Source organism: Acetobacterium sp. K1/6, assembly GCF_034438075.1.
In the GTDB taxonomy this organism is placed as follows: domain Bacteria; phylum Bacillota; class Clostridia; order Eubacteriales; family Eubacteriaceae; genus Acetobacterium; species Acetobacterium carbinolicum.
This window is the reverse complement of sequence record NZ_JAXQGA010000007.1, coordinates 1-115,343: the sequence shown is the minus strand read 5'-3', so window position 1 is coordinate 115,343 and position 115,343 is coordinate 1. Positions and strand designations below refer to the sequence as shown.

Annotated in this window: 107 protein-coding genes, 1 other RNA gene, 1 pseudogene and 1 riboswitch (1 of these 110 running past the window's edge); of the genes and pseudogenes, 24 read left to right on the top strand and 85 right to left on the bottom strand. The window is 43.2% G+C overall.

What is annotated here, in order from left to right:
- The 7 genes from cimA to U2P91_RS08205 all read right to left on the bottom strand — a co-directional run.
- Positions 1-875, bottom strand: the 5' portion of a protein-coding gene (cimA, locus tag U2P91_RS08235; protein ID WP_111889458.1) for a citramalate synthase. Its footprint begins 709 nt before the window's first position; the window shows 875 of its 1,584 coding nt (coding positions 1-875); its start codon is at positions 873-875; the stop codon falls past the left edge of the window.
- An 18-nt stretch (positions 876-893) separates the two neighbouring features.
- The gene (locus tag U2P91_RS08230; protein ID WP_111889457.1) at positions 894-2,447 is read right to left on the bottom strand and encodes a 2-isopropylmalate synthase; all 1,554 of its coding nucleotides are present in this window, start codon (positions 2,445-2,447) and stop codon (positions 894-896) included.
- Positions 2,448-2,533: 86 nt separating this feature from the next.
- Positions 2,534-3,526 carry a ketol-acid reductoisomerase gene (gene ilvC / locus U2P91_RS08225; RefSeq protein ID WP_111889456.1) on the bottom strand — a complete coding sequence of 331 codons (993 nt, stop codon included), beginning with the start codon at positions 3,524-3,526 and terminating at the stop codon, positions 2,534-2,536.
- A 505-nt stretch (positions 3,527-4,031) separates the two neighbouring features.
- Positions 4,032-5,168, bottom strand: a complete 1,137-nt coding sequence (locus U2P91_RS08220) for a DUF362 domain-containing protein (protein WP_111889455.1) — start codon at positions 5,166-5,168, stop codon at positions 4,032-4,034.
- The gene (locus U2P91_RS08215) at positions 5,161-5,640 is read right to left on the bottom strand and encodes a nucleoside deaminase (RefSeq protein WP_256372199.1); all 480 of its coding nucleotides are present in this window, start codon (positions 5,638-5,640) and stop codon (positions 5,161-5,163) included. Before U2P91_RS08215 ends, U2P91_RS08220 begins: the two co-directional genes overlap by 8 nt.
- Before the next feature lie 203 nt (positions 5,641-5,843).
- Positions 5,844-7,607, bottom strand: a complete 1,764-nt coding sequence (locus U2P91_RS08210; RefSeq protein WP_111889454.1) for a bifunctional metallophosphatase/5'-nucleotidase — start codon at positions 7,605-7,607, stop codon at positions 5,844-5,846.
- 439 nt (positions 7,608-8,046) lie between these two features.
- Entirely contained in the window at positions 8,047-8,682 is a 636-nt protein-coding gene (locus U2P91_RS08205) for an ECF transporter S component (protein WP_111889453.1), read from the bottom strand.
- A 185-nt stretch (positions 8,683-8,867) separates the two neighbouring features.
- Between U2P91_RS08205 and coaBC the strand changes: the two genes are divergently transcribed.
- The 6 genes from coaBC to U2P91_RS08175 all read left to right on the top strand — a co-directional run bounded on the left by coaBC (position 8,868) and on the right by U2P91_RS08175 (position 15,000).
- Positions 8,868-10,067 carry a bifunctional phosphopantothenoylcysteine decarboxylase/phosphopantothenate--cysteine ligase CoaBC gene (gene coaBC / locus U2P91_RS08200; protein WP_371414181.1) on the top strand — a complete coding sequence of 400 codons (1,200 nt, stop codon included), beginning with the start codon at positions 8,868-8,870 and terminating at the stop codon, positions 10,065-10,067.
- Positions 10,067-10,831: a threonine/serine exporter family protein gene (locus U2P91_RS08195; protein WP_111889452.1), complete on the top strand. Its 765-nt coding sequence runs from the start codon at positions 10,067-10,069 to the stop codon at positions 10,829-10,831. Before coaBC ends, U2P91_RS08195 begins: the two co-directional genes overlap by 1 nt.
- A 1-nt stretch (position 10,832) precedes the next feature.
- On the top strand, positions 10,833-11,315 hold the full coding sequence (locus U2P91_RS08190; RefSeq protein ID WP_242988535.1) for a threonine/serine exporter family protein: 483 nt from the start codon (positions 10,833-10,835) through the stop codon (positions 11,313-11,315).
- A 205-nt stretch (positions 11,316-11,520) separates the two neighbouring features.
- Positions 11,521-12,660, top strand: coding sequence for a hypothetical protein (locus tag U2P91_RS08185; RefSeq protein ID WP_111889451.1), 1,140 nt, complete (start codon positions 11,521-11,523; stop codon positions 12,658-12,660).
- 385 nt (positions 12,661-13,045) lie between these two features.
- Positions 13,046-14,686: an FAD-dependent oxidoreductase gene (locus U2P91_RS08180; RefSeq protein WP_111889450.1), complete on the top strand. Its 1,641-nt coding sequence runs from the start codon at positions 13,046-13,048 to the stop codon at positions 14,684-14,686.
- Positions 14,687-14,703: 17 nt separating this feature from the next.
- Positions 14,704-15,000: an ArsR/SmtB family transcription factor gene (locus tag U2P91_RS08175; RefSeq protein ID WP_111889449.1), complete on the top strand. Its 297-nt coding sequence runs from the start codon at positions 14,704-14,706 to the stop codon at positions 14,998-15,000.
- Positions 15,001-15,006: 6 nt separating this feature from the next.
- Here U2P91_RS08175 and galE read toward each other — a convergent pair whose 3' ends face one another.
- From galE to U2P91_RS08085, 18 genes are all read right to left on the bottom strand, one after another.
- Positions 15,007-15,996, bottom strand: coding sequence for a UDP-glucose 4-epimerase GalE (galE, locus tag U2P91_RS08170; protein ID WP_111889448.1), 990 nt, complete (start codon positions 15,994-15,996; stop codon positions 15,007-15,009).
- Between the two features lie 130 nt (positions 15,997-16,126).
- The gene (ppdK, locus tag U2P91_RS08165) at positions 16,127-18,772 is read right to left on the bottom strand and encodes a pyruvate, phosphate dikinase (RefSeq protein WP_111889447.1); all 2,646 of its coding nucleotides are present in this window, start codon (positions 18,770-18,772) and stop codon (positions 16,127-16,129) included.
- 4 nt (positions 18,773-18,776) lie between these two features.
- Positions 18,777-19,580, bottom strand: a complete 804-nt coding sequence (locus tag U2P91_RS08160; RefSeq protein ID WP_242988534.1) for a pyruvate, water dikinase regulatory protein — start codon at positions 19,578-19,580, stop codon at positions 18,777-18,779.
- Between the two features lie 11 nt (positions 19,581-19,591).
- Entirely contained in the window at positions 19,592-20,230 is a 639-nt protein-coding gene (locus U2P91_RS08155; protein ID WP_111889445.1) for a helix-turn-helix transcriptional regulator, read from the bottom strand.
- A 123-nt stretch (positions 20,231-20,353) separates the two neighbouring features.
- Entirely contained in the window at positions 20,354-20,923 is a 570-nt protein-coding gene (locus tag U2P91_RS08150) for a helix-hairpin-helix domain-containing protein (protein WP_111889444.1), read from the bottom strand.
- A gap of 1 nt (position 20,924) precedes the next feature.
- Positions 20,925-21,776, bottom strand: coding sequence for a histidinol-phosphatase HisJ (gene hisJ, locus U2P91_RS08145; protein WP_111889443.1), 852 nt, complete (start codon positions 21,774-21,776; stop codon positions 20,925-20,927).
- Positions 21,777-21,876: 100 nt separating this feature from the next.
- Positions 21,877-22,635: an amino acid ABC transporter ATP-binding protein gene (locus tag U2P91_RS08140; RefSeq protein ID WP_305781826.1), complete on the bottom strand. Its 759-nt coding sequence runs from the start codon at positions 22,633-22,635 to the stop codon at positions 21,877-21,879.
- A 10-nt stretch (positions 22,636-22,645) separates the two neighbouring features.
- Positions 22,646-23,308 (bottom strand): amino acid ABC transporter permease, encoded by a 663-nt coding sequence (locus U2P91_RS08135; protein ID WP_111889442.1) that lies wholly within the window; start codon positions 23,306-23,308, stop codon positions 22,646-22,648.
- 310 nt (positions 23,309-23,618) lie between these two features.
- Positions 23,619-24,449: a transporter substrate-binding domain-containing protein gene (locus U2P91_RS08130; protein ID WP_111889441.1), complete on the bottom strand. Its 831-nt coding sequence runs from the start codon at positions 24,447-24,449 to the stop codon at positions 23,619-23,621.
- Positions 24,450-24,564: 115 nt separating this feature from the next.
- A complete protein-coding gene (locus U2P91_RS08125; RefSeq protein ID WP_111889440.1) occupies positions 24,565-25,731 on the bottom strand; it encodes a TraB/GumN family protein in 1,167 nt (388 codons plus the stop codon).
- Between the two features lie 135 nt (positions 25,732-25,866).
- Positions 25,867-26,880, bottom strand: a complete 1,014-nt coding sequence (locus tag U2P91_RS08120; RefSeq protein ID WP_111889439.1) for a LacI family DNA-binding transcriptional regulator — start codon at positions 26,878-26,880, stop codon at positions 25,867-25,869.
- Between the two features lie 99 nt (positions 26,881-26,979).
- The gene (locus U2P91_RS08115; RefSeq protein WP_322519427.1) at positions 26,980-28,236 is read right to left on the bottom strand and encodes a pyridoxal phosphate-dependent aminotransferase; all 1,257 of its coding nucleotides are present in this window, start codon (positions 28,234-28,236) and stop codon (positions 26,980-26,982) included.
- A gap of 11 nt (positions 28,237-28,247) precedes the next feature.
- Positions 28,248-28,811 carry a Fe-S-containing hydro-lyase gene (locus tag U2P91_RS08110; RefSeq protein ID WP_322519426.1) on the bottom strand — a complete coding sequence of 188 codons (564 nt, stop codon included), beginning with the start codon at positions 28,809-28,811 and terminating at the stop codon, positions 28,248-28,250.
- 1 nt (position 28,812) lies between these two features.
- Positions 28,813-29,655: a fumarate hydratase gene (locus U2P91_RS08105; protein WP_111889436.1), complete on the bottom strand. Its 843-nt coding sequence runs from the start codon at positions 29,653-29,655 to the stop codon at positions 28,813-28,815.
- A 27-nt stretch (positions 29,656-29,682) separates the two neighbouring features.
- The gene (locus tag U2P91_RS08100) at positions 29,683-30,798 is read right to left on the bottom strand and encodes a lysylphosphatidylglycerol synthase transmembrane domain-containing protein (RefSeq protein WP_322519425.1); all 1,116 of its coding nucleotides are present in this window, start codon (positions 30,796-30,798) and stop codon (positions 29,683-29,685) included.
- Between the two features lie 102 nt (positions 30,799-30,900).
- Positions 30,901-31,365, bottom strand: a complete 465-nt coding sequence (gene trmL / locus U2P91_RS08095) for a tRNA (uridine(34)/cytosine(34)/5-carboxymethylaminomethyluridine(34)-2'-O)-methyltransferase TrmL (RefSeq protein WP_204355433.1) — start codon at positions 31,363-31,365, stop codon at positions 30,901-30,903.
- Positions 31,366-31,504: 139 nt separating this feature from the next.
- On the bottom strand, positions 31,505-32,800 hold the full coding sequence (locus U2P91_RS08090; protein ID WP_322519424.1) for a sensor histidine kinase: 1,296 nt from the start codon (positions 32,798-32,800) through the stop codon (positions 31,505-31,507).
- An 18-nt stretch (positions 32,801-32,818) separates the two neighbouring features.
- On the bottom strand, positions 32,819-33,487 hold the full coding sequence (locus U2P91_RS08085; protein ID WP_026394376.1) for a response regulator transcription factor: 669 nt from the start codon (positions 33,485-33,487) through the stop codon (positions 32,819-32,821).
- Between the two features lie 210 nt (positions 33,488-33,697).
- Here U2P91_RS08085 and U2P91_RS08080 point away from each other — a divergent pair, with 210 nt between their 5' ends.
- Positions 33,698-34,375: a response regulator transcription factor gene (locus U2P91_RS08080; protein WP_322519423.1), complete on the top strand. Its 678-nt coding sequence runs from the start codon at positions 33,698-33,700 to the stop codon at positions 34,373-34,375.
- Entirely contained in the window at positions 34,362-35,840 is a 1,479-nt protein-coding gene (locus U2P91_RS08075) for a HAMP domain-containing sensor histidine kinase (protein WP_322519422.1), read from the top strand. The genes U2P91_RS08080 and U2P91_RS08075 overlap by 14 nt, the downstream gene beginning before the upstream one ends.
- A 107-nt stretch (positions 35,841-35,947) precedes the next feature.
- Here U2P91_RS08075 and U2P91_RS08070 read toward each other — a convergent pair whose 3' ends face one another.
- The 4 genes from U2P91_RS08070 to argC are packed head-to-tail and all read right to left on the bottom strand — an operon-like array spanning position 35,948 to position 40,325.
- Positions 35,948-37,120, bottom strand: a complete 1,173-nt coding sequence (locus U2P91_RS08070; RefSeq protein ID WP_322519421.1) for an acetylornithine transaminase — start codon at positions 37,118-37,120, stop codon at positions 35,948-35,950.
- A gap of 9 nt (positions 37,121-37,129) precedes the next feature.
- Positions 37,130-37,999: an acetylglutamate kinase gene (argB, locus tag U2P91_RS08065; RefSeq protein WP_111889430.1), complete on the bottom strand. Its 870-nt coding sequence runs from the start codon at positions 37,997-37,999 to the stop codon at positions 37,130-37,132.
- A gap of 19 nt (positions 38,000-38,018) precedes the next feature.
- A complete protein-coding gene (argJ, locus tag U2P91_RS08060; RefSeq protein WP_322519420.1) occupies positions 38,019-39,242 on the bottom strand; it encodes a bifunctional glutamate N-acetyltransferase/amino-acid acetyltransferase ArgJ in 1,224 nt (407 codons plus the stop codon).
- A 42-nt stretch (positions 39,243-39,284) separates the two neighbouring features.
- On the bottom strand, positions 39,285-40,325 hold the full coding sequence (gene argC, locus U2P91_RS08055; RefSeq protein ID WP_111889428.1) for an N-acetyl-gamma-glutamyl-phosphate reductase: 1,041 nt from the start codon (positions 40,323-40,325) through the stop codon (positions 39,285-39,287).
- A gap of 384 nt (positions 40,326-40,709) precedes the next feature.
- On the opposite strand from argC, the gene U2P91_RS08050 reads away from it, so the two are divergent.
- The 4 genes from U2P91_RS08050 to U2P91_RS08035 all read left to right on the top strand — a co-directional run bounded on the left by U2P91_RS08050 (position 40,710) and on the right by U2P91_RS08035 (position 45,931).
- Complete coding sequence (locus tag U2P91_RS08050; RefSeq protein ID WP_111889427.1) at positions 40,710-41,927, top strand: argininosuccinate synthase; 1,218 nt, start codon at positions 40,710-40,712, stop codon at positions 41,925-41,927.
- A 1-nt stretch (position 41,928) separates the two neighbouring features.
- Entirely contained in the window at positions 41,929-43,308 is a 1,380-nt protein-coding gene (gene argH, locus U2P91_RS08045) for an argininosuccinate lyase (RefSeq protein WP_322519419.1), read from the top strand.
- Positions 43,309-43,455: 147 nt separating this feature from the next.
- Positions 43,456-44,118, top strand: coding sequence for a TetR/AcrR family transcriptional regulator (locus U2P91_RS08040; protein ID WP_322519418.1), 663 nt, complete (start codon positions 43,456-43,458; stop codon positions 44,116-44,118).
- A gap of 640 nt (positions 44,119-44,758) precedes the next feature.
- Positions 44,759-45,931: an MFS transporter gene (locus U2P91_RS08035; RefSeq protein WP_322519417.1), complete on the top strand. Its 1,173-nt coding sequence runs from the start codon at positions 44,759-44,761 to the stop codon at positions 45,929-45,931.
- A gap of 84 nt (positions 45,932-46,015) precedes the next feature.
- Here U2P91_RS08035 and U2P91_RS08030 read toward each other — a convergent pair whose 3' ends face one another.
- Positions 46,016-46,864, bottom strand: coding sequence for a DMT family transporter (locus U2P91_RS08030; RefSeq protein WP_322519416.1), 849 nt, complete (start codon positions 46,862-46,864; stop codon positions 46,016-46,018).
- Positions 46,865-46,988: 124 nt separating this feature from the next.
- Here U2P91_RS08030 and U2P91_RS08025 point away from each other — a divergent pair, with 124 nt between their 5' ends.
- Complete coding sequence (locus U2P91_RS08025; RefSeq protein ID WP_322519415.1) at positions 46,989-48,515, top strand: YifB family Mg chelatase-like AAA ATPase; 1,527 nt, start codon at positions 46,989-46,991, stop codon at positions 48,513-48,515.
- Between the two features lie 69 nt (positions 48,516-48,584).
- Here U2P91_RS08025 and lgt read toward each other — a convergent pair whose 3' ends face one another.
- The 35 genes from lgt to U2P91_RS07850 form a co-directional block, all read right to left on the bottom strand.
- Complete coding sequence (gene lgt / locus U2P91_RS08020) at positions 48,585-49,370, bottom strand: prolipoprotein diacylglyceryl transferase (protein WP_414150347.1); 786 nt, start codon at positions 49,368-49,370, stop codon at positions 48,585-48,587.
- Positions 49,370-49,939, bottom strand: coding sequence for a phosphate propanoyltransferase (pduL, locus tag U2P91_RS08015; protein WP_111889421.1), 570 nt, complete (start codon positions 49,937-49,939; stop codon positions 49,370-49,372). Before pduL ends, lgt begins: the two co-directional genes overlap by 1 nt.
- Positions 49,940-50,003: 64 nt before the next feature.
- Positions 50,004-51,743, bottom strand: coding sequence for a DNA repair protein RecN (gene recN, locus U2P91_RS08010; protein WP_322519414.1), 1,740 nt, complete (start codon positions 51,741-51,743; stop codon positions 50,004-50,006).
- Positions 51,744-51,753: 10 nt separating this feature from the next.
- Positions 51,754-52,203: an arginine repressor gene (locus tag U2P91_RS08005; protein ID WP_111889419.1), complete on the bottom strand. Its 450-nt coding sequence runs from the start codon at positions 52,201-52,203 to the stop codon at positions 51,754-51,756.
- A 79-nt stretch (positions 52,204-52,282) separates the two neighbouring features.
- The gene (locus tag U2P91_RS08000; RefSeq protein ID WP_242988533.1) at positions 52,283-53,149 is read right to left on the bottom strand and encodes an NAD(+)/NADH kinase; all 867 of its coding nucleotides are present in this window, start codon (positions 53,147-53,149) and stop codon (positions 52,283-52,285) included.
- Between the two features lie 13 nt (positions 53,150-53,162).
- Positions 53,163-53,990, bottom strand: a complete 828-nt coding sequence (locus tag U2P91_RS07995) for a TlyA family RNA methyltransferase (protein WP_322519413.1) — start codon at positions 53,988-53,990, stop codon at positions 53,163-53,165.
- A gap of 95 nt (positions 53,991-54,085) precedes the next feature.
- Positions 54,086-54,982, bottom strand: a complete 897-nt coding sequence (locus U2P91_RS07990; protein WP_204355432.1) for a polyprenyl synthetase family protein — start codon at positions 54,980-54,982, stop codon at positions 54,086-54,088.
- Positions 54,979-55,197 (bottom strand): exodeoxyribonuclease VII small subunit, encoded by a 219-nt coding sequence (gene xseB / locus U2P91_RS07985; RefSeq protein ID WP_111889417.1) that lies wholly within the window; start codon positions 55,195-55,197, stop codon positions 54,979-54,981. The genes U2P91_RS07990 and xseB overlap by 4 nt, the downstream gene beginning before the upstream one ends.
- The gene (gene xseA / locus U2P91_RS07980) at positions 55,197-56,408 is read right to left on the bottom strand and encodes an exodeoxyribonuclease VII large subunit (RefSeq protein WP_322519412.1); all 1,212 of its coding nucleotides are present in this window, start codon (positions 56,406-56,408) and stop codon (positions 55,197-55,199) included. The genes xseB and xseA overlap by 1 nt, the downstream gene beginning before the upstream one ends.
- Positions 56,405-57,376, bottom strand: coding sequence for a peptidase M22 (locus U2P91_RS07975; RefSeq protein ID WP_322519411.1), 972 nt, complete (start codon positions 57,374-57,376; stop codon positions 56,405-56,407). Before U2P91_RS07975 ends, xseA begins: the two co-directional genes overlap by 4 nt.
- Positions 57,363-57,779 carry a transcription antitermination factor NusB gene (nusB, locus tag U2P91_RS07970; RefSeq protein ID WP_111889414.1) on the bottom strand — a complete coding sequence of 139 codons (417 nt, stop codon included), beginning with the start codon at positions 57,777-57,779 and terminating at the stop codon, positions 57,363-57,365. Before nusB ends, U2P91_RS07975 begins: the two co-directional genes overlap by 14 nt.
- A 49-nt stretch (positions 57,780-57,828) precedes the next feature.
- Complete coding sequence (locus tag U2P91_RS07965) at positions 57,829-58,173, bottom strand: Asp23/Gls24 family envelope stress response protein (RefSeq protein WP_322519410.1); 345 nt, start codon at positions 58,171-58,173, stop codon at positions 57,829-57,831.
- Between the two features lie 18 nt (positions 58,174-58,191).
- The gene (locus tag U2P91_RS07960; RefSeq protein WP_111889412.1) at positions 58,192-58,623 is read right to left on the bottom strand and encodes a CD1247 N-terminal domain-containing protein; all 432 of its coding nucleotides are present in this window, start codon (positions 58,621-58,623) and stop codon (positions 58,192-58,194) included.
- Position 58,624: 1 nt separating this feature from the next.
- On the bottom strand, positions 58,625-59,182 hold the full coding sequence (gene efp, locus U2P91_RS07955) for an elongation factor P (protein ID WP_111889411.1): 558 nt from the start codon (positions 59,180-59,182) through the stop codon (positions 58,625-58,627).
- A 117-nt stretch (positions 59,183-59,299) separates the two neighbouring features.
- On the bottom strand, positions 59,300-60,145 hold the full coding sequence (gene prmC, locus U2P91_RS07950; protein WP_322519409.1) for a peptide chain release factor N(5)-glutamine methyltransferase: 846 nt from the start codon (positions 60,143-60,145) through the stop codon (positions 59,300-59,302).
- An 84-nt stretch (positions 60,146-60,229) separates the two neighbouring features.
- Positions 60,230-60,445, bottom strand: a complete 216-nt coding sequence (gene rpmE, locus U2P91_RS07945; RefSeq protein WP_026395220.1) for a 50S ribosomal protein L31 — start codon at positions 60,443-60,445, stop codon at positions 60,230-60,232.
- Positions 60,446-60,528: 83 nt separating this feature from the next.
- A complete protein-coding gene (gene rho / locus U2P91_RS07940) occupies positions 60,529-62,304 on the bottom strand; it encodes a transcription termination factor Rho (RefSeq protein ID WP_322519408.1) in 1,776 nt (591 codons plus the stop codon).
- Between the two features lie 206 nt (positions 62,305-62,510).
- Positions 62,511-63,860 (bottom strand): thioether cross-link-forming SCIFF peptide maturase, encoded by a 1,350-nt coding sequence (gene scfB / locus U2P91_RS07935; protein WP_322519407.1) that lies wholly within the window; start codon positions 63,858-63,860, stop codon positions 62,511-62,513.
- Between the two features lie 72 nt (positions 63,861-63,932).
- Complete coding sequence (gene scfA, locus U2P91_RS07930) at positions 63,933-64,076, bottom strand: six-cysteine ranthipeptide SCIFF (protein ID WP_111889407.1); 144 nt, start codon at positions 64,074-64,076, stop codon at positions 63,933-63,935.
- A 73-nt stretch (positions 64,077-64,149) separates the two neighbouring features.
- Entirely contained in the window at positions 64,150-64,527 is a 378-nt protein-coding gene (gene yajC, locus U2P91_RS07925; protein ID WP_242988532.1) for a preprotein translocase subunit YajC, read from the bottom strand.
- A 17-nt stretch (positions 64,528-64,544) separates the two neighbouring features.
- Positions 64,545-65,666, bottom strand: a complete 1,122-nt coding sequence (gene tgt, locus U2P91_RS07920) for a tRNA guanosine(34) transglycosylase Tgt (protein WP_111889406.1) — start codon at positions 65,664-65,666, stop codon at positions 64,545-64,547.
- A 21-nt stretch (positions 65,667-65,687) separates the two neighbouring features.
- Positions 65,688-66,713, bottom strand: a complete 1,026-nt coding sequence (gene queA, locus U2P91_RS07915; protein WP_322519406.1) for a tRNA preQ1(34) S-adenosylmethionine ribosyltransferase-isomerase QueA — start codon at positions 66,711-66,713, stop codon at positions 65,688-65,690.
- On the bottom strand, positions 66,706-67,770 hold the full coding sequence (gene ruvB, locus U2P91_RS07910; protein ID WP_111889404.1) for a Holliday junction branch migration DNA helicase RuvB: 1,065 nt from the start codon (positions 67,768-67,770) through the stop codon (positions 66,706-66,708). Before ruvB ends, queA begins: the two co-directional genes overlap by 8 nt.
- Before the next feature lie 3 nt (positions 67,771-67,773).
- Positions 67,774-68,376: a Holliday junction branch migration protein RuvA gene (gene ruvA / locus U2P91_RS07905; protein ID WP_111889403.1), complete on the bottom strand. Its 603-nt coding sequence runs from the start codon at positions 68,374-68,376 to the stop codon at positions 67,774-67,776.
- A gap of 84 nt (positions 68,377-68,460) precedes the next feature.
- A non-coding RNA gene (gene ssrS, locus U2P91_RS07900) (6S RNA) lies at positions 68,461-68,650 on the bottom strand.
- A gap of 89 nt (positions 68,651-68,739) precedes the next feature.
- On the bottom strand, positions 68,740-70,101 hold the full coding sequence (gene radA, locus U2P91_RS07895; protein ID WP_322519405.1) for a DNA repair protein RadA: 1,362 nt from the start codon (positions 70,099-70,101) through the stop codon (positions 68,740-68,742).
- A gap of 17 nt (positions 70,102-70,118) precedes the next feature.
- Positions 70,119-70,607, bottom strand: coding sequence for a VanZ family protein (locus tag U2P91_RS07890; protein ID WP_322519404.1), 489 nt, complete (start codon positions 70,605-70,607; stop codon positions 70,119-70,121).
- A gap of 102 nt (positions 70,608-70,709) precedes the next feature.
- Complete coding sequence (locus tag U2P91_RS07885) at positions 70,710-71,759, bottom strand: PTS transporter subunit IIC (RefSeq protein WP_111889400.1); 1,050 nt, start codon at positions 71,757-71,759, stop codon at positions 70,710-70,712.
- Positions 71,760-72,080: 321 nt separating this feature from the next.
- The gene (locus U2P91_RS07880) at positions 72,081-72,713 is read right to left on the bottom strand and encodes a YigZ family protein (RefSeq protein WP_322519403.1); all 633 of its coding nucleotides are present in this window, start codon (positions 72,711-72,713) and stop codon (positions 72,081-72,083) included.
- A gap of 2 nt (positions 72,714-72,715) precedes the next feature.
- Complete coding sequence (gene hflX, locus U2P91_RS07875; RefSeq protein ID WP_322519402.1) at positions 72,716-74,530, bottom strand: GTPase HflX; 1,815 nt, start codon at positions 74,528-74,530, stop codon at positions 72,716-72,718.
- A gap of 271 nt (positions 74,531-74,801) precedes the next feature.
- Positions 74,802-75,962 carry a tRNA uracil 4-sulfurtransferase ThiI gene (gene thiI, locus U2P91_RS07870; protein ID WP_322519401.1) on the bottom strand — a complete coding sequence of 387 codons (1,161 nt, stop codon included), beginning with the start codon at positions 75,960-75,962 and terminating at the stop codon, positions 74,802-74,804.
- A gap of 16 nt (positions 75,963-75,978) precedes the next feature.
- Positions 75,979-77,145, bottom strand: a complete 1,167-nt coding sequence (locus tag U2P91_RS07865) for a cysteine desulfurase family protein (protein WP_322519400.1) — start codon at positions 77,143-77,145, stop codon at positions 75,979-75,981.
- A gap of 42 nt (positions 77,146-77,187) precedes the next feature.
- A complete protein-coding gene (gene dcd, locus U2P91_RS07860; RefSeq protein WP_322519399.1) occupies positions 77,188-77,721 on the bottom strand; it encodes a dCTP deaminase in 534 nt (177 codons plus the stop codon).
- Positions 77,722-77,879: 158 nt separating this feature from the next.
- Positions 77,880-80,249, bottom strand: coding sequence for an endonuclease MutS2 (locus tag U2P91_RS07855; RefSeq protein WP_322519398.1), 2,370 nt, complete (start codon positions 80,247-80,249; stop codon positions 77,880-77,882).
- A 17-nt stretch (positions 80,250-80,266) separates the two neighbouring features.
- Positions 80,267-82,762, bottom strand: coding sequence for a U32 family peptidase (locus U2P91_RS07850; RefSeq protein WP_322519397.1), 2,496 nt, complete (start codon positions 82,760-82,762; stop codon positions 80,267-80,269).
- Between the two features lie 216 nt (positions 82,763-82,978).
- Between U2P91_RS07850 and U2P91_RS07845 the strand changes: the two genes are divergently transcribed.
- Together U2P91_RS07845 and U2P91_RS07840 are read left to right on the top strand one after the other, a co-directional pair.
- The gene (locus U2P91_RS07845) at positions 82,979-84,241 is read left to right on the top strand and encodes a glycosyltransferase (protein ID WP_322519396.1); all 1,263 of its coding nucleotides are present in this window, start codon (positions 82,979-82,981) and stop codon (positions 84,239-84,241) included.
- 102 nt (positions 84,242-84,343) lie between these two features.
- Positions 84,344-85,078 (top strand): FadR/GntR family transcriptional regulator, encoded by a 735-nt coding sequence (locus U2P91_RS07840; protein ID WP_026395204.1) that lies wholly within the window; start codon positions 84,344-84,346, stop codon positions 85,076-85,078.
- Between the two features lie 181 nt (positions 85,079-85,259).
- On the opposite strand, the gene U2P91_RS07835 is transcribed toward U2P91_RS07840, so the two are convergent.
- The 5 genes from U2P91_RS07835 to U2P91_RS07815 form a co-directional block, all read right to left on the bottom strand.
- Complete coding sequence (locus U2P91_RS07835) at positions 85,260-86,066, bottom strand: methyltetrahydrofolate cobalamin methyltransferase (protein WP_322519395.1); 807 nt, start codon at positions 86,064-86,066, stop codon at positions 85,260-85,262.
- Positions 86,067-86,099: 33 nt separating this feature from the next.
- Positions 86,100-86,729: a cobalamin B12-binding domain-containing protein gene (locus U2P91_RS07830; protein ID WP_026395202.1), complete on the bottom strand. Its 630-nt coding sequence runs from the start codon at positions 86,727-86,729 to the stop codon at positions 86,100-86,102.
- 148 nt (positions 86,730-86,877) lie between these two features.
- On the bottom strand, positions 86,878-88,116 hold the full coding sequence (locus tag U2P91_RS07825) for an MFS transporter (RefSeq protein ID WP_156913261.1): 1,239 nt from the start codon (positions 88,114-88,116) through the stop codon (positions 86,878-86,880).
- A gap of 90 nt (positions 88,117-88,206) precedes the next feature.
- On the bottom strand, positions 88,207-88,359 hold the full coding sequence (locus U2P91_RS07820) for a hypothetical protein (protein ID WP_169727704.1): 153 nt from the start codon (positions 88,357-88,359) through the stop codon (positions 88,207-88,209).
- Positions 88,360-88,372: 13 nt separating this feature from the next.
- Positions 88,373-89,509, bottom strand: a complete 1,137-nt coding sequence (locus tag U2P91_RS07815; RefSeq protein ID WP_322519394.1) for a uroporphyrinogen decarboxylase family protein — start codon at positions 89,507-89,509, stop codon at positions 88,373-88,375.
- A gap of 195 nt (positions 89,510-89,704) precedes the next feature.
- On the opposite strand from U2P91_RS07815, the gene U2P91_RS07810 reads away from it, so the two are divergent.
- From U2P91_RS07810 to U2P91_RS07800, 3 genes are read left to right on the top strand one after another with little or no spacing between them, the layout of a single operon-like run.
- Positions 89,705-90,355 carry a cobalamin B12-binding domain-containing protein gene (locus U2P91_RS07810; RefSeq protein ID WP_322519393.1) on the top strand — a complete coding sequence of 217 codons (651 nt, stop codon included), beginning with the start codon at positions 89,705-89,707 and terminating at the stop codon, positions 90,353-90,355.
- Positions 90,348-91,034: a GntR family transcriptional regulator gene (locus U2P91_RS07805; RefSeq protein WP_322519392.1), complete on the top strand. Its 687-nt coding sequence runs from the start codon at positions 90,348-90,350 to the stop codon at positions 91,032-91,034. The genes U2P91_RS07810 and U2P91_RS07805 overlap by 8 nt, the downstream gene beginning before the upstream one ends.
- 2 nt (positions 91,035-91,036) lie before the next feature.
- A complete protein-coding gene (locus U2P91_RS07800) occupies positions 91,037-91,711 on the top strand; it encodes a GntR family transcriptional regulator (protein ID WP_322519391.1) in 675 nt (224 codons plus the stop codon).
- Between the two features lie 24 nt (positions 91,712-91,735).
- On the opposite strand, the gene U2P91_RS07795 is transcribed toward U2P91_RS07800, so the two are convergent.
- From U2P91_RS07795 to U2P91_RS07775, 5 genes are all read right to left on the bottom strand, one after another.
- Positions 91,736-92,908, bottom strand: coding sequence for an MFS transporter (locus U2P91_RS07795; RefSeq protein WP_322519390.1), 1,173 nt, complete (start codon positions 92,906-92,908; stop codon positions 91,736-91,738).
- A gap of 184 nt (positions 92,909-93,092) precedes the next feature.
- Positions 93,093-93,926, bottom strand: coding sequence for a formate dehydrogenase accessory sulfurtransferase FdhD (gene fdhD, locus U2P91_RS07790; protein WP_322519389.1), 834 nt, complete (start codon positions 93,924-93,926; stop codon positions 93,093-93,095).
- Positions 93,927-94,003: 77 nt separating this feature from the next.
- Positions 94,004-95,428: a phytoene desaturase family protein gene (locus U2P91_RS07785; protein WP_322519388.1), complete on the bottom strand. Its 1,425-nt coding sequence runs from the start codon at positions 95,426-95,428 to the stop codon at positions 94,004-94,006.
- A 55-nt stretch (positions 95,429-95,483) separates the two neighbouring features.
- Entirely contained in the window at positions 95,484-97,478 is a 1,995-nt protein-coding gene (locus tag U2P91_RS07780) for an aldehyde ferredoxin oxidoreductase N-terminal domain-containing protein (RefSeq protein WP_322519387.1), read from the bottom strand.
- 18 nt (positions 97,479-97,496) lie between these two features.
- Positions 97,497-97,946 (bottom strand): 4Fe-4S dicluster domain-containing protein, encoded by a 450-nt coding sequence (locus U2P91_RS07775; RefSeq protein WP_322519386.1) that lies wholly within the window; start codon positions 97,944-97,946, stop codon positions 97,497-97,499.
- Between the two features lie 89 nt (positions 97,947-98,035).
- Positions 98,036-98,145: riboswitch (molybdenum cofactor riboswitch) on the bottom strand.
- A 125-nt stretch (positions 98,146-98,270) separates the two neighbouring features.
- Between U2P91_RS07775 and U2P91_RS07770 the strand changes: the two genes are divergently transcribed.
- A complete protein-coding gene (locus U2P91_RS07770; protein WP_322519385.1) occupies positions 98,271-99,749 on the top strand; it encodes a helix-turn-helix domain-containing protein in 1,479 nt (492 codons plus the stop codon).
- Between the two features lie 164 nt (positions 99,750-99,913).
- On the opposite strand, the gene U2P91_RS07765 is transcribed toward U2P91_RS07770, so the two are convergent.
- The 6 genes from U2P91_RS07765 to U2P91_RS07740 all read right to left on the bottom strand — a co-directional run bounded on the left by U2P91_RS07765 (position 99,914) and on the right by U2P91_RS07740 (position 107,170).
- Positions 99,914-102,136, bottom strand: coding sequence for a methyl-accepting chemotaxis protein (locus tag U2P91_RS07765; RefSeq protein WP_322519384.1), 2,223 nt, complete (start codon positions 102,134-102,136; stop codon positions 99,914-99,916).
- Between the two features lie 212 nt (positions 102,137-102,348).
- Positions 102,349-103,728 carry a dihydrolipoyl dehydrogenase gene (gene lpdA / locus U2P91_RS07760; protein WP_322519383.1) on the bottom strand — a complete coding sequence of 460 codons (1,380 nt, stop codon included), beginning with the start codon at positions 103,726-103,728 and terminating at the stop codon, positions 102,349-102,351.
- Positions 103,719-103,910, bottom strand: coding sequence for a hypothetical protein (locus U2P91_RS07755; protein ID WP_322519382.1), 192 nt, complete (start codon positions 103,908-103,910; stop codon positions 103,719-103,721). The genes lpdA and U2P91_RS07755 overlap by 10 nt, the downstream gene beginning before the upstream one ends.
- 207 nt (positions 103,911-104,117) lie before the next feature.
- Complete coding sequence (gene gcvH / locus U2P91_RS07750; RefSeq protein ID WP_322519381.1) at positions 104,118-104,525, bottom strand: glycine cleavage system protein GcvH; 408 nt, start codon at positions 104,523-104,525, stop codon at positions 104,118-104,120.
- 18 nt (positions 104,526-104,543) lie between these two features.
- A complete protein-coding gene (locus tag U2P91_RS07745) occupies positions 104,544-105,713 on the bottom strand; it encodes a (Fe-S)-binding protein (RefSeq protein WP_186841312.1) in 1,170 nt (389 codons plus the stop codon).
- A 17-nt stretch (positions 105,714-105,730) separates the two neighbouring features.
- A complete protein-coding gene (locus U2P91_RS07740; protein ID WP_186841313.1) occupies positions 105,731-107,170 on the bottom strand; it encodes an FAD-binding oxidoreductase in 1,440 nt (479 codons plus the stop codon).
- A 292-nt stretch (positions 107,171-107,462) separates the two neighbouring features.
- Between U2P91_RS07740 and U2P91_RS07735 the strand changes: the two genes are divergently transcribed.
- Positions 107,463-108,938 (top strand): helix-turn-helix domain-containing protein, encoded by a 1,476-nt coding sequence (locus U2P91_RS07735; protein WP_322519380.1) that lies wholly within the window; start codon positions 107,463-107,465, stop codon positions 108,936-108,938.
- A gap of 10 nt (positions 108,939-108,948) precedes the next feature.
- On the opposite strand, the gene U2P91_RS07730 is transcribed toward U2P91_RS07735, so the two are convergent.
- The 3 genes from U2P91_RS07730 to U2P91_RS07720 are packed head-to-tail and all read right to left on the bottom strand — an operon-like array spanning position 108,949 to position 111,644.
- Positions 108,949-110,607 carry a DUF362 domain-containing protein gene (locus tag U2P91_RS07730; RefSeq protein ID WP_322519379.1) on the bottom strand — a complete coding sequence of 553 codons (1,659 nt, stop codon included), beginning with the start codon at positions 110,605-110,607 and terminating at the stop codon, positions 108,949-108,951.
- A gap of 43 nt (positions 110,608-110,650) precedes the next feature.
- Positions 110,651-111,022 carry a hypothetical protein gene (locus U2P91_RS07725; protein ID WP_322519378.1) on the bottom strand — a complete coding sequence of 124 codons (372 nt, stop codon included), beginning with the start codon at positions 111,020-111,022 and terminating at the stop codon, positions 110,651-110,653.
- On the bottom strand, positions 111,012-111,644 hold the full coding sequence (locus U2P91_RS07720; protein WP_322519447.1) for a 4Fe-4S binding protein: 633 nt from the start codon (positions 111,642-111,644) through the stop codon (positions 111,012-111,014). The genes U2P91_RS07725 and U2P91_RS07720 overlap by 11 nt, the downstream gene beginning before the upstream one ends.
- Between U2P91_RS07720 and U2P91_RS07715 the strand changes: the two genes are divergently transcribed.
- The 4 genes from U2P91_RS07715 to tnpC all read left to right on the top strand — a co-directional run bounded on the left by U2P91_RS07715 (position 111,531) and on the right by tnpC (position 114,467).
- Positions 111,531-111,899, top strand: a complete 369-nt coding sequence (locus U2P91_RS07715) for an FAD-dependent oxidoreductase (protein WP_322519445.1) — start codon at positions 111,531-111,533, stop codon at positions 111,897-111,899. The two genes, U2P91_RS07720 and U2P91_RS07715, sit on opposite strands and share 114 nt — an antisense overlap.
- 105 nt (positions 111,900-112,004) lie before the next feature.
- The gene (tnpA, locus tag U2P91_RS07710) at positions 112,005-112,334 is read left to right on the top strand and encodes an IS66 family insertion sequence element accessory protein TnpA (protein ID WP_322519377.1); all 330 of its coding nucleotides are present in this window, start codon (positions 112,005-112,007) and stop codon (positions 112,332-112,334) included.
- On the top strand, positions 112,334-112,705 hold the full coding sequence (gene tnpB, locus U2P91_RS07705) for an IS66 family insertion sequence element accessory protein TnpB (protein ID WP_322519376.1): 372 nt from the start codon (positions 112,334-112,336) through the stop codon (positions 112,703-112,705). The genes tnpA and tnpB overlap by 1 nt, the downstream gene beginning before the upstream one ends.
- Positions 112,706-112,844: 139 nt before the next feature.
- The gene (gene tnpC, locus U2P91_RS07700) at positions 112,845-114,467 is read left to right on the top strand and encodes an IS66 family transposase (protein ID WP_322519375.1); all 1,623 of its coding nucleotides are present in this window, start codon (positions 112,845-112,847) and stop codon (positions 114,465-114,467) included.
- A gap of 335 nt (positions 114,468-114,802) precedes the next feature.
- On the opposite strand, the pseudogene U2P91_RS07695 reads toward tnpC, so the two are convergent.
- Positions 114,803-115,246: pseudogene (locus tag U2P91_RS07695) on the bottom strand (transposase).
- Between the last annotated feature and the right edge of the window lie 97 nt (positions 115,247-115,343).

The window sequence follows — 115,343 nt, the reverse complement described above, 5'->3', positions numbered from 1 at the left end:
CCCACAAAAGGTTCGCGCCCAGTAAGAGCATAGTTAGAAATCTCGGCAATCCGAATCGCAGAAGATGTCAGCTTTGCAAGTTCAGCATCCGCCAGACAGTGAAAGCCCATTTTTAGCTGAAGATTTGGAATGATGGTCGCCAGATTGGCATTTCCACAGCGTTCACCATAGCCCAGGAAGGTTCCCTGAACCTGACGGGCCCCGGCATGAACAGCCATCAGTGAGTTAGCCACGGCCAGACCGCTGTCATTATGGCAATGAATCCCCAGCGGAATTTTTAATTTCTTTTTCACATCGGTGACAATTTCCTGAATTTCATGCGTCAGGGTGCCACCGTTGGTATCGCAGAGAGCCAGACAATCGGCTCCCCCTTGCTGGGCTGCCAGCAGGGCTTCGATGGCATAGGCCGGATCGTTTTTATAACCATCAAAGAAATGCTCGGCATCAAAGGTCACGTCTTTGCCCTGAGCCTTTAAATAGGCCATCGTTTCTTCGATCATTTTCAGATTTTCGGCCAGCGTCGTTTTAATAATATCCGTGATGTGGAAGGTCCAGCTTTTACCAAAGATGGCTACCCCCGGGGTCTCTGTTTCCAGGATTGCCCTTAGATTGGCATCATCCTCTACAGCAATGCCGCCCCGTCTGGTGCTGCCAAAGGCCACCAGCTTAGCATGTTTCAATTGGATACCTTTAATCCGATTAAAAAACTCAATGTCTTTTGGATTCGAACCGGGGTTTCCGGCTTCAATATAATCAATCCCCATTTTATCCAGCGTTTCCACCACGCGGATTTTGTCTTCAACTGAGAAAGAGATTCCCTCGGCCTGAGCCCCGTCTCTGAGTGTTGAATCAAAGACCAATATTTTTTCTGACATTTTAGTTTCCCTCCCTTATCACGAATTCTTACTTTCTTGTTCCTTACTTTCTTTACTTTGGCTGTCTTTTATATAGTGCATCTGGTTGACAGCGTCCACATAAGCTTTTAAACTGGCATCGATGATGTCAGTACTCAGTCCCCGACCATGGTAGACATTGGTGCCGTCAGATATTTTCACCTGAGCTTCGCCCTGAGCGTCAGTTCCGTCAGTAACGGCAGTAACCCCATAATCAATCAGGGTCAGATCACAGTCGACTAATTCGCTAATGGCTTTAAACCCGGCACTAATCGGTCCGTCAGCCAGCGATACCCCTTCGATGAGATCACCATTTTTCCGAAGCCTGATGGTCGCGGCGGTGGAAATGGTGTTCCCGGTACTAATGACAAAACGGTCCAGGGAATAAACTTCCGGAATCGCCAATTGTTTTTGTTCCACCAAAGCCAGAATATCTTTATCAGAAATGACTTTTTTCTTATCCGCCAGAACCTTAAACTGACTGAATAAATCCAGAACTTCTTCATCGTTTAAGGTATAGCCCAGGGACGTCAGTTTATCCACAAAAGCATGCTTACCGGAGTGTTTACCCAGTACCATTTTATTTTCTTTTAAGCCGATCGATTCCGGCGTCATGATTTCATAGGTTTCTTTATTGGCCATCATTCCATGTTGATGGATTCCCGATTCGTGGGCAAAGGCATTTTCGCCGACAATGGCTTTATTCGGCTGTACCCGAACCCCAGTAAGCTTAGATAATAAACGACTGGAGCGATAGATTTGAGTGGTATCGATATTGGTATCCACCTGGTAAACATCATGACGGGTTTTTAGTGCCATCACAATTTCTTCCAGCGCTGCATTACCTGCCCGTTCGCCGATCCCGTTAACCGTACACTCTACCTGGCCGGCACCGGCCTGAATGGCAGCTAAGGAGTTGGCCACACCCAAACCTAAATCATCATGAACATGAACCGAAATAGTCGCCTTGTCAATATTGGGGACGTTGTTGCGGATGCCCTCAATAAACTTAAAATATTCACCTGGGGTAGTATAACCCACCGTATCCGGGACGTTAACAATGGTAACCCCCTGATTGATAACCCCTTCTAAGACCTGGTATAAAAACTCCGGCCGGGTTCTGGAGGCGTCTTCAGCAGAAAACTCGACCTCACCGCAAAGATTTCTGGCGAATTTTCCCATTGCGATGGCTTTTTCCAGCACCGCTTCCGGTGACATCCGCAGCTTGTACTCCATGTGAATATCCGAGGTCGCCAAAAAATAATGAATTCGGGGGTTAACGGCGCCTTTTAACGCCTCATAGGCGGTGCTTATATCTTTTTCCGTACTGCGGGCCAAACTGGCCACGGTGGCATTTTTAATCTCATTAGCAACCAACTGAACCGACTCAAAATCACCAGGCGATGCAATGGCAAATCCGGCTTCAATGACGTCAATTCTCAGACGTTCGAGTTGTTTCGCCATCTCTAATTTTTCTTTCAGGTTCATACTGCAACCCGGTGACTGTTCCCCATCTCGAAGGGTGGTATCAAATATCTTTACGATTCTGCTCATTGCATCTCCTCCTAATTATTTTGTTTTTTTGTTTTAAAAAAAGGCAGAAGGTCTTCTGCCTTTTTTAAGTCTGTTATGTTGAAATGTTATTTTTTAATCCAGGACATCATGGTTCGTAATTCAGCGCCAACTTTTTCAACCTGAGTTTCTGTTTCAATCCGTCTGACGGCATTGAAGTATGGTCGGTTAGCCTGGTTTTCAAGGATCCAGTTACGGGCAAAGGTACCATCTTGAATATCATTAAGAACACCCTTCATGGCTTTTTTGGTGTCTTCAGTGATAATTTTGCTACCCGTAATGTAATCGCCATATTCAGCGGTGTCACTGATCGAATAACGCATATAACCGAGTCCACCCTGAACTACTAAATCGATGATCAGTTTCATTTCGTGAACACATTCAAAATAGGCGCTTTCTGGTTGGTATCCGGCTTCTACCAGGGTATCAAAACCAGCTTTCATCAGGGCCGTTACACCGCCGCAAAGAACTGCTTGTTCACCAAAAAGGTCAGTTTCGGTTTCTTCTTTGAACGTTGTTTCAAGGATGCCGGCACGACCGCCGCCGATTCCGGAAGCATAAGCTAATCCCAGATCATGAGTATTGCCTGATGGATCCTGATAAACAGCAATCAGGCAGGGAACCCCTCGGCCTTCCTGATATTGACTTCTGACTGTGTGTCCTGGTCCCTTTGGTGCGATCATAAAGACATTGACATCAGCAGGGGGAATGATCTGGCCGTAATGAATATTGAAACCATGAGCAAAAACAAGGCTGTTGCCAGCTTCAAGGTTTGGTAAAATGCTTTCTTTATAGATCGCTGCCTGTCTTTCATCGGGAAGAAGAATCATGACGATATCCGCTGCTTTTGTGGCCTCAGCTGCGGTCATAACTTTGAGTCCTGCTGCTTCAGCAATTGGCCAGGATTTGCTGCCTTCATAAAGGCCAACAATAACATTCACACCTGATTCTTTTAAGTTTAGTGCATGGGCATGTCCCTGACTTCCATATCCAATAATTGCAACTGTTTTTCCATCGAGTAACCCCAGATTACAATCTGTGTCATAAAATAGTTTTGCCATTTTTTAATTTCCTCCTTGAAATGTTTTAATAGTTTAATCATTATATAAATTCACTTGATGTGACCATTATATACCTTCTTTATCATATGCGAAACTAAAAAAATCCGCCTCTGTAAAAAAACAGAGGCGGATATAAGTATCCACGGTACCACTCTAAAATTAAAATAATTTCACAATTATTTCCTCTTCTGGTCTGAACGCAAGGCGAACCTAACCATAGTCATTTAACGTTGACATCCCGGACGGGATTACGGCCTTTCCTACTAATTGGGTAAATTTTCAGGTTGGCAGCTCGCAAGTGAGTATTACATACCATCGTACTATTGGAATTACACCATCCTCCAACTCTCTTAAATACAATCTTTGGTATCTTTCTCTTGGTCATAGCCGTTACTTTATTTAATTATTTTAGTCATTATATCTATTTATTTTGCCTTTGTCAATCACAAAATAGGAAAGAAATAATGATATCGGTTTCTAGTTTAAACCTTTATAAAAGCAGCACTTATACCTCTGTGATCTCATATTCCTTATTACCCAGACCCAGCTTGACAGCATGATCAACACTGACCTTCCAGTTTGTCTCCGGGTGAACCAAAGTGAATACATCCAGTTCCGACAGATTTTGAACTTCATTTTCGACAATCCGTTCTTCAGCATAGCTACCCCTAAGAATCCGGGCCTTGTTACAGGCATCCGCACAGGCCATATCCAGTGCTACCGGATCCATCGATGCGAAGATACCAACATCCTGAATGATTGGCAGATCGTTCTCGACGTGACAGTCACAGTTAGGCGAAACATCGATCACAAAACTGATATGGAACTGGGGACGGCCGTCTACCACAGCCTTGGTATACTCGGCGATTTTTTTATTGAGGATATCATTGCTTTCATCGTATTTAGGTGAGATGGCATCAAAAGGACAGACCCCGATACAGCGGCCGCAGCCCACACAGATATCGTGATTGATGCTGGCTTTGCCATCCGCCTGTCGATATGAAATAGCCGCAACCGCACAGATCTTGCCACACATTTCACAACTTCGACACTTCTTTTCCTTAACAAAGGGTTTACTGCTGGAATGCATTTCCATTTTTCCCCGCCGGGAACCGCATCCCATGCCAATGTTTTTCAATACGCCACCAAAGCCGGTACTTTCATGCCCCTTGAAATGGGTCATCGAAATAAAAACATCCGCATCCATAATAGCCCGGCCGATTTTGGCTGAAGTCACACATTCGCCGCCTGTAAGTGGCACCTCAATATCATCAGTTCCTTTCAGACCATCGCCAATAATGACATGACACCCCGTAACAAAAGGGTTGTAGCCATTCTCGTAGGCCGCATCCAGGTGTTCCAGAGCATCTTTTCGTCGTCCCACATAAAGGGTATTACAATCGGTGAGAAAGGGTTTCCCGCCTTTTTCTTTAACCATATCGACAATGACTTTGGCATAATTCGGTCTGAGATAAGCCAGGTTTCCCGGTTCACCCAGATGAATCTTAATGGCCGCAAATTTGTTTTCAAAATCGATGTCGGTCATGCCCGCGGCGGTGACAAGTTTTTCCAGCTTTTTTAAGATATTGTTAGAACCAGTTGTCCGTAAGGTTGTAAAATACACCTTTGATTTGTTATGCATCTTTATTTCTCCTATTCTCAAAAAAATCTTTTAATAATTCTTCACATACCTGTTCGCAGATTCCGGCATAGATTTCCATATTTTTGGGGAGCATCGGGTGTTGTCCCAGCCGGGCTGTGGACTCCACGCCTCCGAATTTCTTTTCGGTAGCACCATAAACCAGCATGGGAATTCGAGCCTGAATAATGGCTCCCATACACATCACACAGGGTTCGGCAGTGACATAGAGCTGGCAATCATCCAGCCGCCAGCGCCTAAGTTTTTTTGCCGCGGCCCGGATTGCCAACATCTCGGCATGGGCAGTGGGATCTGCCAGGCATTCTTTTTGATTATGGGCCCGGGCAATGATTCTGCCCTCGCAAACCAGCACCGCTCCGATCGGAACCTCGCCCCGGGCCGCCCCTGCTTTTGCCGTCTCAATCGCCACAGCCATGATTTTCTGGAGGTTGTTTTTTTTGTTGATCGATATCACCTCCTTTATTAAAAGGCGGGGCGAACCCGCCTGGCAAACAATGTCTTCAGACAATGTTGCGGGCGGTTGATAACCGCACCTACAAACTGAAGGGGTTTAACTTGTACAAAAAAGTCATGCATTATCCTGTAGGGACGGGTAGTACCCGCCCGCAAACGTTAATCTTATGATATATAATAGCTTATAAATCATAATTCACAAAATCAGAAGCGAAAGACTGATCGGACTATCAACCCCCAGCCCCATTGTCCATAGCCGGTTCGGGGGTTATTGGCTGACTGTTTTTGCACCGGTTGAGGATTGGGCGCCGGTTGAGGCGTTGTTCCAGCGGTAACGTTAGGGGTATTGATGGCCACCATAAAACGGTCCGCACCGGCATTTTGTAGATAACTGATAAAGGCTTCATCACAGGCCGAATACTCATTGATGACAGCGGCGTCCTGTAAACCCGGGTAGTCGCTGCTAGTGGCCAGATAGTTATTGCAGGCGATGGTGTAGTAGTGGTTTGGTTCTAAATCCGTGCCACCAACCTGAGCCGAAAAGACCCGCTCGCCCATCGGTTTAGTTAAATCATACTGGGCGGTGATGCCGCTCCATTGCAGATAGCTACCACTATTACTGGGCCAGGAATTATCATTCTTGTCGTTGGCAATCTGGTTATTAATGCCGATTTCAATACTGGTTTCCAGCATTTTTTTAAGATCAGCACCAGTCACCGACTTGGTCACCAGATAATTGCCAAAAGGCAATACGTCAATAACCTGACCCTTATTAATATCCCCGGCAGGAATTAATGCCCGGATTCCCCCGGCATTTTCAACTGCGATATCAGCACCGGTGATAAAACGGTAACTATCAGACAGAGCTCTGCCCAGATTCAGCTCACCCAACCGGATATCCTGCCAGATATTATCGGTGGTGCCACCCAGTTTTACCGGGGTATTTCCCACTACCTGTTTCTTAATCGGGTCTTCCCGGGCTTCAATTTCTGCCGTTAGAGCCGCCACGATCGGGTCAGCCGGAATAAGCTCATCTGTTGCCTGAGCTACCGTTGTCAAGCTGGCGGTTTGATCTAAAATAGAATAGCTGACATCCTCGGGATCAGGCTGTTCATCATTTGCATTCAGGATGATCTCAACCTCACCGACCGCACTAAAGAAACAGCCGGTTTGAACAATCAGGGTGCCATTGACTTCCCGGTTTTCGACATCATGGGTATGGCCATCGACAATCACATCAATTCCCGGCGCCCCCTCGGCAATGGCATCACTGCGCATTAAGGTCCCGTTATCTGAATCCCCGATGTGGGTCAGGGCGACAATCACATCACACCCTTGTGCATCCAGCGTCGCCACGTTCTGCCTGGCATTGGCAATCACCGATTCCTGCGTGCCGAAGCTCAGTCCGGCCACATTGGCCGGGGCCGTATCCGAATAAATATCCGGGCTGATCAGTCCAAACACACCAATCTTAATCACTTCGCCAGCCACCGCTATTTCTTTGATTAAATAGTCGTCGTTAAAGAAGGGATTCCCCGCGTCGCTATACGTCACGTTACTACCCAGAATTTTAGTATTGGCCATGGTACCCAGTTCCAGCAGCCGAGCGCTGCCATAATTAAAATCGTGATTCCCCGGTGCCATCGCATCATAGCCCACTGCGGCCATCAGTTCTGCAATGGAACCACCGGTTTCAATCGTGGCAAAGGACTGTCCATGAAAAATATCCCCGGCATCAACAACAAGATCGGGACTTTTCTGATTGATGATGGTTTTTAGTTTGGCAAAACCAAGGGTATTGTTTTGAGTACTATACGTGTAACGGGAATGAATATCATTGGTGTGGACAATCCTCAGGGTGATAGTCTGATCATCATTGACGGTTGCTGCCAGGGCTGTTGTTCCAGAACAAGTAAACACAAGCAGTAGCATCACCACCAGGCTCAGTTCTTTTTTCCAGTTTTTCATCGGTACACTCCTTAATTTTATCTTTGATTCCGCTTTATTGATATCTTTTTTTATTATATCTCTTTTAGCAAAAAATAAAAAGTACAACTGCTAAAAGAGATCAACTAAATAGATTATAAACAAAGGCTCACAAACAGATGCCGTTAGCATCTGTCTGTGAGCCTTATTGAGTCTTTATGAATTACCCTACGCGCTGAATTCGCTGGATTGGGCATCCTCTAATAGTATCGAGTAGAGCAATTTTTTTGAATAAGGATTCTTAACCTGTCCGATTTCTTTAACCGGACATTGCTCCACTACCCTGCCGCCGTAAAGAAAGAGTACCGTATCACAAAAATAAGTAATTGCGGTCAAATCATGGGTAATAAAAACATAGGTCAGATTAAATTGCTTTTGAATAGTTTGGAAATGTCTATTTCACCGAATTGATTAAGACTATTTATTCTATATGCAGGACCGATTTGCCGGTATATCGCAATAGTGCCTTGCAGATCGCAGTGGTGAGAATACCCGCCACAATCGCTTCCGGGATACCATTAATAGCAATTACCGAAAGAATCACCCCATACAGGGTCGAAACAGCCACATTTTTAACTTCAGCGTAACTTTGTCCAAAGAATAGATAAATAAAATTCATTACTAAAAGAGTGTTGGTCAATGATCCTGCAACACCGGCAAAACCAAGAGCCATAACATCATTACTTTTTACTTTTTTCATACCCCGATAGACATAATGGGGTACCACACCAACAAGAATTCTGGGTACAAAACAAATCACTAAACTCCAGAAATTACCAGAGTAGGTTCCCAGGGAATAAAACGGAGTAAACACAAAAGATGTCACTGTGGGATTAAAGGTATTGTTGATTAAGCTGGTCAGCCCAAAAACAAAGCCCAAAAAGGCGCCATAAAATGGTCCTAACATAATGCTGCCAATAATGACGGGGATGTGAATAATGGTGGCTCGGGTAAATCCCAAAGGAATATAGCCAAGAAACGGTGTTACTGCCAACAAGACGATAATCGCCACAAAAAAGGATAGTTTGACCAAATCGTTGGTCTTTGGATTTTTCATATTTACCTCCCGCTATCGTTCCAGTCACGCCGGATACAATGCATCTTTATTTTAACGCCTTTTTTACTTAAATTCAATAAAAAAATTCAATAAAAAATTCATTTAAAACTTATATTTACTCCTGACCCTCGGATTTGGTATAATGATTATGAAAATAAATGAAAACAGTTGGAAAAGGAAAACCGATGAAAAATATATTAAGAAATAAAACCGTTATTCTGGGTATTACTGGAAGCATCGCCGCTTATAAAATGGCCAATGTAGCCAGCAGCCTGACCAAAATGGGTTGTGATGTTCAGGTTATGATGACAAAAAACGCCCAGGAATTTATCGCCCCCCTGGTCTTTGAGAGTTTAACTGGTAATAAGTGTATTGTTGATACCTTTGACCGCAATATCCGTTATGACGTGGCCCATATTAGTCTGGCCAAACGGGCCGATCTTTTTATGGTGGCACCGGCTTCGGCCAATGTCATCGGTAAAATCAATGCTGGAATTGCCGATGATATGCTCACCACCACCATCATGGCCTGTCACTGTCCCAAACTCATTGCCCCAGCTATGAATACCGCCATGTACGAAAACCCGATTGTCCAGAATAATCTAAAAAGCTTAAAAAAGCTGGATTACAAGATCATCGATCCCGCTGTCGGCATGCTGGCCTGCAAGGATGTGGGGGCCGGAAAACTACCGGATGAAAAATTACTAATCGATCATATTCTCCGGGAAATTGCCTTTTTCCATGATCTCAAAGGAAAAAAAATTATCATTACTGCCGGACCAACCTGCGAAGCCATCGATCCAGTGCGCTATATTACCAATCATTCCAGCGGTAAAATGGGTTATGCCCTGGCCCAGGCGGCCATGCTCCGGGGTGCCGAAGTAACCCTTATCAGCGGCAAAACGGCTCTCACCCCACCAGCCTTTGTCAACCTTATCCCGGTTGTGACCGCCAGTGAAATGTGCTCCCAGGTGATGGATCATTTTGAAGCAACTGATATTGTCATTAAAGCTGCTGCTGTTGCCGATTTCAAGCCGACCGAAGTAGCCACCCAAAAAATTAAAAAACGGGACGGACAACCGGTAATTAACCTGACACCGACCATTGATATTTTAAAAACCATTGGTGAAAAGAAACGTTCTGATCAGTTTATCTGTGGCTTTTCGATGGAAACGGAAAATATGATCGAAAATACCCGAGAAAAACTATGTTTCAAAAACGTGAACATGATGGTGGCTAATAATTTAAAAGAAAAAGGAGCCGGTTTTAATACCCCTACCAATCGGGTAACCATAATGACCCTTGAAAAAACTGAAGCACTTCCGCTCTTATCCAAGGATGCGGTGGCACACCGGGTTCTCGATGCGATCGTGGATGAACTGTAATGACGATTACCCAACTGAGTCATGTTGCTATGGAAATGGGGGTTATCCTCCTTGCCAACGGTGCTGAAACCTATCGGGTGGAAGAATCGATGCATCGGATCTGTCTTGCCCTTGGTGCCAAAGAGGCAGAAATTTTCGTTGTGCCGACCACCATCATCATCTCTGTTACCCTGGAAGGCGAAGTCCCGCTGACCCGGACCCGTCGGATTCATTCCCGGAAAATCGATTTGACCAAGGTATCTGAACTCAATCATTTATCCCGGCAAATCTCTTATGAACCCACCAATTATAAAAAACTGGTGGCCGAAATTAAACGCATTGATACCATCCCTTCTTATCCTTATTATCTTCACGTCTTAGCTTTTGCCTTTATTTCCCAAATGTTCACGCTTTTTTTTGGGGGAAGTTTTATGGATAGCTGCGTGGGGTTTGTCATTGGATTAGGAATAAAGCTGCAAATGGATACCATGCGTCGCTTTCAGGCCAACATTTTTTTCACCCATATTGTCGGTGGTCTGATTGCCTCAACCGTTGCTCTAGCAGCTTTGGGCTTGGGGTTTACAAGCAATATGGATACTATTATTATTGGCTCCATTATGACCCTGGTGCCCGGGCTGGCGATCACCAATTCGATCCGGGATATCATTGCTGGTGACTATCTTTCCGGACTAGCCAAGGGTGTTGAGGCGCTGCTCATTGGTGCCGCCATTGCCTCTGGGGTAGCTGTACCTTTAAGTTTATTACGACCATTCTGGGGAGGTTGAAATGATGGATTATCTTACTCCTTGCTTATATGCCTTTGGGGCATCCCTGGCCTTTGCCATTGTGTTTAATATCCCCCGAAATAAACTGCTGCTTTCAGCCTTGGGGGGGATGCTGGGACAACTGGTTTACGTAATTTTTCAACTGGTTATTACTAATGATGTCCTTCCCTATCTACTGGCAACCATTGCGATCTCCCTTTATGCCGAAGTACTGGCCCGCTTAACTAAATCACCAACCACGATTTTTCTGGCCGTGGCCCTGATTCCCCTGGTTCCCGGGGGCGGCATCTACTATACGATGCTCTATTTCATTAACGGCGAGATTGATCTTGGTATCTCCACTGGCGTTCATACCATGCTGATTTCCGGCGCATTGGCGGTGGGCATTATTATGGTCTCTTCAACCGTTAATCTGGTGCGTAAGGTGATGCTAAAAGGTCGATCAAAAATAGGAAAGAAGTTAAAATATGGAAAAAAAAATTAGGTCACCTAAATGATATTTAATTTTATACACTATCTAAGTTAATACTGCATAAATCTCCACAACATAGAAATCAGATAAAAATTGAAGCTTATTATCCTTTATGGTTTTTTGTATTTAATGTTTGTTGGAGCAGTATATCTTGCAATTCAAATCAACATATTTTAAACAGATATTTACACTAAATAACTTTTACAAGGAGAATAATATGAGTAAAAAAAAGCCTTTGCATATAGTTTTTTTTATAATAACCATTATATTCATTATATGTGCCTTAATTTCTTACATAATATATATCAATCAAATGAAAGAACCAACTGACATTATTCCCGACTTTTTTATTAGTATCTCTTCTCTGGTAATATCCTTTATTGCACTTATTATTGCGCTTATCACATATTTTTCAATCGATTCCGTGAATAATGTAACCTCTATGGAAGGTAATGTACTTGAGAACCCAAATTACACCATTGCTTATTCTGAAATGATAAAGAGTTTTTCAAATTGCAAAGTAAAGTCAGAATTTGAAAAAAAACTATTAGAAAAAGTCTGTCCTGCATTTAATAACAAAACCTTGACTTGTATTCAATTTGCTGATTTCATTCAGAATGTAATTGATCATATTATTTGGTTTGCATATGTCGATTTTAAAGGAGCTCAACTTAGAAATGAATGTACAAAACTAATTCAATATCTTGAACGAGAATTGCAACGTTACAGCTCGTTAAGCAATGGCCTACAGTACATCTTAAATGAAAATATTAAGTTAATTAAATATGTTTTGGATTATCAAGAGGAGAGAAGTCTCAATAGAGATACAGTTTGCAGACTAGAGGATATCCGAGGTAAAATGCTTCAAAATCCAATATCTCAAATAGTTTACTACAATTATTTGGGATTATATTATAGAAATAAAGCAAATACTCTTCTCAGACAATGCAACTCACAAAATAATGAATTTTCGTTTGAATATATGAAATCTATTCTTCAATACAACTACAACCCTAAGGTTGTTAAAGAAATTAATATCCTATTAAATCGTGCCCGTTTTAATTTTGACTTAGCAGATGAGTTAGCTAAGACCGATATACTCTGGCAAGGGTATACCCAGTATAATCTTGCCAGAACATTTGTGATGGAATACTTAATTAATACAACTGTCGAAGATTTGACGTATAATTATGCTCGTTCAGCTCTCTCCGTTCGTGATGTTGTATGTTTTTTGTATAGAAGCGCTAATGATTCTTACCTAAATGAGATGTTTTATAAAGAGTACACTTATGCCGACAACTTATTGAAAGAGTTTAAAAAACTAACGACTTTCGTTAATGATAAAGTCTCATCTTGATTACTTGCCTAGGCTAGTTGAATATTATTTCACAATATTGACAAGCTTACTACATTAAGTGAAAATTGTAATCCTTATTAAATCTATACGCAGTTTTATTTATACTGTTTTTCTAAATGACTCTATCACTTGTACCTAAATTTTTATAATTAAACCACATGTCACTTTATTGTACTATTCAAAACTTCTTTTGGATATTTTTCACTTTTCTGGTGCTTGAGATCCATCGTTTACCTACAAGCCATATTTTCTTACTCTGATTCACATAATCAATCATTGCTTTTGAATCGTTGATTGATTATAATAGAGTTAATACTCGTTTTAGATCCTCGCTTTTTTCACTGAATGTTTTGGTATAATCTGATTTAAAATTAAGGAGAACGTCATGAAAATTATAGTCATAGGAGCAGTTGCCGGCGGTACGTCGGCTGCGGCAAAGGCCCGGCGAAATAATGATTCGGCAGAAATAATTATCTATGAAAAAGATCAGGACATTTCATATTCCGGATGCGGGCTTCCTTATTATCTTGGGGGAAAAGTCGGATCGATTCAGGAATTAACGCCACGAAGTCCAGACTTTTTTAAATCTAAATATAATATTGACATCCATATTCGCCATGAGGTATTAAAAATTGATATCCCCACCAAAACTCTGGTAATTAAAAATTTGGATAGCGGAGCAGTTTTTAATGACACTTATGATAAACTCATCCTGAGCACCGGCGCTCAGGCTTTTGTTCCACCGATTAAGGGAATTGAACTGGAGAATGTTTTTTTTCTGAGAAATGTTCAAAACGCCCTAAAAATAAAAGCCTTTATGGACAATCATCATCCTAAAACGGCGGTTGTTGTCGGGACTGGTTTTATTGGTTTTGAAGTTATGGAAAATCTTGAAGCCTGCGGAATCAAAGTCACACTGGTTGAACGGGCCGGTAAGCTGACCCCTAATCTCGATGAGGATATGTCCTTGTATCTTGAAAAACGATTGAGCAAAAGAAAAATCCCAATCTTTAAAAATGCTAATGTCGTTGAGGCCACCAGTCAGGGAGTCATCCTGGAAAACGGAACCCTGATTCCCGGCGAAATGATTATCGTGGCCACTGGTGTTAAACCTAATGTAACCCTGGCCCGGGAAGCGGGTTTACTGTTAGGTGTTACCGGTGCGATCCGGGTTGATGAACGGATGATGACCATTGATACCGATATCTATGCCTGCGGCGACTGCATTGAAACCTGGTCAGCAGTGACAAAACGGCCACACTATCGCCCCTTAGGTTCAACTGCCAATAAAACTGGCCGGATCTGCGGTGATAATATCACTGGTGGTAATGTCGTTTACCCTGGCAACCTGAGCACCGGTATTTTTAAGCTCTTTGATATTAGCATCGGCAGCACTGGTTTGTCTGAAGCCGAAGCCCGCAGTCAAGGTTATGATATCGAAATTTGTCATAATATCAAGCCCGATAAACCCAGTTATTACGGCGGCCAGGAAATGTTAATCAAAGCCATCGCTGACCGCTCCACCCAAAAACTGCTCGGCGTTCAAATCATCGGCTATGACGGTGTCGATAAGCGATTGGACGTCTTTGTCACCCTCATTACCTATGGCGCCACTGTTGATGAAATCTTTAATCTGGACTTAGGTTATGCTCCGCCGTTTTCAACCACCAAGGATCCGGTTCACTATACGGGCATGATCCTCGATAATGCCCTAAATAAAGACCGCAAACTCATGACTGCTGCGGACCTTAAAAAAAAACTGAACAATAAGGAAGTCTACCAGATCATTGATACCCGGGTAACGGCCCAGTACCGTGACGGCCATTTACCCGAGGCGCAAAATATCCCTCATGAAGATCTGCGGGACAAACTTGACCAACTCGATCCGACCCTTCCTGTTATTACCTATTGTAATAAAGGAGTCACCGGCAATGCAACCCAGAACATCTTACTTAATCACGACTTTAAAAACGTTTATAACCTTTCTGGAGGCTTTCGATTTTATGACGCCACCAAAGAAGACTAGCAGAAAAGAGGCCCACTATGAATGCTGATGATGTTTCAGTAAAAATTTTCAAGGCGTTGGGACATCCAGTTCGCTTACAAATCGTAAAATTTCTTTTAATTGAACCCCAATGTGTATGCGTCCTGAATCGGTTATTTGACTACAGTCAGGCCAATCTCTCCCAGCATCTAAAAATTCTCCGGGAGGCAGGGATTCTTGATAATCAGAAAATTGGTGTGGAAATGCACTATTTTGTAAAATTAAAGAGTATCGAAAAACTCCTGGCGGCCATGGATTTAACCGCCGCCGAGTTTTTCAGTACCCTTGAATTCTAACTAAATTTATTTATTATAGCCCTGGGGGTGGTTTTGATGCCATTTCCAGGCTGTTTTTATGATGGTGTCTAAATCTGAATGTTTTGGCGCCCAATCCAGTTCCCGTTGAGCTTTTTGGGATGAAGCAATCAGCTTTGCTGGATCTCCAGGTCTTCTTTTAGCAACTTTCACTACAAACGCTTTTGAAGTCAGTGCTTTTATTTTTGCAATCACTTCTTTGACCGAGAAACCTTTTCCGTCGCCCAAATTATAAACACTGCTTTTTCCGCCAGCGAGTAGTTTTTCCATCCCTAAAATATGGGCGGAGGCAATATCCATTACATGGATATAATCCCGGATACAACTCCCATCCGGAGTCGGATAGTCTTCACCGAAAATACTGATCTGGTCCCGCTGTCCCAGAGCCGTTTTTAAAATCAATGGTACGAGATGGGTTTCGGGGTTATGGTCCTCCCCGATTTCTCCTGATAAGTGGGCGCCGGCGGCATTAAAATACCGGAAAGTCATCGATTTTAGTTCGTAAGCTCCATCCATCCACTTCAGCATTTTTTCTACTGCCAGTTTTGTCTCCCCATAGGTATTGGTGGGATTTTTGTTACTTTCTTCCGTGATGGGACTTTCTTCCGGTTCTCCATAAACAGCGGCAGTCGAAGAAAAGACAAAATTCTTAACCCCATGCCCCACCATAGTTTCCAGCAGACAGAGGGTCCCATAGACATTATTATGATAGTATTTAAGCGGCTCATTGATGGACTCCCCAACCAGAGAATGAGCACAAAAATGCATCACACAATCAATCTGATGGGCAGTAAATATTTGCTTAAGAAACGCCTTATCGCGGATATCACCAATCTCAATGACAGCCTTTTTTGAGACTGCACCCTCATGTCCGGTTGATAAATTATCCAGAACCACTACCTCATATCCTTTTTCGACTAAGGCCCTGACCACATGGGATCCAATATATCCGGCCCCGCCACATACTAAAATCTTCATTATCGTCCTCTATTTCAATTATTAAATTTTCTTGTTCTCCCTTTATTATAGAACTTTTTTTAAAAAAAAGAAACCCCGAAGGGTTTCTTAAAGGATAAATATATCCGGTGTTGACAATTGTTGTGGTGAGTTATTTATCCGTAAATGTTGTTTTATTATTGCTAAGTGCTGCCTGAGCTGCTGCCAGACGGGCAATCGGTACTCGGAATGGTGAGCACGAAACATAGCTTAAGCCAACGCTGTGGAAGAAGAAAATCGATTTGGGATCACCGCCGTGTTCACCACAAACGCCAATTTTAAGATCAGGCTTTGTTTTCCGACCCAGAACCACGCCCATTTCAACCAACTTACCAACGCCCTCTACGTCGATACTCTGGAATGGATCATTTGGCAGAATGCCTTTATCCTTATAGTCGGTAATAAATTTACCGGCATCATCACGCGAAAAGCCATAGGTCATTTGAGTCAGATCATTGGTTCCAAACGAGAAGAATTCGGCTGTTTTAGCAATCTGATCGGCAATCAGAGTGGCCCGGGGAATTTCCATCATGGTTCCGACCAGGTATTTTATATCTGACTTACGTTCGGACTTAACCAGTTCCGCGGTTTTTCGAACAACCTTATCGAGGTAGGTCAATTCTTCATTAATACCAATCAGGGGAATCATAATTTCGGGAATAACATTAAAACCACATTCTTGCTTGACTTCAATGGCAGCTTCCATAATTGCCCGAGTTTGCATCTGTGCAATTTCGGGATAGGTAATTGCCAAACGGCAACCGCGATGACCCAGCATTGGATTAAATTCTTCCAAGCCCTGAATGATCGTGACCATGTCTTCCAAAGCAAAGCCCATATCAGCCGCCAGGGCTTCAATATCCTTGCTTTCTTTCGGCAGGAATTCGTGAAGAGGCGGATCAAGTAACCGAACGGTAACCGGGCGTTCTTCCATTGTCTTATAAAGACCAATAAAATCTTCTTTTTGCATCGGCAGAATTTCGGCCAGCGCTTTTTCACGCTGTTGCTTTGACTCCGATAGAATCATCCGGCGGACACTCGGTAGTCGTTGTTCATCAAAAAACATATGCTCTGTTCGACAAAGGCCGATCCCTTCTGCACCAAAGCGAACGGCAACCGCTGCGTCGTTTGGTGTGTCGGCATTGGTACGAACTTTTAATGTTCTGTATTCATCTGCCCAGGCCATTATTTCAGCAAAATGGCCGGAGAGTTCTGGGGTTACCGTTTTTATGCTGCCCTTATAAACACTTCCGGTACTACCATTTAGCGAGATAAAATCGCCTTCAGTAAAGACCTGATTCCCTACGGTAAACTGTTTTGCCGCTTCATCGACTTTGATCGCTTCGCATCCAGCTACACAGCACTTACCCATTCCTCTGGCAACTACTGCCGCATGAGAGGTCATACCACCGCGCGCTGTTAAAATTCCGTTTGCAGCATACATGCCCTCAATATCTTCTGGCGAAGTTTCTTTTCTGACCAATAGGGTTTCTTCCCCATTTGCAACGGCTGCGCACACTGCTTCCGCGGTAAAATAAACTTTACCGGTAGCAGCACCCGGTGAGGCTGGCAACCCCGTTGCCAGAAGTTCTGCTGCTTTTAAAGCGGCCTCTTCAAAGGTTGGATGCAGCAATTGATCCAGTGATATTGGATCTAGTCTCAAAACCGCTTCTTCTTTTGTGATTAAACCTTCCTCGACCATTTCTACTGCGGCACAAAGTGCGGCAGCGGCAGTTCTTTTCCCGGTTCGTGTCTGGAGCATGAAAAGTTTGCTTTTTTCAATCGTAAACTCAATATCCTGCATGTCCCGATAATGATTCTCAAGTCGCTCTGCAGTTTCCTGGAACTGTTTGTAAACTTCCGGCATGAGTTCTTTTAAATCTTCAATGTCTCTCGGGGTACGAATTCCGGCAACAACATCTTCACCCTGAGCATTGATTAAAAATTCACCAAAAAGTTTTTTCTGTCCTGTTGCAGGGTTTCTTGTAAAGGCTACCCCGGTTCCACAATCATCACCCATATTACCATATACCATTGATTGAACGTTGACAGCAGTGCCAATGTCGTGAGGAATATCATTCATATTTCGATAGCTGATGGCGCGGTTATTATTCCATGATCTAAACACCGCTTCAATGGCCATCAATAATTGCTCTTTTGGATCCAGGGGAAAGTCTTTACCGGTTTCATCTTTGACAATTTTCTTATACGCGACAACAATTTCTTTTAGATCATCAGCAGTCAGCTCGGTATCATCCCGATAGCCATTTTTTTCCTTGGCACTTTCTAATACATAATCAAACTTGTCTTTACTAATCTCTTGAACAACGTCTCCAAACATTTGAATAAAACGTCGGTAGCTATCGAAGGCAAACCGTTCATTATTTGTTGATTTTGCAATGCCAGCAACCGTTTCATCGTTTAACCCCAGGTTTAGAATCGTATCCATCATCCCGGGCATCGAGAATTTCGCACCCGAACGAACGGATACCAATAACGGATTATTAACATCACCAAAGGTCTTTTCACATTCTTTTTCTAAGATTGCCAAATTTTTATTAATCTGGTCGATAATTTCATTTGAAAGTTTTCTATCCTGATTATAGTATTCAGTACAGGCCTCGGTTGTAACGGTAAAGCCTCCCGGAACGGGCAGTCCGATATTTGTCATCTCTGCCAAACCAGCACCCTTCCCCCCTAGTAATTCCTTCATGGTTGCATTACCTTCTTTAAACAAATAAACCCATTTTTTTGACATTCCTCTACCTCCTCATTATATTTGCAAGAATAATCGCTGCAATTTCTTCAATTGCTTTTGATGTGACGTCAATGACAGTACATCCCAATTTATCGAAAAGCTGTTGTGCTTTTTCTAACTCCAACATCACTCTTTCGTAACTCCCATAATTTGATGTTCCAGTGAGCCCCATAGCCCGGATTCTTTCTGAACGGATACTTACCAGATGGTTTGGGTCTAAGACGAGACCAAATATTTTCCTGTTAGAAATCTCAAATAATTCTTTAGGTGGTTCAACCTCTGGCATTAACGGAATATTAGCCACCTTATAATTTTTATTGGCCAAATAAATGCTGATCGGTGTTTTAGACGTTCGTGATACCCCAATCAGAATGATATCTGCCTGATTCAAGCCGGATGTATTTTTGCCATCATCATATTTTACGGCAAATTCGATGGCTTCTATTTTCTTAATGTAATGGGCATCCAGTTCCATACTTGAAGACCGGCTTCGGACCGGTTCTTCACCGGTTATACTTCTTAGCGTCTCCATCAGAGATCCCATCACGTCGTAAATGGGAACCCCCTTAGCTTTGGATTCTATTTCCATATGATGCTTTAATTCACTTGAGGCAAAACGATAAACCACCAATCCGTTATCCTGCTTTGCTAAATCCAACAGGTAGTCAATACTCAGTTTATCATCCACAAACGGATGAAACCGTACTTCCCGAATGGAGTTCTCAAATACGCTTGTCCCTGCTTTCACGAGCAGTTCGCCAATTTCAGTGGGTGTATCTGAAACAACAAAAATCACAATGCTTTTCAATTTTAACCTCTTTATTTTGCACTTCTCCCCATGTTAACCACATAGCGGGTAATATTAGTTCGTGACACCTTGCCGATTAACACTAAACGCTGAGTGCCCTTTTCGTCAATTTCCTTTTGCACAACGGGAAGGGATTCAACCTCGTAATACATCGTTTTATAGGCGGCATCATAAACGGATTCATTTGCTTCCAGATAAATAATATTTGGCATTCGCGTCATAATCATCGGAATCGGCAGCGATTCTACCTCTTTTCTTCCAATCATGGCTTTAATAAAGTCCTTACGCGAGACAATACCGGAAAGATATTTGCCATCAACGACATACAAGGTTCCAGCATTCTTGGTAAACATGGTGATAATGCCGTCGTAAATGGATGATGTCTCTTCAACAACGGTCGGCTCCGTTTGAATGTCGGTTACATTAATAGTTTTAATATAACTACCCAAAATATTTAGCAATGATCGACCCGTATAATAATAACCAACCTTTCGCTTCGCTTCCAGTATTCCCATCATCGTCAAAATTTTAAGATCCGGACGAATGGTAGCGCGATTGATACCCAGTAATTCGGCAATTTCATTACTCTTAACAGGTTGTTTTTCTTTAACGATTTCGATTATTTCTTTTTGCCTGCTTGTTAACTCCATGTTCAACCCCTTTGTCTGTTTGATTTATTAAGTATAACACATATCATGGTATTGTAAACAACTAAAATATTTTTTTAAACCTCATTGATAAATTTTTATTATTTAAGTTGTATGTAACCTTTTTCATAACGTTATTGATTCTAATAGTCCTTCATATATTTTATCACCAATCCGCGTTACATTCTTTAATTCTTCCAATTGAGCAAATCCGCCATTCTTTTCCCGATAGTCGATGATTCCCTGAGCGATAACATCTCCAACGCCTGGCAGACTTTTCAGTTCTTCTCGGCTCGCTGAGTTAATATTAATTTTCGAACTTTCGCTTGCCGTTATTGCCGTTTCTCCAACGACGGGAACATGAATTTTTTCTTCATCCTGCAGCTTTCTTGCCAGGTTTAAAGAATTAACATCGGCAGACTCCGTTAACCCACCCACGAGTTCAATGGCTTCTACCAATCGTGCTCCCTGATTGAGCGCCACGACTCCGGGGTTTGTCACAGCGCCGGTAATATGTACCATCATTTTTTCATTATTATCAGTACTTTCAACCGTTTCAGTTTCACTTAAAGCCGTTTTATTAAGCGTCATGTCCGCCGTTGTGATCTCTTTAAGCCGATACCAACCCCAAAAAACGCCCAAAAAAACAAGCACGATGAGAATGTACAGGATTTTGTTTCGATTGCACTTATCCATGTTACACTCCCAGAGGCTGTGCTTCCCATCGGCCTTTTTTCAATATCCAGTATTCCTGATAGCCACATTCTGCTAAATATGTTTCAGCTTCGTTATATTCAAAAACGATTCCCGCGACCGAATGGCTATCGCCACCGACGGTAATGGGAATATTTCTTTTTTTCATTTCAGGGATCATCCAATCTGAGGGATAACGCCCCACTCCGGGAATTCGCAAATTAGCTCCGGTGTTAATTTCGATGCGGGTATTTTGGGCAGCAACCGTATCCAGACAGTCTTTCACCGTTTCCTGGTACCAGCGATCTCTTTCATTGAAAAAATGGTTGTTTTGATTGTATTTTTTAATTAAATCAATATGTCCCAATATATCGGGTTCGAACATGTTCACCATTTTTGCAATGCCCTGGTAGTAATCCGTAATAAAAGCCTGATTATCACCCTGATAATATTTTTTAATTCCCTGCGCAAAATTCTGTTGAGATTCATCGATATAGGAAACCTCTACACCGATCGTTTTTCCCAAGGTATGAACGGACATGATGGTGTAGTCTAGTCTCGGTATCACCGACTTGGCCAAGTCGCTGATATCTTGCCGATCAATAAAAAAATCGATCTCCATCCCACAGTAAAGTTCAATTTGGGGTGCATATTTTTCTTTTAAGGCCTTGACATCATTTAAGTAATCTTCTAAATCATCCTCTTTCATTGTCCAATCATTGAGGAATGGCAACGGTAAATGGCTTGACAGCCCCATACTTGTAAGACCTGAGGCAATTCCTGCCACCACCATTTCTTCAAGGGTATTTTTGCCGTCACAATAATCTGAGTGGATATGATAATTTGCCAGTAACATTTTGATCCCTCCAAAAGTTTGCGTGAAATGATTGTATCATGACACCGATTTTTTAGCAAATAAAAAAAATTGCCAGGATGACAATTTTTTTGTGGGGTGATTATAAAATTTTATTGAGAAAGCTTTTCGTTCGTTCTTCCTTTGGATTTAACAGGACTTCTTCCGGTGTTCCTTCTTCACAGATCACACCACCATCCATAAAAATGACCCGATCTGCCACTTCTCGGGCAAAGCCGATTTCATGGGTCACGATCAGCATTGTCATCCCTTTTTCAGCCAGATGCCGCATGGTTGCCAATACTTCACCAACCAATTCAGGATCAAGCGCTGAGGTTGGTTCGTCAAACATCATAATTTTCGGATCCATAGCCAACGCCCGGGCAATGGCGACCCGTTGCTGTTGTCCGCCCGATAAACGTGAGGGGTACTCATCTTTTTTTTCCGACAGGCCAACCATACTAAGTAGGTCCAGAGCTCTTGTTTCCGCAATTTTTTTATCAATTTTTTTCACAATCAGAGGTGCAATGGTCACGTTATCAATCACCGTCAAGTGAGGAAATAGGTTAAAGCTCTGGAAAACCATGCCCAGATCTGCGCACAATGACTGCACTGTTACTGGATCAATCTTCATCAAATCCTTACTATTGGCCCGTTTATCTGAGAGCACATCCTCGATGTATATTTCTCCGTCGGATATCCGTTCCAAATGGTTTAAACACCGCAGCAAGGTACTTTTTCCTGAGCCACTGGCACCGATTATACAGACTACTTCACCTTGTGAAACCTCAAGGTTAACACCTTTTAGCACTTCTAAATCTCCAAAAGATTTTCGGACGTTCACTAATTTTACCATACTCATATTCATTTCCCTATCTTTCGTAAATCCCAAGTTTCTTTTCCATCTTATCGAATACAACCTGGATAATCGTTGTTAAGAATAAATAAATAGCGGCTGCATAAATGTAATATATCCATGAACCGGTTGCACTTGCCATCGTTTTTGTGGTTCTGAGTAAGTCAAAGAGTGCGATTGTCGATACCAACGAGGTATCTTTTAACAACATAATCAACTCGTTACCCAATGGGGCTACCAGTCTTTTGTAGGTTTGGGGAATAATAATTTTTGTCATCGCCTGACGATAACTCATTCCCAATGCCTTCGATGCCTCCATTTGTCCGCCATCAATCGATTCGATTGCGGCACGAATAATTTCTGCCAGATACGCGGTAGCATTTAAAGAAAACGCTGCAAAGGCCGCAATCATTGGATTAACATTGAATGTTGATCCCGTTGCATCCAGATAAATAATCGGAATGGCATAATAGATAATAAATAATTGCAGCAACATTGGCGTTCCTCTGAAAAACCAGATATAAAACCAGGATAGCGTATTGGCCGCCTTATTTTTTGATAGTCTCCCGAGAGCAACCACCACACCAAAAATCGCACCAAAAATAATTGCTACAATTGCAATTTCAAGGGTGACGATGGTTCCATTTACAATTGCCCATAGTTGGATTTCATTTAACACGTTGATCTTCCCTTCGTCTTAAAAATTTTAACACTGATCCATGTCAGACTGCAGACAAAACCTTTTTCAACCATGCCAAAACAACGCATCACCGAAAAAGACATTAACAACTTAATTACTTTGTCTACAACCCTCACGAACATTTACTTATGAATCTTTGAAACAAACTGGTTCGCTTTCCATTGTTTTGTTAATGACAAGCTGTCGTGGAAGCTGTTCCCATGCTGTTCCGCTGTAAACATATGAACAGGACTTGTCACAAAAACTGTACCAAGTCCTATTCCAATAGTTTATTTAATTATTTAAGAGCCTATTCAATGACAATCAATTCAGTATCAATATCTTTAGTCATGTCCTGGCCGAACCATTTCATGGAAATTTCGGTCATCTTGCCACTTTCCTGTAAAGCTTTAATGGCCTCATTAAACTGCTCAGTTATAGCTGTATCGGCTAACCGAGCGGTAATTCCAATTGGTTCATTGGTTAAGACGTCTGAACTGACAACATACAAATCAGGGTTTTGTGCAACATAATACATTGCTACACCGATGTCAGTAATGACATTATCGATCTGCTTGCCTTGAAGTGCTGCAAAAGCATCCAACATGCCGTCAAATTTTTTGATCTCAACATTAACGCCTTCATCAACCTTTAATTTTTCTGCCGCAATATCCGCCGTGGTTTCAATTTGTGCTCCCAGAACCTTGCCTTCAAGCTCTTTAAAGACGGTCACGGGTGTCGCATCTTTTCTGGATACAATAACAATCCCGTTGGCAACGTAAGGATCACTCATACTGAAACCTTCAAGACGTTCCGGTGTAATACTCGTGCTCGAAATGATAACATCATATTGTTTAGCATTTAAGCCATTAAAAATACCATCCCAGGCAACGGTCTGAAACTCTGCCGTTACCCCTAATTCTTCAGCTAAAGCATTTGCAAAGTCAATGTCAAAACCAACCAATTCATTTTGATCATCTCGAAATTCCATCGGCAGGTAGGTATCATCCACGCCGATACTTAACACCTTATCCGCCAAAGCATCTTCTGATGTTTTAGTACCTCCGGAGGAACAACCTGTCAAAACGAGTGCCGATAACAGTAAAACAACCAGTGATAGACCTAATAGTTTTCTTTTCATAGTCTTCTCCTTTCTAAATTCCTAATGGTGTTAATTATATATTATTTTGTAAACATTAACAAGTTTTTTTGCACGCACTGAATATTTATACGTTCTTCGGCCTCATTTTCTTGCATTATGAAAAGGTATTGATAAAAATCCCGATGATATTCAGACCACCTAGCCAGGTTCCCAATACGCTTCCCAAATTGGCAAAAACCACAACCATTAATACCTTTGTGACCTTGTTTTTCCATAATCCTTTAATGCTACCCAGGTCTTTTGGCAATGACTCAAAGTCCTCGACCTTTGGTTTTCGAAAATGCGCCTCTGATGTCCCCGCAAACCAGCCCGCCGCCAGTAGCGGATTTAATGAGGTAATCGGTGCTGCAAAAAAAGCGACCACCACCGAGACAATGTGTCCTCCGGCTATTAAGGTTCCTAAAGCCGATAACGCACCATTCCAAATGATCCAGGTTTTTGCCTGCTCCCAACCAGAACTGGGGTTTGCAATAAAAGTGGCGACGATCACGCCAACCAGAACAATCGGGATCATCCAACCAATTATTTTTCCAACATTTGATTTCGGAGGGATTACTTCTAGTTTTTTTATATCTTGATCTTTAAAAATCTCTTCTTTAATTCCTGGTACATGTGCAGCACCAAGGACTGCCACAACCTTATCGCCCGGCGCATTCTTTATTTTATAGGCCAGATATTGATCCCGCTCATCAACCAGGTATTTTTTGACACCTTTAAAAGCTGAACCCATTTCTGATAGGGCCGCTGTGAGCATGTCGTCAGATTTCAGCTTTTCCAGATCGTCTTCAGTAATTTCTTCATCGTCCACGACACTGAGAATAATCGAAAAGACAACCTTAATCTTTTCCCATAAACTACAGCCCCGCCAGATCCGATTAAAGGTGATTTGGATGCTGCGATCTGCCAGCACCAACTCTGCTCCATACTCTTTCGCACAGGCAATCCCCTCCATCATTTCCTGACCGGATTCAATACCAAACTGTTCAGCCAACTTTCGCTGATAATTCGATAATAAAATATTTACAAACATAAAACCGGCCCGTTTGCTTTTAATAACCTGAACCAGATTTGTATTGGACCATCTGTCTTTCTGATTAATTGCTTCATAGCGCTGTTGATCCAGTTCGATACAGATCGAATCCGGCCGTTCCTTTTCAATCGTTTCCCGCACTTCATCGACACTATTCTTTGAAACATGAGCGGTTCCAATTAAAATTATTTCTTTACCATTATAATCAAGCCGTGTAATATTTGATTCCAATGAACTTCCTTCCTTCGGGTTTTCTACGGAAAAAACCGATCAACTCAGAATGATCCAAAAATCACACTGACACGTTATCTTCCTACCCCATTACCATTGTTTATCGAGATTAAACCCGGTTTCTCAAACGTCTTTTTATTTCTCGATATTTGTCACTGAGGCCCGAATATGAACCTCATGCGGGACATAGACATTTTTCACAGTACGATCGCCGTCTTTTTCGCAAAGTTTAATGAGCATCCGCATCGCGATGGCACCAATGTCATACATCGGCTGGGCAACCGTGGTAATTTGTGGTCTGGTCCATTCTGCGATCCAAAAATTATTAAAGCCGCAAATACTAATGTCTTCAGGAATTTTCTTACCCATCTCTTCGGCACAACGAATCGCTCCCAGCGCGGTCTGATCATTAAAACAGAAAACACAGGTAAAATCGACCCCGGTATTAATGGCTTCCTGCATCATCGTGTAGCCACCTGAAAGACTCAGTTTTTCTCTCAAAATGCGACTGTCATCAAATTCAATGTTATTTTCTTCAAAGGCTTTAATAAACCCTTTTTTTCGTTCCTGATAAATATAGCCTTCTTCCAATTCATCGAAAAACAGCATAAACTTTTTATGACCCATTTTTATCAGCTCCATGGCTAATTCGTAAGCGGCCGTTTCATTGTTAATTAAAACCCCGCTTAACACACCACTGTCATCAGGAATACAACCTAATACCACCTCGCTCGGTGCATCGATGAGTTCGGCTTGCATTTCGTCACTTAAATCTTTCCCAACATAGATGATCCCATCACATTGTTTTTCAACCAGAACATTCAGAGATTTTTTCTCTTTTTCCGGATCAAAATCGGTGTTACTCAAAATGATATTGTAATGATAGATACCACAAACATCCTCTGCACCGCGGACAATCTCGGTGTAATAGGGATTGGTAATATCCGGGATCATAATCCCCATGGTATTGGTTTTTTGAATTTTTAGACTTCGGGCAATAGCATTGGGTTTGTAACCGGTTTTTTTGATGGCTTCCAATACGCGTTCTTTCGTTTCTTCGTTTACTAGCGGAATATTATTGACAACGCGGGATACTGTTGCAACGGAAACATTTGCTTCTCTGGCAACATCTACGATTTTAACTCTCATCTCTTCACCTTTCAAATTTCAAAACAATAAGCACTTGCAAAACGACCATAAACATCTTATGGACGTGTACTTATTTACAAAAATAACATCAACCGATTATTAACAACCTTCTACCGCTTTGATGGCATCCAGGATTAACTGGGGCGAACGACGGCATTTTTCTTCTGATACGGCACAGGGTGCAAAACGAAGACCCTTACCTAACGCGACCACAAATGTATTTTTTTCCATTAAATGGCTGCTAACTTCCCGAGGTTTATCACAGGGGATGCTAATAAAAAACCCGTCACAATAGGTGACCATTTCCAGTCCTATTTTTTTTGCTTCTTCCACAAAAGCGGCAGCTCGATGCCTTAAGATACTTTTATAAAAGCTCTGCTCGGCCATCGCCTGATTGTATAATTCATCATTGGAAAATATTTTTGTGATGGTTTCCATCGCTCCCCGGGTGCCGTTTGACCAGTTGCCACGGTTGGAATAGGTACAGGCATTGGCAAATTCACTGGCAATTTCTTCCGTGGGTGCCACACACAGAATCGCGCCGTTTCTGAGTCCGTACATGGTGTAACCCTTTGAGCAACTAAACGCATACAGCGTTAGCACATTGTTGGGCATCCCGGTCAGCATTTTCATAAACTGACGGGCTTCATCCCCGTCACCGGCAAAATCGATGTAAGCCAGGTCTACCAGCAAAATTATTTTTGACTCGGGTTGGGCCTTGGCTGTTTCGGTCACAAAGGTCTTAATCGCTTCCCATTCTGTTAACGAAATGGTATAGCCAGTGGGGTTATGAGCGGGTGTATTGAGAACCGTTAAAACCCGTTGCTGTTTTTTTAGCAGCTCGAGGATGCTTTTCTTCCAACCCTCTAAATTAAATCCACCCTTTTCATTATAAAGTGGGAAGGTTGTCACTTTTCGATGATTTTCATCAGCAATCGTGGCATAGGCAGCCCAATACCAGTCCGTCAATAAAATTGTATCGCCCAGCTGAGTATAGTTGCAAAATGAATGACGAACAGCCCCGGTTCCGCCTGGGGTTGCCACAGCTCGGATATGACCTTCCGGTTTACAGTCTTTAAAACAAGCTTTTGTAATCTGTTCTAAAAAATCCGGCTGACCGGCCAGCCCTGAGTAATCCGCAATCAGATTATTCGGTAGGCTTTTTAAGGTATCATAGACTGATTTGAATGTCACCAATTCGCCATCATCATCCATCAAAGCTCCGATGGTTGAATTAATGACGGCTTCTGAACCCAATTCTCTGGTACGGTTTGCAGCTTCTCCAGCAATTCTGAAGATCGGGTCGGTACCACCCTCTCGCAACGACGTTTCAATAACCATTTCCGCTTTTTTCATGTTTCCTCCCACTAAATCCATAGTTTATTCGCAAATTTTTTTCTTTCAGTTTCATATAAATTGTTTCCCAGGGTGTCAATGACAACAATCGCCGGAAAATCTTTGACTTCTATTTTTCGGATCGCTTCGGTCCCCAGATCTTCATAGGCAATTATTTCAACCGATTTAATACAATCTTGCAATAATGCCCCGGCTCCACCCACACAGGCAAAATAAACAACATCATTGCTCATCATGCTATTGATAACCCGCTCACTTCTATTGCCCTTACCGATCATACCGGCAAGTCCACGCTCCAGTAGCTCCGGGGTGTAGATATCCATTCGGCCACTGGTTGTCGGTCCTGCTGAGCCAATAATTTCACCAGGTCTGGCCGGACAGGGACCAACATAATAAATTAACTCATCGGTTAAATTCATTGGTAAGGGCAAGCCCTTTTCCAGGGTTTCCATCATCCGTTTGTGAGCCGCATCCCGGGCTGTATAAATGAGCCCGGAAATCCGCACATGGTCGCCCGCTCTTAACTTCTTGCGTTCCTTTTTACTCAACGGTGTTTTGATCTTTACAGCAGCCATTCTATAATTCCCTTTCCACATGTCGATTGACGTAACAGGATATATTAACCGCCACCGGCAACCCGGCTATATGGGTCGGAAAGACTTCGACATTGACACCCAAGACGGTATTGACTCCGCCCAGGCCCATCGGTCCGATTCCCAGTGCATTGCTGGCTTCTAAAAGGTAGTCTTCCAGTGCCATTATATGTTCTTGTTGATTGTGCTCGCCCAGCGGTCTGCCCAGAGCTTCTTTGGCCATCAAAGCGGCTTTTTCCATGGTACCACCAACACCAACGCCCACCACAATCGGTGCGCAGGCATTGGGACTACCGGTTTCCACCGTCTGGAGTACAAATTCTTTAACCCCCGCAATACCATCTGACGGTTTTAGCATTTTTAAGGCGCTGGTGTTTTCGCTACCAAATCCCTTGGGTAAGATTTTTATTTTTAAGCCATCCCCGGGAACCACCTGATAATGAATCACCGCCGGGGTATTGTTCCCCGTATTGGTCCGGATAAAAGGATCAGAAACAACGGATTTCCGCAGATAACCTTCCTCATAACCTTTGGCAACCCCGGCCTGGAGGGCCGCTTCAAGACTTCCCCCTTCGATCGTCAGATCCTGGCCAAAGGTTACAAACATGACAACCATACCGGTATCCTGACAAATGGGGATGTTTTTTTTCCTGGCCATTAAAAAATTACTGAGCATGGTATCAATAATCTCTTTCCCATTTATGGATTCCTCTGATACCCTTGCTCGTTCCAGTCCCTCTTGCATATCTGCTGATAAATGGGTATTGGCCTCAATACACATTTCAGCCACATGATCAATAATCTGCTGAACTCCAATTTTTTTCACTGAACTCTCCTTACTGTTTTTGTTCTTTTATCGGCGATCAACTTGATCATCACATTGTTTATCTTTACATTCCTTTTCAATTAGCTTCGCTTTATCATTCCCAATCCGAATCGAATGAACGGATAAGTATATGCCACCAAAAAGGATGATAAAGTAAAAGGTAATCAGACGCCAGATTATCATCGCCACCGCCGAATTACCGGCTCCATAAATGGGTCCAAACAAAAGCAAAAACCCTGCTTCAGCTCCCCCTGCGGCACCAGGCGTCGGCACAAAGGCGACTGCCACATAAAGGATCGCCTGAAGCGAAATAATGATGATGACATTGCTCTCATGCAGCCCCAATGAGCGATACACCCAATAATTCACCGAGTAAAGTGCCACTATTTGTAAAATAGAAACAGCAAATAATTTCAAGGTTTGCATTTTATGGCTTTTTAGTTCTTTAATGGCGATCTGGTATTCTTTAATAAAGTGGGTAACCTTTTCTCGATACTTTGCCTCACTTTTTAAAATACGAAGCTTAAGCAAAAGCCCTAAACACCCCATCATAATCCCTTTTGCGGCATTAACGTTAAAGGCCAGAATAAAGATTAACACCACCCCAGCAATGTTTACAATTAACCCAATTGCAATCAGCCACTTGGCAGCTTCCAGACTTTGGTGTAATGTCGTTATACTTAGTATTGTGGCAATAATAGCCAAAAAAGTAACTGAGACCTGATAGAGTGCATATTTTTGAACCAGCACTGCCGTCCCCGAACCAAATCCATAATTTTTCTTGGACATCTCATAGAGTTGCAGAGGCTGACCTCCGGTAGCACTGGGGGTGATTAAATTGTAATACTGGCCGACCATGGTCATTGTCCAGGCAAAATGAAAGGTTTCATCGGCGTTATCCCGACGCATCAGCTTTAGTAACATATAAGCTTCGAGTGACCAGTAAATAAAAACACAGCCAATCCCAAGTAACAGAAAATAGCCATTCGCCTGTTTAATGGTCTTAAAAAAAGTTTCCGGATCAACTTGTGTTAAGATGATAAGCGCTGTTGCACTGATTAACAAAACAAAAAACAAATAGTTCGAGTATTTTTTCCAGAATTTTGATTTCCAAAACTTTTCTTTATTTCTGGTTTGATCCATTGCATACCATCCTATTTTTGATTGAATCAATTATAACACACTGTTATGGTAAAGTAATGTAATTTTCAGTTGTTTTCATGAAATTTTCATAAAATTTTCATACTAAATCAATCCCTGAAAGCCATGTTGCCGCAGGGCCTCATACAAGACAATGTTTACAGCATTTGAAAGGTTCAACGAACGGGCCTTTTCATGGTTTCTCATCGGGACGCGAAACCGGTTTTCCGGGTGGGCGTCATGAATTGCTGTGGGTATTCCGGCAGTTTCCTTCCCAAACATCAGAAAGGCGTTTTGATCATAGTCAATTTGATGATAAAATTTGGTGGCTTTGGTTGTTAGAAGATATAACTTTGCCTCCGGGTTCTTTTCCATAAACTGATCAAATGAATCATAGACCGTCACATTAACGAGCTCCCAGTAATCCAAACCGGCCCGCTTCAATTGTTTTTCGTCGAGTGAAAACCCCAGCGGTTTAATCAAATGAAGGCTTGTCTCAGTTAATGCACAAGTTCTGGCGATATTTCCGGTGTTTTGAGGTATTTCTGGTTGGTATAGTACAATATTCATGTTTATTCCTTTTCATTTAAGTATTTGTCCACTTTTATTATAATCAAAAAAAGCCCAATTTCTTTCTTTTTTAAGATAATCCTGATACGCCAGGAACATTTAAAACCAACAAAGAAATTGAACTTTTATGACTGGTTGTTTATTGAATGGTATCTCCATTTATACTATTTTTCTTTGAATCCGGTTTTTGATTCGTTTTCGGTAAAACAATGGAAAAGGTACTTCCTTTATTTGGAATCGAGTCAATCTTTATTCTACCACTATGTTTTTTAACGATGTAGTCGGCAATATTCAAGCCCAGACCGACGCCACCGGTTTCCCGGTTTCTGGCATCATCAACCCGATAAAAGCGACTAAAAACCTTTGCTTTATCTTCTTCGGTGAGCCCGATTCCGGTATCCTTAACCTCAATAACCAGGTGTCGTTTCCCCTGAACCAGACATAATTGAACCTTTCCACCCATTGGTGTATATTTAATGGCGTTATCCACTAAAATTCGGACGGCCTGCTTTAACCGTTCTTCATCGCCCCGGTATTGGATCCCAGGTGAAATGTTCTCGCTTAACTCAATTTCTTTTTCATTGGCCAATTCGGTCATCAGGCCAACCATTTGCTGGCACATGGAGGATAGATCAAACACTTCTTTATCAATGACCAGCCGTTGATTCTCAGCCTGGGCCAGAAGCAAGAGCTCAGAAATAAGTTTTGCCATGGTCTCACCTTCGCTGGCAATGTTATTAAGCCATTTCATATTATCTTTAATCTGCTCTTCTTCTTTGAGTTTCAACACTTCTATATTCGTTTGAATAACCGTTAGCGGCGTTCTCAGCTCATGGGAAGCATTAGCGATAAACTTCTTCTGGTCTTCAAAGGTATCTTTGATCGGCTGAAGGGATTTTCCCGCCAAAAAATAGGAAATGGGCACTAGCACCGCAATCGAACCAATCCCGATTAACAATAAAAACGAAATAACATAAGCAATAATCGAGCGTTCCGTAGAAATCTGTTGAAACACCTGAAGCACATAATCGTTGGAATTATTGGAATAAGGCAGCGTATAAACCCGATATTCGACATTTTCTGAGACCAGCAGATTAAATTGGGGCGTTTCGTTCTTTTCAATCGATAACTCGTATCCTAACATAATTAAGTTACGATCATCTATCTTCATCGATTTCACAATATTACTGCTGTCCCACATAATGAATTGATAGCCGAATTTATCATGGACCGAGTCTCTGGAATCGATCGGTTGGGAAATTGTCTGTCCGTTATTTTGGATAATTTCCTTGGCGACCGTGGTCAGATACATTTCACCGGAAAGACTGAGACTCCAGTTCACTAAAAACCCCAAAAGAAAGATAAACATAAACATAAAAATAACTAAAATCAGGGTGTTGAACAGGGTGATCTTTCGCTTGATTTCTTTAAACATGGGCCTTAACTCTCCAACCTATTTTTTCCCAAGTGTATAGCCTACCCCTCGGATGGTATCAATTTTGACTTGGGTGTCCACAATTTTTTTACGCAAATTGTGCACATAGATTTCGATATTGTTCTCATTGACTTCTTTATCAAATCCCCACACCCGGTCTAGAATCTGTTCTCTGGTAAAAACCTGGTTGGGTCGTTTTAACAGCATCTCCAGAATCTTCGCTTCCTTAACCGACAGTTTAAATTCCTTGTTTTCGGTTTGGAGGATATTCTTTTTGGTATTAAAACTGACATCTTCAAAAACGATGGTCTCGCCCTTAATGCCATGATCCGGACGACGTCCCAGAGCCCGAATTCGGGCAAACAGTTCTTTTGCTGAAAAGGGCTTGATTAAATAATCATCCGCTCCCAAATCCAACCCTTTGACCTTATCATCAATAGTGCCCTTGGCGGTGAGCATCAATACCGGGGTGTTAATCCCCTGATCCCGAATCTGCTGGAGAATTTCAATCCCGCTTTTTATCGGCAACATAATATCAAGAACAATAACATCATAAATAGGATTCAGCGCAAATAACAAACCTTCCTCTCCATCGTTGGCAATGTCACAATCGATATTTTGTATTTTACATAATTCCTGGAGTGCATCGGTTATTTTTTTTTCGTCTTCTACAAATAGTATACGCATAAAGCGACTCCTTCCATATTTTGGATTTTGATTATAAGCTAACAGATTAATTATAGAGCCGAAATCTTAAAGCTATATAAAACGAGGAGAATATGATATTATTTTAGGGTAATGAAAGATGACCGGGCCGACCAATTGTTAATCTGTTGCGACAATTGGCACTACTGTGTTGTTTATCTTTTTATTTATCAATTGGTTATGGAGGTTCCCATGAAAGAAATACTCATTATTGAAGATGATAAAAAAATATCCCGGATCATTGAGCTGCAGCTCAAGCATGCCGGTTTTGAGACGGTTAAGGCCTTTACTGGCCGGGAAGGGATCGAAGCCTATCATAAGAACCCTGACTTTGATCTGATCTTACTCGATATTATGCTGCCGGAGGTTTCTGGTTATGATGTTCTTAAATATTTAAAGGCTCAGAATCATCACCTGCCAATTATCTTATTAACTGCCCGGGACGATACCAGTGATGTCGTTACTGGTTTTGAACTAGGCGCCGATGATTATGTGACCAAGCCCTTTAACTTTGAAGAGCTGCTGGCCCGGATCAAAGCCAACATAAGAAAAAATACTCCGGAAGCAGCACAAAACACCCATCTGGTTTTTAAGGACATTGAGATCGATCTGGACGCTTTTAGTGTTAAGCGCCAGTCCCAGGAAATCACCTTGTCCCGAACTGAATTTGATCTGTTTTATTATCTCGTGCTCAACCACGATCTGGTCCAGTCCCGGGAACAAATACTCACCAAGGTCTGGGGCTTTGATTACGATGGCGGGGACAATATTGTCGATGTTTATATCAAATATCTGCGCGATAAAATCGACCGGGATTTTTCCCAGAAGCTGATTCAAACGGTTCGGGGGCGGGGTTATGTGGTTCGATAAACTAAATATCCCCGGCCGCAAAAAACCGCTGAAAATCTATCATCGCATCGTCTTCTTTTTTATTCTGGCCCTCACGGTAGTCTTGACACTTTCTTTTTTGATGGTCTTCTTTTTTTCGCAGCAGATTATCTTAAATGAAAGCCAATCGACGATGATCCGGTTTAATAATTACGTCATTAATACTCTTGATGAAAACATGCCAGCTCTGTTGAGTTTACCTGCCGATGCGCGACTGGGATTCATCTCTGATAAACTCTACCCCTATGTCAAGGATAATTCCCTGATTGCCTATCAGCTAAAAGATAACCAGGGCAATAGCTACCAGTCTTCGGAAATTCTGACTGATTTGCTAGTTGCTGAAAACCTGGCAGAATACGATTTTGATTTGTTTGAATTTAGCTTTGATGACGACAATGATCAGATGATTGCTGTTAATTCCTTGCGTTACAACCAAATCGAATACTATTATCTGGGGTCTTACTATGTGCTGGAGGACGGGGATATTATCTATCTCCAGATTATCAAAAACCTCAATGACAGTTATGTGTTTATGACCATCTTGTTTGTCCTGATGGTCTCCATTAGTATTCTTGGCTTGATCGCAATTATCCTGCTTGGTATTTACGGTACCAAACAGACCCTGAAACCACTGATTGAGATCTCAGAAACCGCAAAAAATATCACGGAAAATAACCTCAATATCCGAATCGAAGAAACCGGAAACAAGGATGAACTGGATCAGCTGATCGTTTCGCTTAACCAGATGATAAAGAAACTGGAGTCGGCTTTCAATAATCAGAAGCGCTTTGTTTCTGATGCCTCCCACGAGTTACGCATTCCACTGACGGTTATTCAGGGTTATATTGACATTTTATCAGATTGGGGTAAAAATGACCCGCAGCTCCGGGATGAATCCATTGAAGCCATTCGGGATGAAATAAAAGGTATGAATAAAATGGTCGAAGATTTACTGTTGATTACGCGTATTGAAAACAATTATTTTGGTGACGATTTCGTTGTTCTTGATATTTCGCTACTTTTAGAAAAGATTATTTATCAGTGTCAAATGATCGATCCGGATCATGAATACCTCATGGAATCCTGTGACCATGCCTTTGTTCGGGGGAATGAAGGGCTGTTGATTCAAGCGATCCGGGGTCTTCTGGACAATAGCCGCAAATACACCCCGGTCGGCGGAACCATCAGCCTGAGCTGTCGGGTTTGCAATAAAAAAATAAATGAAATCACGGTCACTGATACCGGCTGTGGGATTCCCTCGTCCGAACTTGAAAAAATTAAAGAACGTTTTTACCGCATCAACAGTGACCGTTCCCGTGCAACCGGTGGTTCAGGCCTCGGTTTGTCGATTATTGACAGCATCATTAACGTTCATCGGGGCAAACTGGTCATTACCAGCGAACTCGGTCTGGGCACTAAAGCTTCGATCTTTCTAAATAAAAATTAACTGTTGTCAACAAACCCCGTACCAACAATTGTTAATCTATTGTCGGTACGGGGTTGTCCTTATATCAACAGTAATCTGTCAATGCTAATTGCTATTTATCTAATACATTATAAGCATTCTGAGAAAATCTGCACGGCCTGATCAATTTCTTCTATAGTAACGACCAGGGGCGGTACAAAACGGATAGCATTGCTGCCGGCGGTGATTAAGAGCAGGCCTTTTTGCATCGCTTTGGCAACAACGGCACCCAGATCGGCATCAACCTGAACACCGACAATTAGTCCCATTCCGCGAACTTCTTTTATCGCGGGATGGGCTTTTTTTAACGCTTCCAGTTTGGTTTTGAGATAATCCCCTTTTTCTGTCACCGCTTCAAAAAATCCCGGTGCGGTCAGGGTTTTGATCACATATTTGGCGGTTGCACAGACAAATGGATTCCCGCCAAAGGTGGAGGCATGGGTTCCCGGGGTAAAGACTTCGGCCACATAATCTTTGGCAATAATGCCGCCAATTGGAACGCCACCGCCTAAACCTTTGGCCATGGTGACCACATCCGGCACAACTCCGTATTGCTGGTAGGCAAACAGTTTTCCCGAACGGCCAATACCGGTTTGCACCTCATCGAAAATGAGTACAATGTTTTGTTCATCACAGATTTTTCGCACTGCTTTTAAATAATCCGGATCGGCAGGATAGATTCCCCCTTCGCCCTGAATCACTTCTAAAATAATCCCACAGGTTTTGGGACTGATCTGAGCCTTTAACGCATCAATATCATTGTAGGGCACATGATAAATTTCTGGCATCAGCGGTTCCAGGTTTTCCTGATATTTTTTTTGACCAGTAGCGGTAATGGCAGCATAGGTACGTCCATGAAAGGACTGATCCATGGCAATAATTTCCACAGCGTCTTTATTTTTTTTGAGTTTACCGTAAACCCGGCACAGTTTTAAAGCTGCTTCGCAAGCTTCCGCCCCACTGTTACAAAAGAAAACCTTGTCCAGTCCGCTGGCTTTGGTCAACATTTCAGCCAGTTCAATTCCCGGTTCGGACCAGTAAAGATTGGAAATATGCACCAATTTTTCCATCTGCGCCTGCATTGTCGCGAGCAACCCCGGATGGGCATGCCCCAGTGCATCGACGGCGATTCCGGCGACAAAATCCAGATAGTTTTTACCATCAACATCGGTCAGTACACAACCCTGACCCTTATCAAAGACCAATGGAAAACGTTTATAGGTTTCCATGATCACATTGCTTCCTCGCGTTATTAAATCCATTTTTTCCTCCTAAATAATGGAACGACGAATCATCGTTCCCACCCCGGCGGCCGTAAACAGTTCCAGTAACATGGAGTGTTCCACCTTGCCGTCTAAAATATGAACCGAATTGACCCCCTGGTTCAGGGCGTCAACGCTATTTTCCACCTTCGGGATCATCCCGCCTGAGATGATTCCTTCTTCAATGAGTTTGGGCACATTTTCGGCAAAGAGCCGCCGAATAATCGAATCCGGGTTATCCGGATCCATATAAACCCCATCGGTATCGGTCAGGTAGATGAGTTTTTCTGCTTTGACGGCTTTGGCAATGGCATAGGCCACATGATCGGCATTAATATTGTAGCTCTGGCCGGTTTTATCCGTGCCAATTGGGGCAATTACCGGCAGATAGTCATCTTTTAACAGGGTATTTAAAAGTCGGTTATCGACATGGATGATGTCCCCGACAAAACCGATATCCAGATTATTGACAAATTTCTTTTTAACCTTAATCATCCCACCATCCTTGCCAGAAAGACCGACGGCGTTCATTTCGCGGTTCTGAAGCAGCTGGACAATTTCTTTGTTGATTTTTCCGGATAAGACCATTTCGGCAATTTCGACCACCTTTTCGTTGGTGATCCGCAGACCCTCGACAAATTCGGTTTGGATCTCAAGATCACTTAGCATCCCAGAAATATCTTTACCGCCGCCATGAACAATAATCAGACGGATACCGACCAGACGCATCAGGGAAATATCATCCATCACCGACTGCTTTCTGGCCTCATCATACATGAAACTACCGCCATATTTAATGACCATGGTTTTCTTTTTAAACTGTTGGATGTAGGGCAAAGCTTCAATTAGAATCTTGGCCTTTTCAATATATTTTTCCATTAATTACTCTTTTCTTTTTTTAACTTCGGTAATCGCCGTTGATCTTAACATAGTCGTAGGACAGATCACAACCCCAGGCCACTGCTTTTTCGTCGCCATCATTTATTTCCACCGAAATGTGAATATCTGTTTCAGATAAGACTTTCTTCGCCTCATCTTCATCAAAAGTAATCGGTGCACCGTCATTTAAAAGGGTGATCATCCCGGCTTGACTGGAAAAAATCAGGGAAACCTTTAAGGGATCAAAGTCAGCACCGGCATAACCCAAAGCACAGAGCACCCGACCCCAGTTGGCATCTTCCCCAAACAGTGCTGTTTTAACCAGACTGGAAGTGATCACCGATTTTGCCAGCTTGCGGGCATCATCCTTTGTTTTGGTGCCGTGGACTTCGACTTCCACAAACTTGGAAGCACCTTCGCCATCGCGAATAATTTTTTTTGCCAGGGTTTTATTAACATAGATAAAGGCTTCTTTAAAGATCTCATAATCCGGGGTGTTTTCCTGCAAGAGCAGATTGTCAGCCAATCCGTTGGCCATCACCGTGACCATATCATTGGTGCTGGTATCGCCATCGACGGAGATCATGTTGTAGGTATCCACCGTAGTTTCTTTTAGGAGTTTATCGAGCAGGGCCGGTTCAATTTTCACATCGGTGGTCACAAAGGACAGCATCGTGGCCATATTGGGATGAATCATTCCGGAACCCTTGGCCATACCGCCAATTTTTACTGGCTTCCCGTTTATTTCCACTTCCACAGCAATCGTCTTTTTAGTGGTATCGGTGGTGAGAATAGCTCGGGCAGCAGCATCACTATCTTCCTCAGTATTTCCCAGCTTTTCTCCCAGCGTCTCAATACCAGACAAAATTTTCTCCACTGGCAAGATCACCCCGATAACCCCCGTTGAGGCGATCAGTACATCCTCGGGCTGCAAACCCAAAACCGCTGCTGCCTTAGTGGCTGTGGCTGCTACCGCTTCTTCCCCCGATTGTCCGGTGCAGGCATTGGCGTTACTGCTATTGACCACCACCGCCTGCTTATAGGGGTTAGCAATGACTTTATTACACCAGTGAATTGGTGCTGCCTTGACAACATTGGTTGTTGTCATTATGCAAGTTGCCGCTGGTACTTCTGAAAAAATCATCGCCAGGTCATTTTTCGTGCTCTTTTTGAGGCCGCAATTGATCCCCCCGGTTTTAAAACCCGTGGGTGTTGTGACGCCGCCTGTCTTTATTACTTTCATGTCTTTACTCCTCGTATTTAAATGGCTTATCCAAATTTCTCTTTAGATTGGGAAATCGGCAATAAAGTCGATTCCGGTTTTTTCGGCCAGCCCAAAACAGATATTCATATTCTGAACGGCCTGTCCGGCGGCACCTTTAATCAGGTTGTCAATGGCACCTACTACAATGATGTGGTTGGTGCGGGAATCGATAGTCAAGCCGATATCGCAATAGTTGGTCCCCTTCACCCAGCGGGTTTCCGGCATCCGGTTTTCCAGAATTCTGACAAAATATTCATCGTGATAAAAGTCTCTGTAAATCGCTTTGACCTCTTCCAGACTCCGCTCAGCCGTTAACTTGGCATAAGACAAGGCCAGAATTCCCCGGTTCATCGGAACCAGGTGGGGCGTGAACAAAATATTAAAGTCCTGACCATTTAAAAGCCGCAACTCCTGTTCAATTTCTGGTGTATGCCGATGAGACCCAATCTTATAAGCCTTGATGGTCTCATTGCATTCAGAGTACATCAGCTCGGTGATTGTTCCCCGGCCGGCTCCGGTTACTCCGGATTTGGCATCGACGATAATACTGCCCGTATCAATGAGATTATTTTTTATAAGCGGTGCCAGGCTTAAAATACTACAGGTTGTATAGCAACCGGGATTCGAGATGAGCTGGGCTTTTTTTATCTCATCACGATGCAATTCACATAATCCATAAATCGCTTCATTAAGTAATGGATGGTTAAAATGTTCGGTTTTGTACCAGTCCTCATAGATATTAATATCCTTAAGCCGGAAATCAGCACCAAGATCAATGACCTTTGTTTTTTCTAGCACCTCCGCCGTAACGGTTTTGGATGCGATGCCATGAGGCAAGGCCAGAAATACCACATCCGACTTTTCAGCCAGGACCTTGATGTCCGTTGCTTCGCAAACAAGATCGGTAATGTTCTCAAAGTTTCCATAAACATCACTAAATTTCTGTCCGGCAAAGCTTCTGGTCCCGATGGTCACCACTTCTACATCCGGATGCCGCATTAAAATTCGGATCAGTTCCTGTCCAGCATAACCAGTTCCTCCGATAATCGATGCTTTAATCATTTTAATTTTCCTTTCTCAATGCTTTTGTTTAAGAATAGTAAGAGTTTAGGCAAACCGATCACACCATCGTATCGAAAAAATTCGGTCCGGGGTTTATCTACAATCTTAGTATTCTCTTGTCCCATCAATAATCCATCAACAGGTTCTCTAAAAGTATATTTTACCAAAATAACTGAGGCCTGTCTGTTAGTTTATGAAATTTATTAATACTTATTTTCGTATTATACTCGACTCGTTATGTATAATCAAGCGTTTTTATGCATATTTATTAATTTATTACAAATATTTTCTTTTTATACTTGCATTTCAGATCGAATGATTGTATAATCATTCATGTAATTAAGTTGATTATACAAAATAGATAATTATCAGGAGGATATAAAATTGAAGAAAAAAGTAATTCTCGCTTATTCCGGTGGATTGGATACGACCACCATTATACCATGGCTTAAAAATACCTACGACTATGAAGTGATTGCTGTGTGCGTGGATGTCGGACAGGGCACCGAACTGGATGGCCTTGAGGAACGGGCCCTTGCTTCCGGTGCCAGCAAATTATATATTGCGGATGTGACCGATGAATTTGTAGAAGATTATGTTTGGCCGGCACTTAAGGCCGATGCTATTTATGAAAAAAAATATCTGTTGGGCACCTCCCTGGCCCGCCCTTTAATTGCCAAGGTGCTGGTAGAATATGCAGAACTGGAAGGGGCCGAAGCCATCTGTCACGGTGCTACCGGTAAGGGGAATGATCAGGTTCGTTTTGAACTCACCATTGGTGCATTGGCGCCACAGTTAAAAATCATTGCCCCCTGGCGAATTTGGGATATCAAATCCCGTGAAGATGCCATGGACTACTGCGTCATGCATGATATCAAGGTACCAATGTCGATTAGCAACAGCTACAGCCGGGATAAAAACATCTTACATATGAGTCATGAAGGTTTAGAATTGGAAGATCCTTCACTGGAACCCCAATATAAAAAATTACTGCAAATGACAACCCCACTGGAAGAAGCACCCGACGAAGCCGAAACTGTCAGTCTGGACTTTGAACAGGGCGTTCCTGTCAAATTAAACGGTGTTGCAATGTCTGGCCGTGAGCTGCTGGAAAAACTCAACATCATCGGTGGACGTCACAGCATTGGCGTCGTCGATCTGATTGAAAACCGGGTGGTCGGGATGAAATCCCGCGGGATTTATGAAACTCCCGGTGGTTCAATCCTTTATAACGCCCATGAGGAACTCGAGCATATGTGTCTGGATCGTCAAACCTTTGGCTTTAAACAGCAGGCAGCGGTAAAATTTGCCGAATTGGCCTACAACGGCGAATGGTTTACGCCCCTGCGTGAAGCTTTAACCGCTTTTGTCGATGAAACCCAAAAAACAGTAACCGGAAATGTTCAATTAAAATTATATAAGGGTAACATCATTCTCATTGGCGTAGCCTCACCTTACTCGCTATACAATGCTGAAATTGCCAGCTTTACCACCGGCGATCTCTATGATCACAAAGATGCTGAAGGGTTTATCCATTTGTTTGGCTTACCGCTTAAGGTTCGTGCTTTAATGCGACTCAGTCGCGAAGAAAAAGGGGAATAAGATGAAAAAAATGTGGGGAGGTCGGTTTTCTAAAAAAACCGACCTTTTAACTGATGACTTTAACTCGTCGATAGCCTTTGATCAACGCCTGTACAAACAGGACATCATCGGAAGTATTGCCCATGCCCGAATGCTTGGGAAGCAGAATATTATCGATCCGAGCGAATCGCAAAAAATTATCGAAACCCTGGAAACGATTCTTGTTGACATTGAAACCGGAAACATCGCGTTTTCCGTGTCAATGGAAGATATTCATATGAATATTGAAGCCATTCTGACCGAACGACTTGGTGATGTCGGCAAAAAACTCCATACTGGCCGTAGCCGCAACGATCAGGTTGCCACCGATATGCGACTCTATGTCAAAGCGATTGCTGATGACAGCAAATCACTAATAAAGAATCTGATTATCACCCTGCTGGACCTGGCCGAAGATCATACCGATACCATCATGCCAGGCTATACTCATCTACAACGAGCCCAGCCGATTACCTTCAGCCATCATCTAATGGCTTATGTCGAAATGTTTAAGCGTGACATGACTCGGATGACCCAGGTCAAAGCGATGGCCGACACCTTACCACTGGGTTCAGGCGCTTTGGCTACGACGACTTATCCTTTGGACCGGGAAGCAGTAGCGACAGAACTGGACTTTGCCTTTGTTTCACTAAACAGTCTCGATGGCGTTTCTGACCGCGATTTCTGTCTTGATTTCCTGGAAGCTGCGTCGGTGTTAATGATGCACCTCAGCCGTTTTTCTGAAGAAATCATTCTCTGGTGCAGCAGTGAATTTAACTTTATTACCCTGGATGACGCCTTCAGTACCGGGAGCAGTATTATGCCACAGAAAAAAAATCCCGATATTGCCGAACTGGTTCGGGGCAAGACCGGCCGCGTTTACGGAAATCTGATGGGTTTATTAACTACCATGAAAGGTATTCCGCTGGCCTATAATAAGGATATGCAAGAAGATAAGGAACCGGTATTTGATACCTACGATACCATTAAAATCTGTCTGATCACCTTTGCTAAAATGATCAAAACCCTCACGGTCAACAAAGCGACGATGAAAAAGGCCGCCGCCGGTGGATTTTCCAATGCCACTGACGCTGCCGATTGGCTGGTTAAACATGGTGTTGCCTTTCGGGATGCCCATGAAATTATCGGCAAACTGGTATTTTTTGCTTTAGAACAACAAAAAAGCCTGGATGAACTGACTATTGAAGAATATCAGAGTGTCTCACCCGTTTTTGATTCATCTATTTTTAAAGCCATTGATTTGAATGTTTGTGTCAACCAGCGAAACATCATTGGCGGTCCTGCAAAAGAACAGGTTAAAAAGGCGATCGCCTTTAATCGGCAGTGGCTGGTCCAAAGCTAAGCTTCTTTTTTTCTGTACCCTACCAAATTAAATCAAGAAAGTTTTTTTCACTGCCTTTGTCTTGTTTTTCACAAATAAATATGATATGCTTTAAACTGTTAAACATATTTTTACACATAATTAAACTATAGAAATAGAGAGTACAAGATGGGAAAATACAAGGTTGGAAAAGAAACAAAAGAAAAAATCTATGAAGCTTCCAAGACATTGTTTTATGAAAATGGCTATACCAGCACCACCTGCCTAAATATTGCCAAGGAATCAGGGGCAAATGTCGGGCTGATCAATTATTACTATGGTTCAAAAGGCGGCCTGGGAATCGAATTATATAACGAAGTCATGTCTGCTATTAAGGCAAGGGTCACCGAAAACCTGAGCAAACTGGAAATCAAAACCAGCCTTTTATTACAGACGGCCATCGAATGGCGGGTGCTTAATAATAATATGCGATTTAATAAAAATTTCAGCCGTTTTTATTACGATTTATTGGGCGAAAATGTGCTTTATAAAGAGCAGAGTGTGGTCACTGATTTTTATCGGAAACTCGCTGAGAGCTGCGGTCTACACTACAGCGACTTTGAAATAGCCTTTATATCCTATGCCAGTGCAGGTGCTACCCAAGGCATTAATCTTGCCTATGATGCCGGGCTTATTGACTGTTCTTCACAGGATTTTATTAATTCCAGCATTCAGCTTTTACTCAATAACATGGGACTTGATGCAAAGCTTAATGACCATGTCATTCAAGAATCCTATGAAATCGAAAAGAAGTTTATCGTCCGAATTGACAAAAACTTTGCGGTCCTCTAAACAATCTATTAAATTTTAATCTGCGCTATGCAGCGTCATATTTTATATGACGCTTTTTTTTTGATGTTTTTTCATTTTTTAATCAAAATTAACATCTTCTTCTAAGCTGATAACTGCTTTTTTCTTTTCCCGCCTCTAGGCTGTCACTGTAAATATGCCGCATTTCATGTTTTAAACGTTTATCAATATCAATTTTTGCATTATTTTTCGTAATTAATCTTTTTTATATATTTTATGCTGGACAAACGCCCTTTAACATGCTATTATCGAACTGTACTTAAACATAACTAATATTATACGAGGATAACTTGCATTCCTCATATAATACCATCTCATTCTGAGCAATCACCATTTTGTGGTTGTAAATAGTGTATTTATGGGTGAATGCACTCCAGTTTGAAAGGAGGAGAAGAGATGAAAGTATCAAGCATTGTCTATCGCACCCATGTTTTCATTCGTTGCTGTTCTGATTAGACCGTAAACGTTTAAATCTGTGTTTTGCATTTATTATTAACTTGTACTTGGGTCGGTCTTATTCTTGATGATGTAGCTACCTGACACAGCCCTTTCCAAAATCAGAATTGTGACAAAAAATTAAAATCTCCCGGTATAAATGGAGATATCTTGAAGAGGTGAATTTATGAAAAATAATACTTTCTTAAAAATTGCTGTTCTGTCTGTATTCTTTGTTCAAATGGGTGTTGGCACGATTACACCGGCGATCGCTAATATAGCCGCGGCGTACCCGGATGTTCCTTTTACAACGCTATTACTTGTATCCACACTTGCGGTACTGATGTCTGTCCCGGCGACACTCATTTCTGGTCGAATTGCCGGAACCGTCGTTAAGTACAAAACCTTGTTAATCATCGGTATGATTCTATTTGTAGGTGGTGGCGTGGCCCCCTATTTCATGGCAACTTCCAGTTTTACTGCAATCTTAGCTGTTCGAGCCATCTTTGGTATTGGTCTTGGGATTGTCACCCCATTAGGCGGTGCTTTAATTATCGCCTTCTTCGATGGTGAAGTTCGAGCCCAAATGATGGGACTCAGTAATGTTATTGCCAATGTTGGAGGTATTCTTTTCCAGTTACTTGGCGGTATGGCTGCCGGTATTGCCTGGCAATATGCTTTTATTCCTCATGCCCTCGGTATCATCACCCTGGTTCTCATCCTGTTTTTGCCGGAACCTCCAGCTGCACCTGTTCAAGCGGTTGGTGAAGCTAAGCCTAAATTACCGGGTTCCGTTTTTGGTTTTGCACTGGCAATTTTCTTAATTATGGCTTTGGTTTATCCCATGCTGGTTAATATGTCCACCATTATTGCTGTTAGTGGAATGGGTGGAGCCGCAGATGCAGCGCTCGTTCTAACCATGTTCACGGTTGGTGGCATGGCTGGTGGATTTATCTTCGCGAAAGTCTTTGGCCTTTTCAAAAAAAATACCCTGGCTGTTGGTCTAGCATTTCTAGCCGTTGCGATGGCAAGTATTGGTCTTGGTAGTTCCATTGCCTTTATGTACATTGGAACGACCATTGCCGGGATTGGCTTTAGCTTTATTATACCAACCGTTTTCATGGATTTGGGCGCTGCTGTTCATCCCAGTCAAATGCCAACTGCTTCCGGAATTATTATGGCTTGTATGAATGTTGGTGGCTTCTGCTCCGCCTACATTTTTGCCTTCCTTGGTGCTATTACAGGAATGACCGAAAACATAAAATTCCCTTTTTATGTATCAATGACAGTCTTTGCTGTCGCTGCAATCGCTTTTCTGCTGATTAAACCTAAACAGCCAGATGCACCTCAACCCGAATAAAAAATTACATAAAAGTGAGCCGTATCTTCTTTACAGATGATACGGCTCTTGTGTTTTTTGGAGATCAGCACGCTTTTAGCAAATTCAGCCCTCTTCAACTGGAATGGCATTTTTTATTGGCAGCATCGTCAAGGCGATACCAAATAGAATAATCGCAAAACCGATTAACGAATGAACCGAAGGTATCTCTCCGACAAAGAAGAAAACAAAAATCGGATTAAGGATCGGCTCCAGCAAAGATACCATGGATGCTTTTAGTGCTGAAATCATCCGTATCCCCTTAAAGAAAAACAGATAGGAAATACCGATTTGAAAAATACCCAGAAAAATAATTCCCAGCCATCCAATTGCGGCTAATCCCGAAAAATCCAGTTGACCAGGAAACAGCACCAGGATCACCAGACAGAGAATGATATTATTAACACCAACGATTGAATTGTACGAAACAGGATAGTCGTTGTCCATAAAATACTGTACCAGCGCATAGGCAACACCGTTGCTTAATGCCAGCAAATCACCCCAGAGATTTCCTCCCGCCGCGGCGCTAAAAATGACGATGATCCCAACAAGAATAAATAAACGGGGCAGCAATTCTCTGCCGATAATTTTTTTCCCGCGGATCACATAGTAGAGATAAAGCCATAATGGGGCTGTACATTGGAGAATAATCGCATTGGCTGCCGTTGTTATTTTAGTTGTCAAGACAAACATAATGCACAAATAACAGTATCCGATGACCAGAGCAAGATGTTTTTTTGAAAACCGCAGCTTTTTCCATTGAATCAGCGGTAAAAAAATGAGCGCGGCGATAAATGCCCGGCCAAAAGTGATGGTATAAGCATTGGCATGAATAAGTTTAATAAAAAGTCCCCCTGTGCTAAACAATATCATGGCAATGAGCACATATAAGGTTCCCTTTGTTGTTTTTTCCATCGGCGCCTCCTTTTATTCTCTTTTTACTTATCTTTTGATGATACCATAACCACTTAATTTTTTCTCTATATTTTTGCTTTTATTTCCTGTATAATATTTGTAATAAGGTGGAGGTAGACTTTGTATGTTGTCACAGATAAAAAGTAGCGGGCTATTAGGCGTTAATGGCGTTATTGTCACAGTTGAAATTGATATTTCCCGGGGGTTGCCCTCTTATTCATTGGTGGGTCTACCGGATGCCGGGATCAAGGAATCCAAAGATCGGGTTTTTTCGGCTGTTAAAAACAATGGTTTTAAATATCCGATGGATCGGATCACCATCAATCTTGCCCCCGCAGACTTAAAAAAGGAAGGGCCGGCCTTTGATCTGGCTATTGCACTAGGAATCTTACACGCTTCTGAACAACTGATCTGGGATCATCCTGAAAATTTTCTGGTCATCGGGGAATTATCTTTAAGTGGAGAAATAAGAAGTGTTAATGGTGTCTTGCCAATGGTTTTGGCCGCTAAAGAAGCTGGCATTAACCATATTATGGTTCCCTTTGAAAACCGCTATGAGGCTGCCGTGGTTCAGAATGTAAACGTCTATCCGATAAATGATTTTCACGAAGCCGTCTCATTTTTAAAAAACGAACTGATCATTGAGCCCTTTGAGGTAGATCTCAAAGCTCTTCTAAGCGAGAAAAACAGCAGTCATAACATCGATTTTTCTGATATTCGCGGACAGGATCTGGGCAAACGGGCCTTAGAAATCGCTGCTGCCGGAGCTCACAACTGTTTGATGAGTGGTCCGCCCGGCTCCGGGAAAACGATGTTGGCTAAAGGTTTTGCCTCTATCCTACCCGATCTGACCATCGACGAAGCGCTGGAAATCACTAAAATCCATAGTATTTCAGGACTGTTAAAAAACAATGCGATCATCAGTCAGCGGCCTTTCCGTTCCCCTCACCATACCATTTCCAAGGTCTCCCTGATCGGCGGTGGTCGAATTCCCAAGCCCGGGGAAGTATCCCTGGCACACCTGGGAGTGCTATTTCTTGATGAATTGCCCGAGTTCCAAAAATCGGCACTGGAAGTTTTGCGTCAGCCAATTGAAGATCAGGAGGTGACCATTTCCCGGATCAATGCCTCCCTGACTTTTCCGGCCAGTTTCACCCTGATTACCTCGATGAACCCCTGTCCCTGCGGTTATCTCACCGATCCCGCCCATGAATGTATATGCACCCCCCAGCAGATTAAAAACTATCAGGGCAAAATATCCGGACCGCTGATGGATCGACTGGATATTTTTGTAGAAATCCCCAGCACCACCTACGATGAACTGCAAACCAAACCCAAAGGCGAAACCTCTCAAGTGATTAAAAAACGGGTCGATGCAGCCAGAGAACGCCAAAATGTGCGCTATCAGAAGCTGGATATTTTTTATAATGCCCAACTCACCCCCAAACTGATGGAGACCTTTTGTCACCTTGGTCCGGCCGAAGAAAACCTAATGGAAAAGGTCTATACCAAAATGAAACTCAGCGCTCGGGGCTATCACCGAATTTTAAAGCTGGCCCGCACCATTGCCGATTTAGAGGGGTCCGAAAGCATTCAAATGGTCCACCTGTCTGAAGCAATTCAGTATCGCGGCATGACTAAGCTGGCCTAGATACCCGCTCGTACTTTTATTCACGCTTTAAAAAAACGACTGTCAGTGATCACTGACAATCGTTTTTTTTTATTTTCGACTTAGCGAATTAGCAAATTGGTCCTCATTTTTTCGCAGATACCAGAGTCCCGCGACACCGACTGCAACCAGTACCAGACTGATTAGCTGAGCGATACGGAGTCCCATAAACATCAAACTGTCGGTTCTTAAACCTTCAATAAAAAACCGCCCAACTGAATATAGACCCAGGTAGACAAAGAGTAATTCGCCATCAACCTTTTTAATTTTGTCTTCATAAAAAAAGATAAAACCAAAAGCCAACAAATTCCAAATCGATTCATAAAGAAAGGTCGGGTGCACCTTGATTATTCCCAGAGCTGCGTCGTTAACGGTAATCGCCCAGGGTAAATCAGTTTGCGAGCCATAGGCTTCCTGGTTGAAATAATTCCCCCAGCGGCCAATGGCTTGACCGAGAGGTAATGCCGGTATCAGTACGTCTGCCAAAGCAAAAAAACTGATCTTCTTAACCCGGCATAAAACAAGTGCCACAATCACACCGGCAATAATGCCACCATGGATAGCCAGCCCACCATTCCAAATCGCAAAGATTTCTTCCGGATGGGCAGCATAATAGTCATAGCTGAAGATGACATAGTAAAGCCGTGCCCCAATGATCACCGCTGGTGTCATATACAAAAAGAAATCCATAATAATTTCAGGATCAATGCCGTATTTAGGCGCCCGTTTAAGAGCAATGAGCAACCCGATCAATAATGCCGCGGCAATTAAGACCCCATACCACCGGACTTCAAGACCAAATGCGGTAAATGCGATTGGGTTTGGCGCGTTCATCATTAGAGAATAGTAGCCAATTGACCGTTTTTAGCACCGGCTGCATTACCTTCTTCAACGTCAAGGTGCATATCCAATTTAAATTCCGGATGAACCCGAACCAGGACATTGTCAAAAATTAGTCCACGCGGTCCATCTAATTTAACTGAGACGATGTCCCGGTCCTTTAAGCCAAAAGCGGCGCCTTCTTCCGGACTCATATGAATGTGCCGAGCCGCCACAATGGCACCCTTGGCAATTTCGATTTCGCCCGCTGGTCCAATAATTTTCACCCCTGGAGTATCGGCGATGTCACCAGAATTTCGAAGCGGTGCCTTGATCCCTAAAGCAAAGCCATCACCAACTGAAACTTCCAATTGCGTTTCAGGACGAACCGGTCCCAGAATCCGAATTCCTTTTAATGTTCCTTTAGGTCCAACCACATCAACTTTTTCTTCTGCGGCATATTGCCCCGGTTGAGATAAATCTTTCATTGGTGTCAATTGGTAACCTTTACCAAATAACGCCTCTAAATCTGCCTGTGATACATGAATGTGTTTGTTTGATAACCCGATGGGTACTTTTCTTTCCAATTTATGTCTCCTTAAATTAATAAATTTTTAACAATCTTTATTCTATCCAATAACCAATGAAATGTTAAGATAATATTTTGTCTTCTTTGCTTTTTTTCGATTTTTTTATTTTTTGGCTTAATTCCAGCATTTCCTGAGCATGTTCCCAGGTTTTACGGGTCACTTCTGCACCGCCAAGCATCCGGGAAAGTTCCTCTTTTTTACCCTTTTCGTCAAGCGGTAGAAAACTGACCTCAACCGAATCGTTTACGGCTGTTTTTTCAACCATAAAATGCTGGTCTGCCATCGCCGCAATCTGGGGCAGATGGGTAATACAGATAATCTGTCGGCCTCGCGGCGACGTAACACTGAGGGCCTGAATCTTTTCTGCCACCACCTGCGCTGTCCTTCCACTGATTCCTGTATCAATCTCATCAAACACCATCGTTTCAATGGCATCCAGTCCTCCGAAGATACTTTTTAAGCTTAGCATAATTCGGGATATTTCTCCTCCTGAAGCAACCTTACCGAGGGGTTTCGGGGCCTGGCCCGGATTGACAGAAATTAAAAACTCCACCGTATCCTGCCCATGAGCAGCCACCCGACTAAGATCATGTTCCACGGCAATTTCCACCTGAACCTTTTCCATGGCGAGTTCACCCAACTCTTTTTGCAGTGCTGTTTTTAAAGCCCCAGCCGTTTTTAAACGTAACTCATAAAGATTATTACTAATCGTATAATACTTATCTTGAATGCCGCTTAATTCCTGATAATAATGCTGTAAACTTTCATCCCGATTGAGTAAGCTTTTTAAACGGATGCCGATTTCTTCGGCATAAGTTAGAATCTCTGCAATATCCTGCCCATATTTCCGTTTAAGCCGGGCAATGATGCTTAGCCGGCTCTCAATTTCGTCTAAGCCTCCCAAACTGTATTCCATATCTTCCAGATAGGATCGAATTTCAAAAGAGAGGTTTTCTGCCTCACTTAACATGCCATTAACGATTTCTAATTTAGCCTCAAAGCTACTGTCAATTTTAGCAATTTCGGCAATACTTTCTGTCAGTAAACCCAGCGCATCAAGAATCATCGGCTGATTCGAGTTTTCACCCCTGAGCAATTCATATGCCTGACTGGTATGGGTAAAAAGGCGTTCGCGGTTTTCCAGAATCCGTTTTTCCCCTTCCAGTTCTTCATCTTCACCAATTCTCAGGGCCGCGACCTCGATTTCATTAATTTCAAACTGCAGGTTTTCTTTTTCCCGCTCTAATTCCCGTTCATTGGTTTCCAGTTCTGAAATCTGATCTTTAATCCGTTTAATTTCAATCGCAGCAGCGGCGGCCTGTTCCCGATATTTCCGGCTTTTTTCACCACCAAAGGCATCCAGCAACTGACGATGATTTTCTCGTTTAAACAGCGATTGATGCTCATGCTGGCCATGGATATCAATCAGTTTGTCGCCCAGTTTTTTTAGCTGGGCGACGGTGATAATTAAACCGTTGGCGCGGCAGATATTGCGACCCCGATCGTCCATTTCCCGGGTCAGTATCAGTTGCTCTTCTTCCATGGGGATACCATATTCTTCGCATTTATTGATCAAACCTGGCTGTTCACTGATATCAAAAAGCCCCTGTACCGTCATCTTATGTTTTCCCTGACGGATGTTTGTTTTATTGCCGCGATTCCCCAAAACCAGCGTCAAGGCATCAATAACAATGGATTTCCCTGCTCCGGTTTCCCCTGTAATCACATTGAGTCTCGGATCAAAATCCACCGATAAATAATCAATTAGCGCATAATCGTTCACAACGAGATTTCTCAGCATAGAGCCCTCCCTATTTCATCAGCTTTTTGAATTTACCCACAATTTCACTCACCATGTCCCGATTGCGAACAAGCACAAAGATCGTATCGTCTCCGGCGATCGTTCCCACAATTTCACACCAGTCCATGGAATCGATAGCCAGGGCTGCTGCCTGGGCCATCGCCGGAAGGGTTCTCAGCACAATGGTATTTTCGACATAATCGATGGTTAACACCGATTCTTTAAAAACAGCGGTAACCCGTTCAATATAAATGGTGCCAATATCCTTAAGGGGAGCATAGTGTTGCACCCCTTCGTGACTGCTCACCTTGATCAGTTTTAACTCCTTAATATCCCGGGAGATAGTTGCCTGAGTTACTGCAAAACCGGAATCTTTTAAGGCCTGAGCCAGTTCTTCCTGAGTTTCGATACGGTTATTTTCGATGATTTCAATAATTTTTAATTGTCTGGATACTTTCATGTCTTTTCTTTCCTCCACAGTACAATTTCTGTCGCTTCAGTGCTGGGTTTTACGTTGATCATTGTTTTTATTTATGATGCTAATATTCACTGGAAAGTTTGATCCTCAGCCGATCATAACTACTCATCTGATTGAGACGGATCAAGCGGGTACAATACGTCGCTTTTTTAATTTTAATCAAATCCTTCGGTGTAATCGAAACCGTGGTCTGCCCATCAAAGGTGACCATAATATCTTTTTCGCGGTCTCCAAATTCCAGATTAATCACTTCTTCCTCTGGTAAAATGTAGGACCGGTCGTGCAAGCGATGGGGGCAGATCGGGTTTAAAATCATCACACTGGCCTGAGGCGATACCACTGGTCCACCAGCAGCCAGCGAATAACCAGTGGAACCGGTAGGGGTAGCAATGATCAATCCGTCAGCCCGAAATTTGTCAATCGTTGAGCCACCTGCTTTGGCCTCAATATCCATCATCCGAAAACCGCCGCTTTTAACCAGAACATCGTTTAAGGCGATATAAAAGCAGGCACTTTCATTTTCTTTTTTAATACTGCAACTTAACATCATCCGCTCTTCAATATAGTAATCGCCGGCGCTTAAATTTTTTAGCGACTCTTCATAATTACTGGCCTCGCCTTCAGTTAAAAAACCCAGCTTGCCCAAATTAATGCCAAAAATCGGAATCGAATAAAAACAAACCTTACGGGCGACAAACAAAAGGGTACCATCGCCCCCCAGAACCAGAATACAATCCGGTTTTCGAAAAAAAAGGGTTTTGGGATAATAACGAACACCTTCATGAGGATATTTAATCTGGCCTTCCAGCAGGGCTATATTAAACCCGTGACGGATCAAATAGCTGATGCATTTTTCAGCCAGAGCAGGACTGTCCGGCTTATCCATATTTAAATAAATACCAATTTCCTTAAAGTCATTAAATTCCAATCTTACTCACTTCCTATTCGTTCTGAGGTTCTTTCTTTTTTTTGCAGCTTTCATGGGCAATGGTCACCACTGAATGAATCTGCGCTGACCAGTTTTCTTCAATCTCCGGCTCAGTATTTTCAACCAAAACTAAAAACTCGATGTTTCCCTTAGGACCCTGAATTGGTGAAAAATCCAGACCTTTTATTAAAAAGCCCTGATTTTCGATGGCGGTAATCACTTCAAACAAAATCGATTCATGCACTTTTTTATCCCGAATGACACCGTTTTTACCGATTCTTTCCCGTCCTGCTTCAAACTGTGGTTTAATCAGCCAGATTCCCCGAGCGCCGGGTTTCATAAACAATTTGATTGCCGGGATCAGCTTGGTGATCGAAATAAACGATACATCCATAACGGTTCCGTCGACTATCTCCGAAATATTCTCAGCCGTCAGATACCGAAAGTTCGTCCGCTCCATGGAAACAACCCGAGGATCATTCCGTAACTTCCAGTCCAATTGTCCATAGCCCACATCCACGGCATAAACTTTTTTCGCACCGTTTTGCAGCAGACAATCGGTAAAACCGCCGGTCGATGATCCAATGTCGATAAAGGTTTTTTCGGCAACCGTCATGTCAAAGACGGCCAGTCCTTTTTCGAGTTTTAAGCCGCCGCGGCTGACATAGGGCATATCACTGCCCTTAACCTTAATGGTCGCTTCAGTATCAACCAAATCTCCGGCCTTATCCTTGACCTGATCATTGACCTGAACCAATCCCGCCATAATGGCTTTTTTAGCCCGCTCCCGGGTATCAAAATAATTCAGGCTGACTAATAATTTATCTAAACGTTCTTTCAATTTTTCCTCTTTTCATGGGTCCGTTTTCATCTGTATTCTAATTTTCTTGTAAACTGTGAATCATGATTCTGTTTTGTTAAAACAAAACAGTTCCTTTATTTCTGGCGGCGGCAAATATAGCGTGCCAATTCCTGGAGAAAAACGGTACGCTCACCAATCGGTTTGAGCATTTCAATGGCTTCGGTTTCGAGTTCATCGACCCGCAGTTTTGAAGCCTCCAGACCGTAGAGTGATACAAAGGTGGATTTATTATTTTTTTCGTCGCTGCCAATGGGCTTGCCCAGATCCGCCTCCGTACCTTCAATATCCAGAATATCATCGACAATCTGAAAAGCCAGGCCAATGCGATGGCTGTAACTGATCAGTCTCCCCTGGGTAGCCGGTTCAGCGCCGGCAATGAGACAACCGCTCTGAACACAGGCCTCTAAAAGGGCAGCGGTCTTATGCAAATGAATATAGTCCATTTCATCGAGACCGATGACCTTATCTTCACTGAGCATGTCCGCCACCTGGCCACCGATCATTCCCAGAACCCCGGAAGCACCCATGATCGATTTCATCGCATTAAGATAATTTATCAACCCGTCGCCCGTGAGCCCCTGGGTTCCCGCAAGCATCGTTTCAACCGCATAATTGAGCAGTCCATCCCCGGCCAAAATCGCCATCGCATCGCCATAAACTTTATGATTGGTCGGTTTTCCCCGCCGCAGATCATCATTATCCATGGCCGGCAAGTCGTCATGGATCAGTGAATAGGTATGGATCATCTCAATCCCCATGGCCAGGGGTTTGATCGCTTCCAGATCGCCTTCCAGGGCCCGACAGGTTTCCATCATCAAAATCGGACGCAGTCGTTTGCCCCCGGCAAAAAGACTGTACCTCATGGCATCGATAATCACTTCCGGGGTATCCAGGTTTTGTTGAAAAACTTTTTCGAGTTCCCCATTAAATTCGATAACCCGGGCACTCAGCATGTTTTTAAAACTGCTCACGTTTCCACACTCCCCTCGAATTCCTGTTCTTCGCCATCAATCATGATCGTTATTTTTCCTTCAAGGGTATCCAAATCGGCACTGCACTCATTAATGAGTTTCATTCCCTCTTCAAACAGTTTCATCGATGCCTCAATTTCCTGATTATCTTCTTCGAGTAGTTCTGCAATGGTCTCCAGACGACTCATTTTAGTTTTTAGCTTTTTAACTGCCATTATTTATTCTCCTTAGTGGCTGAAATGTTTGCCTTTGCCTCACCATCTCTAAAGTGGAGGGTCACTAACTGATCAAGCGTTAAACCCGTTACCGACGCAACCGGTAAGCCTTTATTATCCGTCACCCGAACATAACCTTTTTTGAGCACATTTTGCGGACTCATGGCTTCGATCCGGGTTTTAAGATTGATAAGTTGTTGTCGCTCATTTTTAATCCGGCTATTTAGCAAGCGAAGCATCCGATCATTAATGCGATCCAGGTCAAGACGCATCTCTTCGATCCGTTCTTTCGGACGAAACCGCAGAAACTCTTTTTTCATCCGCATCAAGATTTCACGGTTTTTGTCGATTTTAGCTTCCATGACCTGAATCAGACGGCTTTTCTGGGTAACCAGCGCACGAATCATACTCAGGGTTTCTTCGGCAACCAGTTCTGCTGCTCCTGAAGGGGTTGGGGCCCGTAAATCGGCTACAAAATCAGAAATCGTATAGTCAATTTCATGACCCACGGCTGAAACAATCGGTAATTCCGATTCATAAATGACTTTGGCCAGATGCTCATCATTAAAGGCCCATAGGTCTTCAATGGAGCCGCCGCCCCGACCGATGATAATCACATCCACAGACGAGGCGGCATTAAAGGTCCGAATACCCTTTATGATATTTCCGGCCGCTTCATCCCCCTGTACCAGGCTGGGATAAATGACGATATCGATCAGCGGGTTTCGGCGTTTGATAATGGAAATCATATCTTTGATCGCCGCTCCGGTGGGAGACGTGATCATCCCCACCCGGCTGATGATTTCTGGAAGCTTTTTTTTATGCTCCCGCTCAAAATAACCCTTGGCCTCCAGTTCATCTTTTAGCACCAGATAAGCCTGGAATAGATCGCCAAGTCCCTGAGGTTCCATCGATCGCACCGTTATCTGATATTGTCCGCTGGGCAGATAGACACCCAAACTCCCCCGCAGTGTCACCTTCTGACCTTCTTTGGGCAAGAATTTAAGCCCAATAGCCGCATTTTTGAACATCACACAATCAATTTTACTGCCGGCATCTTTCAGGGAAAAATACAAATGTCCCGATGCCGCCCGTTTCACATTGGAAAGCTCCCCCTGGATCACCATGTTCCTAAGGAGACTATTCGATTCCAACAGGGTTTTAATATATTGGTTAAGCTCAGATACACTGAGAATTTTTGCATTTGTCACCGACTGCACCTCATGCTTTTAAAATAATCCATTCCCATCAGGGCATTTCCCGCGGCATTATCGCGGGCGTATTCCCCCGGGGAAAAATAGAGACTTAGTCCTGATGTTTGCAATTCCTGCGCCACAATTTTTTTAATAATCTGATTTGACATCACACCTCCGGAAAAGAGCACCGATTGAAAGGGGTGCTTTTTTTGCAATCCGCCAATTGATTTTGACAGCGTTTTAGCAATCGCCTTGAGCACCAGATAGGCCACTATTCCCTCGTCAACCCCCGCTCTCAAAAGCTTCTGCGCCTGATTTTCCTGACCTGAAAAATGAAAATCCATCCCATCCATCGTCGCTGAAATCACATCGTTGCGATCAATGGATTCCGGAACTACCTGGTTTGCCAGCGCTTCCAAGGCTTTTCCCGCGGGAAAATCACATCCCATCAATACCCCGATCCGGTCAATTAACTGTCCGGCATTGAGATCCCGGGTCTGGGCAATGATTTCGCAATCATAACCGATTTCTTTCTTTTTTACCAACAGAATTTCTGATGTGCCGCCAGAAAAATGAACCGCCGCAAAGGTCGCTTCCAATTTCTTTGAACCACTGCCATAAATAGCCGCCCGGATGTGGTTTTCCTGGTGACTCACCGCCAGTTGCTTAACAGCCAATACGGCAGCCAGAGAACAGGCCAAAGACTCCCCCGCACGAAAGACCGGCATATAAGAGTCAAGCAGTGGCCGGGGTCGCTTTGAATAACAGATGACCTCAATTTCCTGGCCCCGGGGCAGATCTGCAAGCAACATCGGTAAATGATGGATATGCTGAAAAAGGGCATCCGATTGACGAAGTCCTCTTTCTCCTGACTTCACTTCCAATAGGATGCCCTTGTTATAAATCATGTTTTCATTTTCGTCTACCAAGGCAACCGAAGTTGTATAATTACTGGTATCAATGCCAAGACTAAGGGCACTCATTGAGTTCGTCCTTAACTATTTTATTTAAGATACCATTAACGTAATTCTTTCCATCCTCGTCTCCGAATTTTTTACTAAGTTCTATCGCCTCGTTGATGACCACTTCAAATGGCACTTTTTCATTCATATATTTTAGCTCACAAATAGCCAAACGCAGAATTGATTTCTCTACCTTTGGAATTCGATCAATTTTCCAGGTGCTTTTAAGATAGTCATCCAGAATATTATCTATTTCCGGAAGATGAGCTTCGGTGGTGTCGATCAAGGTCTTTCCGTAAACCAGATCCAGCTCATTATCCTCTAAAAAATATGCAATACTATCGGTAAAATCGCCTGGCTCCGGATGAAAATCTAATTGAAATACACCTTTTAGCGCATATTCCCGTTCCTTTTTTCGACTCATGCACGACTCCTTCAGATTCTTTTATTCTATAAAAAGGGGCTTGCACCCCCTATATGCCTGAACCTTCAATTCGGACATTAACCGCCGCTACTTGGAAACCAGCCATCGATTCTACCGCAATCTTAACTTTTTTCTGAACTGCGTTTGAAACCTTGATAATATCGACCCCGGGTTCAGTGATAAGATAAACCCAAATCATCAAACCTTCCGGCTCTCTGGCTATTTTGACACCTTTAATTGTCGAGGCAAGATAAAGTTTATCCATGATTTCATCGGTAATTCTCAATGAAATGCGTGCCACACCGTTAACGCCAGTAGCCGCCAAGCTAACAATCGAAACGATCATTTCGTCATTGATTTTTGGTGACTGATTGTTTTTCATTTCACTTTTCATTATAATAACCTGAGTTCGCTAGATTTCCTGATGACAGTCGCAACCATCCTCACCACAGCATGAGATCTCTTCGTTTAATATAAATGGGGCGCCACAATCCGGGCAAACCACGGTATTATTTTCAAAAGACTCAAATTCGGTGATATAAACATTTCCGCATTCCGGACAAATGATTTCGTAATAGTCTTCTTCATCAAACTCGAAATCTTCTTCGCCATCGAAATCTTCATCTAAAATGAACTCTTCCAGATCAGAAAGATCATCATCAACCATTTCAACATATTCTTCCAGTTCTTCCTGTGCTTCGGTAATGCCATCCAGGGCATCGACAATGTCTTCAAGAATATCCAGAACTTGAACCAGAACCTTGCCTTCGTTAGAAGCCAGATCTAATTCCAGACCATCTACCAAACCTTTGGTATAAGCGACTTTTTCATTAATGTATTTCATTTTATACCCTTTCCATGTAATCGCCCGTACGGGTATCGATTCGAATCTTATCACCTTGTTCGACAAAAAGTGGTACGGTGATAACGGCACCAGTTTCTACCGTAGCGGGTTTATTTGCTCCGGTTGCAGTGTCGCCTTTAAAACCGGGATCGGTTTTAACAACTTCCAATTCCACAAAGTTGGGAGCCACGACTGAAAATGCCACGCCTTTTAGCGACTTTACAGTAGCAATATCATTTTCTTTTAAATATTTTAACGCTTCTTCAACCTGATTCAAGTTAAGTGGAATCTGCTCGTAGGATTCTTGGTCCATGAAGTAGTATAAACCACCGTCTTCATATAAGTACTCCATTTCACGGGTTTCTACCTGTGCTTTAGGGTAACGTTCTGTGGGACTGAACGATTTTTCTACCACTGAACCCGTGATAACATTTCGAATCTTTGTTCGAACAAAGGCTGCGCCTTTACCTGGTTTAACGTGTTGAAACTCAATGATGGTAAATGTGTGACCATCCATCTCAAACGTTACCCCTTTTTTAAAATCTCCTGCTGATACCATATTTACCTCCGATATATCGATGTTAATTTTTTCTTCTTAATTCAATGTTATTATTCTATCACATTTATCAGGTGACGTCATCCCAATTTATTATTATCACTGGCGATAAGCCCCCAATCATCTACCGATGAGACATCGATTATGACCACCCAGATCCGTAATCACCTGAATCTCCTGATAGCCGGCATTTCTTAGTAACGCCATCACTGCAGTGGCCTGATCGTCACCAATTTCCAGCGCCAGAATACCGTCTTTTTCCAAAAACAAATGAGCCTCCCCAATGATCCGCCGATAAAAATCCAGACCGGATTCACCGCCGTCCAGTGCCATATGGGGTTCATACTCCAAAATATCCCGAGCCAGGCCACTCATCTCTTTCCGCCTGATATACGGAGGATTGGAGACAATGACGTGGTAGGTTTTCCCTTGGGGAATAGCGGCAAATAAATCGCCTTCGTAAAGTAAAATAGCGCCATCGACTAATTGGTCGGCATTAATTTTTGCTACCGCCAGTGCCGCCTTGGAAAAATCACTGAGGCTTATATTTCCCTGACTAAAGTATTTCTTAATGGTGATACCGATGGCTCCGCTGCCGGTACACAGATCCAGAACGTTAGCCCCCTTCGGGTACGTTGCCTGTAAATATGCTAGCAGGTACTCCACCATCGGTTCGGTGTCTGGTCTGGGAATTAAAACATCCTGACTGACAAAAAAGTCCATCCCCATAAACGCTTTTTTCTGCAAAATATAGGCGACCGGTTCTAATTGACAGCGTCTCTTTATTGCGCTGCGATAGGTTTCTTCTTGTTTTAAGTCGACCGTTTCCTGTGAATGGGTATAAAAATAGATCCGCTCCTGATCTAAAACCCCGCTTAGAAGAATCTCGGCCTCTAAACCGGGATATTCGATTCCGGCCTGATTAAGTGACTGCCGTCCAAAATCTAAAACCTCTTTAATGGTCATTTTTTTCTACCTCAACTTAAAACTCAACAAAATTTTTTCACATCTGAACAAGAAAAAAGCCGGTTACAAGAACCGACTTCTTTTTTATTCTGCTGACTCGTTTTTAATGCCGTATTTTTTATTAAATCGATCAACACGTCCACCAGCATCAATAAGTTTTTGTTTCCCTGTGAAAAATGGGTGACACACTGAACAGATTTCCACTTTTAATTCTGGTTTGATAGAACCAGTTTCAAATGTATTTCCGCATGCACATTTAACTATTGATTTGCCGTAATTTGGATGAATGCCTTCTTTCATCGAATCCACCTCGTTTCTTATTTATTTAATTGCTCATTGTTATTTTATCAACCGTGATATTATATCAAACTTTTCTTAAAAGATCAAATATTTTGTGCTTTATATTTATTAATAAATTTTTTCATAAATGCATCGTTGTCTTTGGTCCGTTCCAGAATGGAGATAATCTTATCGGTGAGATCGTAGACCGTTGTTCCCTTGTAAAGTTTGCGGATATCAAAGCTTACTCTGAGCTCTTCAGCGGTCAATAGTTTTTCTTCCCGACGGGTGCCAGAACGGTTCAAGTTGATCGCCGGGTAGATTCGCCGCTCGGCTAATTCCCGTTCCAGATGCAACTCCATGTTACCGGTTCCTTTAAATTCTTCGAAAATAATGTCATCCATGCGGCTGCCGGTATCCACCAGAGCCGTTGCCAAAATGGTTAAACTGCCACCTTCTTCGACATTTCGGGCGGAACCGAAAAACTTTTTCGGAAAAAACAGTGCCTCCGGATCAAGACCACCAGACAAGGTTCGGCCTGAAGGCGAAACCACCAGATTGTTTCCCCGGGTCAGCCGAGTTAAACTATCCACCAGAATCACCACGTCTTTTCCCTGTTCGACCAGCCGTTTGCCCCGTTCCAACACAATTTCTGCCACCTTGATATGATTTTCCGGGGGTTGATCAAAGGTTGAATAAACAATATCCGCATCGATGGAGCGTTTCATATCAGTGACTTCTTCCGGTCGTTCGTCGACTAACAGAATAATCAGCTCAATCTCCGGATAATTGGTGGTAATGCCGGTGGCGATTTCCTTTAGCAAAATGGTTTTACCAGCTTTGGGCGGGGCCACAATCAGTCCCCGCTGACCTCTTCCCATCGGTGAAAACAAATCGATCATCCGAGTTGACACCACATCCTGGGTGGTTTCCAGAGTGATTCGCTCTTCCGGGAAAATCGGTGTCAGCCGCTCAAAACGGGGTCGATTGGCAATTTTTTCAGGAATGTCGCCGTTGACCTTTTCCACATAAAGCAGGGCATCGAATTTTTCATTTTCGCTGGACATCTTAATTTTTCCCAGGATTTTATCCCCAGTACGGAGATTAAAGCGCCGGATCTGGTTGGCGGCCACATAAATATCGTGGTCCCCGGATAAATAATGGTTGGTTCGCAGGAATCCAAAGCCATCCGGATTGACGTCCAGAATCCCCTCCTGAGCGGTTTTAAAGCGGTCGAGATCCTTTTTATCGTCCACATAAAGCATGCTGTTTATTTTTTGAATAATGTCCGCGGTTTTCGTCCCGTTGACCTTTTCCAGAAACAGCATCGCTGAATACTTTTCCCCAGTTTTGGGTGGACGCACCTTACCACTTAGGACATCTCCGGTTTCCAGCTTGAATTTTTGTATCTGGGACCCGGAAATATAAACAAATTCCTCATTGGATTTCATCTCTTTATTTTTGACAAAGCCAAACCCCTCTGGCAGAATCTCCAGATTTCCTTCCACCACCACGACATTGTCCATCGAGTCTTTTATTTTGTAATAAGGAGAACGAGCACCATTTCCATTTGACCCATTGACAATGCGTTGAGTCGATTGAGCAGGGTGTATTTTAACGCTTTCTTTTTTTTCTACTACTGGTGTCACCGTTTTTTCTTTGCGATTTGTTTCGCTTTTTTCGTCTGTCAATGGCTCTTTTTCCTTTGTGTTGTGATGTTGATTTTGAGCGGCGGACTGATCAGCCGAGGTCTCTAATTTTTCTTCAATGGCCTCGATGAGTTCAATTTTTTTAAGCCGACTTATTTTTTCGATCCCCAGACGCTCTGCCTGCTTTCGCAATTCAACAACCGTTAAATCTTCCAGTGATTTCTTTTCCAATATGTGCCTCCATGGGTTTTTAGATGTTTAAGTAGTTTATCTTAGAATAGATTGGTTTGATCCGTTTTTTCGATATTATGCTTTCAAGTGCAGAATAATCTGAAGGGTGTATCTTGTAGATATCTTAATCTACCATAAATATCCATTCTTGTCAAAACCCCCGGCGACGCATTACTATTTGGTACGGTAGTCCAAGCGAACCCTATTTATTCCTGTTCGCCTTCGATAATTGAAATCATAATGGCGTTTTCCACCCGCCGCCGTTCAATTTCACAGCTAACGAAATGAGGTTTCATAATGGTGCCATTAAAATTATAGGCATTGGCATGACAACCGCCACCGCAGAAATATTTGGCCCAGCAGCTTTGACACGCTTCTTTTTCTAACAGATTGCCAGCATCAAAGATTTTTTTGATCTCGCCGTTGGTGATGCCACTTCTCACATCGCCCATTTTAAAGGCCTCATTGCCGACAAACTGATGACAGGGGTAGATGTCCCCTTCTGGCGTCACAGCAACATAATCCTTGCCGGCCCCACATCCAGACAGACGTTTGTAGACACAAGGACCATGATCCAGATCGACATTAAAATGAAAAAAGTTATAATGAAGCCCCTCCTGATGGCGTTTCAGGTAAGCCAGAGCCAGCGCATCGTATTCTTCCATAATGGTGGGCAGATCCGACTCGGTCAGGGCGTAATCATGTGTCGCTTCGGCCACAACTGGTTCCACCGAAATACTTGTAAAACCTTCTTTTGCCAAGAACTCTACATCCTTGGCAAAATCAAGATTATGATGGGTATAGGTTCCCCGGACATAGTGGTCTTTGTCGCCGCGCATTTTTGCCATCGCTTTGATATTATCAATAATCACATCAAAGGAGCCCCGATCATTGATGGTTTGTCGCATCTGGTCGTTGACTTCTTTACGGCCATCCAGACTGAGGACAATATTATCCATCGTCTCATTGAGATATTCCCGAGTTTTTGCATCCAGCAGCACCCCATTGGTCGTCATCGTAAATTTAAATTTCTTATCGTGTTTGGCGGCCATTTCATTACCGTAAACCACCAATTGTTTGACGACATCGAGGTTCATCAGCGGTTCGCCACCAAAAAAATCCACTTCCAGATTTTCTCGGTTTTTGGATTGTTCGATGATAAAATCAATGGCTTTTTTTCCCACTTCCAGCGGCATCAACAGTTTTTCGCCATCAAAGTCTCCTTGGGCGGCAAAACAGTAAGAACATTTCAGATTACAGTCATGGGCCACATGAAGACAAAGCGCCTTAATCAAATCGTTATTGGCATAGCTTTCCCGGTGATAGTTGATTTCTCGAAATAATAGCCCGGCCGCTTTGACGCTATCCAATTCATCGAGGCATTCATTGAGTTCAATCACTGAATAGTGTTCTTCAAAGTCTTTTATTATTTCAGCTCTAGTTTTAACTTGATAGTGATCCAGCAACGCAAAGGTCAGTTCATCCACCGTCAGCACCGTACTGGTGTCCACGTCCAAAACGATGTTAAGGCCGTTCTTTTGATATTTATGTATCATTTTTTCTCCTCGATTCTTGTATCATCAAAAAAAGACTATCTCTTACGAGACAGCCCCTTTCAGGCTTGTTTGCTATTTTTCAGTTTGTTTACATTTTTGGTTTCCTACGGTGCAGGAAGTTTTACAGGCTGATTGACAGGAAGTTTGACATTCCCCACACCCTCTGTTTTTCACGTCAGTGAGTTTACCTTCTTTAATGATTTTAATGTGCTTCAAATTATTCACTCCCCTCAGTCTTTATTTCGATCAGACAATGGCAGGTTAATGAACCGTCGCTGTCTGTATTTAATTATTTTTTTTCGTCAATTTCTTCAAATTCGGCGTCGACAATGACTTCTTCCTGATCCAGATCTGGCAACTCTTCAAAATCGTCTTCTACTGTTTCTGCAACAGCGTCCCCAACATTGACTACTCGAGCAATGGCCGATTTAGTGATCAGCGCCTTATTGTAATCTGGCAATAATTCGATCGTGACGTTTTCTTCACCAATCGCATAAATAATTCCATAAAACCCGCCAATTGTAACAATTTCATCCCCTGGTTTCATACTTGAGCGCATTTCTTTAACTTCTTTTTGTTGTTTTTGTTGTGGTCTTAGAACAAAGAAATAGAAAAATACAAGTACTAAAATCAAAGGAAGAATGAGTGTAAAATCAATTCCAAACATTCACATTCTCCTTCATCTTATTCAGCTATGCCGAATTTTTCAAAGAAAGCTTCTTTATAGGCTAATAAACTGTCATCCATTATGGCCTGTCGAATTTTCTTCATCGTTACAAGTGTAAAGTATAAGTTATGATATGTCAATAACCTGGCCCCTAAAATTTCATTGGTTTTAATGAGATGCCGAATGTAAGCCCGGGTGTAGTTTCGACAAACGAAACAATCACATTCCGGATCAACCGGCGTAAAATCTTCCTTGTAGGTGGCATTGCGAACCACTACCTTGCCATGGCTGGTAAAAGCCGTACCGTTTCTGGCGATCCGGCTTTGGAGCACACAATCAAACATATCAATACCTCGAATGGTGCCTTCAAAAAGTGCATCCAAAGAACCAACCCCCATTAAATACCGGGGCTTATCTTTTGGCAGTAGCGGCGTGGTGGTGTCCAGCATCCGGTACATCACATCTTTGGGTTCACCCACACTCAGTCCGCCAATGGAGTAACCGGGGAAACCAATGTCGGTAAGTTGTGCTACACTTTGAGCCCGCAGGTCGGAAAACATGCCACCTTGAACAATGCCAAACAAGGCCTGATCGTCTGGCCGCTTATGGGCCTCCTTACAACGTTTTGCCCAGCGGGTGGTCATTTCCATCGATTTTTTGGTGTACTCATAATCGGCACCGGCCGGAGCGCATTCATCAAAGCACATAATAATATCAGCGCCGATGGCGTTTTGCATATCAATGGCTTTTTCCGGGGTCATAAAATGTTTGGATCCGTCCAGATGTGAAATAAATTCAACACCTTCTTCAGTAATCTTTCTTAAATCATTTAAAGAAAATACCTGAAATCCGCCACTGTCTGTGAGCACCGGCCGGTTCCAGTTCATAAACTTGTGAATACCACCGGCCTTTTCCATTACCTCCTGACCGGGTCGCAAATAAAGATGATAGGTATTTCCCAGAATAACATTAGCATCCATCTCCACTAAATCTTCGGACGAAAGGGACTTCACCGTCGCCTGGGTTCCCACTGGCATAAAAATCGGGGTATTAATGATGCCACGTTTAGTATGGATCTTCCCCAATCTGGCTCCGGTGTCTTTGCACTCCTTAATTAACTCATAACGAAATTCACTCATTCTTTTCTCCTAATCGTCTTTTTACTCAATCAACATCGCGTCACCAAAGCTAAAAAAGCGATACTTCCAATCAATGGCACTTTGGTAGGCTTTCATAATGGCTTCCCGGTTATAAAAGGCCGACACCAGCATCAATAGGGTGGATTCTGGTAGATGGAAGTTCGTAATCAACACATCCACCACCTCCCACTGATAGCCGGGGTAAATAAAAATATCCGTCACTCCGGTATAGGCAGTTACCTCGCCGTCATGCAGCTTGGCGTTACTTTCCAGGGTTCGCACTGAGGTGGTGCCGACGGCGATAACCCGACCACCTCTTTCCCTGGTTCGCTTAATGGCCTTGGCGGTTTCTTCCGGTACCTCGTAATATTCTTCATGCATATGATGTTCTTCAATCACATCACATTTTACTGGACGAAAGGTACCAATCCCCACATGGAGAGTCACCTCGGCAATTTCCACTCCCATCGCTTCAATTTTCTGAAGCAGATCCGGTGTGAAATGGAGCCCGGCAGTGGGCGCTGCTGATGAGCCGTCATGTTTGGCATAGACAGTCTGATAGCGGTTATTGTCCTTTAGGGTTTCGTGAATATACGGCGGAACCGGCATCAGGCCGATCTCATCGATAATTTCCTCAAAAACGCCCAAATATTCAAAACTGATAATCCGCAGTCCACCCTGGGTGGTTCCGGTAATCTCACCCTTAAGCTCCGGACTAAACACAATCCGAGCACCAACCCGAGCCCGCTTTCCCGGTTTGACCATGATTTCCCAGTCTTTTTGAGACAGATGTCGCAACAGCAGGATTTCCACCTTGCCCCCGGTATCTTCGCGGGTACCAAACAGCCGACCTGGCAACACCTTGGTGTTATTCATCACCAGTAAATCCCCGGGCCTTAAATAATTCGTCACTTCAAAGAAGTTCTGATCGGCAATGGTGTTTTTTTCTCTATTAATCACCATTAACCGGGAATTGTCTCTTTTTTCCAAAGGACTCTGGGCGATCAGTTCATCCGGGAGATCATAATAAAAGTCAGTTTTATCCATCTATTTCTTCCTCGTTGTCATAAAAATTTATTTTTAATTGCTGCGGATTAAGGGCCTCATTCATTAATTCCGCTAACCCCAAATGGGCATAACCACGACTGGTGATCACCCGCCCCCGGGGTGTTTTCGAAAGAAATCCCAATTGAATCAGATAGGGTTCATAGACCTCTTCAATGGTATTTTTCTCTTCACCAATGGCGGCGGCCAGGGTGTCGATCCCCACCGGTCCGCCATCAAACTTTTCGACAATGGTCCGGAGCATGATCCGATCAATCTCGTCCAGACCGACTGCATCGACTTCAAAAAGTTCCAGCGCTTCGCGGGTAATCTTAAGATCAATGACGCCGCGGCCTTCAATTTCGCAATAATCGCGAACCCGTTTTAACAGCCGATTGGCAATTCGCGGCGTCCCGCGGGAACGGATGGCCAGCTCAACGGCTCCTTCATCATCCATTTCAATTCCGATAATGCCGGATGAACGGCGGATAATCGTAGCCAGCTCCTCAGGATTATACAGTTCCAATCGCTGGATCACTCCAAAGCGATCCCGTAGCGGTGAGGTCAGCAGTCCTACCCGGGTGGTGGCGCCAATTAAGGTAAAGGGCGGTAGCTCCAGCCGGATCGAGCGGGCGCCCGGACCTTTGCCGATGATGATATCCAGGGCATAATCTTCCATAGCCGGGTATAAAACCTCTTCGACCGCGCGTTGCAGCCGATGGATCTCATCAATAAAGAGGATATCTCCTTCTTTTAAGCTCGTCAGAATGGCGGCCAGATCGCCGGCCTTTTCAATCGCCGGACCAGAGGTGGTTTTTATCCCCACCCCCATTTCCCGGGCAATAATGTTAGCCAGGGTTGTTTTCCCCAGCCCCGGCGGACCGTATAATAGTACATGATCCAGGCTTTCACTTCGTTTTTGGGCGGCTTTTATAAAGATCCCCATCTGCTTCTTAACCTTTTCCTGACCAATGTACTCATCCAGACCCTGCGGTCTTAAATTCTTCTCTATTTCAACATCCAATTCCGTAAAATCGGAAGTGATAATTCGTTCCTTCATGGATTATCGTCCTTTCAATGGATTGGCCGAACGGAGCGCACCAGTAATCAGTTCTTCAATACTGCTTGCGGGGGTAAATGCCCGGGATACCATCTCAGAAGCTTCCGATAAACTATAGCCCAAACCCACCAGTCCGTTAACAGCCTGGGCGACATTATCGTCTTTTCCCCGTAAGTCAACGACCTTAAGGTCACCCACCGTTACATCCTTATAGCGATCTTTAAGCTCCAGAATAATCCGGCTGGCGGTTTTAATCCCGATTCCCGGTGCCTTGGCAATGCTCTTTGGATCATCACTAACGATATGTCCAATCAGTTCGTTTCGGCTAAACTGAGACAAGAGTCCCATCGCCGCTTTAGGTCCAATTCCAGAAATCCCGATCATGGTTCTAAAAATTTCCCGTTCATCGGTGGTCGCAAAACCATAAAGCGACACCTCGTCTTCTTTAATCACCTGATGAAGATGCAGCTTTACCTCAGAATGCAGATTAGGCAGCTCATTTAGTGTATTGGTGGATACCTTTACCTTGTATCCCATGCGGTTTAGATCAATGACCACATAATCCATGGCTTGCTCTTCCAGGCTCCCGATCATATATTCGTACATAAAGCCCTCCTTCAAAATTTAAACATGCTTTACCTATTGTACCAAAACGAAAAAATATTTCAACACAAAAAAAGCACCCTTAGGTGCTATCCCAATGTGTCGTACTCCATTTTTGACGCCCTAGCGAAAGCTAAGTGGGTGTCTTGTCTCTAATTTCTGTTTTCCACTGAATATCCAAGATAAACGAGGCTTAACATCTGCTAGCGAACAATCAGACTCCCTGAGTATTGATGTAGGTTCAAAAATAAAGTTAAAACGAACACTTTGGGATAATCTAATTATACACGGTTTACTCCAGAAATCAAAGGATAAATTTTTGTTGGCCATCAGCAGACAAATTCATCGTTTTCAACTCGCCTGAGTTTATAGCAGAATATCCAGTGCCGAGCGGATATTATCGACCGGGAGAACTTCCATTCCGGCTACTTTTAAACCCTTTTGGTTCCCTTTAGGAATAATACAGCGTTTAAAGCCTAATTTTTTTCCTTCGATGAGCCGTTTTTCAATATGCTGAATGTTTCGCACCTCACCGGTTAATCCGACCTCACCCAGGATCATCAAATCGCCAGGGATTTGAAAATCCCGGAGGCTGGAATAAAGCACCGCGATCACCCCAAGATCCAAAGCGGGTTCATCCACCTTGATGCCACCCACCACATTGATATAAGCATCCACCGACTGCATCTGAATCCCCAGTCGTTTTTCCATAATCGCCATTAATAGCACCATCCGGTTATAATCCATGCCGGTTGCCATCCGCCGGGGATTCCCAAAACCGGTGGCCGAAACCAGACCTTGAAGCTCAATTAGTAGTGGTCGGGTACCCTCGATACAGGGCACGACCACCGAACCGCAGGTATTTTTGGGGCGGCTGTCGAGCATCATTTCCGATGGATTAGCCACCGACTCCAGACCATTTTCGGTCATTTCGAAAATGCCGATCTCATTGGTGGAACCAAAACGGTTTTTAACCCCCCGCAGCACCCGATAGGCGTGATATTTTTCGCCCTCAAAATAGAGCACCGTATCGACCATATGCTCTAAAACGCGCGGTCCGGCAATGGCACCATCTTTGGTGACATGGCCGACCAGCACCATCGAGATATTGTCTTTTTTGGCCAATTGCATTAAAGCACCGGTGTTTTCCCGGATCTGGCTGACACTTCCCGGAGCTGAGGTGATATCCGGGCTGTACATGGTTTGAATCGAGTCGATGATCACAATATCCGGCCGTTCTTCCAGAATAATGGTAAGCAGATAAGGGATATTAATCTCTGATAAAAAGGAAATGTTTTCGGATTTAACATGCATCCGTTCGCCCCGCATTTTTAATTGCTGTTCCGACTCTTCCCCGGAAATATAGAGAATTTTATAGCCCTGATTACCGAGCGCCTCGGTAGTCTGCAGCAACAGCGTTGACTTCCCGATCCCCGGGTCGCCGCCGAGCAGAATCATCCCTCCCGGCACAATCCCACCGCCTAAAACCCGGTCAAATTCTTCATTGCGAGTGGGATACCGGGTATCTCCGGTAAAGGTAATCTCAGCCAGTGATTTCGGGCGGGAATAAACGCCCCGCTCCCGGGTATTTTCCTTGCTCCCCATTTTGGCAAGATCCAGTTCCTCTACCATGGTATTCCACTGATCGCACTCGGGGCATTTCCCCATCCATTTGGGTGAATCATAACCACAGTTCTGACAGACAAAAATACTTTTTTTCTTGGCCATGTTTCCCCCTTATTTTTCTACTCGATCCATTTATAAATCAGGTAACCCATCAAACCACCAATTAAATTCAAGATAATATCATCAATATCCGCCCGACGGCTGGCCAGAAATAAATACTGGATCAGCTCGATGGTACAGGTGGTGCCTAATATTACCATAAATGCATGAAAGAAATTAACCTTGATTTTTCTTGATAAAGGATATAACAAACCCAAAGGCATAAACAAAATAATGTTTCCCGCCAGATTTTTAAAAGAATCAGTAAAGGTGTATAACACAATTTCAGTTGGATCGGTTGGTTGAGTCGCCAGAAATTCCCAATTAATAAAGCCATTCACCACAATATCATAAAAAAAGTTATCAATGGTGGTAAGCGGCACTAAATTAAAAGTCGTTTCATAGGTAATATTCGTTGCGTCGGGTAATAGGGTCAGGATAAATAAAAATCCCAGATAAGCCAGTAAAAGCAGCTTAAATAGAAATGTAACCCGCTTGTTTTTGCTCATATATTCGTCCTTCCTAAGTTGATTAGCTTTGATAAAGCCTTGCCATTATAACGAATAAACCTTTAAAGAACCACAGAGTTTTGTTTTTTTCTCCGTTAATGACTAGATATCCAGTTTTAAATCCCCATCTTTAATCCAGCCTCTGGCATGGAGAACGCGGTAAAACAGATAGGTCAATAGACCCGGAAGAATAAATTGAAGCAAGGCAATCCCGGCAACAATATTAAACGTCGAATCTCCAGCTTCCGTCATCGCCATGACCGTCCCAATTTGCCCCACAAAACCACAGGTACCCATTCCTGACGCAATCGGCGTATTCTTCATCTGAAAAACAGTGGTAGCAAAGGGTCCCAAAATAGCAGATGCCAGAGTGGGAGGAATCCAGATCTTCCAGTTCTTGATGATATTGGGCATTTGGATCATCGAGGTTCCAATCCCCTGAGCAGCCAGACCGCCGACACCATTATCCCGATAACTCTGTATCGCGAAACCGACCATCTGACAACAGCAGCCAACCGTAGCCGCCCCCCCGGCAAGACCTGAAAGTCCCAGCATAATACATAGGGCCGCACTGGAAATCGGCAGGGTTAGCACAATCCCGACGATAACAGCGATAACAGCACCCATAATAATCGGTTGCTGCACCGTTGCCCACATAATCACTTCTCCTAAACCAACCATCAATGCCCCGATTGGTGGGCCAACAACCATCGCAGTCAGAGATCCCATCATCATCGTCACAAAGGGGGTAACTAATATATCTACCTTCGTCTCGCCAGAAACAGCCTTCCCAAATTCTGCGCCCACCGCCGCGGCAAAAAAAGCACCGGCCGGCCCACCCAGGGTATTTCCCAGAGCACCCGCCACGGTAATGGAAAAAAGCACCAAAGGCGGTGCCTTTAAACTATAAGCAACTGCAACCGCAATCGCCGGGCCGGTCATCGCCATGGCTACCGGCCAAAGCGTTTCACTTAAAAAAGGAATATGAAATAAAATCCCAATCTGATTGAGGATACTCCCCATCAGCAGGGTTCCAAATAACCCAAAAGCCATGTATTTCAGGGCTTCCATTAAATAGCGCTGAACCGAGAACTGGATATCCTTCTGCTGTAAAAAATCCTTAAACCCCGAGTACTTTTTTTCTTTCTCCATAACAACCCACTCCTTGCTTCCTTTTAAATTTGATCATCTAGAATGTTCTCTATATTAAAGTGCTCGGGCCATTTACCCAATCACAGACACAAGAAAAAATACCGAAAGAAAGCCTCCGATATTTTTATTCTCTGTCTTAAATTAAGATACATTATTGTATCCGCATTAATTTAAAACTCAGTATTAATTTTTTACTATGGTAATTATAACCAACTTTATGGACTTTGTAAAGGGTTTCGATCGTTAGTTATTTATCTAACGATGAATCTGCTGCCAAAGCTTCAACTTTATCACAACAAAAGCTTTAGCATTTTTGTTTTTTCATGACAGGGCCACGTCAACAAACGCCTGTTCACCGCGGATAATCCTGGCGGTACCGTTGGTTTTATCCTCAACCCAGGCTAAAAATCCGTTTGTCTCGGCCACCGGGATCTCAAAGGATAGGGTTACCTTTTCACCAAAATCTTCATTCACCGGAATCACGTCCCGCTCTAATAAACCGCTACTCACGCCCCCATAACTGGTATAACTGAGCACCACCTGCAATCGGTCAGAAAACTGTTTTTTAACCACGCGGCAATGATTAAGAACATCGCTGGCACCACCGCCATAGGCCCGGATCAGACCGCCGGTGCCCAGCTTGATGCCGCCAAAATAGCGAATTACCACCACCAGCACATCTTTTAACTCCCGGTGATCAATGACCTCCAGAATCGGTTTGCCGGCAGTGCCGGAAGGTTCGCCATCATCGCTGGCTTTTTGGCGCCGGGGATTGGTATTGAGCACATAGGCCCAGCAGACATGGGTGGCCTTATAATGCTTTTTACGGATTTCGGCCAGAATCGCTTCTGCTTCCTCCTCCGCTTCAATATGAAAAACCAAATTGATAAAGCGGGACTTCTTGATTTCAAGTTCGGTTTCATCCGGGATTAGAACGGTATTATAATCATCCACCTTTATACCTCTGTTACCTGATACTTCAAAAAAAGATGAATCGGAAAATCATCAGTCATTACAATGGTGACCAGATTGCCCTCTGCCTGGTAATCAATTTCCTGAACCACCTTCATTTCATGCAATTGCGCCAGCGCTTTGTTGTCATCATAGGGAATCAATAGCTTTATTTCTCTTTTTTCCCCAACGAGTACCCGACTCACTGCTTCAAATAAAATATCGACTCCGAGCTTTTCTTTAGCAGAAATATAGAGGGTCAGCTCATCGACGGCTTCCTGATTTTTAAGCAAAAAGGCTTCCCGGTCCGCCTCGGTCAATTTATCGATTTTGTTATAGACCATCATCACTTTTTTGTTGCCCGCACCGATATCCATAAGAACCTGATTAACCACGGTGATTTGGGCCTCATAATTATGATTGGAAACATCCACCACATGAAGCAGCAAATCCGCTGTCTCCACTTCCATCAGGGTGGTCTTAAAGGCCTTAATTAAATCATGAGGCAGCTTATCGATAAAGCCAACGGTATCCGAGACCAGATAATCCCCCTGTTCCGGATCGACCTTTCTAAGGGTCGAATCGAGGGTGATAAAGAGACCATCTTTGGTCACCACCTCACTTTGAGTCAGGTGATTAAACAAGGTGCTTTTGCCGGAGTTGGTATAGCCGATTAAACCAACCGTTTTAATTTTATTTTTTCCGCGCTGAACGGCATTGAGCTGATTGCTTTTATTGATCCGTTCAATTCGGGCTTCCAGTTCTTCTAACTGTTTGCGAATATGACGCCGATCGGTTTCTAATTTCTTTTCACCGGGGCCGCGGGTACCGATGCCGCCGCCGGTTCGGGACATGACAATCCCCAATCCTTTTAGATGGCTCATCCGATATTTCTGCTGGGCCAATTCCACCTGCAGCTTGCCTTCTTTGGTTTTGGCATGACGGGCAAAAATATCCAGAATAATGGTGGTTCGATCAACCGTTTTGGTCCCGGTGGCCGCTTCGATGTTGGCTATCTGACGGGAATTTAGTTCGTCATTGGCGACAATCAGATTGATGTCGTTATTCTGAATCACCTTGATCAGTTCCGAAAGCTTGCCCTTGCCCACATAAAAGGTGGTGTCAATCTGGCTTCTGGCCTGACAAACCTGCTCAAGCACGGTTCCCCCGGCGGTTTTTACCAGTTGCTGCAATTCTTCCATCGAGTCAACCAGCTCCACCCCTTTGTTTCCAGGTAGGTCCAAACCAATAAGTAGTGCTCGTTCTTCTTCATCTTCGGAATCAAACTTATTGTCGGGATCGTCTTTGATAAACCGGTCTGCCAATAGAATGTAATGCTCCAACGGAAATTTATTGAGTTCCTTCAGGGTTTTAAACAATGCCTGACCGTATCCCATCGTCGCTTCTTCCACCACCGGTACGCCGATGCTAAAGCTTACTGGTATTTTTTCATCCACCCCAATGGCAATAATGCACTGGAGATTCTGTTTTTTTGCTGCTGAAAAATCCTCGTCAGACAGTCGCGGATTGCCACCGGGATGGGTGTGAATCACCCGGTATTTATTGAGCGCCTTAACGTGATATAACATTTCGGCATTACCGATATTGACCGTCGCTGCATCCCCGATATTCACCCACTGAACCCGGTTTTTGTCATTGGTGCAGATCAGCACTTCTCGCTTCGTTGCCAGGGTCAACCGTTTCATGATTTCTAACACATATTCATCCAAAAGAACCTGGTTTTCCATTTCATAACCAACCAGGTCATCCAACTCTTTTATATAGCTTTGGCGAATGCCACTTTTATTATTATCTGCCATTATTTTTTCCTTTTATCTTAATAAAATGATTTGTAAAATAATTTGTAAAATGATTACTACCATGATTTGTAAAGTGCTCACTAGAATACCTTATTATAACACAAAAACCAGGCAAAATGATTGCCTGGTTCAGACTGTCAAGAAAAGATAACCCAGTACCGACAATTGTTACATCATGTTGTACGCATCGGAGCGGACACGGCAAAGCCTGTCCGATTCCGCGGCGAACAACAGATTAACAATTGGTCGGTACGGTAGTTTAAGTATCCCCCTAGAGTGTGACAACTTCGGATTCGGCCACGGCGGTGGCCATCATCTCTACCATCATTTCCGCAATCTTTTCTTCGGAACGTAGCATCTCCGAAACCTTTGGTTTGGTTTCTGGATGCTTGGGGACGAAAATGGTACAGCAATCTTCGTAGGGTAGGATCGAGGTTTCAAAAGTGCCGATTGTTTCGGCAATCTTGACAATTTCAGTTTTATCAAAACCAATCAGCGGTCTAAAAACTGGCATTTCGGCCACCGCATTGGTAGCCGCCAACCCTTCCATCGTCTGGCTGGCAACCTGACCCAGGCTTTCCCCGGTAATCATCGCCTTGGCCCCTTCGTTATTGGCAATCATCTCAGCAATCCGCATCATATAGCGACGCATAATAATGGTCGTCTGCCGATCCGGACACATTTCCACAATCTTGGTTTGGATCTCGGTAAAGGGTACGACAAAGAGTTTGATTTTGCCGCAATACTGACTCATGATCTTAGCCAGATCGATAACCTTTTCCTTGGTCCGGTCACTGGTGAAGGGGAAGCTGTGGAAATAGACGCCAATGACTTCGACCCCCCGCTTAGCCATCAGATAACCGGCCACCGGACTATCGATGCCGCCGGATAATAAAAGTGCCCCTTTGCCGCTGCAGCCGACCGGCAAACCGCCGTTGCAAGCAATAAACTGATGATACATATAGGTCTGTTCGCGAACTTCCACCCACAGATTGAGATCCGGATTGTGGATATCCACCGTGACAGCCGGGACGTTATCCAGTACTACTTCACCCAGCCGACAGCATAGATCCGGCGATTTAATCGGGAAGGTCTTATCGCCCCGTTTGGCGGTGATCTTAAAGGTTTTGATATCCTCAGCGGATCGCACCTGTTCAATGGCCTTTTCTTCAATCACCGCAATATCACTGTCAATAACAATGGCCGGACTGATGGACACAATGCCGAATACTTTTTGCACCCGCTCCATGGCCCGATTCAGGTCTTCATCACTGACATTAACGATCAAGCGCCCCTGTATTTTTTTTACCTTCGCCGATGGTACACTGCGCAGGGTATTCCGGATATTTTTTGCCAGTAATTCGATAAAAAAATTACGGTTCAACCCTTTCAGGGCTATCTCCCCGTATCGAACCAATATAACATGTTCCATTATTTTTTTGCTCCTGTCATCTATTTTTGTTTGGTTTAACCAAAAGTCTCAAGCTATTTACGGCTTGGGCAATGGCGGCCACTGCGGTCTCCACATCATCTTTGGTGATATCTTTTGAAAAGCTGACGCGAATGGTTCCTTCTTTGTATTCTTCGGCCAGCCCGATCGCTTTGAGGACATACTGTTTCTCCTTTTTATGAGACGAACAGGCTGACCCGGTGGACACAAAAATCCCCTTGGCTTCAAGGCTGTGCAGTAGCACCTCACCCCGCACCCGGTTAAAGGAAACATTCAGTACATAGGGACTGCCGTTGGGATCGCCATTTATTTTGATATCATCGATTTTTGCCTCTAATTCATTGATAAAAGCGGTACGCAGACTACGGATTGCTGCGAACTCGTCACTAAACGAATCTTTCCGCAAGCGGATGGCTTCACCAAAACCAACAATCCCCGGGACATTTTCCGTTCCCGAGCGCATGTTATTTTCCTGACCGCCCCCCCGCAGCAGCGGTTTAATGTCAGTCCCTTTTTTAATATAAACGGCGCCCACACCTTTGGGCCCGAAAATCTTATGGCTGGACAGGGTTACGGCATCGAGCAGACTGGCCTGCACATCGATGGGAATTTTCATAAAACCCTGAACAAAATCAGCATGAAAAACGCATTTGGAATTAACCGCCTTAACGATTTTGCCAATCGCCTTCAAATCCTGAATCGTTCCCAGCTCGTTGTTCACGGCCATAATGCTGACCAGAATGGTATCCTCATTCATAGCCGCTTCCAGCTCATCCAAACGAATATGTCCCTGGGTGTCCACCCCTAAAACAATTACTTCAATCTGGTGATTTTCATAGAAGGTAAACACATCCAGCACCGAGGGGTGTTCAATCGCCGAGGTGATAATCCGCATCCGGTTACGTTTTTTATTTTCCACCACCCCCTGAATAATCAGATTATTACCTTCGGTTCCACCGGAGGTAAAATAGATTTCCGGGGGTTGACAGTTCAGATTTTTGGCGATTAATTCCCGGACTTCTTTAATCGCTTGTTCTGCCCGGATCCCCAGGCGATGGAGGGATGAAGGATTCCCGTAGTTGTTCACCAGGGCATCCTTCATTTTTTCAGCAACCTGGGGATGAACCCTGGTGGTTGCTGCGTTATCTAAGTAAATTTCTTTCATTATTTTGTTCCTTCTCTCATCGGGCCGCTTTATCACTTTGGATCAGCATTCCTCATCCAGAAAAACGCGACTCCCGACAGCCAAACGCTGTCCCTGATATTTCCCCTGATAGGGGTTTAAGGCCATATCATCCATTTGGGCAAAAACCAGCTGGCAGATTCGCCGGCCTCTCTCCAGTTTAATTGGCAGGCGATTGGCATTGTAAAGTTCCAGGGTGATCTCTCCTTCAAAGCCCGGATCCACCCAGCCGGCATTCTGAATAAATAATCCCATCCGACCGATGGAGCTGCGGCCTTCAACAAAGGCGGTCAGATTGCAGGGCAGCTTGATATATTCCATGGTGGTTGCCAAAAGGAAGGAGTTGGATGGAATAATGATCTCATCCGCTTCCATCGAAATATACTTAATTTCATCCGTCAGTGTCATTGTTTCAAAATTATTTTCATCCAGCTTTAAAAAACTGCTGCCCAGGCGAATATCCACCGAGGCTGGTTGTACCTGGCCCTGTTCCAGTGGCTCGATGACCAACTCACCACTTTCCAGATATTTATAAATGGTCTTATCCGATAAAATCATGTTTCCTCCAAAATTTCCAAATTCAGTTTATCCGTAAATTTTCCCATTCATTGTATTATGGGCGATGTAAATTTTCAAGATTATTTTTACCTGTCGACTCTACCCCGCTGGGCTTCATCATTGGGCACACTTTACTTTCTGTAATTGTGCCGCCTGTTTTATAAACTAACGATCGTTACCCCGGAGCCACCTTCATTCATCGCCCCCAGACGGAAATCTTCGATTAAGGGGTTTCCTTTTAAGTATTCATGAATGATCTCCCGGAGTCTGCCGGTGCCCTTGCCGTGGACAATCACAATCTGCTTGTTGCCTGAAAGCATCGCGTCACCAATCATCTTATCAACCAGATACAGCGATTCTTCACCATTTTTCCCGCGCAGATCGAGCTTGGTATCCATCACATGACGTTCCACCTTTTTATAGGTCACCTTTTTCTCTTCCGGCTTGGCCAGCGCCGTTGAAATGCTCAGGTCACTGACGTCAACCTTGAGCTTGATCATCTCGGCTTGAACCATGGCTTTGTTTTCGTTGGGCAGCAGGTTTAAGACCTCGCCTTCCCGGCGCAGACTGTTAATGTAAACCTTCATCCCGACGCTGAGGTCGTCCATTTCCAGAGCCGCCCCCTGATAATCTTTCGGTCGGCTGCCAAACTGATAGAGATTCTTCTCTTTTTCTTTGATCCGCTTGCGAATCGCTTCCAATTCTTTATTGTCTTTAACCGCAGTGGTGGTGTTTTCCTGAATGGTCCTGATTTCGCGGTAGATTTCCTCCGTTTCGGCCCGGGTTTTCTTGACAATTTCCATCGCTTCTTCCTGAGCTTTCTGGAGTAGCGCTTTTTGTTCGTCCGCAAACTTCTGCTTTTCCTGATCCATTTGCCCTTTCAGGGCTTCAGTTTCCTGCTTCAGGCGAATAATGGCATCATGTTCCGCTTCGGTACGGCGACGCTTTTCATCAATTTTTATCAGGGTTTCTTCAAAACGGATGGCTTCGTTTTTGATCAGGTCGCGGGCATTTTCAATGACCTCATCACCAAGCCCCAATCGCATCGCGATTTCAAAGGCATTGGATTTCCCCGGCACCCCAATTAACAGGCGATAGGTCGGTCTCAGCGTTTTGACATCAAATTCAACACTGGCATTGACCACCCCCGGAGTGACCAGGGCATACTCCTTCAGCTCACTGTAATGGGTGGTGGATACACTGGTTACCTTGCGCAGATGCAGGGCATTAAGAATCGAAATGGCCAGAGCGGCCCCTTCGGTGGGGTCTGTTCCGGCGCCCAGCTCGTCGAACAAGACCAGTGAGTTATGATCCGCCTTATTCATAATCTCAACGATATTGGTCATATGAGAAGAAAAGGTACTGAGGCTTTGCTCAATGCTTTGTTCATCCCCGATATCCGCAAAGATATCGGCAAAAATCCGGGTTTTACTGCCTTCCCGAACCGGGACAAACAGCCCGGACTGCACCATCAGGTTCAACAGGCCGATGGTTTTTAAGGAGACCGTTTTCCCGCCGGTATTGGGTCCGGTGATGACCATGGTGTCAATGCCTGCTTCAAAATTAATATCCGAGGCGACGACCTGATCTTCGGGAATCAGCGGATGCTTGGCCCGTAACAGCTCAATTGCGCCAGTTTCAGTGACACTGGTGCGGACACCATTGATGGTCAGGCCGTACTTGCCTTTGCCAAACTGAAAATCGAGATCCACCAGCACATCATAATTGCAGATAATTTCATCCCGCTGATTCGCCACCTTTTCGGTGAGATCTTTGAGAATCCTGACGATTTCCTGTTCTTCTTCGGTGACCAGAATTTTGATGTCATTGTTCAGTTCCACCACCGCCATCGGTTCAATAAAGAGGGTGGCGCCACTGGCCGACTTATCCAGCACGATCCCGGGCACCTGGCTGCGGTATTCCTGCTTGACGGGAATAACATAGCGATTGTTCCGGATCGTCACGATTTTTTCCTGGAGGATTTTTTCATAAGCGGTTGAACTGATCATATGGCTCAGTTTTTCAGTGATCCGTTTGTACTTAAACTGCATCTCCCGCCGAATCCGGGACAGTTCCCGGGAGGCATTGTCGGCCATTTCTTCCGGTCCCAGTATTTTGCGGCTGATTTCTTTTTCCAGTTCTTCACAGGTTTCCAGTGAGGTGAACAGATCCTTTAATAATACCAGGGTGTCCATCTGCGTATCACTGTGGTAATAATTATCCATATCCCGGGCGATCCGCAGCAGGGTGGCAATCGACAACAGTTCTTTCATCGACAGCATCGAGCCAATCGCAGCCCGCTTGACGTAATCACTGGTATTCGGCACATCTGCCAGAGGCGGGCGGCCGTTACGGAGGATCATCCCCAGACTTTCATTGGTTAAATCAAGACCCCGATTGACTGCCGTCAGACTTTCCAGTGGCAATAGATTTTTGGCCTGATCCTTCCCACCCTGGGTGACGCAATGCTCACCCAGACTTTTTAATATTTTATGATATTCCAAGACCTTCAAACTTCTTTGATCCATGTATTTATTTCACTCCTCTATTTTACGCCTCGTCTAAAACTCCCCCGGGTGGTTCCCTCGGTCCCAAGTCCTTCGGGAAGACCCCAATGTTTGTCATAAATTCCCTGACTGTAATAGCCGATGATGGTTCTTAACTTTTCCATACTTTCATTACGGTGATGAATTCGCCAGGTATCCACAGCTTTTAATTCAAGGATTTCTTCCCTTAAAAATAAGGTATCGCCATTATAGACATGAATCAGTCCCTGGTCATCCCGTTCTACCGGGAAGGCAAACCCGCGCTCATCCACCAGCTGACCGGACATTTCCTGATGGCACAAACTGGTTGTTCCTTTTTTCTTTTCCAGACAGCTTTTACAGCCGAACAGGCATTTTTTACTGACCATCAGCTCCTGCGAACCGTAAACTGGTAAAACTATGGTAATCTCAGAATGCTCACTTATTTCTTTCAGCTCGGTTTCAGAAAGTTCCGGCGATAACACGCCGCCACCGATGCCCCACTCTTTTAATGCCCTGGTTGCCAGGGTATTAAACAGGTTAAACGACTGATCCGCCTCTAAATAAGATGATGTTTTATTTAGCAGATGCAGGGCTTCATAATTGCCAATTAAAAAGCCATCCTGATTCATCTCTTTGCTCACTAAACGACGTACTTTTTTAGTTAATTGGTCATCCATTATTTTAGGTGTCTTCAGTAAAACTGCGATGCCCAGATCTTTCAAGAGGGCGGTCTTTTCCGCGACCCCCTCCCCAAGTAAAGGCAGTACGACCTGATCCAGACCCAGCCCATCCAAAAGCGCTAAAAACTGATGATCCGGCATTTTTTCAAATGCCAACGAAACCCGTTTTTTCGCGTCTGCTGATTGCAGTTGTTTAGCTCGTTCTGATTGACCCGCCAGCTCTTTCTCCAGCGGCACAATCGTCATCGTCTGATTTAACTCACCGGTATTTCCGGCATTTTTTTCAGCATCTGCCAGAGCCTCTGCCAGTTTAATCAAGACTTCTTTGCGCAGGGTGTTTAACTGGCTGCGGGACAAAAATACCTGATCATCCAACTCCATGGAAATAGTCCCCAGTTCATAACCGGTGCCGCCGATTCGGGAAATCTGCTCCCGAACCATCGCTTCATCAATGGGGTTTTTCAGCGGTAATTCGGGACTAAAATCGGCAGTATATGTAACCGTACACCCCTGGGTGAAAGCTGTTATTTCGGCCGGTTTGCCCAGCTTGAGAAGCAGATTAAAATTCACTGCGGTGCCTGGTTGATCAAGGGATTGGGAACCCAGTTGTTTAAGGCTATCCATTAAGTTCTTATCAAGATTTTTATAAAGTGGTGTTCCTGGTGAAACCCCATAGCGACAGGGAATGGCCACGGTATCGCCACCAAGGCCTTGTTCCAGCCGGCGGCCGGCCGGGGTGAAAATCGCATCCACCTTGGTCCCCATTTTCCCGTCCTCACCAAAGGATAAGCCATCCCCGACATGAAGCTGAGCATCCTCATTGAGGCGAATCCCCAGAGGCTGATAGGCACTTTTATGATTCTGGTTTTTAGCGGTTTTAGTAAGGCTGACAACCTGGCCAATTAAAACGCCCCGGTTCTTGCCCACCTGGGCATTGAGGAGATCCGCTTCGTTAAAAAGATGACCCCTGGTGAAATCCCGGTTAAACACCTGCATAACGGCCTGATTATCAACAGTTTTGGTAATCTTATCCCCGGCAGCAGCATCGATGCCTTCCCGATAAGCCCGGGTGATCCCATAAACGTATTCCGGTGTTTTCATCCGGCCTTCAATTTTTAAGGAGTCCACACCCGAAGCGATGATTGTCTCCAGGTCGTCCAACGTATTTAAGTCCTTGGGACTGAGGAGATAGCCTTCCTGAACCAGTCGACTGTTCTCATCAAACAGCCGGTAATTCTTGCGACAGGGTTGTGCGCAGAGACCCCGGTTGCCGCTTCGGCCGCCAATCATACTGCTCATCAGACACTGGCCAGAATAGGCGTAGCACAAGGCTCCATGGGTGAATATTTTTAATTCAACCTGGGTTTTTTTCTTGATTTCAGCTACTTGGGTTAATGGCATTTCCCGGGGCAGAACCACCCGGGAAAAACCAAGTTCCTGAAAAAACAGCACTCCTTCTACGCCATAAACAGAAGCCTGGGTGCTGGTCTGGAGTTTGAATTCGGGAAAATAATGGCGGATCAAATAGATTAATCCCATATCCTGAACAATCAGGCCATCCAGATTAAGGGTTTTCAGAAAATTAAGGGTGCTGACTAATTCGCTCATTTCACAGTTTTTTATTAATATATTCAAGGTGACGTAGACTTTCACCCCATGTTGATGACAAAGGGTGACCACCGCTTTTATTTCTTCATCCGTCATATTTTCAGCATTACGACGGGCATTAAAAGATTTGCCGCCAAAATAGACTGCATCCGCCCCACCGTTGATGGCCGCAATGACCGCTTCCATGGTTCCGGCCGGTGCCAGCAGTTCTGGTTTTTTATTCATTCTTACCTCATGTTCTTATTAATCGATGTTTCACGTAACTTCTATGCAATTGATTATTATAACATATGTAGATAAAATAAAGAAGATTTGATATTCTTTTTTGTTCTTTAATTCATTTATTACCGATAGCCTTATTAATCTTGAAAAATCAGGGTAAAAAAAGTATCATTACTAAGTGGATTTAATTGCAAACTGAAGCGAGGAGATGAGTCATTAATGAAAATTTCAATCTTAACCTTAGGAACCCGTGGGGATGTTCAACCTTTTGTCGCTTTGGCACAAAAAGCCCTGGAAAAAGGACATCAGGCCGTGATCTGTACCGGAAAAACATTCAAGCCATTTATTGAAGCAGCCGGCATCGAATTTAAAGAAGCGGCCAGCGATCTGATGGCGATGCTGGAAACCGAGGAAGGACAAATGGTTTTCAAACATGCGCTTCAACACCCATTTCGCACCAAAAAATATCTGGATGAGGTAGTTAATCCGGTCTTTCGACAAACCCTCGATCAGTTCTATGATGCTGCCCGGGGAGCTGATGTGATCCTCTATCATCCCAAGGCTTTCGGTGCTCCCGATATTGCTGGGGCTCTCGACATTCCCTGTATCAGCATTCCCCCGGTGCCGATTACCTTTCCGATTGATGAATTTCCCAACCTGGCCATCTCGCCAACCAAAAATTTCGGAAAGCGATTGAATCGCTGGAGCTACTCGGTGATTGCTCAAGCCGAACGATCAAGCATCAAAGAGGTCAATGATTTCCGAGAAAAAACCTTGCATCTGCCCAAACGTCAAAGCGGACTCTACACCTTTTCCCTGAATGGTCAAGTGATCCCGATCATTTATCCGATCAGCAAGGCCTTGTTTCCAGAAGTAACAAGCTGGGAGGGTCGGGTTCTGACACCTGGATTTTTTTATCTTGATTCCCAAACAGAGCACCTGGATTCGACATTAACGGCTTTTTTAAACTCGGGACCAGCACCGATTATTATCTCGTTTAGCAGTATGCCCCTTAAAGCTCCGGAACAATTTAAAAAACATCTGCAGGAAGCCCTTCATGCCACCCATCAGCGGGGCATCCTTTTATCGGGCAACAGCGGCTTTCGCTTTGATGAGGATGAGAATCTGCTGACCATCGCTGCCGCGCCCCATTCACTGTTGTTTCCCCATGGCAAAGGGATTATCCATCATGGCGGCGTGGGAACTATGGCAGCGGCCATCAAAAGTGGAAAGCCGCAGCTGATTATCCCCTTTTCGGTAGACCAACCCTTCTGGGCCAACCGCCTCTATCACCAGGGGTATGCACTAAAACCACTGAAGGAAACCCAGGTCACGATACAAGCTCTGATTCAACGCTTCATTGCGTTTGAAGAAGAGGCCATCCAATCAAAGGCCCAAGCCCTGAAGATCATCATCGATCAGGAGAATGGAACTGAAACTGCTCTTGCTTTTATTGAAAATTACTGTCAAACAAAGACTTGAATGAAATACTCAACACTATCAAAGCAAGATTGATATTTTTCAAACAAGCTGTTATAATATTATAGAACGTTTAAACATCCTATGATTAGTAAAGAGGTTTTGATGAAAACTTTTCTCAAGAATAACAGTAAAGCATCTGCTCTTACCCCGATCGATAACGGCAGCATCGTTGATAAAATCATTGACCAGATTGTGAAGGCTATTGCCGCCGGACAATTTAAGGTGGGTGAAAAACTGCCCAGTGAATTTATTTTGATGGAAGAATTGAAGGTAGGCCGTAATTCCCTGCGGGAAGCCATGAAAATATTAGCAACCTTAGGTGTTGTTACCATCAAACGAGGGGACGGCACCTACGTCTGCGACCACATTGCGCCAACCATCTTTAACCCCATTATCTACAGCATTATTTTCCAGTCCCGCAGCGATAATGCCATGGTCGAATTTCGACGGATGATGGACGAAACGGTACTGCGTACCGCCATGACCAAGGTTACTGACAAAGATCTGGTAAATTTAAAAAGCCGCATCAAAGAAATCCGTGTGGCTTATGAATCCGGTGACAAAGAAAGAGCCGCCTATCTGGACTATCAATATCATGTGGCGATTGCCAATATTTGTGATAATCCCTATATCTCCAATATCGTCAACGGGATTTATGAAGTTTTTGCCCTGTCCATTGAGGATACCATTGATACCGATGAACGCTTTAACAACGCTGAGCGCTTTCATCTGGATTTGTACAATTGTCTTAAAAACAAAGACTACGACGCCATTGAAGCAGCTGTAGCCGAAAGTGTCAGCTTCTGGTATGAAGATCGGAACGAAGCCCATTGCTGAAAATAAAACTAACAAAGAACCGATTCAGGTAACCCCTGGACCGGTTCTTTGTCAATTATCTTATTAATCTGGATCTCCACATCCACATCTCTTTCCTTATAGCCTTCATCGTGAAAGATCGCCATGCTGTAGCAGGGCTCATCTTTTCAAATGTCATTTTAAAAATATTTGATTCTATTATCTATTTATGGACCTGCCCTATCTCTCCTGCCCGAAACGCCTTGCTGTATTTCCGGCAGTGTTTATCCTGTCCCATTAATGCATATGTGGCAAAAATCGTACCCATTAGATCCCGATTAAGCGGATCCATGACAGCGGAGTCCATCCCGGCATCAATGGCAAAGGCCATGGCCGTTTTGTTCAATAGCGGCCGTAGCGGTAAGCCAAAGGAAATATTGCTGATGGCTCCAGTCACATGGATGGTGGGATAAAGTTCTTTGATGGCTTTGATTTCGGCTGCAAAGTTCAGCATTGAATTGTTTTCCGTGGATAAAGCCATGACACAGGGATCGATGTGAATCCGATCCGGGGTGATGCTATATTGGGCTGCTTTTTCCACTAAAATTTTGGTGATATCCACCTTAGTCTTAACGTCGTTAGGTATGCCCCGATCATCGCAGGTCAAACCCACGACTTCCCAGGTGTTCCCTTCCAACAGTGGTAGCAAAACTTCACATTTGTCGCCTTCTTCGGAAATGGAATTAAGCATCCCGGGTTTGTTGGCATATTTAAAAACTGCCTCAATCACCCGGGGGTTGGGACTGTCGATACACACTGGGGTATCGGTGGCGTCCTGAACAACTTCCATCAGCCATTTCAAGGTTTCAATTTCATATTCCGGGGCGGTGCTGGCGCATACATCAATAAAGCTTGCGCCAGCTTCTGTCTGTTTGACCGCCTGATCAGCAATAAAGTCGGCGTCTCGTTTTTCAATTGCTTCCTTAACTAATGGGATGGTGCCGTTAATTTTCTCTCCAATAATTATCATAATTGCTCCTTATAGTGTTTTAATTCCTTGAATTTAGACAAGTCCCTGACAGATTTTAACCCCTTCGGCAGCATTGGTGGTGAAGGCATCCGCACCGACAAACGCACAGGCTTCTTTGGTCACCGGATTCCCGCCGATGATAATTTTAGCATCCACACCGGCTTCCTTCAGTGCTTCCACGGTATCTTTCATGGAATCAATGGCTAGCGTTAAAACCCCGCTCATGCCGATAATCTGAGGTTTGATCTCCTGAGCTTTTTTAACAAAGGTGTCCACTTCGACGTCAATCCCCAAATCAACAACTTCGAATCCCGCTGCCTCCGACATGCTTTTGAAAATATTTTTGCCGATATCATGCAAGTCGCCATGGACCGTGCCTAGGAGAATCGTTCCAATTACCACTGAAGCACCTCCACCTAAAGCCGGTTTCAAAACATTGATGGCTTCAGTTAATAGCTCTCCGGCAAAAATCAGATCACCGACAAAATATTCTCCACTTTCAAAAAGCTCTCCGACAATTGCCATCCCGGCCTGACAAGCCGCTACTGCTTCCAGTGCTTCTGCTTCTGAAGGACTTGTATCCGCAAATTCCTTCAACATTTCCATAACCTGATCTTCTTCAAGATCTCCCAAAGCTTGTGTTAAAATTTTTAAGTCTAACATATTTTTCTCCTCTTTAATTTGTCGTTCATCTTTTTTTATGAGAATTTCCGTATTTTAAATCGGCATCCTCATCATCAAAAATTAAATTTTCTTTATACCGCATCTTCTATTCAAAAAGATCAGGCGCATTCTCGCGTCCATTTTTCATTTAAAATTCAATTACCGGCTTTTTCTTTAATGCCATAAAATAAGTGGCAAATGGTATGATACTGAGTCCAATATATATCATAAAAATCAGATTATAACTACCCGTTGTATCATATATTAATCCTGCAATAGGAATGGCAAGTGCTGCAACAAGACCAGCGATACCTTGAATAAATGACAGAATTTCCCCATAAGCCCTTTCCCCGAAAAAGTCTGAAACGATGATGGTTAGCGGAAATGAGGCTGTTGACACGGACAATCCATAAATAATGGCAAAAACCCCTGCCATGACTGGTGATTGAATCAATAATGCAATCACCATGGCAATGATAAATAAAACGGTCCCATAAGTTACGCAAATACTGACGTTAAAAACATCATTTATTTTCCCCATTATTATTTTTCCGATGGCATTAGCTCCGCTCAATAGTGAGATCATAACACCCACCACCATTGGCATTAAACCAATATCCAATAGATAAGAAGGAATAAAATAGGTTACCCCGACAAACACAATCGAATACATCGCAACAGTTATCGTACAAAAATAAAATGCGAATGTTTTTCTGGCTTCTTTAAGTGATAGACCACTTTTTTGACCTTGTCTCTGTTCTTCATAAGTTGTTTCAGCTTGGCTTTCTTCTTTATTTTGAGTAGCTGGTTTTTCCTTAATTACAAAAACAACAACGGGCACCAGTAAAACGGCCAGAATTATTCCTGAAAATGCCAGCGTGTATTCGAATGATTTTAAGTCAATAAAATAAATGACTAATGGGCTAAAAACCATCGCTCCGATTCCGGTTGATGCAAGAATAATTCCAAGCGCACCACCCCTTTTATCGCCAAACCAGTTCAGCATAAGGATACTTGCCGGAATAACCGTAGCGACAGAGAGCCCCAGACCAATCAGAATACCAGCAAAATAAAACATCGGAAGAGTCGTTGAAAAGCTCATCAACAGTACCCCTGCAGCAATCATAATTACGCCGGATATCATTAAGAACTTCAGACTCAATTTTTGGGATAATTTACCGTAAGAAAAGGCCCCAATACTCATGGATAAGCTTAGCAGACTCATGACAACAGAAAACTGCCCGCGACTGAAACCAAACGCCTCGCAGATGCTCACCGAATATAGACTGATTGATGAATAGGCTAATCCATATCCCATAAAACAAATTAAAAAACACCCACCACAGATCATCCATCGTTTCATTGATGAATTAGTACTTTTTTTCAACAATAACACCTTCTTCAATCAGAATATGATAAGCTGCAGAGAGTTCTACAGCTTAATTGTTAAATTACTCATTCCGTATCTAAATATCGTTTACATACTGGTAACAGTTGTTATAAATTGAATCAAGAAGCCTTCCCGCATTTCTTCCGGCAGAAACACCAAACTTTCAACCGCCTGATTCCATCCCTCCGGATAAGTTAAAAACGGGTTATCTATTGCTGAATCTTTTTCTTCTAACATCATTTTGACCTCCTTCTTAATAATTTCTAATAAATTCATTTACCGCCAGTAGATTTTCCCGGGTACAATCATTTCTGAATGAAACCATTTTGTTCTGACTAAAAATAAATCCGTTACCCAACTCATCAATCAATTTTTTTGAATAATCAATACATTGACGGGGCGTTCCATTACCAAGCAAATCGGTTGTCATTCCCCCAGCAAGACAGATGTTAGGCAGTTCTTTATGAATTTCAAAGATGTCATCTTGTTCTAAATGAAGAATAACATGTCCTTTGGGAATATCCTGAAAAAAATCTTTAAAGCGGAGCATGGTACTTTCACAAAAAATGTAAATGGTCTTATCTTTTTCCACGACCTTGTCAATAATTTGTTTTAATTGGGGCCAATAAATATCCTCAAACTGTTTAGGACTAAGGATGGCATGAGCCAGCATTGGAAAGTAAGTATCACACACATAGGCACTTGTATCCAGATCTAAAGCTGCATCCAGAGCCGGCAGCATTTGGGTTTCGAATTTTTTTTCAATGACGTCTTTCAATTCCGTTCGTCGTTTTCTTAAATCAATTGATACTTCTTTTATGCCTCGATAATTATTATGTAAATACTCAAACGGATGCATTAAAACTGCATTCATATTAAAAACAGATGGACAATGATATTCCTGAACAAATTTATTCGTCATCTTATCATTGAATTGACCATAAGCCATCAATTCCTGAACAGCATTTATGAGTTTTTCAGGTGTTGTATCTGGAAACTTTCTGGCAAATACTTTTGTCCATAAAAATTTCACCTCATTATCTAATAATTCCTGATATTCATCTGATTTCATCAATACATGATCATAATAATTAATTGATTCTGTTTTGTCGTTGACCTCGTGATCACCTCCACCTAGTGCATCAGTGACACGAATGGGATTTCGTGTGCCCAAATCCATATAAGCATCAAAGTGATACCGTTCATGAAAATCACATACAATTCTTTCCATTTTATCGTAATCATTCATCGCTTCACTCAGTTTGTAAGGTGAATCCAGTATTTTCCAGGTAAAGAAATTTGACAGATTTGGAACCCTTTCGGTTTTCTTTAATTCAGTGGTATCTTTGAATAATTTAATGCGATCTTCATAAATATTTTGATCACTCATTTTGTACCTCCAATTAATAAAATAAAATCTGGTATCGCGACTACCCTGTACATGTATATGTTAATTCTATTTAGCACATTTGTCAACTATTTTTGTAAAATATTATTTTTTAACAAATCCATCACAGGATTTGATTTTTTATTGAATGCTTGATATAGTATAGTTCAAAGCAAATCATTATAAAGGGGAACTTCTGTGATAAAAGATGAAATTGTTGAAGCAGTCCGTAATTTGGATGAGGATTTAGTCTTAAATTTAGTGTCCCAGGCTGTAGCAGATGGTTTAACACGTAAAGAAATTATCCGTTATGTTATCCTGGGGATGAATGAAATCGGGATTCTCTATGAAAGCCTTGACTATTATATTGCGGACCTGATCATGGCCGGCTGTGTTTTTAAAAGCGTCTTAAATTTCTTTGATGATTTGGAACAAACGGGTTCGTCATTAACAGCAACTGAGCGAACTGGCAGAATTCTAATTGGCACCGTCGAAAATGATATCCATGATATTGGCAAGTCTATTTTTATCAACCTGGCGTTAACTGAAGGTTATGAGGTAATTGATCTGGGGGTTGACGTCAAACCGGATAAGTTCTTTGAAGAGGCGCTGGCAACAAAGCCGGATATTTTAGCCATGAGTGGTATCATTTCAAATGCCATAAAATCCATGACGGAAACAGTTAATCTGTTGACTAAAAATTATATCAGAAATGATTTTAAAATAATCATTGGCGGACTATCCCTCTCTGATGATCTTTTAAACTATATCGGAGCTGATTTTGCAACAAAATCTGCGGAAACCGGGATCACCAAATGTAACGAATGGATGCGCGAAAAAAATGGCTAATAGAACACCCCTCTCAAAATATCAGATTATTGTTAATGCGATCAAAAAAGACATCGCGGATGGCATTTTAAGTCCCGGTGATCCCCTTCCTTCCGAGAATTACATGAGTCAAAGCTATGGAATCAGTCGGATGACGGTGCGGAAGGCTTTGGCGGTACTGATCAATGAAACCTATATTTACAGCGTTCAGGGAAAAGGTCACTTTGTCAGCAAACCAGACTTCACTCATTTTGATATCAATTTCAAAAGAAATGACGATCAGGATTTTGAACATAAATTGCTGTCTGTCGATATTGTTGATATGAGCGATGATCTTCGTATTCGTATGCAGAATTTTACTCAAAAAAAGATCATTGAAGTTAAACAGCGCATCTTCAATAATGGTGAGGTCGTCGGATATGATATAACTTATCTTCATTACAATCCTAAAGAACCGGTACTGGAAAAAGAGTTTCATTACATCAATATTGACGAAAATGCTGATAATGGTGAAAAAATTAAAAAGCATGTAACCTTGGCTGTCCTGTCTTCTGATGAACACATTTCTTCAATCTTAGAAGTTGAAATTGGCTTTCCGATTATTCAAATCGAAGCGACAGCCCGAAATGAGGTCAGTCAAATCATCCGCTATGGAAAGAGCTATTTTAAAGGGAATGCCTTCAAAATTCGAGGTCAATAAGCATGGATACTAAGCTATACAAACAAATCGTCAAAGACATTTCAGATAAAATAATCTCAGGCGAACTGGAACCTGGCAGCCGATTGCCCTCAGAAAATGAATTATTGGATATTTACAATGCCAGCAAATCAACCATTGAAAAGAGCATGATGATTCTTGCTCATGAAGGCTACATCTTGACGATTCCACGAAAGGGAAATTACATCACCAAACCGGCACTTGATCATTTTAGTTTCTATTATCGAGAGGATGAACTTCTTTCGAGCATGTTTGCCGGGCTCAATGATTTTGAGTTTTCGATCACACCGGTTGGATCGGAAATGCAATCTTTGGTCATCAAAAAAACGTTTGATGTTGATAAAAAAAATATATGTTATGCCATCAAACAGTATTTTTATGAAAATACCAATAACTTTCGATTAAATAAAAATCAATTACTGACAAACTCAGATTTAGATATTTTATTACTTTTCAATAAACCGTTGGAACTTCAAAAACAGATCACTCTGGTTGCCGACTTCTGTCCAGAAAAAATTGCTGAAAAAATTGATGTTGCACCGCATAGTGCTGTTTTTTTTATTGAAATCCTATTTACGCATCGCAAAACGCTAACAGAAGCAGCTCGATTTAAGACCTATTTCAACCCTCATTATCTCCACCTTAATTTCTCTACATAGTTTTCCCCTTCTTGCCGGTATAGCTTATATTTGCCCGTGTTGTTTTGAATTTCGGTTCATCAGAAAAATCAGCATACCGGCGGCAAACAGAGACAGCCCGGCGCCAAAAACAAATGGTGCCTGAGGTCCAAAAACGTTCCATAACAGGCCGGCAATGACACTGGCTGGCAGCAGGGCAATCCCTACAATGGTGGCCTGAAGTCCCAGCATTGTCCCTTTTAGATTGACTGGTGAAATTTCTGAGACTAAAGCCCGTTCAACGCCTGCTGTCATGGCGGTGTAAAGACCATAAATGATAAACAGAATCACCAGCACCTCTGCATTTGAGACAAAAGCAAACCCGACGTAAACCAAGGCAAAGGTGATATACCCAGAAACAAGAATCTTTTTCCGGCCGTACTTGTCCGACAGATGACCAAAAGGCACGGAAAATAAAGCTGCTGATACATTATAAATGAAGTAGAGCAAAATCACATTTGCGTCAGTTAGGCCTAGACTCTTTCCTCTGAGAATTAAAAATGCATTGGACGAATTGCCTAGTGTGAAAATAAACGTCACAGCCAGGTAAAGTTTTAAGTTTACATCCAAATTTTTCACATTTCTCCAGAAGGGTTCTCGCTCTTTGACTTCTCGTAGTTCTTTTTTTTCTTTGACAAACATTAGGATCACCAACCCGATTGCTGCGGGAATGATAGAAATTGTGAACAGCGTTTTATAGTCAAGGTTTCCTTCCGCCTGTGACAGGAGGAAAAAAGCGATTAAGATTCCTAGGGCTGATCCGGCCATGTCCAGAGCTTTGTGTATACCAAAAGCCTTCCCCATCTTGTTTGTATCCGCACTTTCACAGACTAAAACATCCCGGGGCGCTGTCCTGATCCCTTTTCCAATCCGATCAATCACTCTGGCAAACAAGATCCCTGTCCAGGAGGAGGCAATCAACAGCGCTATTTTATAAATGATTCCGGTGGAATACCCACCAAAAGCCAGAATTTTTTTCCGCTTGTACTTATCTGAGATATAACCGCTGTAGACCTTTAGTAAGCTGGCAATACTTTCTGCAATCCCTTCGATGATCCCGACAAGTACTGGCGTCGCTCCAAACGCCGATGTCAGATATAAGGGAATCAAAGGATAAACCATTTCTGAGCTGATGTCTGAAAAAAAGCTTACCAGCCCCAGCAATATAATATTTAACATTGATTTCACTCCTAAATTTTTTCCAGTATTTTAAATAATATCAAAGACTTTTAAGACTGACTACCACTTCATGTCGCGTCGATCCACTTATTTTACACTATCTACTATACTATTATTCTGATAATTTTTCCTGTTTTTAAATGTAAACAGACTTCCGGATTTTAAGCATTCCGGAAGTCATTCTTTAACCTATTTGTTCAGAGACGTGTTGCTCGTCATTTTTTGCTATAATTCCCAGTCGTTTTTCATTGGCGTAAACAGTCATATGGCTGCCACGGACATAACCAACCAGAGTAACCCCCAATTCCCTGGCCAATATTATCGCCTGTTGGGTTGGGGAAGTTAATGACACTACCATAGGTATTTCCATCTTGACCGCTTTTCTTAACATTTCAGAGGCGATTCTCCCACTGGTTATAAGGATTTTGTCCTTAGTTGAAACATTCCTCATCAGACATTCACCGATGATTTTATCCAAGGTATTGTGACGCCCGATATCTTCTCCCAAGGCAATGATGTGGTTGGTGTCACAAAGTGCAGATGTGTGGCTGCCACCACTTAAACGATAAGCTTTTCCGCTTTTTATCATTTGCTTGACAAGTATAAAAAGTTTTTCAGGTGCCACACTCAGTGTTGAAACCAGCCTTTCTTGATAATGACCGTTATTCAAACTCATCCCTCCGCCACATCCTGATGTGAGAATTCGTTTGTCAGGCAATTTATAATCATTGTTTTTCAATCTGATATCGGCAATTGAATTCTCCTCACAGACTCTTAAAATATTAATATCCTCAATATTTTCGATGATGCCCTCAGCCAATAAATATCCAACAACTAAAAAGTTCAGCTTTGAAGGGGAGCATAGAATTGTAACCAATTCTCTGCCATTGATATAAATGGCCAATGGCAGTTCCTGGGGTACATAAATCATCTGGTCTTCCCATTTTCCATCAAAATAATGATGGCATTGGATATCTGGTGCATTTCCTGGGGGCATTCTGACTATATTTTCATTCATTTGATCCCTTTCATTAAAATACTTTAATTTTGAATTTATTTTTCATTAATCGAAATCAATCATGCCGTGATTTTATTTCATACCCCTGCTAAATCATCTGTCTCCAGAATTAATTTAGCCACGTTTGCTCCAGTGCTGGCAGTTCCATCAGTAATCTGACCATACATCGGCCAGGTGCATTCACCGGCAAAGAATAGACCGTCCACATCCGGCGATTTTTGGCGAATCTTAGGAAGTGAACTAAATCGATAATGAGACGGATAACTGGCGCCTTTCACCGGGCTGGTAGATTCCAATGCGCGATTAAATCCCGGATAAAGCAATTCCATATTTTGGGTAACTTCCGCCGCAATTCCTTCCAGTCCCAATCGATTAAAATCGGCATCACTTCTTACCGAATATGCCCAGATAAGTTGCTTTCCTTCCGGAACGTTCCATGGCTGCTCAATATTCTGAGCACAGCCACCCTGAATTGATGAACCCGTTTTTGGATTAATAAACAGCGTAAATGCTCCATCCAGACTGATGGAATTATTCAACTGATACGTTAAAAAGATTCCGCCCATTTTCTGTTGAAGAGGAGCTTTCATAGTTTCCAGCAAGGTTGGCGGCACTGTTTCAAGCAATTTCAGGTAATCCAGCCAGGTTGTGGCAAGAATCACCCGGTTAGCTTCGATTCGTTTAATAGTTCCATTTCCATCCTTTATTTCAACTCCAACCGCCCTATTATCTTCAATGATAACTTTAATGACTTCTGAGTTTGTTCTAATATCACAACCAAAATTCGTGGTAATGGCTTCCGCTATGGGCTCACATATACCATGCTGAAGATCAGGGATTGCGACTGACATAGCCCCCTGATTGCCAATCCATATGCGCAGCATCACAAATCCTTTGGCTGCTGAACCATAGTTCCAGGTGAATTCCGCATCAGCAGTCCAGCAGAAACAGGCCATCAATGATGTAAACACATATTCAATCCCCTTATCCATACTCCGGGATTGAACCCAGTCTTTTACTGATACTTCATCCCATTCTTCACACATTTCTTTAAATGGCTTGTGAAGTATTTCATCAACCATCGGATATAGTTCAGACTTACAGCTGTTAGACCAGAGATCCGGACGGGCTTTTTTTAAAAAACTCTCCATCCAGTCAACAGCAGCTTCGGTTGTGATGCATTTTGGAATTGTCATATATGGATCCTCTACACCATTAAGATAAAGCCGCGGTTCTCGGCTAAAGTGCAGTTTAATGTCGGCACCAAAATCTTTTGCTGCATTCGCCCATCCGTACCCACCACCACCATTGAGGGATGTCATAATTAGTGGCAGATGCATCACAACATTATATCCATTGGCAGGGTGGGCCGCAGCCCTCCCACCAATTACCGAACCTTTTTCTAAAAGCAGAGTCCTTTGGCCGCTTTTAGCCAAATATCCGGCACAGGTCAGACCTGCAAAGCCAGCACCAACAACGATATTTTCGAATTTTTCTGCCATGTTTTCTCCTTCTTTCATCTATATCGATTTAAAAATATCTGATTAACGTCTATTTTTATTTTTGGGGCAATTTATCTATTTTCGCCAGTTCATCAGCCACATCTTTCAATCCATATTTTTCGTACGTTTCCCGGGTCGGCCAACCGGTTTCTCTGTCCCAACCTAAATATTCATACCAATTTTGAGTAGTAATTTTAAATTTATCCTTATCATAGGCATCATAAAGCCGGGGCATTAACTCATTAAATTCCATATCAGCGGTTCGTTCATGGTTTCGGATCTGAATGGCTCTAAACAAGGTATTGATTCGTTCACCATATTCGAAAAACTCATCTTCGGTAACATTAACTCCAGTAACCTGGGAAAAGAGAGTTGCTTCCATAGAAGTCGTTTCGGAACCGTCCCCGACCTCATCATAATCAAATTCCATTCCCATATATTTACGCAGTGGGAACTGGAAACAGGCGGTCAGAGAATCTAACAGCGTTCCCCGAATGGTGCTTTGTCTTGCCCACTCCAGTGGGAAGGTACTGTTATAATGATCTTTTTCTGTTGCCATCCATTCACCAAACCGCTTATGCGCCCAATCCGGCCACTTGCTGTGATGAGGATCTCTGGTTTCAATGAGCCAGTTTAAAAGACCTGGCATGCCCATTGGGAATGGCATTTCCATAACCAAACTTCTTGATGTGTATCCCCAGGCCCCCAACGGTGCCAGCGGCAATCTGACCTTAGGCCAGTTACCTTCTCTGGCTGCTTCAGGACCTTCATAAATAGGATGAGCGTATTCATCCTCACCCAATTCCACAACCGTTCGACGGATCCCCTCAGCCATGAGATCCCCAAAACCTTCACGGTAGGCAATCATTTTCAGAAGCTTAATCCACCAAACATTTGACCGAACATCAGTTGGCATTCCAACCTTAGATTCGGTGTCAAGACCCATAGCTTTTGTATAATACAACCAGGGAACAAAACCATAAATGATATCAAAATGGCCAAACCCCAATTGTTGCGCCAGTTCATGAATTTCCAGACCTTTTCTGAAATTTTCGCCCGGTACTGTTTCATTTTCTCGATCGAAAAACTGCTCATAACGGGTGTGGTTGCATCCTGTCATAGCGTGTATCAGTTTCGGTTCGGTTACAGCAGGCACATTTTTGAATTCAAAGAAACCACAGGAGGCATAGCATCCCAATCCACAAGAATGACTTAAAAATTTAAAGGGTTTATTGTGAACATTCCCCATCCAGTTGATTGAGAAATTAGGTTTGCGATCCGGGCCCGTCCAGCGATCCCAGAAAGGATTTGTTTTATCATCGGCCAAATCCATATCGTAAACAGGCATGGGTTTTCTGATCGGTCCAAATTTCAAGGTTGTTTTTAATAGACCTTCCGGATCAGCGACCTTCACCTGATGTTTGCCCTTAGTTACCGTGATGGCCTTGAGATTCTTTGAACCCATGACGGCACCATGACCACCCTGGCCGGTTGCACTGTGAATGCCGCAACCGATGATAGCAAAACGAATCAGGTTTTCACCTGCTGGTCCAATCCCATAAGACGACGAGTTTTCCCCATGACGGTCATGTAATATTTCCTGGGCATCAACCAGCCCTAATCCCCAGATATCCTGTGCTGACCTTAATTCTGGCCCATCTGCTGAGATATAAAGATAGGCCGGTACCGGTGATTTACCTTCGATGATAATCCCATCATAACCGCACCACTTTAGATAGGTGGGTAAAGAACCGCCGATACCGGTATTTGCGTATTGTTCTGGATAACTGTGTGGGGATATGGAAACAAATTCAGCTCTTCCGCTTGAAGGTGACGCTGTTCCGGTAACCGGCCCAGTCATAAAAATCAGTTTGTTTTCTGGGTCGAATGCTTTAATCCCTGGCGGCATTTCATCCCACCAAATCTTATGTGCAACCCCCAAACCACCGACAAATTTCGGAACATACTGCATGGTATCGACATCTGAAAACGTACCGTCCGTTAGATTTACTCTTAATATTTTTCCTGCCCATCCGCATTGTTCATTCATAGCTTCATCTCCCTATCTTTAATATTTCTTGAGTTGCAAACACATAGTCGGACACATTTGAACACATACTGGTCCATCTTCCCGTTCTTTGCACAAATCACATTTCTTCGCTTTTTTATTGATACTATCAAAATTAATTCTTGGCGGATCCAGTGGACATGCCTTAATACAGGCTTTACAGCCAATACACTTTTCAGCGTCAATGCATCGTGCACCTGTCGCCTCATCGATGTAAATTGCTTCAACCTTGCAGGCATCCATACATGATGGCGCCAGACACTGTTTACATGAATACGTGATGTACTCCCCAGCAAAAATATCGCTTGATTCCCAAAGCCTGTTTAATTCTGAACCACAGGCACCATCATGTGTTGCTGCACAAAATAATTCACATACCTTACAATCCTGGCATGCTGCAACTGATGGGTCAGTCATACCGATATAACCCTTCGCTTTTTGAAAACCCATTTATCAAACCTCCTAAATTTATTTATAAATAGTGTCTCATATGATTTGGAACACCATTTATTTCAAATGCAAAAAAAGAAAACAAAACGATTGAAACGTTCTGAATTCCTTTTCAAATGGAAGGCAAAAAAATTACTTCTTTTACCCATTGTTCACATTGGCCACATGGGTCATATGTAAATCGGAATATATTATTATTGAAACTGACCTTTAGGTGTAGTATAATCCCATTATCGATCTTTGTATACGTTCACATAGACCAAATCTTTACACGTCTAAATTAAGTCGACTGTTCATTTTGAACAATTGATAAAGGAGTTTGTCATGAAATTGAGTTTGTATATTTTGAAGGACTGGTTTGACGCAAAGGGGGTTAAAATCCTCGCATCAAAAATGGAAGATGAAACTTCAGAACCTGGTATAACAGGTATCCGGTTAAAAGATAAAGAGCGACCAGAATTAGCAGATGTTTTCTTATATATCACTGAATCGACAGATTTAGAATCAGAAATTAACCCCGTTCTGAACACCAATCGATGTGTTGTCTGTGTCTATAAATCTTTTTATCTTGCTGTTGAAGGAAATGTTATTTCGATATTTAATGAATCGCTCGCTGCTTATGAATTCTTTCAGTTATGGGAGTCTTCGCTGAAAGATGCTGTTTATTCAAATTCATCTTTGCAGGATCTTGTCGACCTTGCTGTTCCGGTTTTCCGGAATCCTATTTTTATCGCTAATTGGCAGGGTCGCGTTTTTGCTTTTTCCCGCGAATATCAAAATGACTATGTTCGGGGAACTTGGCAGCACATCGTCAAATCTGGACGGGTTCCACTTTACTCAATCCAAATGTTGCGAAAATCGGATAATTACTCAGTTGTTTTACAAGGTACCAAGGCTTCCCTGTTATCATTTGGCGAACTATCTCACCGCTGTATCGGTGGCACCTTAAAACAGGCTAATGACATGCATTTACACATCCAAATCATGGAATACCAAACCGTTGTGACAACCGGGCACTGTCAATTGGCGGATATATTTCTTAAAATTGTATCATTTACCCATTTTCCAGGACTATCCACCTATGCGCAGTCCATGTCTAAAATATTTTGTGAACTGTTAAATAGAAAAACAGTCCCAAAAGAAGAATTGGATTGGGTACTCTTGGCATTGGGTTGGGAAAATAAAGTTCCCTGTGTTTTATTATTGTTTGTGAATAACCATGAGCAACTGACAAAGGAATCGTTAAATGGTTTGCTTGATCAGTATATTCCCCAGGGTAAGCGTCTTGTCTACGAGAATGAAACCTTATTACTGCTGTTAAAATCGGAATTTGATACCCTGGTTGATGAATTAACAAACCTCATTCAACCGCTTGATTTTATCTGTGGTGTTTCCCTGCCTTTTGCAGAGTGGGATACCTTGGCTGAGCGCCTGAATCAAGCTAAACTGGCGATCCACTATGGTAAATCCGCAAATACCTGTATCCGTCGTTGCGAAGATTTCACAACCTCCTATATCCATGATTCTCTGCTAAAAACAACCAAAGATCTCTGTCTGTGTCATCCAGCCATTTTGATACTAAACGCCTATGATCGTGAAAATGAAGCTGACCTTTGCTTTACATTGTTTCAGTACCTGAGATGTGAAAGAAACAGCACCATTACATCGGAATGTTTACACATTCACCGCAATACACTTCAGTATCGCCTGAAAAAAATCCATGAGCTGATCCAAGTGGACATGAATAACCCGGATATCCGTGAACATTTGATGTTATCTTATGAAATGATTGTAAAAAACTAAAATAATACCAGTACCGAAAGCTTTTCTTCCATTAGATTATCTGGCTATGCACTGTTGTCATTTTTATGTTTTCCGCTACAAGACTGCGATCGATTTACTCACTTCAAAAAAATTCGCCACAAAAAGACATGTTGCTTTTTAAGACAATAAGAATCATTATCGTCTCACTTCTTCTTTAATTCAAACAAACCAACCATATTCTTAAGCATTTGAGCCTGACTGGATAATTCTTGACTGGCTGCCGCGCTTTCCTCTGCGGTGGCCGAATTGGTTTGAACAACGCTTGAAACCTGTTCTATACCAAGGGTAATCTGTGAAATTTCCGAGGCCTGATCATTGGATGCTCTGGCTATTTCTGCCACCAGACCAGCAACCATTTCAATATCGCTTAAAATTACCATTAGACTTTCAGCTGTATCACCAGCAATCGCTGTGCCATCTGCCACTTTTTCTATGGAACCTTCAATTAGTGCGGTAGTTTCCTTTGCGGCTTCGGCGCTCCGTGCCGCCAAGGTTCTTACTTCTTCGGCAACAACAGCAAATCCCTTCCCATGCTGACCGGCTCTGGCCGCTTCCACGGCGGCGTTCAATGCCAGAATATTTGTTTGGAAGGCAATGTCGTCGATTACCTTTATAATTTTGGAAATATTGTTGGATGAATCATTAATTTCTGTCATGGCCTGGACCATTTTCGCCATTTGTGCATTCCCTATCTGAGCATTCTCACGAACCTTTTCTGTAAGAGCATTGGCATTATTGGCATTATTGGCATTTCGTTTTGTTTCATCGGCCACTTCTTCGATCGAAGCACTTAATTCCTGAATGGAACTCGCCTGTTCGGTGGTTCCCTGCGCCACCGCCTGACCCCCATCCGAAATCTGTTGTGCACCAGAATCTACCTGTTCGGCGGCAATATCGATATCTTTCATGGTTTTACTCAAACTCTCTGCGATACCGTTGAGCGAAGTTTTAATTTCCATAAAGTCACCCAAGTACTCGGTCGTGATTTCCTGGTTAAGATTTCCCTTACTGATCGCCGCCAGTGTTTTCGATATTTCGCTGACATAACATTTTAAGAATTCAATGGTTTTATTCATATTATTCTTGATTTGTTCATTTTCCCCCTTGTAACTCCCGATCATGACGGCACGAAGATTTCCCTGAGATAATTCATTTAGAACAACAGAAGCTTCCTGCATTGGGGCTGTGAGAGCATCCAAAGCATTATTAAAACCTGCAATAACCTGAGCATATTCTCCTGAGAAGCGACTTGTATCGCCACGGTTATCCAAGTTACCTGCAATGGCAGAATCAGTTAATTGGCCAGTTTCCTGTACCAGCATGGAGATGTTTTCTGCCAGGGCAATCATACTCGGAAGATATTCGTCGTTTTCGCTTAGTTGACCATGTAGCTTCATCATTTCCAGCTCATTTTTAAATTCCCCAGCGGCAATTGCCTTATTAATTTCAACAACATTAACAATTGTTTCTCTGACCCTATTAACCGAAGTCGCAATTTCTCCGTAAATACCGGGATAATCGCCTTCAATTTTCTGGGTGATATCATTGACGCGCATCAGTCTTAAAACCTTATTTCCTTCTTCCAAAGCCCCTAATCCGTCAACTCCGGAATTCATAAAATCAATGATTTTCTGATAATTACCAGGATATGTTTCGTAAATTCTATCCGGTACCACACCTACTCCGATTTGAGCAATATATCTGCCTGCGAGACTTACAATGGTTGAAAGATTCTCGTAACCTTTTTTAATGCTGATCATAAATTGCTGGTACGATCCGGAATAACCGACAGTCTCAGTTATTACATCAACCTTCCTGCCAGCAGTGGCTTCCTCTCCCAAATATGTCAGTTCCTCGGAAACATGATTCAGGGTGCTCACCAGACTGATCAGCGCATGAGAAAGAACATCTTCGCTGGACTGAGGTATAATCTTCACTTGCAGATTGCCTTTTGCTAACTCCTGAACAATTTCTGCCTGACTTTTGCGGATATCGACCATCCGTTTAAAAGATTGAGCAAGCTGCCCAAATTCATCTTTGGTTTTTACTTCCGGTATTTCCATCGATACATCACCCTTAGCCAATCGATCCAAGGTGTCCTTATACGCTGTCATGGGACCAATAATTTTATTAGCTGCAACACAAGCTGCGACACAACCAAGTATGAGCACACCAAGCGTAAGAACAAGAATGATATTTTTGGGCGCCCCAAAGTAAGCCAGTATACCTAATGGAATCACCGCTAATGAAAGCAATGTCACTGTAAACACTGCCATTTTAGTGGTCAAACGGATTTTTACCTTGACATCTTCAAGAGAAACTGGCATATTATCTGAAAAAATGTTTGCTTTTTGATTATTATTCATATCCTAATCCTATTTCTTTTTATTTATTTATCACACAAACTTCGCACATAAATCATCGACTGCGTGTATGAGCCAATATTTTCAAACAGAAAAGCTCTTCACAATGAATTAATTCATTATTTAATGTGCGAAGTTTGAGTAAATAATTATTTAATTGAGAGCTTAACGCTGGTATGAAATACGGACTGCCAGAAAAAATTAAATACTAAAGGTCAGGCTTTGTGTACACACACCCCATGAACATCATGCGCTGCTTCCATAATTGCTTCTGATAACGTTGGATGGGCATGAATGCAATCCCCAATCTGTTCTGCCGTCAATCCCAGGTGTACTGCCAGCGAAAGTTCTGCCAGGAGATCGGTGGCATGAGCACCGACAACCGCGGCACCAATGATGACGTCTTTGGAATCAACAATAATTTTAACAAACCCCTGAATTTTACTCATTGCCTGCGCTTTGCCAAGGGCTCTGAAATCAAATTGTCCGACTTTATAGGCAATCCCCTGGGCTACGCATTCCAGTTCGGTCAAACCGACCCCTGCCACTTCCGGTTCAGTGTAGACACAGCGGGGTACAGCTTGATATGCTACTGTTTTTCCGGCATCTTTTACGGCATTGTAAGCTGCGACGATCCCTTCTTTAGCGGCAACATGTGCCAGCAATGGTGTCGCAACGATGTCACCAATGGCATAAATGCCTGGGATATTTGTTTCCATTTTATGGTTAACGTTAATGCGTCCGCGTTCATCAACAGCAACACCAATGCTCCGGGCATTCAGGTTATCAAGGTAACTGCGACGTCCAATGGCAACCAGCATTGATTCAGCTTCAACCGATTTGCCATTGGTAAGATTTGCTTGTATACCCGTTTCAGTCACTTCAACACTGGCAATGCCATTACCAGTCAGGACTTTTAGCTTATCTTTTTTAAATTGACGCGCCAGTTGTTTGGCTGTTTCAGCATCTTCTAATGGAAGAATCTGATCAGCCATCTCAACAATCGTAATCTGAGTTCCCATGCGACTGAGGAATTGACCAATTTCACAGCCAATGACCCCGCCGCCTGCAATGATCATAGATTTTGGCAATGCCTGAAGCTCCAGCACCTCATCACTGCTGATGACTTTTTTTCCATCAAATTGGAACAGAGCCGGAACAATTGGTACCGATCCTGTCGCCAGAATAATCTTATCTGCTTTAATGGTTACCGTTGTTCCATCGTCTTTTGATACTGCGACGGTATTTTTATCTACCAGCGTTCCAGTACCTTTGATCATAGTCACATTGTTTGCGTTAAAAAGATATTCAATTCCCTTCACCAGGCCACTAACCACCTTGGCTTTACGCTCCATAATCGCTTTAAAATCCGGGGCTACCGTGCCTTCCACATTAATGCCGAAGGCTTTGGCATTATGAATGGTTTCCAATGCGTCGGAAGTAGCCAAAAGCGCTTTTGTCGGGATACAGCCGCGATTTAAACACGTTCCACCGGGCGAATTTTTTTCAATAATCGTCACTTCAGCACCAAGTTTTGCCGCCATAATGGCCGCTTCATATCCGCCTGGGCCTGCTCCAATAACTGTTATCCGCATATCGTCACCAACCGTTGTACTCTGGCCATACCGATGCTTTTTGGTGCGTTTGCTTCTGCGCCTTTGGCTGCCGTTGCAGCAAATCGGCCTATTTCTAATTTTTTGAGTAATGAATTTTTCATTATTCTCTTTCGCCTTTCTTTGTCTGTTATTCTTAATTCAATTGCTTTGATGCCCGTCATTTACCTGACCTGGTTTGTTAAATGGTTTCTGACTAAAACCGGACATCGGCATATACAGCACAATGACTCAAACCAGAAAAAGACTGAGTTCTCTAATTTATCGAACCTCATCTTTAAATTTCTGGTTTAAGTCATCAAACTTACTTATTTATCCGGATCTCCTTCACAAAGATCCGGATTATTTCCCCGACTTTAATTAACCGCCAATTAACTCGTTTTTTCTTTGATCAGCGCTTTATATTCATCAGCGCTGAGCAAATTCTTAAGCTCTTCGTCCAGGTTTGATGGTGTGATCTCAATAATCCAGCCGGCGTCATAGGGATCCCGGTTAATCATCTCAGGATCATCAGCAAGATCTTGATTTACTGCTGCAACGATGCCGCTGATTGGGGAATAGATGTCGGCAACCGATTTGGACGATTCAGCCGATCCAAAAGACTCCAATTGCACAACCGCACTCCCAACTTCCGGAAGATCCACATAAGTAATTTCACTGAGCATCTTCTGCGCGTAATCAGTAATACCAACCTTCACCGCCCCGTCGCCGATAACTTTTGCCCAGGTATCTTCTTTCGTATAGGAAGGTATTCCTCTTACTTCATATTCTTCAGCCATATTTTCAACACCTCTTTCTTAAATCTGTATACCCATGGCATTGGCCACCAGAACAGACAGATCGATTACTTCAATTTTTGATTTTCTTGCTGCTGCATTCAGGCCATTTTCACAGGAAGGACAAGTCGAAACAATCGTTTCTGCAGATGTCCCTTTCGCTTCGGCGACACGGCCGGCGGCAATCTCATTTGATATTTCCGGGAACGCTGTTGAAACCACCGAACCGCCACCACAACACCAGGCGTTTGCTTTGTTTCTTGGCATTTCAACAAAGGTTGCCCCTTTAACTGCGTTCAGCACTTTTCGTGGTTGTTCATAAACATTTTCATGACGCCCAAGATGGCAGGGATCATGATAGGTAAAGGTCTTTTCAATTTCGGTATCAAGACTAATTTTCCCATTATCAATCAGTTCCGCAATCACTTCACTGCTATGAACGATTTCAAAGGGAAGTTTGCCAATAATTTCTGGGTATTCTGTTTTTAATGCATGGAAACAACCGGCACAGGATGTGATAACTTTTTTAACACCAGCAGCTTTGAGTGCTTCCACATTATGCTGAATTAATTCTTCGGCCAGCCCGATATTACCATCTGCTAATTGGGGAACCCCGCAACACCATTCATCTTCACCGAGGTACGCCACATCAACCCCACCAGCTTTGAGCACCGCGACGGTCGCTTTAGGAATTTTCGTGTTTCGGTAAGAAGCATAGCAACCCGCAAAATAAACCGTGTCCCCTTGCTTTGGTAAGTCAAGTCCTTCGGCCCATTTGGTGCGTTTTTCGACGGGTTCACCAAATACATTATGTTTTGATTGCACCCCGGCATCGACACTTTTTAGCGCTTCTGGCGGGCCAAAACCGGCTTTCACCAGGTCGACTCTTAATGCATTCGTGAGTTTGGTTTCATCAATAATATTTTTTTCTCCGGTTAAGGGATCCATTCGTGTACACTGTTCATGACAACTGTTGCAGCCAAGACAGGTGAAAGTGCTTTCCATCAGTTCTTCGCTGTATTCCAATTCGCCATTCAGGATTGCTTTTGCAATTTGATTACGTCCCCGCGCTGCGTACTGATCAAATCCACCAGTATGTTGCTGAATCGGACAGATGTAACCCGCTTCTCCGACAATGCACATGCCGCAGCGACTGCATCCAAATGCCATTTTTTTATATTTATCCAACATGATTTATATCTCCTCTTTTAGAAATTCCAAAGCCCTGGACACATGATATTTTTCGGATCAAGTACTTTTTTGATTGAATTCATCATCTTAGAGTGGTTTGGTGACCAGGATTCAGCAATAAAGTTTGAGTTTGTTCCTTGTGAATAGGTCGAACAGGTTCCAACCTTTCGCATATATTCCTCTCCTACACGCCATGTCTTTCGCAAATGTTCTTCCGCTTCAGGTGTGGAAAACCCACTTCTGATGGTTATGCCAGTCAAGAAGATATGTCCCATCGGTACCAGGTAAAGACCTGCCGCCGTGGCATTTTCCCGATGGCCTTCAACACTTTTGAACGCATCCTGTAAGCCCTTTGTGAATTCAAGCGATTTTGAACGGGGGAACATTGATTCCCAGGTCATAAACGGACAGGAATTCGACGGAACATCCCGAACCATTTCCAATGTTCCGGTTGTGCCGGTCATCGCAAAATGATCCATTTTTTCATTTCCATGAATGGCCCCATGCTTTTCACAGACTGCTGAAATCTCTTTGATTCTGCTGTCGATATCAGCTTCATCATCGCCTTCCACTGCATAAAAAATAGCTCCATAGCCTTCAATTCCATCAGCGATTGCCTTAACCATGTAGTTTGTCATTTCAAACATAATGGTGTTGGTGTAGGGGACGCGCTCTTTGGCACTCAGCTCCAGTTGAATCGCCCAGGTAACCTCCATGGAAGGCGTTACATAGCTGATCGCCTTCATATGCTTCGGTATCGGCAGGGTTCGATATACCACCTCAGTGATCAATCCAAATGCGCCGCCACTTCCAACAAACAAATCGGTCAGATCAGGACCGGTTACTTCTCTGAAATAGATGTCTTCGCGATTTACATTTGAATCCGGACCGGCGCCTGTTGTAATAATATCGCCATTCGGAAGGACGACTTTTAAGCCCAGTACAAAGGTCCAATTACATCCCAAAGTTGACACATTTTTACCAAATCCGGCGCCAGCGATGCCACTTGTAAGCCCACCAGCCGTTGCTGTGTAATAAGGCCCAATGACGGTATTGATAAAATGACCATAGGGTCTCAGCGCATCATCGATGGTACTTAAACGGGATCCAGCCCCGGCAACTACCCTTGAATTTTCAATATCAACCTCGATCTCATCCATGCGACCCATATCAACCATGATATTCCGGGTTGCCTCGCCTTTGGTGACACCGCCGCCTGCCTGACCGCCGCCTTTTACTGTAATCGGATAGCCGGTACGATTCGCCAGCTTCACAATCTCCGCCAATTCTTCAGAAGACTTCGGCCGTACGACGATACCAGGCATTACGCCAGGAAATGCGCTAATATCTCTTGCATATGGAATCAGTGCAAAATAATCATCAATCACATATTTTGGTCCGACAATCGCCGCAATTGCGTTTTTCAATTCATGACCACTTTTCGTTTCTTGTTTCATTAGATCTCCTCTCTATTCTGCCAACTCTTTGGAAAATGTCGGTTGTACTTCTATGTTAAAACAGGCCATTCAGAAATTTTGTACACTCTGCCCACTGGCTTTCTGGACCGATTCGCCTATTCACATAACTTTAAACTACCCAAACATTTGTACATTGCTGTTGACTTTGCTATGCATCTAGTTATATTATACATAGTGTTAAAACGATAACAATGTACGGAGTGAATAACAATTCGCACTCCGCATCTCGATAAATTGTGCGCATCGCACAAGTAATGTAAAGGATACCACGATGGATATTTCAGTTGATATGATCAAGGAACGGTTTATTTCGCAAAGCTGTGCCGTACTGCGGGAATCTGGTAAAAAATATACGCCGCTTGCCGGTGTTCGATTGTTCGATGGTGCATGTTTGCCAAATTACCTTACTATCGGCCGCTGTGGCGAATTGGCCGGATCGCTGGGTGCAGCGTTTCAACCCTTGCCGGAAGAAAATAAGCTGGTGATGTGTGTTGCCGACGATATGTTTCTGATTCTCGACGAATTATGCCTTCCTAAAATTCTCAATCTGGCCATAGCTGCCTTTGACTATTATCGCAACTATGAAAATCAGCTCATGAATGCGGTTTATAGGGGTGCCGACATGCAGGAACTGCTTGATCTTACCGAACCTTATTTTAAAAATCCTGCCTTTATTGCAAACTGGCATGGCGAAGTTTTTGCCTTTACAAAAGCTTATGCAAACGATTATTTTCGTTCTGCCTGGAGCCATATTGTAAAAAAACGAAGGCTCCCATTGTCTTCAGTTCAGACCTTGCGCAATTCACCCAATTATTATACCGTTACCCATAAAAATACCACTGCCATATTTGAATTTCCCGATAATGACTTCAAGTGCATCATTGGCAAGGTGGATAGCCCGCTGGATTACCATTTATATCTGCAGATCATGCAATGTAAAACACCAGTCACCGATACAACCTGTGTTCTGGCTACTACGCTTCTTTCTGCCTTGGAAAGCATAAACCCGCCTCAAGAGGCAACCTCACTTTCTGAATTGTTCTGTGATCTGCTCGACAAAAAAACAGTCGATCCAGAAAAGCTGAACTGGGTACTGGTTACACTGGGCTGGGAAAAATGCGATCATTTTCTGCTCTTGAGCTTTTGGAATAGCGAGGGCTCACTTACAGCAGAGGTACTTTGCGGAGAGCTTAAAACTTCATTAGTACGGGGGCAAATGTTTATCTGGAACGAACGACCCCTCATGCTGATCTGCGAATCCGACTTTGCCGAAGTAAAGGTGCAAATCGAACAATTAGTCAATGAACTTTCCTTTATTTGCGGTGTTTCAATGCCTTTTTCCCGTTGGGATATGCTTTCTGTTCAATTCAAGCAAACTGAAACTTCAATTCGATACTGTGATCAAAATAGCCGTATTAGTTTGTGTATCGATCATATTTGGGAATACTTATTTGATCAACTGGAGGATATGGTTAATATTTCACAGCTTTTTCACCCTGCTGTTATTACCCTTGCCAACTATGATCGTAAAAAAAACGCGCAGCTCTTACTGACGCTGTACGTCTATTTATCAAACGAACGCAGTCTTTCTCTGTCCGCAGACAAACTTTTTGTTCATCGAAATACATTGCTTTATCGGCTGCATCAGATTAATGAGTTAGTAGATGTCGATTTAACTAATGATGAAGTCCGGGCCCATATTGTCCTTTCATATCGAATGATGAAAAACGCGGATGATCCTGCTTAGACCTTACTCATTACATTAATTTAAGATTTTTAAGTTTTTCTTTTTTCATTTGATCTGTCATCCGGGGCAACGGCCACTCGATAAAGTCCTTTGTCATTTCCTCTTCACTTAATTTTGGAACTGGAAACACCTTATCAAAATCTTTTGGTTCATATGGCACATCATAGTATTCCCCATTGTTCAGCATTTTTCTTCGGTTTATGTATGTTTCCACCATCGCCGTCATCATCCCTGGCAAGCCTTTATTATCCATTGACATTGCCGGAAGCGGTATTCCGGTTACGCCCGGCAAACCAAGCGTAGCTGCCCCGATATCGCAACACCCACCGGTAAACAGATCAGCAAACGGTTCCATCTCTCTGGCACATTCACCAATGGCATATTTTTTCATTTGCAACTCATTGATATCTTTTTTATTGTAAGCTTTACCATCTCCATCAAAATAGTAAGTGACCCCGTCGATTTTCACCCCGGCACCATAGATAATGGCCAATTTGAAATTTTTGTCAACTGGCTTTTTACTATATATATACATTTCGAAAACCTGAGCAATCGCCGGGCGGCAACCACCGTTGCACATCCCTTCCATTTCTCTGACCATTTCAGGCGTCACCTCATCAATACTGTTAATTTGATGGATGGTATCATTTTTAGTCACACCAACAAGCATCTTCACATTGGGAAAATGCTTTCGAAAACGTTCACTTAAAAGCGATTTATCTGCTGGTCTGAATTTGAAATACTTGGGTGTTCCAATGATCTCAGTTTTGGGATCACCATATCCTCTCGAAACGGCTTCTTTGATGAGGACATTTTCCTTAGAATCAAATCCCATCATATCCGTCGTCAGTCGATCTGCTTCGACGGAATTATTACTGACCACAATCATTTTAGAGTCGACCGGATCAACTGGGCCCGGTGTTAAGCCTTCGGCCCCGACGATTCCATCAATAACGGTCAAATCCGGTTTAAACAGATACAAAAGATCCACTAATTTTTTTTCGATCTGATAGCTGTGGTTACGGTAACGCATATTAACTGGCAAGGTTCCCATCGCATTTTTAAATCCCAGCGTAACGCCTGTATAAAGATTGGTTTTCATCTTGGGTACGGAAATATAATAAGCTTCGCCCCGGACGATTTCACTGAGTAAGCGGGGAATGCAGACTTCTTTCATAACCTCTGCCTTTGGAAGAATGTAGCGGTCGATTGGCAGGTTTTCAAAAGCAACAAGGCCGGTATGGTATTTTTTAGCGACCCGATCCAGTCCGGTTGTTTTAAAATTGGATGTCGTTCCCATGGCTCCGCCTGAGGACTCGGCAATGGTGATCCGGTTGGTGTATCGGGAGATATAATCCACCACCGCTTCAAATACTCTGGGGTCCGTAGATTGGGGCATATCGGCATTTTTGTATCCCATATTGTGATAGACACCCACGAGGTTTGGTTTGATAATGACATGCCGGCCATTGATTTGTTTTCTTAAATCGATTTTTTCATCAAGCTTGGACAGTGCTGAAAACACGACTCTTCTGATTTCTTTAACATCTTCCCGGCCATAATAACCAGGGGTTCCGTATTCTTTTGGCAAAGCAACATAATTATTTAAATAATTGAGCTGTTTTGCTTCTTCCACAACGACATAGCTTTTTTCCGTTTTTGCGGTCATATCCTTATTCTCCTTATTCTCCTTATTCTACTTATTCGCCTTTTTATCCATTCGATTCGGTTTCGTTTACAAAACGGATGCCGCAGCCTTTGTCTCTAAATTTATCTTCGACAAGCAGGCCTTCCTTTTCTAATTCTGCCATAATTTGTGCTTTTTTCATCTTGTCTTTGACTTCTTCCTGCAGCGGTTGCCACCAGGCAATTCCAAAAAGCATGCAATTAGCTACTGCCTCCGGTTCTGATACTTCCGCTGCTTTACCGATTTTACGCCCCACTATTGCGTATTCTGTAGCATGCAAGGCCGCAACGGCTGCCAGGGGTTTCCAATCTTTCTTCACTGCTCCATAAGCGGCTGCGCCGACAATAACGCCAAGTGAAATACCTTTGTTCAATGCTTTTTTTGTTCTATCTTTCATAGGGTACCATCCTTTCATATCCGTATTTTCCTGCTAAAAGCAGAACTTTGCTCATAATGTGTTCATATTCGTAATCTTCTCTGATCTCCGGTTGTCGTGCCCCGCCTTCACAGGTGGTCACACAAAGCTCACATCTCATGCACTTACTTTGATCAAAAATAACGGTGTCGCCATCTGCTTTATTGACGCCAAATGGACAGCGTTCAAGACATTTTCCGCATTTTTCGATGCCTAAACATTTCGCTGGATCCTGATTGCAAATCTCCGGTCCTTTTCCAATACCCGTCCCCGTTAACCGAACGCCCTTTACACAACTGCATACGTCATCATCACAATTGCACATAACAAAGAGGCCCGCTCCGGCATCAAACATGTACAGCGCCTGATGAACATATCCGCGAGTATGCATTTCATCCAGTATATCTTTGGCTTCATCAGCGGTGATTTCTTCAAACTCCATGCCCAGATCCAGGTAAATATCCGCACCATAATTCCCAAAATTCCTGGAATTAATAAACAAAATGTTGTTCTGGCATCTGATATTCTTACCGGTAAAGTTCAGGCTGGAAAAAATACCGTTGTTTGCGGTGGCGGAATGATAGGTGGTGAGACTGCTACACATCTTGCAATGACCAAACGACTTGATTTTAATAATCGTCAAGTCACGGTTATTGAGATAAAATCCGATATAGCAGTTGATGAAGAATATACCAGAAGAATTGAACTTTACAAATTATTAGATGAGCTTAAAATCAATCTGATGACAGATACTAAGGTTGTAGAAATTCAAGATGATGGTGTTGTTGTAGAAGTTAATGGCGAATTAGAGAAGCTTTCTTGTGAAACAATTGTACTGGCTATTTGGTTATTTACCTGAAAAATCACTCTATGATACGTAAGCGATTCAAAAGATGGCGTAGTGCAAAGCATATCGAATTATTGTAGACTAACCTAAAAGAACTTACAGGAGGTTAAGGATACAATGGACGAATCAAAAAGACAGCTTTGGGAAGAGCGTTTTGAAGAACAGGTAAACAGCGGAATGACCGTCGACGCCTGGTGTACCCAAAAGCAGCTTAGCAAATATACCTACTATTATTGGAAGCAGCGGATTCGAAAAGAAAAAACGGAGTCAATAGAAAAAAATACTGCAACGCCACTGTTTGCGAAACTGGAAATGCCGACAGCTTCTGATGAGAGAATAACGAAGGCGGGACTGATTATCAGATGGCGGGGTTTTGAGCTGATTCTGTCGGATCACAATGATATCGCCCTCGCAACGCAGTTTATCCGTCAACTTTCGCAGACATGATGGATCGGTTTATCAAAGACACAACCCATATTTATATTGCATGTGGAGCCACTGACTTCAGAAAGCAGATGGATGGTCTGGCCGTCGTTGTTAATACGGAATTCAAGCTGGATCCATTCTCTGTCAAATGTGCCTTTATCTTCTGCAACCGAAAAAGAAACGCCCTTAAAGTTTTACGTTACGACGGCAATGGCTTCATTCTAGCCAGCAAGAAGCTGCTGAATGGCATGAAATTTCAGTGGCCCAGAACACCTTCGGAAGTCAGAGAAATAACCGGCCAGCAGGTTCAGTGGTTGCTTCAAGGGCTTGAAATCGAGCAGAAAAAAGCCCTTCAGCCGGTGTCGATGACGCTTGAGAACAGCTGCTTTTAACCGCTTCAAAAAAGCGTAAATAAATTTTTGGAATGGCTTTAAAAAGGCGTTTTCAAGGTTTTATATTACCAATTAATGTAGCATTCTGACGCTAAAAATGGTATAATAGTACCAATAAAAAGCAAAGGAATGGATACGGATGACGGGACAAGAAGAACTGCTAATACTCCGGGCGCTGGTGGGAAAACAGAAAGAAGAACTGGCCGCCAAAGACGAAATCATTGCCAAACAGAATATCCGAATTGAAAATATGGTGCAGGCGTTGCTTCAGGCCAGAAAGAAACTGTTTGGTTCCTCCACTGAAACATCGAAAAACCTGGATGGACAACTATCCCTATTTGAAAAAACGCAGGAACTTGCGAAAGAACTGTTCAGCGAGCAGCAGAAAATAACCGTCCCCAGTCATACCAGGAAAGCCCGCCAACCCGGAGTGCGTCAGGAAATGCTTGCCGGTCTTCCGAAGGAGATTGAAGAGTACATCATTCCACCGGATGAGAACTGTTTTAAATGTGGTGGAGAACTGAAGGTTATCGGCAAACGGATCGTCCGAACCGAAGTGACCTATGAACCGCCAAAACTGAAGGTGAAGCAGATTATCCAGCAGATTGCAAAATGCACCCAGTGCGGCAAAGCAGGCAGTGAGAATCCCAAGGATCATCTTCAGAAAGCCGCCGTACCGGTACCAGTACTCCCGCATTCCATTGCCACGCCGTCACTGGTGGCTCAGGTCATGTACCAGAAGTTTGCCATGGGGATGCCCTTTGCCCGTCAGGAAAAAGACTGGTATCGGTTAGGGCTTATTCTATCCCGATCAAATATGGCGAACTGGACGAACCGCTGCAGCGAAGAATGGCTGACCCCGGTTTATGAACGCATTCATACCGAACTGCGCACCTGTGAGGTGCTGCATATGGATGAGACACGGATTCAGTGTCACCGGGAGGAAGGCAGGAAAGCCAACAGCGAATCCTATATGTGGGTGATCCGCAGTGCGGCATGCGAGAATATCCAAGCCGTTTTCTTTCATTATTCCCCAAGACGCAAAGGGGAGATCGCCAGGCAGCTGCTTTCCGGGTTCGATGGCTATTTAACGACCGATGCCTATTCCGCTTATGAAAAAGTCGAGAATATCCGGCGCAACTTATGTTGGTCGCACTGTCGCCGTTATTATATCGACAGCATTCCCTTGACCAGCAATGGGAAAGAAATCCCGGGTTCAAAGGGCGCCGAAGGCCGGGCCTACATCGACCTGCTTTTTAAAGTTGAGAACGAAATAAAAGATCTTTCCTATGAGGAGATCAGAGAAAAGCTTCTGGAAAGGTCACGCCCCATCCTGGATGCCTTTTGGTCGTGGGTTGACGAAACTGCGGCCATTCCAACGACGAATGAAAAGCTGACAGCGGCTCTGAACTATTCCAGAAACCAGAAGAAATATCTGGAAACCTTCCTGGAAGACGGACGTCTTCCCATCTCCAATAATCTCTGTGAGGCCAGCATCAGGCCTTTTGCAACTGGACGTCGTGCCTGGCTTTTTGCCGATTCACCAAAAGGTGCCACCGCCAATGCGGTTCTCTACACGCTGGTGGAATCCGCCCGGGCCAATGAGCTTGATGTCTACGAATATCTGAATTACCTTCTGACAGAAATCCCCAACAGCGACTACCTGCAACAGCCGGAAGTACTTGAAAAATACCTGCCATGGTCTCAGGAATTACCCGAGGTTTGCAGACTCAATCATAACTATAAAAAGTGCCTCAAATAATGATGTCATCAGTATAGCAGGTTTGGATCAAACTTGCTATACGTCATCTTTTGAAGCACTTACCTATGATACATTAAAAGACAAAGCAAAAGTACAGATTATCGGTGATGCTAATGGTGTAAAAGCATGCCGAGAAGGTTTCCTTGCTGGTTGTAATGCATAAAAACCTAACCTACATACCTGACATATTTCTTATCGTAAGAAATGCCACAAAATCAATACGGTAGACGAAATATGGCTTAAATATGTTCTTTCAACCTACCTTTTTATAATAGCCTGCTCTCGATTGAGGCAGGCTATTATTTGTTGGCTTTAAACCCTGCTTTTAAAGGGTTCTAAACTATAGTTTGTACACAACGTTTATCACAAGATGCTTTCAGTTTCCGGTACAGCAGATTTACCAGTTTTTCCATATTCAGGCATGCCAAAGTCAGCCCGACCTGCATGGCAACTCGGGTCTTCCCGACATACTGTATATAGCGCATCCCGTGGTGTTCCTTGGCTGAGCCAAAGACCCGTTCGATGGTTTCTTTACGCAGTTTGTATTCTTCTTTGCGTCCGGTTGTATGCCAGATATCTTCGCACTATTCCAGATAATCCGCCCACACATGCCGGGTGACAACTTTTGTATAATTTTTGCTCTGTGTACACTTTTTCAGGTCTGGACAGTGGGGACAGATTTCAGGATCACTTTTATACTCACGGTATTCCTCCCGATTGGACGTGCTGTATTTCAGAACCTGATCGTTTAGACAGATGTAACAGTCGTAGTATTTCATCAAAGACAACATAATCCTTTTGGAATTGTCAATAATAGTTCAGTCAAAACGCGCAAGGAATTTTCCAAGCCCCTATAGAATAGCCAGCCATCATCGC

Bases quoted from the DNA above. Each gene is read 5' to 3' on its own strand.
- U2P91_RS08230 (WP_111889457.1), bottom strand. From the start codon at position 2,447: ATGAGCAGAATCGTAAAGATATTTGATACCACCCTTCGAGATGGGGAA.
- ilvC (WP_111889456.1), bottom strand. From the start codon at position 3,526: ATGGCAAAACTATTTTATGACACAGATTGTAATCTGGGGTTACTCGAT.
- U2P91_RS08220 (WP_111889455.1), bottom strand. From the start codon at position 5,168: ATGCATAACAAATCAAAGGTGTATTTTACAACCTTACGGACAACTGGT.
- U2P91_RS08210 (WP_111889454.1), bottom strand. From the start codon at position 7,607: ATGAAAAACTGGAAAAAAGAACTGAGCCTGGTGGTGATGCTACTGCTT.
- U2P91_RS08205 (WP_111889453.1), bottom strand. From the start codon at position 8,682: ATGAAAAATCCAAAGACCAACGATTTGGTCAAACTATCCTTTTTTGTG.
- coaBC (WP_371414181.1), top strand. From the start codon at position 8,868: ATGAAAAATATATTAAGAAATAAAACCGTTATTCTGGGTATTACTGGA.
- U2P91_RS08195 (WP_111889452.1), top strand. From the start codon at position 10,067: ATGACGATTACCCAACTGAGTCATGTTGCTATGGAAATGGGGGTTATC.
- U2P91_RS08190 (WP_242988535.1), top strand. From the start codon at position 10,833: ATGATGGATTATCTTACTCCTTGCTTATATGCCTTTGGGGCATCCCTG.
- U2P91_RS08185 (WP_111889451.1), top strand. From the start codon at position 11,521: ATGAGTAAAAAAAAGCCTTTGCATATAGTTTTTTTTATAATAACCATT.
- U2P91_RS08180 (WP_111889450.1), top strand. From the start codon at position 13,046: ATGAAAATTATAGTCATAGGAGCAGTTGCCGGCGGTACGTCGGCTGCG.
- U2P91_RS08175 (WP_111889449.1), top strand. From the start codon at position 14,704: ATGAATGCTGATGATGTTTCAGTAAAAATTTTCAAGGCGTTGGGACAT.
- galE (WP_111889448.1), bottom strand. From the start codon at position 15,996: ATGAAGATTTTAGTATGTGGCGGGGCCGGATATATTGGATCCCATGTG.
- ppdK (WP_111889447.1), bottom strand. From the start codon at position 18,772: ATGTCAAAAAAATGGGTTTATTTGTTTAAAGAAGGTAATGCAACCATG.
- U2P91_RS08155 (WP_111889445.1), bottom strand. From the start codon at position 20,230: ATGGAGTTAACAAGCAGGCAAAAAGAAATAATCGAAATCGTTAAAGAA.
- U2P91_RS08150 (WP_111889444.1), bottom strand. From the start codon at position 20,923: ATGGATAAGTGCAATCGAAACAAAATCCTGTACATTCTCATCGTGCTT.
- hisJ (WP_111889443.1), bottom strand. From the start codon at position 21,776: ATGTTACTGGCAAATTATCATATCCACTCAGATTATTGTGACGGCAAA.
- U2P91_RS08140 (WP_305781826.1), bottom strand. From the start codon at position 22,635: ATGAGTATGGTAAAATTAGTGAACGTCCGAAAATCTTTTGGAGATTTA.
- U2P91_RS08130 (WP_111889441.1), bottom strand. From the start codon at position 24,449: ATGAAAAGAAAACTATTAGGTCTATCACTGGTTGTTTTACTGTTATCG.
- U2P91_RS08120 (WP_111889439.1), bottom strand. From the start codon at position 26,880: ATGAGAGTTAAAATCGTAGATGTTGCCAGAGAAGCAAATGTTTCCGTT.
- U2P91_RS08115 (WP_322519427.1), bottom strand. From the start codon at position 28,236: ATGAAAAAAGCGGAAATGGTTATTGAAACGTCGTTGCGAGAGGGTGGT.
- U2P91_RS08110 (WP_322519426.1), bottom strand. From the start codon at position 28,811: ATGGCTGCTGTAAAGATCAAAACACCGTTGAGTAAAAAGGAACGCAAG.
- U2P91_RS08100 (WP_322519425.1), bottom strand. From the start codon at position 30,798: ATGGATCAAACCAGAAATAAAGAAAAGTTTTGGAAATCAAAATTCTGG.
- trmL (WP_204355433.1), bottom strand. From the start codon at position 31,365: ATGAATATTGTACTATACCAACCAGAAATACCTCAAAACACCGGAAAT.
- U2P91_RS08090 (WP_322519424.1), bottom strand. From the start codon at position 32,800: ATGTTTAAAGAAATCAAGCGAAAGATCACCCTGTTCAACACCCTGATT.
- U2P91_RS08085 (WP_026394376.1), bottom strand. From the start codon at position 33,487: ATGCGTATACTATTTGTAGAAGACGAAAAAAAAATAACCGATGCACTC.
- U2P91_RS08080 (WP_322519423.1), top strand. From the start codon at position 33,698: ATGAAAGAAATACTCATTATTGAAGATGATAAAAAAATATCCCGGATC.
- U2P91_RS08075 (WP_322519422.1), top strand. From the start codon at position 34,362: ATGTGGTTCGATAAACTAAATATCCCCGGCCGCAAAAAACCGCTGAAA.
- U2P91_RS08070 (WP_322519421.1), bottom strand. From the start codon at position 37,120: ATGGATTTAATAACGCGAGGAAGCAATGTGATCATGGAAACCTATAAA.
- argB (WP_111889430.1), bottom strand. From the start codon at position 37,999: ATGGAAAAATATATTGAAAAGGCCAAGATTCTAATTGAAGCTTTGCCC.
- argJ (WP_322519420.1), bottom strand. From the start codon at position 39,242: ATGAAAGTAATAAAGACAGGCGGCGTCACAACACCCACGGGTTTTAAA.
- argC (WP_111889428.1), bottom strand. From the start codon at position 40,325: ATGATTAAAGCATCGATTATCGGAGGAACTGGTTATGCTGGACAGGAA.
- argH (WP_322519419.1), top strand. From the start codon at position 41,929: ATGAAAAAAATGTGGGGAGGTCGGTTTTCTAAAAAAACCGACCTTTTA.
- U2P91_RS08040 (WP_322519418.1), top strand. From the start codon at position 43,456: ATGGGAAAATACAAGGTTGGAAAAGAAACAAAAGAAAAAATCTATGAA.
- U2P91_RS08035 (WP_322519417.1), top strand. From the start codon at position 44,759: ATGAAAAATAATACTTTCTTAAAAATTGCTGTTCTGTCTGTATTCTTT.
- U2P91_RS08030 (WP_322519416.1), bottom strand. From the start codon at position 46,864: ATGGAAAAAACAACAAAGGGAACCTTATATGTGCTCATTGCCATGATA.
- U2P91_RS08025 (WP_322519415.1), top strand. From the start codon at position 46,989: ATGTTGTCACAGATAAAAAGTAGCGGGCTATTAGGCGTTAATGGCGTT.
- lgt (WP_414150347.1), bottom strand. From the start codon at position 49,370: ATGATGAACGCGCCAAACCCAATCGCATTTACCGCATTTGGTCTTGAA.
- recN (WP_322519414.1), bottom strand. From the start codon at position 51,743: ATGCTGAGAAATCTCGTTGTGAACGATTATGCGCTAATTGATTATTTA.
- U2P91_RS08005 (WP_111889419.1), bottom strand. From the start codon at position 52,203: ATGAAAGTATCCAGACAATTAAAAATTATTGAAATCATCGAAAATAAC.
- xseB (WP_111889417.1), bottom strand. From the start codon at position 55,197: ATGGCAGTTAAAAAGCTAAAAACTAAAATGAGTCGTCTGGAGACCATT.
- U2P91_RS07975 (WP_322519411.1), bottom strand. From the start codon at position 57,376: ATGAGTGCCCTTAGTCTTGGCATTGATACCAGTAATTATACAACTTCG.
- nusB (WP_111889414.1), bottom strand. From the start codon at position 57,779: ATGAGTCGAAAAAAGGAACGGGAATATGCGCTAAAAGGTGTATTTCAA.
- U2P91_RS07965 (WP_322519410.1), bottom strand. From the start codon at position 58,173: ATGAAAAGTGAAATGAAAAACAATCAGTCACCAAAAATCAATGACGAA.
- U2P91_RS07960 (WP_111889412.1), bottom strand. From the start codon at position 58,623: ATGAAATACATTAATGAAAAAGTCGCTTATACCAAAGGTTTGGTAGAT.
- efp (WP_111889411.1), bottom strand. From the start codon at position 59,182: ATGGTATCAGCAGGAGATTTTAAAAAAGGGGTAACGTTTGAGATGGAT.
- prmC (WP_322519409.1), bottom strand. From the start codon at position 60,145: ATGACCATTAAAGAGGTTTTAGATTTTGGACGGCAGTCACTTAATCAG.
- rpmE (WP_026395220.1), bottom strand. From the start codon at position 60,445: ATGAAAGAAGGCATTCATCCAAATTACGGCAAATCAATAGTTAAATGT.
- scfB (WP_322519407.1), bottom strand. From the start codon at position 63,860: ATGATACATAAATATCAAAAGAACGGCCTTAACATCGTTTTGGACGTG.
- yajC (WP_242988532.1), bottom strand. From the start codon at position 64,527: ATGTTTGGAATTGATTTTACACTCATTCTTCCTTTGATTTTAGTACTT.
- tgt (WP_111889406.1), bottom strand. From the start codon at position 65,666: ATGAGTGAATTTCGTTATGAGTTAATTAAGGAGTGCAAAGACACCGGA.
- queA (WP_322519406.1), bottom strand. From the start codon at position 66,713: ATGGATAAAACTGACTTTTATTATGATCTCCCGGATGAACTGATCGCC.
- ruvB (WP_111889404.1), bottom strand. From the start codon at position 67,770: ATGAAGGAACGAATTATCACTTCCGATTTTACGGAATTGGATGTTGAA.
- ruvA (WP_111889403.1), bottom strand. From the start codon at position 68,376: ATGTACGAATATATGATCGGGAGCCTGGAAGAGCAAGCCATGGATTAT.
- radA (WP_322519405.1), bottom strand. From the start codon at position 70,101: ATGGCCAAGAAAAAAAGTATTTTTGTCTGTCAGAACTGTGGTTATGAT.
- U2P91_RS07890 (WP_322519404.1), bottom strand. From the start codon at position 70,607: ATGAGCAAAAACAAGCGGGTTACATTTCTATTTAAGCTGCTTTTACTG.
- U2P91_RS07885 (WP_111889400.1), bottom strand. From the start codon at position 71,759: ATGGAGAAAGAAAAAAAGTACTCGGGGTTTAAGGATTTTTTACAGCAG.
- hflX (WP_322519402.1), bottom strand. From the start codon at position 74,530: ATGGCAGATAATAATAAAAGTGGCATTCGCCAAAGCTATATAAAAGAG.
- thiI (WP_322519401.1), bottom strand. From the start codon at position 75,962: ATGGAACATGTTATATTGGTTCGATACGGGGAGATAGCCCTGAAAGGG.
- U2P91_RS07865 (WP_322519400.1), bottom strand. From the start codon at position 77,145: ATGAAAGAAATTTACTTAGATAACGCAGCAACCACCAGGGTTCATCCC.
- dcd (WP_322519399.1), bottom strand. From the start codon at position 77,721: ATGATTTTATCGGATAAGACCATTTATAAATATCTGGAAAGTGGTGAG.
- U2P91_RS07855 (WP_322519398.1), bottom strand. From the start codon at position 80,249: ATGGATCAAAGAAGTTTGAAGGTCTTGGAATATCATAAAATATTAAAA.
- U2P91_RS07850 (WP_322519397.1), bottom strand. From the start codon at position 82,762: ATGAATAAAAAACCAGAACTGCTGGCACCGGCCGGAACCATGGAAGCG.
- U2P91_RS07845 (WP_322519396.1), top strand. From the start codon at position 82,979: ATGAAAATTTCAATCTTAACCTTAGGAACCCGTGGGGATGTTCAACCT.
- U2P91_RS07840 (WP_026395204.1), top strand. From the start codon at position 84,344: ATGAAAACTTTTCTCAAGAATAACAGTAAAGCATCTGCTCTTACCCCG.
- U2P91_RS07835 (WP_322519395.1), bottom strand. From the start codon at position 86,066: ATGATAATTATTGGAGAGAAAATTAACGGCACCATCCCATTAGTTAAG.
- U2P91_RS07830 (WP_026395202.1), bottom strand. From the start codon at position 86,729: ATGTTAGACTTAAAAATTTTAACACAAGCTTTGGGAGATCTTGAAGAA.
- U2P91_RS07820 (WP_169727704.1), bottom strand. From the start codon at position 88,359: ATGATGTTAGAAGAAAAAGATTCAGCAATAGATAACCCGTTTTTAACT.
- U2P91_RS07815 (WP_322519394.1), bottom strand. From the start codon at position 89,509: ATGAGTGATCAAAATATTTATGAAGATCGCATTAAATTATTCAAAGAT.
- U2P91_RS07805 (WP_322519392.1), top strand. From the start codon at position 90,348: ATGGCTAATAGAACACCCCTCTCAAAATATCAGATTATTGTTAATGCG.
- U2P91_RS07800 (WP_322519391.1), top strand. From the start codon at position 91,037: ATGGATACTAAGCTATACAAACAAATCGTCAAAGACATTTCAGATAAA.
- U2P91_RS07795 (WP_322519390.1), bottom strand. From the start codon at position 92,908: ATGTTAAATATTATATTGCTGGGGCTGGTAAGCTTTTTTTCAGACATC.
- fdhD (WP_322519389.1), bottom strand. From the start codon at position 93,926: ATGAATGAAAATATAGTCAGAATGCCCCCAGGAAATGCACCAGATATC.
- U2P91_RS07785 (WP_322519388.1), bottom strand. From the start codon at position 95,428: ATGGCAGAAAAATTCGAAAATATCGTTGTTGGTGCTGGCTTTGCAGGT.
- U2P91_RS07780 (WP_322519387.1), bottom strand. From the start codon at position 97,478: ATGAATGAACAATGCGGATGGGCAGGAAAAATATTAAGAGTAAATCTA.
- U2P91_RS07775 (WP_322519386.1), bottom strand. From the start codon at position 97,946: ATGGGTTTTCAAAAAGCGAAGGGTTATATCGGTATGACTGACCCATCA.
- U2P91_RS07770 (WP_322519385.1), top strand. From the start codon at position 98,271: ATGAAATTGAGTTTGTATATTTTGAAGGACTGGTTTGACGCAAAGGGG.
- U2P91_RS07765 (WP_322519384.1), bottom strand. From the start codon at position 102,136: ATGAATAATAATCAAAAAGCAAACATTTTTTCAGATAATATGCCAGTT.
- lpdA (WP_322519383.1), bottom strand. From the start codon at position 103,728: ATGCGGATAACAGTTATTGGAGCAGGCCCAGGCGGATATGAAGCGGCC.
- U2P91_RS07755 (WP_322519382.1), bottom strand. From the start codon at position 103,910: ATGACGGGCATCAAAGCAATTGAATTAAGAATAACAGACAAAGAAAGG.
- gcvH (WP_322519381.1), bottom strand. From the start codon at position 104,525: ATGGCTGAAGAATATGAAGTAAGAGGAATACCTTCCTATACGAAAGAA.
- U2P91_RS07745 (WP_186841312.1), bottom strand. From the start codon at position 105,713: ATGTTGGATAAATATAAAAAAATGGCATTTGGATGCAGTCGCTGCGGC.
- U2P91_RS07740 (WP_186841313.1), bottom strand. From the start codon at position 107,170: ATGAAACAAGAAACGAAAAGTGGTCATGAATTGAAAAACGCAATTGCG.
- U2P91_RS07735 (WP_322519380.1), top strand. From the start codon at position 107,463: ATGGATATTTCAGTTGATATGATCAAGGAACGGTTTATTTCGCAAAGC.
- U2P91_RS07730 (WP_322519379.1), bottom strand. From the start codon at position 110,607: ATGACCGCAAAAACGGAAAAAAGCTATGTCGTTGTGGAAGAAGCAAAA.
- U2P91_RS07725 (WP_322519378.1), bottom strand. From the start codon at position 111,022: ATGAAAGATAGAACAAAAAAAGCATTGAACAAAGGTATTTCACTTGGC.
- U2P91_RS07720 (WP_322519447.1), bottom strand. From the start codon at position 111,644: ATGTGTAGCAGTCTCACCACCTATCATTCCGCCACCGCAAACAACGGT.
- tnpA (WP_322519377.1), top strand. From the start codon at position 112,005: ATGGACGAATCAAAAAGACAGCTTTGGGAAGAGCGTTTTGAAGAACAG.
- tnpB (WP_322519376.1), top strand. From the start codon at position 112,334: ATGGATCGGTTTATCAAAGACACAACCCATATTTATATTGCATGTGGA.
- tnpC (WP_322519375.1), top strand. From the start codon at position 112,845: ATGACGGGACAAGAAGAACTGCTAATACTCCGGGCGCTGGTGGGAAAA.